General features: G+C 59.9%; 103 protein-coding genes and 1 pseudogene (2 of these 104 running past the window's edge). 62 read left to right on the top strand and 42 right to left on the bottom strand.

What is annotated here, in order from left to right:
- The 8 genes from AC193Q_RS19895 to aspA all read right to left on the bottom strand — a co-directional run.
- Positions 1–2,790, bottom strand: the 5' portion of a protein-coding gene (locus AC193Q_RS19895; protein ID WP_483878719.1) for a hypothetical protein. 1,725 nt of this gene lie to the left of the window's left edge; the window shows 2,790 of its 4,515 coding nt (coding positions 1–2,790); the start codon lies at positions 2,788–2,790; the stop codon falls past the left edge of the window.
- A 26-nt stretch (positions 2,791–2,816) separates the two neighbouring features.
- Positions 2,817–7,388 (bottom strand): hypothetical protein, encoded by a 4,572-nt coding sequence (locus AC193Q_RS19890; RefSeq protein WP_483878718.1) that lies wholly within the window; start codon positions 7,386–7,388, stop codon positions 2,817–2,819.
- Between the two features lie 152 nt (positions 7,389–7,540).
- A complete protein-coding gene (locus tag AC193Q_RS19885) occupies positions 7,541–8,641 on the bottom strand; it encodes a polyamine ABC transporter substrate-binding protein (RefSeq protein ID WP_047297323.1) in 1,101 nt (366 codons plus the stop codon).
- Positions 8,638–9,663 (bottom strand): histone deacetylase family protein, encoded by a 1,026-nt coding sequence (locus tag AC193Q_RS19880; RefSeq protein WP_315438263.1) that lies wholly within the window; start codon positions 9,661–9,663, stop codon positions 8,638–8,640. The genes AC193Q_RS19885 and AC193Q_RS19880 overlap by 4 nt, the downstream gene beginning before the upstream one ends.
- Before the next feature lie 210 nt (positions 9,664–9,873).
- A complete protein-coding gene (locus AC193Q_RS19875; protein ID WP_047297321.1) occupies positions 9,874–10,866 on the bottom strand; it encodes an AraC family transcriptional regulator in 993 nt (330 codons plus the stop codon).
- 202 nt (positions 10,867–11,068) lie between these two features.
- Complete coding sequence (locus AC193Q_RS19870; RefSeq protein WP_483878717.1) at positions 11,069–12,073, bottom strand: asparaginase; 1,005 nt, start codon at positions 12,071–12,073, stop codon at positions 11,069–11,071.
- Between the two features lie 172 nt (positions 12,074–12,245).
- Positions 12,246–13,691, bottom strand: coding sequence for an alanine/glycine:cation symporter family protein (locus tag AC193Q_RS19865; RefSeq protein ID WP_483878716.1), 1,446 nt, complete (start codon positions 13,689–13,691; stop codon positions 12,246–12,248).
- 486 nt (positions 13,692–14,177) lie between these two features.
- The gene (gene aspA, locus AC193Q_RS19860) at positions 14,178–15,602 is read right to left on the bottom strand and encodes an aspartate ammonia-lyase (protein WP_041474969.1); all 1,425 of its coding nucleotides are present in this window, start codon (positions 15,600–15,602) and stop codon (positions 14,178–14,180) included.
- A 180-nt stretch (positions 15,603–15,782) separates the two neighbouring features.
- Between aspA and AC193Q_RS19855 the strand changes: the two genes are divergently transcribed.
- The 5 genes from AC193Q_RS19855 (at position 15,783) to AC193Q_RS19835 (ending at position 19,607) form a co-directional block, all read left to right on the top strand.
- Positions 15,783–16,691, top strand: a complete 909-nt coding sequence (locus AC193Q_RS19855) for a LysR substrate-binding domain-containing protein (protein ID WP_041071648.1) — start codon at positions 15,783–15,785, stop codon at positions 16,689–16,691.
- A 331-nt stretch (positions 16,692–17,022) separates the two neighbouring features.
- Positions 17,023–17,514 (top strand): 5-(carboxyamino)imidazole ribonucleotide mutase, encoded by a 492-nt coding sequence (gene purE, locus AC193Q_RS19850; protein ID WP_003229641.1) that lies wholly within the window; start codon positions 17,023–17,025, stop codon positions 17,512–17,514.
- 10 nt (positions 17,515–17,524) lie between these two features.
- The gene (locus AC193Q_RS19845; protein ID WP_047297318.1) at positions 17,525–18,607 is read left to right on the top strand and encodes a 5-(carboxyamino)imidazole ribonucleotide synthase; all 1,083 of its coding nucleotides are present in this window, start codon (positions 17,525–17,527) and stop codon (positions 18,605–18,607) included.
- 117 nt (positions 18,608–18,724) lie between these two features.
- Positions 18,725–18,970 (top strand): GlsB/YeaQ/YmgE family stress response membrane protein, encoded by a 246-nt coding sequence (locus AC193Q_RS19840; protein ID WP_003229635.1) that lies wholly within the window; start codon positions 18,725–18,727, stop codon positions 18,968–18,970.
- Between the two features lie 100 nt (positions 18,971–19,070).
- On the top strand, positions 19,071–19,607 hold the full coding sequence (locus tag AC193Q_RS19835) for a DUF3299 domain-containing protein (RefSeq protein WP_007962278.1): 537 nt from the start codon (positions 19,071–19,073) through the stop codon (positions 19,605–19,607).
- 83 nt (positions 19,608–19,690) lie between these two features.
- Here AC193Q_RS19835 and AC193Q_RS19830 read toward each other — a convergent pair whose 3' ends face one another.
- Together AC193Q_RS19830 and AC193Q_RS19825 are read right to left on the bottom strand one after the other, a co-directional pair.
- Positions 19,691–20,590: a D-hexose-6-phosphate mutarotase gene (locus AC193Q_RS19830; protein WP_121182782.1), complete on the bottom strand. Its 900-nt coding sequence runs from the start codon at positions 20,588–20,590 to the stop codon at positions 19,691–19,693.
- A gap of 58 nt (positions 20,591–20,648) precedes the next feature.
- Entirely contained in the window at positions 20,649–21,053 is a 405-nt protein-coding gene (locus AC193Q_RS19825) for an acyl-CoA thioesterase (RefSeq protein WP_003229628.1), read from the bottom strand.
- A gap of 377 nt (positions 21,054–21,430) precedes the next feature.
- On the opposite strand from AC193Q_RS19825, the gene AC193Q_RS19820 reads away from it, so the two are divergent.
- The gene (locus tag AC193Q_RS19820; RefSeq protein WP_095667989.1) at positions 21,431–22,729 is read left to right on the top strand and encodes an MFS transporter; all 1,299 of its coding nucleotides are present in this window, start codon (positions 21,431–21,433) and stop codon (positions 22,727–22,729) included.
- Positions 22,730–22,746: 17 nt separating this feature from the next.
- On the opposite strand, the gene AC193Q_RS19815 is transcribed toward AC193Q_RS19820, so the two are convergent.
- Both AC193Q_RS19815 and AC193Q_RS19810 read right to left on the bottom strand, forming a co-directional pair.
- The gene (locus tag AC193Q_RS19815) at positions 22,747–23,238 is read right to left on the bottom strand and encodes a PIN domain-containing protein (protein WP_121182780.1); all 492 of its coding nucleotides are present in this window, start codon (positions 23,236–23,238) and stop codon (positions 22,747–22,749) included.
- Positions 23,235–24,293, bottom strand: a complete 1,059-nt coding sequence (locus tag AC193Q_RS19810; RefSeq protein ID WP_095667991.1) for a helix-turn-helix domain-containing protein — start codon at positions 24,291–24,293, stop codon at positions 23,235–23,237. The genes AC193Q_RS19815 and AC193Q_RS19810 overlap by 4 nt, the downstream gene beginning before the upstream one ends.
- 187 nt (positions 24,294–24,480) lie before the next feature.
- On the opposite strand from AC193Q_RS19810, the gene AC193Q_RS19805 reads away from it, so the two are divergent.
- From AC193Q_RS19805 to AC193Q_RS19775, 7 genes are all read left to right on the top strand, one after another.
- Positions 24,481–25,482 carry a phosphate ABC transporter substrate-binding protein PstS gene (locus tag AC193Q_RS19805; RefSeq protein WP_034152107.1) on the top strand — a complete coding sequence of 334 codons (1,002 nt, stop codon included), beginning with the start codon at positions 24,481–24,483 and terminating at the stop codon, positions 25,480–25,482.
- A gap of 454 nt (positions 25,483–25,936) precedes the next feature.
- Complete coding sequence (locus AC193Q_RS19800) at positions 25,937–27,970, top strand: ABC transporter permease subunit (RefSeq protein ID WP_183082867.1); 2,034 nt, start codon at positions 25,937–25,939, stop codon at positions 27,968–27,970.
- Between the two features lie 15 nt (positions 27,971–27,985).
- Entirely contained in the window at positions 27,986–29,656 is a 1,671-nt protein-coding gene (gene pstA, locus AC193Q_RS19795; RefSeq protein WP_041071636.1) for a phosphate ABC transporter permease PstA, read from the top strand.
- A 184-nt stretch (positions 29,657–29,840) separates the two neighbouring features.
- On the top strand, positions 29,841–30,674 hold the full coding sequence (gene pstB / locus AC193Q_RS19790) for a phosphate ABC transporter ATP-binding protein PstB (protein WP_007962289.1): 834 nt from the start codon (positions 29,841–29,843) through the stop codon (positions 30,672–30,674).
- A gap of 72 nt (positions 30,675–30,746) precedes the next feature.
- On the top strand, positions 30,747–31,508 hold the full coding sequence (gene phoU, locus AC193Q_RS19785; protein WP_007962290.1) for a phosphate signaling complex protein PhoU: 762 nt from the start codon (positions 30,747–30,749) through the stop codon (positions 31,506–31,508).
- A gap of 178 nt (positions 31,509–31,686) precedes the next feature.
- Positions 31,687–32,628: a response regulator gene (locus AC193Q_RS19780; RefSeq protein WP_121182776.1), complete on the top strand. Its 942-nt coding sequence runs from the start codon at positions 31,687–31,689 to the stop codon at positions 32,626–32,628.
- A gap of 186 nt (positions 32,629–32,814) precedes the next feature.
- On the top strand, positions 32,815–33,711 hold the full coding sequence (locus AC193Q_RS19775; protein WP_041071631.1) for a peptidoglycan DD-metalloendopeptidase family protein: 897 nt from the start codon (positions 32,815–32,817) through the stop codon (positions 33,709–33,711).
- Positions 33,712–33,897: 186 nt separating this feature from the next.
- Here the strand turns inward: AC193Q_RS19775 and AC193Q_RS19770 are convergent, their stop codons facing one another.
- The 3 genes from AC193Q_RS19770 to phoB all read right to left on the bottom strand — a co-directional run bounded on the left by AC193Q_RS19770 (position 33,898) and on the right by phoB (position 37,412).
- Positions 33,898–35,238: a hemolysin family protein gene (locus AC193Q_RS19770; protein WP_007962298.1), complete on the bottom strand. Its 1,341-nt coding sequence runs from the start codon at positions 35,236–35,238 to the stop codon at positions 33,898–33,900.
- 123 nt (positions 35,239–35,361) lie between these two features.
- The gene (phoR, locus tag AC193Q_RS19765; protein ID WP_217436730.1) at positions 35,362–36,648 is read right to left on the bottom strand and encodes a phosphate regulon sensor histidine kinase PhoR; all 1,287 of its coding nucleotides are present in this window, start codon (positions 36,646–36,648) and stop codon (positions 35,362–35,364) included.
- A 74-nt stretch (positions 36,649–36,722) separates the two neighbouring features.
- The gene (gene phoB / locus AC193Q_RS19760) at positions 36,723–37,412 is read right to left on the bottom strand and encodes a phosphate regulon transcriptional regulator PhoB (RefSeq protein ID WP_003229608.1); all 690 of its coding nucleotides are present in this window, start codon (positions 37,410–37,412) and stop codon (positions 36,723–36,725) included.
- Positions 37,413–37,563: 151 nt separating this feature from the next.
- On the opposite strand from phoB, the gene AC193Q_RS19755 reads away from it, so the two are divergent.
- Complete coding sequence (locus AC193Q_RS19755) at positions 37,564–37,941, top strand: COG4315 family predicted lipoprotein (protein ID WP_041071626.1); 378 nt, start codon at positions 37,564–37,566, stop codon at positions 37,939–37,941.
- A 61-nt stretch (positions 37,942–38,002) separates the two neighbouring features.
- On the opposite strand, the gene ubiA is transcribed toward AC193Q_RS19755, so the two are convergent.
- On the bottom strand, positions 38,003–38,893 hold the full coding sequence (ubiA, locus tag AC193Q_RS19750) for a 4-hydroxybenzoate octaprenyltransferase (protein WP_047297312.1): 891 nt from the start codon (positions 38,891–38,893) through the stop codon (positions 38,003–38,005).
- Positions 38,893–39,453 carry a chorismate--pyruvate lyase family protein gene (locus AC193Q_RS19745; protein WP_095667994.1) on the bottom strand — a complete coding sequence of 187 codons (561 nt, stop codon included), beginning with the start codon at positions 39,451–39,453 and terminating at the stop codon, positions 38,893–38,895. Before AC193Q_RS19745 ends, ubiA begins: the two co-directional genes overlap by 1 nt.
- 201 nt (positions 39,454–39,654) lie before the next feature.
- Here AC193Q_RS19745 and AC193Q_RS19740 point away from each other — a divergent pair, with 201 nt between their 5' ends.
- The 3 genes from AC193Q_RS19740 (at position 39,655) to AC193Q_RS19730 (ending at position 41,457) form a co-directional block, all read left to right on the top strand.
- The gene (locus AC193Q_RS19740; RefSeq protein ID WP_007920267.1) at positions 39,655–39,822 is read left to right on the top strand and encodes a rubredoxin; all 168 of its coding nucleotides are present in this window, start codon (positions 39,655–39,657) and stop codon (positions 39,820–39,822) included.
- 20 nt (positions 39,823–39,842) lie between these two features.
- The gene (locus AC193Q_RS19735; protein ID WP_121182774.1) at positions 39,843–40,991 is read left to right on the top strand and encodes an FAD-dependent oxidoreductase; all 1,149 of its coding nucleotides are present in this window, start codon (positions 39,843–39,845) and stop codon (positions 40,989–40,991) included.
- Positions 40,992–41,181: 190 nt separating this feature from the next.
- Complete coding sequence (locus AC193Q_RS19730; protein ID WP_003213368.1) at positions 41,182–41,457, top strand: HU family DNA-binding protein; 276 nt, start codon at positions 41,182–41,184, stop codon at positions 41,455–41,457.
- A gap of 95 nt (positions 41,458–41,552) precedes the next feature.
- Here the strand turns inward: AC193Q_RS19730 and AC193Q_RS19725 are convergent, their stop codons facing one another.
- The gene (locus tag AC193Q_RS19725) at positions 41,553–41,909 is read right to left on the bottom strand and encodes a hypothetical protein (protein ID WP_047297309.1); all 357 of its coding nucleotides are present in this window, start codon (positions 41,907–41,909) and stop codon (positions 41,553–41,555) included.
- Positions 41,910–42,662: 753 nt separating this feature from the next.
- Here AC193Q_RS19725 and tssA point away from each other — a divergent pair.
- The 32 genes from tssA to AC193Q_RS19565 all read left to right on the top strand — a co-directional run bounded on the left by tssA (position 42,663) and on the right by AC193Q_RS19565 (position 78,203).
- Positions 42,663–44,225, top strand: a complete 1,563-nt coding sequence (tssA, locus tag AC193Q_RS19720; RefSeq protein WP_121182772.1) for a type VI secretion system protein TssA — start codon at positions 42,663–42,665, stop codon at positions 44,223–44,225.
- 32 nt (positions 44,226–44,257) lie between these two features.
- Complete coding sequence (tssB, locus tag AC193Q_RS19715) at positions 44,258–44,761, top strand: type VI secretion system contractile sheath small subunit (RefSeq protein ID WP_003229587.1); 504 nt, start codon at positions 44,258–44,260, stop codon at positions 44,759–44,761.
- 25 nt (positions 44,762–44,786) lie between these two features.
- Positions 44,787–46,262 carry a type VI secretion system contractile sheath large subunit gene (tssC, locus tag AC193Q_RS19710; RefSeq protein WP_003229584.1) on the top strand — a complete coding sequence of 492 codons (1,476 nt, stop codon included), beginning with the start codon at positions 44,787–44,789 and terminating at the stop codon, positions 46,260–46,262.
- Positions 46,263–46,271: 9 nt separating this feature from the next.
- Positions 46,272–46,679: a type VI secretion system baseplate subunit TssE gene (tssE, locus tag AC193Q_RS19705; RefSeq protein ID WP_041071603.1), complete on the top strand. Its 408-nt coding sequence runs from the start codon at positions 46,272–46,274 to the stop codon at positions 46,677–46,679.
- Positions 46,680–46,690: 11 nt separating this feature from the next.
- On the top strand, positions 46,691–47,215 hold the full coding sequence (locus AC193Q_RS19700) for a PAAR domain-containing protein (protein ID WP_223007035.1): 525 nt from the start codon (positions 46,691–46,693) through the stop codon (positions 47,213–47,215).
- A 12-nt stretch (positions 47,216–47,227) separates the two neighbouring features.
- A complete protein-coding gene (locus tag AC193Q_RS19695) occupies positions 47,228–48,157 on the top strand; it encodes a DUF6402 family protein (protein WP_182404625.1) in 930 nt (309 codons plus the stop codon).
- Positions 48,158–48,209: 52 nt separating this feature from the next.
- Complete coding sequence (locus AC193Q_RS19690) at positions 48,210–48,623, top strand: hypothetical protein (protein WP_182403050.1); 414 nt, start codon at positions 48,210–48,212, stop codon at positions 48,621–48,623.
- 7 nt (positions 48,624–48,630) lie between these two features.
- Positions 48,631–49,053, top strand: coding sequence for a hypothetical protein (locus tag AC193Q_RS19685; RefSeq protein WP_239778418.1), 423 nt, complete (start codon positions 48,631–48,633; stop codon positions 49,051–49,053).
- A gap of 69 nt (positions 49,054–49,122) precedes the next feature.
- Positions 49,123–50,910 carry a type VI secretion system baseplate subunit TssF gene (gene tssF, locus AC193Q_RS19680; RefSeq protein ID WP_007962320.1) on the top strand — a complete coding sequence of 596 codons (1,788 nt, stop codon included), beginning with the start codon at positions 49,123–49,125 and terminating at the stop codon, positions 50,908–50,910.
- Positions 50,874–51,881 carry a type VI secretion system baseplate subunit TssG gene (gene tssG / locus AC193Q_RS19675; RefSeq protein ID WP_041071592.1) on the top strand — a complete coding sequence of 336 codons (1,008 nt, stop codon included), beginning with the start codon at positions 50,874–50,876 and terminating at the stop codon, positions 51,879–51,881. The genes tssF and tssG overlap by 37 nt, the downstream gene beginning before the upstream one ends.
- An 11-nt stretch (positions 51,882–51,892) precedes the next feature.
- The gene (gene tssH / locus AC193Q_RS19670; RefSeq protein ID WP_483878715.1) at positions 51,893–54,550 is read left to right on the top strand and encodes a type VI secretion system ATPase TssH; all 2,658 of its coding nucleotides are present in this window, start codon (positions 51,893–51,895) and stop codon (positions 54,548–54,550) included.
- Between the two features lie 10 nt (positions 54,551–54,560).
- A complete protein-coding gene (locus AC193Q_RS19665; protein WP_131670751.1) occupies positions 54,561–56,081 on the top strand; it encodes a sigma-54 interaction domain-containing protein in 1,521 nt (506 codons plus the stop codon).
- 333 nt (positions 56,082–56,414) lie between these two features.
- Positions 56,415–56,555 (top strand): hypothetical protein, encoded by a 141-nt coding sequence (locus AC193Q_RS19660; RefSeq protein ID WP_003229566.1) that lies wholly within the window; start codon positions 56,415–56,417, stop codon positions 56,553–56,555.
- Positions 56,556–56,573: 18 nt separating this feature from the next.
- Positions 56,574–57,767: a type VI secretion system-associated FHA domain protein TagH gene (tagH, locus tag AC193Q_RS19655; protein ID WP_247267171.1), complete on the top strand. Its 1,194-nt coding sequence runs from the start codon at positions 56,574–56,576 to the stop codon at positions 57,765–57,767.
- A 5-nt stretch (positions 57,768–57,772) separates the two neighbouring features.
- Positions 57,773–58,273 carry a type VI secretion system lipoprotein TssJ gene (tssJ, locus tag AC193Q_RS19650; protein ID WP_007962325.1) on the top strand — a complete coding sequence of 167 codons (501 nt, stop codon included), beginning with the start codon at positions 57,773–57,775 and terminating at the stop codon, positions 58,271–58,273.
- Between the two features lie 2 nt (positions 58,274–58,275).
- On the top strand, positions 58,276–59,607 hold the full coding sequence (gene tssK, locus AC193Q_RS19645; protein ID WP_007962327.1) for a type VI secretion system baseplate subunit TssK: 1,332 nt from the start codon (positions 58,276–58,278) through the stop codon (positions 59,605–59,607).
- A 5-nt stretch (positions 59,608–59,612) separates the two neighbouring features.
- Positions 59,613–60,488 (top strand): type IVB secretion system protein IcmH/DotU, encoded by an 876-nt coding sequence (gene icmH / locus AC193Q_RS19640; RefSeq protein WP_003229559.1) that lies wholly within the window; start codon positions 59,613–59,615, stop codon positions 60,486–60,488.
- Positions 60,489–60,501: 13 nt separating this feature from the next.
- A complete protein-coding gene (gene tssM / locus AC193Q_RS19635) occupies positions 60,502–64,041 on the top strand; it encodes a type VI secretion system membrane subunit TssM (RefSeq protein WP_131670750.1) in 3,540 nt (1,179 codons plus the stop codon).
- A complete protein-coding gene (locus AC193Q_RS19630; protein ID WP_047297296.1) occupies positions 64,041–64,769 on the top strand; it encodes a PP2C family protein-serine/threonine phosphatase in 729 nt (242 codons plus the stop codon). Before tssM ends, AC193Q_RS19630 begins: the two co-directional genes overlap by 1 nt.
- Complete coding sequence (locus tag AC193Q_RS19625) at positions 64,766–65,767, top strand: serine/threonine-protein kinase (RefSeq protein ID WP_483878714.1); 1,002 nt, start codon at positions 64,766–64,768, stop codon at positions 65,765–65,767. The genes AC193Q_RS19630 and AC193Q_RS19625 overlap by 4 nt, the downstream gene beginning before the upstream one ends.
- 28 nt (positions 65,768–65,795) lie before the next feature.
- Positions 65,796–67,838: a type VI secretion system Vgr family protein gene (locus AC193Q_RS19620; protein ID WP_483878713.1), complete on the top strand. Its 2,043-nt coding sequence runs from the start codon at positions 65,796–65,798 to the stop codon at positions 67,836–67,838.
- Positions 67,839–67,875: 37 nt separating this feature from the next.
- On the top strand, positions 67,876–70,746 hold the full coding sequence (locus tag AC193Q_RS19615; RefSeq protein WP_483878712.1) for an SH3 domain-containing protein: 2,871 nt from the start codon (positions 67,876–67,878) through the stop codon (positions 70,744–70,746).
- On the top strand, positions 70,739–71,596 hold the full coding sequence (locus AC193Q_RS19610; protein WP_121182758.1) for a tetratricopeptide repeat protein: 858 nt from the start codon (positions 70,739–70,741) through the stop codon (positions 71,594–71,596). Before AC193Q_RS19615 ends, AC193Q_RS19610 begins: the two co-directional genes overlap by 8 nt.
- 202 nt (positions 71,597–71,798) lie before the next feature.
- On the top strand, positions 71,799–72,224 hold the full coding sequence (locus AC193Q_RS19605; protein ID WP_121182756.1) for a hypothetical protein: 426 nt from the start codon (positions 71,799–71,801) through the stop codon (positions 72,222–72,224).
- 9 nt (positions 72,225–72,233) lie between these two features.
- On the top strand, positions 72,234–72,695 hold the full coding sequence (locus AC193Q_RS19600; protein ID WP_121182754.1) for an XAC2610-related protein: 462 nt from the start codon (positions 72,234–72,236) through the stop codon (positions 72,693–72,695).
- Between the two features lie 20 nt (positions 72,696–72,715).
- Positions 72,716–74,080, top strand: coding sequence for a lysozyme inhibitor LprI family protein (locus AC193Q_RS19595; protein ID WP_121182752.1), 1,365 nt, complete (start codon positions 72,716–72,718; stop codon positions 74,078–74,080).
- A gap of 16 nt (positions 74,081–74,096) precedes the next feature.
- Positions 74,097–74,891, top strand: a complete 795-nt coding sequence (locus AC193Q_RS19590) for a hypothetical protein (RefSeq protein ID WP_483878711.1) — start codon at positions 74,097–74,099, stop codon at positions 74,889–74,891.
- A gap of 282 nt (positions 74,892–75,173) precedes the next feature.
- Entirely contained in the window at positions 75,174–75,425 is a 252-nt protein-coding gene (locus tag AC193Q_RS19585) for a hypothetical protein (protein ID WP_483878710.1), read from the top strand.
- Positions 75,426–75,541: 116 nt separating this feature from the next.
- Entirely contained in the window at positions 75,542–76,051 is a 510-nt protein-coding gene (locus AC193Q_RS19580; RefSeq protein WP_374011171.1) for a hypothetical protein, read from the top strand.
- 22 nt (positions 76,052–76,073) lie between these two features.
- On the top strand, positions 76,074–77,165 hold the full coding sequence (locus AC193Q_RS19575; protein ID WP_121182748.1) for a hypothetical protein: 1,092 nt from the start codon (positions 76,074–76,076) through the stop codon (positions 77,163–77,165).
- Positions 77,162–77,761 (top strand): lysozyme inhibitor LprI family protein, encoded by a 600-nt coding sequence (locus AC193Q_RS19570; protein WP_121182746.1) that lies wholly within the window; start codon positions 77,162–77,164, stop codon positions 77,759–77,761. The genes AC193Q_RS19575 and AC193Q_RS19570 overlap by 4 nt, the downstream gene beginning before the upstream one ends.
- Before the next feature lie 13 nt (positions 77,762–77,774).
- Positions 77,775–78,203 (top strand): hypothetical protein, encoded by a 429-nt coding sequence (locus AC193Q_RS19565; protein WP_483878709.1) that lies wholly within the window; start codon positions 77,775–77,777, stop codon positions 78,201–78,203.
- A 57-nt stretch (positions 78,204–78,260) separates the two neighbouring features.
- On the opposite strand, the gene AC193Q_RS19560 is transcribed toward AC193Q_RS19565, so the two are convergent.
- Positions 78,261–78,632 carry a DUF6124 family protein gene (locus AC193Q_RS19560; RefSeq protein ID WP_095668011.1) on the bottom strand — a complete coding sequence of 124 codons (372 nt, stop codon included), beginning with the start codon at positions 78,630–78,632 and terminating at the stop codon, positions 78,261–78,263.
- Between the two features lie 522 nt (positions 78,633–79,154).
- On the opposite strand from AC193Q_RS19560, the gene AC193Q_RS19555 reads away from it, so the two are divergent.
- Entirely contained in the window at positions 79,155–79,538 is a 384-nt protein-coding gene (locus tag AC193Q_RS19555) for a helicase (protein ID WP_003229522.1), read from the top strand.
- A gap of 272 nt (positions 79,539–79,810) precedes the next feature.
- Here the strand turns inward: AC193Q_RS19555 and AC193Q_RS19550 are convergent, their stop codons facing one another.
- The 6 genes from AC193Q_RS19550 to exbB all read right to left on the bottom strand — a co-directional run bounded on the left by AC193Q_RS19550 (position 79,811) and on the right by exbB (position 86,651).
- Entirely contained in the window at positions 79,811–81,211 is a 1,401-nt protein-coding gene (locus AC193Q_RS19550) for an aminoacyl-tRNA deacylase and HDOD domain-containing protein (protein WP_007962347.1), read from the bottom strand.
- Between the two features lie 79 nt (positions 81,212–81,290).
- Entirely contained in the window at positions 81,291–83,366 is a 2,076-nt protein-coding gene (gene recG, locus AC193Q_RS19545) for an ATP-dependent DNA helicase RecG (protein ID WP_483878708.1), read from the bottom strand.
- A 9-nt stretch (positions 83,367–83,375) separates the two neighbouring features.
- Positions 83,376–84,305 carry a hydrogen peroxide-inducible genes activator gene (locus AC193Q_RS19540; protein WP_007962352.1) on the bottom strand — a complete coding sequence of 310 codons (930 nt, stop codon included), beginning with the start codon at positions 84,303–84,305 and terminating at the stop codon, positions 83,376–83,378.
- Between the two features lie 208 nt (positions 84,306–84,513).
- Complete coding sequence (locus tag AC193Q_RS19535) at positions 84,514–85,263, bottom strand: energy transducer TonB family protein (RefSeq protein ID WP_047297281.1); 750 nt, start codon at positions 85,261–85,263, stop codon at positions 84,514–84,516.
- Positions 85,260–85,688, bottom strand: a complete 429-nt coding sequence (gene exbD / locus AC193Q_RS19530; RefSeq protein WP_047297280.1) for a TonB system transport protein ExbD — start codon at positions 85,686–85,688, stop codon at positions 85,260–85,262. The genes AC193Q_RS19535 and exbD overlap by 4 nt, the downstream gene beginning before the upstream one ends.
- Before the next feature lie 6 nt (positions 85,689–85,694).
- Complete coding sequence (gene exbB / locus AC193Q_RS19525; RefSeq protein ID WP_047297279.1) at positions 85,695–86,651, bottom strand: tonB-system energizer ExbB; 957 nt, start codon at positions 86,649–86,651, stop codon at positions 85,695–85,697.
- 188 nt (positions 86,652–86,839) lie between these two features.
- Here exbB and AC193Q_RS19520 point away from each other — a divergent pair, with 188 nt between their 5' ends.
- Entirely contained in the window at positions 86,840–87,697 is an 858-nt protein-coding gene (locus AC193Q_RS19520; protein ID WP_483878707.1) for an SDR family oxidoreductase, read from the top strand.
- Positions 87,698–87,834: 137 nt separating this feature from the next.
- On the opposite strand, the gene AC193Q_RS19515 is transcribed toward AC193Q_RS19520, so the two are convergent.
- The 6 genes from AC193Q_RS19515 to AC193Q_RS19490 all read right to left on the bottom strand — a co-directional run bounded on the left by AC193Q_RS19515 (position 87,835) and on the right by AC193Q_RS19490 (position 93,142).
- Positions 87,835–88,575, bottom strand: a complete 741-nt coding sequence (locus AC193Q_RS19515) for a putative periplasmic lipoprotein (protein ID WP_027610405.1) — start codon at positions 88,573–88,575, stop codon at positions 87,835–87,837.
- A 73-nt stretch (positions 88,576–88,648) separates the two neighbouring features.
- Positions 88,649–89,029, bottom strand: a complete 381-nt coding sequence (locus AC193Q_RS19510; protein ID WP_003229509.1) for a RidA family protein — start codon at positions 89,027–89,029, stop codon at positions 88,649–88,651.
- A 24-nt stretch (positions 89,030–89,053) separates the two neighbouring features.
- On the bottom strand, positions 89,054–91,159 hold the full coding sequence (spoT, locus tag AC193Q_RS19505; RefSeq protein WP_483878706.1) for a bifunctional GTP diphosphokinase/guanosine-3',5'-bis pyrophosphate 3'-pyrophosphohydrolase: 2,106 nt from the start codon (positions 91,157–91,159) through the stop codon (positions 89,054–89,056).
- Positions 91,160–91,216: 57 nt separating this feature from the next.
- A complete protein-coding gene (gene rpoZ, locus AC193Q_RS19500; RefSeq protein WP_008030604.1) occupies positions 91,217–91,480 on the bottom strand; it encodes a DNA-directed RNA polymerase subunit omega in 264 nt (87 codons plus the stop codon).
- 167 nt (positions 91,481–91,647) lie between these two features.
- Complete coding sequence (gmk, locus tag AC193Q_RS19495; protein WP_041071927.1) at positions 91,648–92,268, bottom strand: guanylate kinase; 621 nt, start codon at positions 92,266–92,268, stop codon at positions 91,648–91,650.
- 10 nt (positions 92,269–92,278) lie between these two features.
- A complete protein-coding gene (locus AC193Q_RS19490; protein ID WP_182403028.1) occupies positions 92,279–93,142 on the bottom strand; it encodes a YicC/YloC family endoribonuclease in 864 nt (287 codons plus the stop codon).
- Between the two features lie 270 nt (positions 93,143–93,412).
- Here AC193Q_RS19490 and rph point away from each other — a divergent pair, with 270 nt between their 5' ends.
- Together rph and AC193Q_RS19480 are read left to right on the top strand one after the other, a co-directional pair.
- A complete protein-coding gene (gene rph / locus AC193Q_RS19485; protein ID WP_027610407.1) occupies positions 93,413–94,135 on the top strand; it encodes a ribonuclease PH in 723 nt (240 codons plus the stop codon).
- Positions 94,136–94,164: 29 nt separating this feature from the next.
- A complete protein-coding gene (locus AC193Q_RS19480; protein WP_003229492.1) occupies positions 94,165–94,533 on the top strand; it encodes a DUF4870 domain-containing protein in 369 nt (122 codons plus the stop codon).
- Between the two features lie 82 nt (positions 94,534–94,615).
- On the opposite strand, the gene AC193Q_RS19475 is transcribed toward AC193Q_RS19480, so the two are convergent.
- Entirely contained in the window at positions 94,616–95,395 is a 780-nt protein-coding gene (locus AC193Q_RS19475; RefSeq protein ID WP_003229491.1) for an exodeoxyribonuclease III, read from the bottom strand.
- An 82-nt stretch (positions 95,396–95,477) separates the two neighbouring features.
- On the opposite strand from AC193Q_RS19475, the gene pyrE reads away from it, so the two are divergent.
- Positions 95,478–96,122 carry an orotate phosphoribosyltransferase gene (gene pyrE / locus AC193Q_RS19470; RefSeq protein ID WP_041071932.1) on the top strand — a complete coding sequence of 215 codons (645 nt, stop codon included), beginning with the start codon at positions 95,478–95,480 and terminating at the stop codon, positions 96,120–96,122.
- 186 nt (positions 96,123–96,308) lie between these two features.
- Here pyrE and argB read toward each other — a convergent pair whose 3' ends face one another.
- From argB to coaBC, 4 genes and pseudogenes are all read right to left on the bottom strand, one after another.
- On the bottom strand, positions 96,309–97,214 hold the full coding sequence (gene argB / locus AC193Q_RS19465) for an acetylglutamate kinase (protein WP_003229488.1): 906 nt from the start codon (positions 97,212–97,214) through the stop codon (positions 96,309–96,311).
- A 17-nt stretch (positions 97,215–97,231) separates the two neighbouring features.
- A pseudogene (locus AC193Q_RS19460) lies at positions 97,232–98,608 on the bottom strand (phosphomannomutase/phosphoglucomutase); the annotation flags it as partial.
- A 328-nt stretch (positions 98,609–98,936) separates the two neighbouring features.
- Positions 98,937–99,392: a dUTP diphosphatase gene (dut, locus tag AC193Q_RS19455; protein WP_003229483.1), complete on the bottom strand. Its 456-nt coding sequence runs from the start codon at positions 99,390–99,392 to the stop codon at positions 98,937–98,939.
- Between the two features lie 5 nt (positions 99,393–99,397).
- Positions 99,398–100,606, bottom strand: coding sequence for a bifunctional phosphopantothenoylcysteine decarboxylase/phosphopantothenate--cysteine ligase CoaBC (coaBC, locus tag AC193Q_RS19450; RefSeq protein ID WP_121182734.1), 1,209 nt, complete (start codon positions 100,604–100,606; stop codon positions 99,398–99,400).
- A 133-nt stretch (positions 100,607–100,739) separates the two neighbouring features.
- Here coaBC and radC point away from each other — a divergent pair, with 133 nt between their 5' ends.
- Positions 100,740–101,414: a RadC family protein gene (gene radC / locus AC193Q_RS19445; protein ID WP_047297276.1), complete on the top strand. Its 675-nt coding sequence runs from the start codon at positions 100,740–100,742 to the stop codon at positions 101,412–101,414.
- Between the two features lie 132 nt (positions 101,415–101,546).
- Here radC and AC193Q_RS19440 read toward each other — a convergent pair whose 3' ends face one another.
- A complete protein-coding gene (locus AC193Q_RS19440; protein WP_086792427.1) occupies positions 101,547–103,133 on the bottom strand; it encodes an ABC transporter substrate-binding protein in 1,587 nt (528 codons plus the stop codon).
- A 447-nt stretch (positions 103,134–103,580) separates the two neighbouring features.
- Between AC193Q_RS19440 and rpmB the strand changes: the two genes are divergently transcribed.
- The gene (gene rpmB, locus AC193Q_RS19435; protein WP_003229474.1) at positions 103,581–103,814 is read left to right on the top strand and encodes a 50S ribosomal protein L28; all 234 of its coding nucleotides are present in this window, start codon (positions 103,581–103,583) and stop codon (positions 103,812–103,814) included.
- Between the two features lie 11 nt (positions 103,815–103,825).
- Positions 103,826–103,981, top strand: coding sequence for a 50S ribosomal protein L33 (gene rpmG / locus AC193Q_RS19430; RefSeq protein WP_003177274.1), 156 nt, complete (start codon positions 103,826–103,828; stop codon positions 103,979–103,981).
- A gap of 207 nt (positions 103,982–104,188) precedes the next feature.
- Here rpmG and AC193Q_RS19425 read toward each other — a convergent pair whose 3' ends face one another.
- Positions 104,189–104,551: a cupin domain-containing protein gene (locus AC193Q_RS19425; RefSeq protein WP_041071946.1), complete on the bottom strand. Its 363-nt coding sequence runs from the start codon at positions 104,549–104,551 to the stop codon at positions 104,189–104,191.
- Positions 104,552–104,785: 234 nt separating this feature from the next.
- Between AC193Q_RS19425 and AC193Q_RS19420 the strand changes: the two genes are divergently transcribed.
- Positions 104,786–106,279, top strand: coding sequence for an aldehyde dehydrogenase (locus AC193Q_RS19420; RefSeq protein WP_041071948.1), 1,494 nt, complete (start codon positions 104,786–104,788; stop codon positions 106,277–106,279).
- 245 nt (positions 106,280–106,524) lie between these two features.
- Positions 106,525–107,670 carry an MFS transporter gene (locus AC193Q_RS19415; protein WP_483878705.1) on the top strand — a complete coding sequence of 382 codons (1,146 nt, stop codon included), beginning with the start codon at positions 106,525–106,527 and terminating at the stop codon, positions 107,668–107,670.
- Between the two features lie 139 nt (positions 107,671–107,809).
- Here the strand turns inward: AC193Q_RS19415 and AC193Q_RS19410 are convergent, their stop codons facing one another.
- Positions 107,810–109,378 carry a phospholipase D family protein gene (locus tag AC193Q_RS19410; RefSeq protein ID WP_095668020.1) on the bottom strand — a complete coding sequence of 523 codons (1,569 nt, stop codon included), beginning with the start codon at positions 109,376–109,378 and terminating at the stop codon, positions 107,810–107,812.
- Between the two features lie 60 nt (positions 109,379–109,438).
- Complete coding sequence (locus AC193Q_RS19405) at positions 109,439–110,860, bottom strand: aminotransferase-like domain-containing protein (RefSeq protein ID WP_483878704.1); 1,422 nt, start codon at positions 110,858–110,860, stop codon at positions 109,439–109,441.
- 179 nt (positions 110,861–111,039) lie between these two features.
- Between AC193Q_RS19405 and AC193Q_RS19400 the strand changes: the two genes are divergently transcribed.
- On the top strand, positions 111,040–111,285 hold the full coding sequence (locus AC193Q_RS19400) for a DUF1127 domain-containing protein (RefSeq protein ID WP_095668022.1): 246 nt from the start codon (positions 111,040–111,042) through the stop codon (positions 111,283–111,285).
- 141 nt (positions 111,286–111,426) lie between these two features.
- Here the strand turns inward: AC193Q_RS19400 and AC193Q_RS19395 are convergent, their stop codons facing one another.
- Positions 111,427–112,737 carry an NAD(P)/FAD-dependent oxidoreductase gene (locus tag AC193Q_RS19395; protein WP_483878703.1) on the bottom strand — a complete coding sequence of 437 codons (1,311 nt, stop codon included), beginning with the start codon at positions 112,735–112,737 and terminating at the stop codon, positions 111,427–111,429.
- Between the two features lie 147 nt (positions 112,738–112,884).
- On the opposite strand from AC193Q_RS19395, the gene AC193Q_RS19390 reads away from it, so the two are divergent.
- Positions 112,885–113,238 (top strand): YkgJ family cysteine cluster protein, encoded by a 354-nt coding sequence (locus tag AC193Q_RS19390; protein ID WP_041072178.1) that lies wholly within the window; start codon positions 112,885–112,887, stop codon positions 113,236–113,238.
- A 142-nt stretch (positions 113,239–113,380) separates the two neighbouring features.
- On the opposite strand, the gene AC193Q_RS19385 is transcribed toward AC193Q_RS19390, so the two are convergent.
- Positions 113,381–113,869, bottom strand: coding sequence for an Lrp/AsnC ligand binding domain-containing protein (locus AC193Q_RS19385; protein ID WP_003177284.1), 489 nt, complete (start codon positions 113,867–113,869; stop codon positions 113,381–113,383).
- A 156-nt stretch (positions 113,870–114,025) separates the two neighbouring features.
- On the opposite strand from AC193Q_RS19385, the gene dadA reads away from it, so the two are divergent.
- On the top strand, positions 114,026–114,847 hold the 5' portion of the coding sequence (gene dadA / locus AC193Q_RS19380) for a D-amino acid dehydrogenase (RefSeq protein WP_025112723.1). Its footprint extends 483 nt past the window's final position; the window shows 822 of its 1,305 coding nt (coding positions 1–822); it begins with the start codon at positions 114,026–114,028; its stop codon lies off the right edge, out of view.

The following is a 114,847-nucleotide window of genomic DNA, read 5'->3' as shown; positions in this document are numbered from 1 at the left end:
CTGAGCCTTGAGCCGGCTCTTGAGGCTTGTGCCTCCGGCGCCGCCGCGCAAGCGCAGTCGTGTGTCCACGAACCATTGACCCCGCTGGTTATGGATCAACAGAGGCCCGGTGTTTGAAGGCGTCTTCGGATAGACGATCAGCACCTGCTCGTCATCGTTTTCCATGACCTCAAACCAGCGCTCACCGACCTGGGCAAAGGTCTTTGAATTGAGGCGATACATGGGCGCCTTGCCGCGCAGCAAGGTTTCCAGATTGGCCGCGGTCAAGTCAGGAGGCGAGACTGCCAGACCGTTCAAAAACGTTGCCAACGCCGATGTCGAACGACGAGGTACCGAGCCGCTGGCTGCAAGCGAAGAGCAGTGGCTGTCAGGCAGCTCGCCAGTCATGACGGTATTGATGTGCGTAACCGTGGGCAGCGCAGGCCTCGTCGGGCGGATGATTTCGACTCTGGGCATTGTTGCGGTGCGGGTGCCGGTCTTGCGTCGAGCGGCGGCGTGATGGGCCAGAATCATCCCCATGTTCAGCAGCATGTCGGCAATGGCGCTCCACTGGGCACGCTGATCGCCGCGATTGTATGCGTCAACGACTTGATCAGTTTCACTGATGCTTTGCCAGACCCAAATAGCGGCTCCGGCCGGGCCGCAGAGAAAGTTTGCGGCCACGTTGAGCAGCGCCCAGCCGCTGTCGCGCAGCAGGTTCCAGCGTCGTTGCGCATTAGACAGTGATTGACGGTCCGCGAGCTCGGCCATCGCCAGTGCATGGGTCTTGAACAGGACCGTAAACACGTCCCCGGTCAGCTCTTGTGTGGACAACTCGACAGGCCCGGTCCAGTTCGCGGAGGTCCATGGCTCGGCCAGCATTTGTGCCCCCAGCCATGGACTCGGCAGGCCGACAGGGAACGTGTATTGCTCATATTTGAAGCTGGTTTGCGAATCCGCCAGCCAGGCGAGTACCGAATCTCTCAAGGCGCCTGATTGATGCAAGGCGTACAACAGGTTTTGTGTCGAAGGGAACTGCAGCAGTGGCTGATCCATCAAGGGGCGATACAGCAGACAAGGCCCGGTCTCGTTATTGCGTTCAGCGATGATGAACATATTGGTGACGGTGTCACCGTTGTCCTGCCCGGCCTGCACGAACTTCAGGGGACGGATGCCTACGGTACGCGGCCGGCCGGGCGTCGGTTTGAGCCACTCACGCACAAAGCGATAACCCTGCTCATCGATACCGCCAAGGCCACGCAGTTTGCACTCCAGCGCAATCAAGGGAAGCAGCGCTTGCAGTTGGCTGATGTAAAAAGCCTGCTGCAACGGTGCTTGCACCGGATCGTCAATCAATCTGTTTCTGATCAGTTCAGGGTAGGCCTGGCCAATATCAACCTTGGCCGCCATGTTCGTCAGGTAGGCGACCGTCAGCCAGGACGGCACCGGGTATGCCGGGCTGAACGCAATGGAGGCCAGATACGGCGCACTGTTTTGCAGTGCGTACTCAGCCAGGGTTTCGGTGTGAGTGTCGTGCGGATTGGGCAGCGTCACGCCGCCCGATTCGAAACTATGGGTGACATGGATGCGCAAGTTCTCCAGCGGCAGCCCGACAGCAGTTTTCTGCTCGGCAAGAATCGCCTCACGCATACGGTTCTGTGCATAGGTGTCGATAGCTGGAATCGGTTGCAAAGCGTTGTCTGCCTGGCGATAAAGCTGGCCCAGGGCATTGATCGATTGACTGTACTGATCAAGGTCGGCGGCCGATGCGCCAAACAGCCAGTCGGGTATTGCCTCGTTCAGACCGATGAGTGCGTTTGCTGGCGGCTCGCTGTAGTCCAGCACAGAGGGAAGAGTGCCGCTCGGCGATTGTGCTGCGGTGACGAGGCTTTGTCGGGTCAATGCCTTAATGGCATCCAGCTGGCTGGAGACCAGCGCCCAGGCCATGTGATCAAAGAAATTGCCTTCGGGTTCGAATAATTGCCACTGCAGGTTCTGACCGCTCGGCAATGCGATGCGCGAAGGCAATGTGTCACCCAGTTGCTCAAGAGAGTCGTACGTTTCATAACCGTTTTCCACGGTGTACATCATGACCAGATCGCGTTGCTCGTAACGTCCGGTCACCACGGCAGCGCCCCCCAGAAGAAAGTGATGTGCGATGCCTTGAGCATCGACGCCATCCATATCCAGCAGGCATACCCGAATGGCCGCCAGTGTTTTGTCCTGGATCAGACGTTTCTGTTTATCGGGTTGCTGAGAGATGGCCCGCGCGACCCGGCACTGAATCTCATCCCAACCGTCAGCGCTGCTCACGTCCAGCGCTTTGCGCAATGCTTCGGACAGGGCCTGCCATCGCGGCACCTGGTGTTGAGTGCTGTTCCAATATTCCAGCTGGTGTTCGGCAAAAGCCACGAACAGCAAGGGCGAGCAGTCATTGAGTACAACGGCAATGGCCTCGATATCGACGTCCAGATGCACCACGGGCGTGGCCTGGGGATTCAGGGTCAGATAGTGTTCGCCCTCCAGATAATTGGCACTGGAACCGCTCAGACAGTGGCGGATCAGGGTCTGAGTCAGCGATTCGTATCGGGTCGGCAAGGCCATCAGATTACCGTCGAGCCACTGCCATTGCGGTGTTGCGATCTTGGTCACATCGGGATCGATATCTCGTTGCGGATAGCGCGCTTTCAGTGCCTGGCGGAGCATGGTGGCGGCGACCTCATCGATTGTCGGGCCGCGACTGGTCTGGTGGATGATCAGGCTTTTTTGTAGCAGTGTCCGGGTTTCGCCGTTCTCTGAATCGTTGCTCATTGTCACTTCCTTTTGACGTGGCGGGTTCATTTGAAAAACAGTGCGCGTGCCTGCTGCGGGCTGATCGCGCTGCGATAGATGGCAATGATTTGCGGGTTGCTGCTGGCGGAGCTCAAATCGATGGCGCCGGCCAGGCGCCGCTGTTCCTGAAGTTTCAGGTGGGCCGCCGTGAAGGCATCGACAGGCGCGTCGAGGCTGTCGTAATGGAAGTGGGCGTACCATAACGGCCTGCCGGTGCCTTGCTCGCGAATCTCATACTCCTGCAAGTAATCCTTGCGCGGCCCTTTCAAGCGGCGTCGGGCTCCGCCCGAGACAATGACGACTTCCTCCTTGCTTAATAACCATTGGATCCGGGCAGCCGTGGGCGGTTGTTGTTTGATCATTTGCACCCGCACCCGGTAACCCTCGGCGTACAGGCGCCCACAGGCTGCATGCAGCTGCGCGATCAGCGCGGGTGGTTCCTCGGTGCTGTTGGCCCGCAGGCGCGCCTGCTCCAGGTTTTTTGCCTGCTCATCAAGCTGTTCGGCCTTGTGCTGAAACAATTCTTCGATTTCTATCGGGATGCGCCCGGGCTTTTTCGCGTGCGCCTCGGTCTGCCGGATGAATCCTTCCACGCCCTCCAGCAGCGTCTGGCCTTGAGTCAGTTGCGTGGCGAGATCCGTGGCGGAGGCCGTGGGGTGACGACGACCGGGCTGTGCGCGCTCGACCCAGACTCCCGGGGTTTTTTCATGAAAGGTGGCAATCACGTTGCCGGTCACGGGCGCTTTTACATCGAGCAGGATCGGTTGTCCTGGCGCCGAAGGACGCAGTTCCCCAACGACCGTGCCTTTGAAACGGGTTTTGATGACTCGTTTGCGTGAAGCCGGCGCGGGCCTTGAAGGGCCGGGAAGAGGTTTGACAGGCGCGTGATCCAGCAGCAGTTGCGCCAGGTGTTTCTCGGTTTGCTGCTGGAATTCGCCGATCCGGGTGCGTAGATGTTCGAACGGCAGATCAAGGATCTCGTCCTTGTGGTTGATCTGAAAATCTTCGAGCGACTGAGCGATGTCGGCAAACTGTTCCAGCAGGTCGTTGAGGCCTTCGATCCGTTCGCTGGTCCCGAGGCTGGGGTGTTCGGTCATCAGTTCCTGAGAGGTCTGGATGACCAGATTGCTGCTGTCGATCAAGCGTACGAGATCGGCTTGCGCCTGCCTCGGGCCTGCCGGCGCCTGTTCTTTCAGACAGAGATCGCGCGCCAGCGAAACCTGCAGCGCTTTGAGATCGTTGACACTGTAAGCAGGAAGCTTGGTGCGATAGGTATTGGCGATTTGTGCGGCGCTCTTGCCCAACCGGCTCAGTTCCTGGAAGCGCGAGTGGGCGAATTCGATCCTGTTGATCATGCCTTCGCTTAAGTCTGACATCTTGCGATAGGTCGCGACGTCACCGGCACCCTGGGCCGCCTCTTGTGCTTCAAGCAGTACCAGGGTTTCCCTGAGCGCTTGAGCGAATGTCGGGTTGCGCTGGTCGAGCCAGGTCTGGTTGAAGAACAACTGCGTACCGAGCATCTCGGTCATGGCGCTACGGAAGTTGGGCACCGTCTCCAGCAGATTCAACGCTTTCAACTGCTCGATCGGGGCCGCGTACTCTCCGGTCCGGCGCTCCAGCAGTTCGAGGAAGCGAGTCTGCTCGGTCAGTAATGTCTGGTCGCTGGCCGCCTTCATGGCGTTATAAGCGGCTGTCAGTTCCTGACGTGCCTGTTCGCGCTGGGCATCGAACTCCGTGAGTTGTTTCTTGAGCGCCGCGATGCGTTCGCGGTTTTCCTGGCGTTTAGCCAGGCGGCGTCTGGACAGGCCTCCTCCGCGCAAACGCAGGCGGGTGTCGACGAACCATTCGCCCCGTCGATTACGTATCAACGCAGGCCCATGTTGCCCAGGCTGCTGTTCGCTATTGATGATCGATACGTCACCCGTGGCCGCAACCGTTACCTCGAACCAGCGTTCACCCACTGGCGCGTAGTAGCGGGTGGCGTGACGGTAAAGATAGGCATGCAGGCCGGTTTCGCTGGCCGGTGGCACCAGTGAGACCGGACGAGTGACGGCGAAACGATCAAGGGTTTTGGCCAGGTTCAATGCGGTATCGGTGTGCAATGAACTTCGGTGCTGAACCGGATGCTCGCCCAGCACATCGGCCTGCTGAACAATCGTCACAGGTGTGTGTGTCGAAGGCCTGCTGACGGTGTCGGCAAGGGGCGCTGGCGCTCTTTCGGTTCTGTCATGTGCCCAGTTGCGCGTGCTGGCGTGATGGGCGAGCACCATGGCCAGGGTCAACAGCAGATCGGTCATTGCGCCTTTCTGCTGCTCGGTGTCACCGGTGACGCCGGCATCGAGGGTTTGCTGCAAGTCGTCCAGAATTTGCCAGATCCAGGCGGCGGTGCCTGCCGTGCGCCCGAAAAACGGCAGCGCGGCGTTGAAAATCAGCCAACCCGCTCGCTTGAAACTTTCCCAGCGATTTTCGCTGTTAGAGATCGATTGTCGATCAGCCAGCTCGATCATGGCGCCGACATTGGCCTTGAAGACAGACGCCAGGTAATCGGTGTTGAGAACCCGTGTTCCCAGCGTCAGGGTTCCGCTCATTTGCAGCGACGTCAGTGGGTCGGCGAGCAGTTGCGAGAGCGACCATACCGTCGGTCGGTCGTCGCTGAACACATAGTTGGCGTAATTGGCACGGACATTACCTGGCAGCCAGGCGAGGACTGATTGACGCAGTGTCGGCGAATGTTTGATCGCGTAAAGCAGGTTGGCCGGCGAGGGGTACTGGCTCAGGCAATGATCAAGCAAAGGCCGGTACAGCAGGCATGGGCCCTTGTCCATCTGCCGGGGACCGATGACGTACATGTTGGCGACTTCGTCCGTGGATTGGCCCGGGCGCCACGCCGGATTGAGGGCCAGCGGGCGAATGACGATCTCTTGACCGTCAACCCGGCGATTGGCATCGACTATCTGCACGACAGCGGCGATATAGCGATACCCCGTCTCATCGATGCCGGCCTGTGCGCGAATTTTCTGTTGCAAAGCGAGCAGCGGCAGTTCAACGCGCAAGCGGCTGGTGAACAGGTTCTGCCGGCGCAGGCTTTCCAGCGAATCATCACGCAGTTTGCTTTTGATCAGGGCGGGATAGGTCCGGCCAATGTCGACCGTGGTGATCAGCGCTTCCAGATAGCTTGCCGTCATCCACGCCGGCACCGGGCTGCCGCTGAGACTGCACACGGTTTTGTTGCCCGTTGGCAGGCTGATGAGGTTTTGTAGCGCCAGGTCGCCCAGGCTGAAGGTACTGCGCTCGGATTCAAGCGGCGGCGCGAACGCGCCCCACACCACCACACTCTCCACCACGACCCGGATGTCGGCCAGATTCAGTTCCGCCGCATCGGGATGGTCCTTGAGCATCGCCTCGCGCAGTTGCTTCAGTGCGAACTCCTGAATCGGCGGGATACCGTCATCGAACGACTGGCCGCTGTTCTGGATCTGCACCTGCGCCAATTCCATCAAGTGGCGGCTGTAAGCGGTCAGATCGGTAGACGATGCCTTGGCCATCCATTCGGGCAGCGCTTGTTGTAGCTGCTTGAAACGAGAGGGCGATTGGCTGTCTGTCGGATTGAGTCCGTGAGTGGTGCGGTTGATAGGCGGGGCCAGACTGATTGAGTCGGTTTGTGTGGCGAGCGCAGTGATGGCATCGGCCTGGAGGGCGATCAGGTTGCACGCCAAGTGGTCGAAGTAATCGCCCTCAGGTTCGATCAATCGCCATTGCAAGGTGCCTGACGGGCTGCCTTCGATCTGCGTGTGCAGTGACGCGCCCAATGCCTGCAACGAGTCGAAGGCCTGAAAGCCTTGAGTGATGGTGTGCGTGAGAATCAGCGTACGTTTGCCGAGCGTGCCGATCAGGACCGCCATATCGAGCACGTTGAGGTGCCTGGAAACGCCGTTGTCGTCGGTATCCAGGTCGATCAGGCAGGCGCGTGAGAGAAAGTGGTCATGAACATGGCGCGTAGTTTTTTGCGGATAGTCGAAAAGACCGCGAGCCATGGCGCGCTGGTCGTCGTCCCACGCTGGATGGGACTGCACGTTCCACAGCTCGCGCAGGGATCTGGCGAGCTCCTTCCAGCGAGGCATCGACGCGCGGGTCAACTGATTCCAGTATTCGACCTGTTGTTCGGCAAACGCAACGAACAGCAACGGTGCCAGTTCATTCAGCAGTCTGGCGATGGCTTCGATGTCGACGGGCAGTTGCACTGGGGTCGGTGCCAGAGGTTGCAGCGTCAGGTAGTGCTCGCCGTCCAGCCAGGTCACCGATGTGGCGCCAACGCCGAGACGCACGAGGATGTCAGTCAGGGATTCGTAATACCACGGTCCGGGGACGACCTGCTGATCCTGAACGGTCCAGCCTGGTGTCACGACCATGGCCAGTCGAGGATCGATTCGTAGTGTCGGGTACAGACTGTTGAGCGAAGGTTGCAGGGCGTTGGTCGCCACCTCTCTGATAGACGGCCCGGTGACCAGTTGCGTGAGAAGGGCATCCCGGTCGGTAGACAGCGCAGGGGTGGAAGAGGGGCTCGGTGTTTCGGTCATGGTCACATCCTTTGTGCAGGGCGGCAGGCACAGCGCGGGTGCGGTGGGCGATCCGTTGCAAGGTAGTGACAGGTGAAGTATTCGAGGTGGTAGATAGATATTGCAGGCAAAAAAAGACCTGCGCGTGCGCAGGTCTGGGTCATGCGAAGCGATCAGGTGCCGGATTTGATCTTGGTCCAGGCCCGTGTGCGCGCCCGTTCGGCATCACGCGGCAGCGGTTGCAGGGTGTAAAGCGTGCCCATCGCCGCATCGGTCGGGTACAGGTTGGGGTTGTTGCGGATCGCCGGGTCGACCAGTTGGGTGGCGTCCTTGTTCGGGTTCGGATACCCGACGAAGTCGCTGACCGGCGCGATCACCGCCGGTTGCAGCAGGTAGTTGATGAAGGTGTAGGCGTCTTGCGGATTCTTCGCGCCCTTGGGAATGGCGAGCATGTCGAACCAGATCGGTGCGCCTTCCTTGGGCAGGCGCATGTCGACCACGACACCGTTCTTCGCCTCTTTGGCGCGGTTGGCCGCTTGCGAGAAGCTGCCGGAATAACCCACCGCGACGCAGATGTCACCGTTGGCAATATCAGCCATGTATTTGGAGGAGTGGAAGTAAGTGACGTACGGGCGGATCTTCATCAGCAACGCCTCGGCCTTGGCATAGTCCGCCGGCTTCTTGCTGTTGGGGTCCAGGCCCAGGTGTTGCAGGGCCAGCGGCAGGATCTCCGACGGCGAGTCGAGCAGGGCGACGCCGCACTGCTTGAGCTTGCTGATGTTCTCTTCCTTGAAAATCAGGTCCCAGCTGTCCACCGGCGCGTTGTCACCCAGTGCGGCCTTGACCTTGGCCGGGTTGAAACCGATCAGGATGGTGCCGTACATGTATGGCACGGCGAACTGGTTGCCCGGGTCGTTGGCCTCGATCAGCTTCATCAGTTTCGGATCGAGGTGATTCCAGTTCGGCAGTTTGCTGCGGTCCAGCGGCTGGAACACCCCGGCCTCGATCTGCTTGGCGAGGAACACATTGGACGGCACCACCACGTCATAGCCGGAGTTGCCGGTCAGCAGCTTGGCTTCCAGCGCTTCGTTGGTGTCGAAGATGTCGTAGACCAGTCTGGTCTGGCTGTTCTGCGCCTTGAAGTCTTCCAGCGCCTTGGGCGTGATGTAGTCGAACCAGTTGTAGACGCGCAAGGTGCGTTCTTCGGCGTGGGCGCCGAAGCTGAGCAGCGCCGCGCACAGGGCTGGCGCCATGCAGTGCTTGAGTCGGTTCATTGTTCGAACCCTTCCAGCACGTTCACCGCGTTGATGCCGATTTCTTCGACGGCGTAGCCACCTTCCATCACGAACAGGGTCGGTTTGCCGAGGGCGGCGATGCGCTTGCCCATTGCCAGGTAATCCGGGCTGTCGAGCTTGAACTGCGAGATCGGGTCGTCCTTGAACGTGTCGACGCCCAGCGACACGACAATGATGTCGGCGCCATAGCTGTCGATCTCGTTACAGGCCTGCTCCAGTGCCGCGCTCCACACCTCCCAGCCAGATCCGGCCGGCAGCGGATAGTTGAAGTTGAAGCCTTCGCCGGCGCCTTCGCCGCGTTCATCCTCGTAGCCGAGGAAGAACGGAAACTCGGCTTCCGGGTGGCCGTGGATCGAGGTGAACAGCACGTCGCTGCGCTCGTAGAAAATCGACTGGGTGCCGTTGCCGTGGTGATAGTCGACGTCGAGGATTGCGACTTTCTTGTGGCCGGCATCAAGGAATGCCTGAGCAGCGATAGCGGCGTTGTTGAGGTAGCAATAACCGCCCATCAAGTCGCTGGCGGCGTGGTGTCCCGGTGGTCGGCACAGGGCGAAGGCGCTGCGGGCGCCGCGCTGGATTTCGGCCTGGGCAGTGAGGGCGACTTGCGCTGCGCTATACGCTGCTTGCCAGGTGCCGGCGGTGATCGGCGCGCCGCCGTCGAAGCTGTAATAGCCGAGCTGGCCGTGCAGGCTGGTCGGTTTGATCTGGCGCAGCGTGCGCGCCGGCCAAGTGTACGGCAGCAGGTCGCCGTCGGTGTTGAATTCGGTCCAGCGTTCCCAGGCGCCTTTGAAGAAGTCGAGGTAGTCGCGGCTGTGGATGCGCGCGATCGGTTCGAGACCGAAATCCTTTGGCGCTTCCACCGAACCGAGGTTCTGGTGCTTGACCCGTTGCAGCACATGGTCGGCACGCGATGGCATCTCGAAGCACGGCTTGAGCTGGCCGTCGATGAGCTCGCAGCGGCCGTGGTGCAGGTGGTGATCGTCCGAGTAGATGGTCAGCATTTGTTGTTCTCCGCAGGGGCTGATTCGGTTGCCCCCAGTGTTGCGGCGCGCGGCGCAACGGAGAACGGCAGGAAAGGCCAAAAGGGGATCGATATGGCCAAAAAAACTGACCGCAATTCGCCCCTTTCCAGCAGATCAAAAGATCGCAGCCTTCGGCAGCTGCTACACAGATCGGCGTAGGAGCTGCCGAAGGCTGCGATCTTTTGATCTTCAGGGTCTGAACTGGCTCGGCGCCACGCCGCTCCAGCGCACGAACGCATGGCGGAAACTCGCGGTTTCGCTGAAGCCCAGGGTCTCGGCGATGCGGTAGATCGGCAACTGATCCTCGCAAAGCATCTGCTTGGCACGCTCGAAACGCAGTTCGTCGAGCAGCTCCTGATAACTGCTGCCCATGTCCTTGAGGTGGCGGCGCAAGGTGCGCGGCGAGCATTTCATCTGCTGGGCCAGCCCCTCGAGGCCCGGTGCTGCATTGAGCTGGGCACTGAGCAGCTGGCGAATCCGCCCCAGCCACGCCTGCCGTCCGGTGAATTCGATGTTCTGTTTGCGGCAGCGGTCGGCCATGGCCTGATGCGTGATGCTGTCGGCCAGTGGCAACGGTTGATCGAGCCAGCGCCGGTCGAAGGCGAAGGCGTTGTCCTTGGCGGCGAAGTGCAGCGGGCTGGCGAAGTGCTCGGCATAACTGTCGCGATAATCCGGCGCAGCATGTTCAAAACGCGTCGCCAGCAATGGCAGCGGATGCCCGAGCAGGTCGTCGCAGATGACCTTCAGCGACACCAGGCAGAATTCCGCGTTGAACACCGCCATCTCCGGGCTCTCGCGGTAATCGGCAGCGACGAACCAGACGCGCTCGCCATCGTCTTCCAGGCTCAGTTCGAAAAGTGTTCCCAACAGCGCCGGATAGCGAATCGCCAGGCGCAAAGCGTCACCGAAGGTGGCACAGGTCAGCAGCGCGTAACCGAGGATGCCGTAGCAGGAAACGTGCATCCGCCGGCCCAGTTCCAGGCCAATGTCGTGCTTGAGCGCGACCGCGTTGGCGCACACCTGCATTTCCTGATTGGTGGTGATGCGCGTGTCGGCGCGGTTCAGATCCGCCGCACTGATGCCGCTGCCGGCCAATAGCGCCTCGCTCGACAGGCCTTCATCTTTGAAGGTGTTGAGGATAAGAGAGACGGCGTTGAGGGTGGTGAGGTGGGAGTGCAGCATGTGATCTTCCAGCCTGGGGATGCTGGAAACGGCAGCAAGTTATATGCCGCACACAGATCAAACGGTGTGAGGGCTGTTGTGGCGAGGGCGCTTGCTCCCGCTGGGGCGCGTAGCGGCCCAAAAACACTGCGACTGCTGCGCAGTCGAGCGGGAGCAAGCGCCCTCGCCACAGGGGATCACTCCTGCAAGGGTTCGGGTGGAGTCAGATCAGCTCGCCACACAGGTCGAGTTCGATCAGCCGGCGCACTTCGGTCGATTCCAGACCTGCACCCAACAACGCCTGCAACTTGCCGAACGCCGCCTCGCGGGTCATGCCGCCGCCGGATAACACGCCAACGCCGCGCAAACGACTGCCGGCTTCATACACATCCAGCTCGACCCCGCCTTCATGGCACTGCGTGACCGCGACCACCACCACGCCGTTATCCCGCGCGCGGCCAAGGCTGGCGAGGAACTCGGGATTGTCGCTCGGCCCGGTGCCGCTGCCGTAGCACTCCAGCACCAGACCCTGGATACCGCCGTCGAGCAACCCGTCGACAATCCCGGCGCTGATGCCGGGGAACAGTGGCAGCACAGCGACATTCGCCAGTTGTTTTGGCTGGTCGTAGTGCAGCGCTGCCGGAATCGACGTGGCTTTCATGCCGCCGCCCTGACGCGTCAGGCGCTTGAACGGATGACGGCCGAAGCTGCGCACTTTCGCGCAACGGGTCGGATCCAGCAGTTCGCCATGGAAGTACAGATGCACGCCCGGCGCCAGGCCTTGGCCGAGGGCGACCAATGCGCCGCTGAGGTTTTCCCAGGCGTCGCTGTCGGTGACACCGGCCGGCAGCATCGAGCCGGTGAAGCACACGCGGGCATGCAGGCCCAGCAACTGAAAGCTCATGGCGGCAGCGCTGTAGGCCAGGGTGTCGGTGCCATGCAGGATCAGCACGCTGTCGCAGCCTTGCACGTCCACCGCATCGACCACCGCTTCGCGCAGTTGCTGCCAGTAGGCCGGGGTCATGTTGGCGCTGTCGATCAGTGGCGACATTTCCCGGAAGCGCCACTGCGGCACCACCAACTCGGGCTGGCTGTGCAGGTAATCGCGCATGCGGGTTTCGAAACCGGACGCCGGGGCCAGGCCGTTGGCGCTGGCCTGCATGCCAATGGTGCCACCGGTGTAGAGCACCATGACGTGTTGGGCGGCGGGATAAGTCGACGAATTCATGGGGATTCTCCGAAAGGATGAGGTCCTTGTGGGAGCGAGCCTGCTCGCGATGGCGGTTGATCATTCAGCATTGATGTTGGCTGAAAGACAGCTATCGCGAGCAGGCTCGCTCCTGCAGGTTATTGCATCACAATAACTGACGGGCGCAGGGGATGCGCCCGTCATTCACCTGTCAGCGTTGCGCTGCAGGGACGCCTTGCGGCTCGGCTGCGGTCTTGCCGACGGCTGGCGCCTCGGTCGGCCAGGCCTTCAGGTCCAGATCCAGGTCGGTAAATTTGCTGGCATCGAACACCGGCTGCTTGATGCCGGCGCGGCGCTGCTCGTCGTAGTCGCGCATCACGCGCATGCCGACCTTGAACAGCATGGCCAGGGCTACCAGGTTGACGAAGGCCAGGCAGGTCATGGTGATGTCGGCGAAGGCGAACACGGTCGAGAGGTCTTGCATCGAACCCCATACCACCAGCGCCAGGACCAGGCCGCGGAATACCATCAGCACGGCGCGGTTGCGGCTGAGGAACTGCAGGCTGTTTTCGCCCAGATAGTAGTTGTAGAGGATGCAGGTGAAGACGAACAGCGACAGCGCAACGCTGACGAAGATGCGGCCCCAGTCACCGACTACCGCGGCCAGCGAGTTCTGGGTCAGGACGATGCCGTCACCTTCGAAGCCCGGGGTGTAGAAGCCCGACAACAGGATCAGCAGCGCGGTGCAGGTGCAGATCACGAAGGTGTCGAGGAACACGCTGAAGGCCTGAACCACGCCCTGAGCGCCCGGGTGTTTCACCGAGGCCACGGCGGCGACGTTCGGTGCACTGCCCAGGCCCGCTTCGTTGGCGAACACGCCACGCTTCACGCCCATGACGATGGCGCTGCCGAGCAGGCCACCGAAGGCCGGGTCGAGACCGAAGGCGCTCTTGAAGATGGTTTCCAGCATGGCTGGCACGTGTTCGATCTGGGTGCCGATCACGTACAGGGTCACGCCGATATAGGCCAGGGTCTTGACCGGTACCAGCAGATCGGACACCGCAGCGATGCGCTTGATGCCGCCGATGAAGGTGATGGCCAGCAGCACCGCCAGCACGATCCCGGTGTGGCGTGGGTCGAAGGCAAAGGCGTTTTGCAGCGAGTGGGTCACGGTGTAGGACTGCAGGCCGATGAAGGCGAAGCCGTAGGTGACCAGCAGCAGGATCGAGAACACCACCGCCATGCCTTTGAGTTTCAGGCCGTGCTGGATGTAGTAGGCCGGGCCGCCACGGTACAGGCCGTCACCGTCGGCGCGCTTGTAGACCTGCGCCAGGGTGCATTCGAAGAAGCTGCTGGACATGCCGACCAGTGCGGTCACCCACATCCAGAACACCGCACCCGGACCACCGAGGGTCACGGCGATGCCGACACCGGCGATGTTGCCTGCACCGACGCGGCCGGCAAGGCTGAGCATCAGGGCCTGGAACGAGCTGAGTTGCCCGCCGCTGCTTTTCAGGCTGTCGCGGAACACCGCGAACATGTGGAAGAAGTGGCGCAATTGAACGAAACGCGAGCGAATCGTGAAGTAGCTACCGAGCCCGACAATGAGCACGATCAGTACTTTCCCTGAGAGGAAGTCGTTGATGACTTCGAGCATGGATTTTTCCTCGCTGTTTTTTGTGTAAGCAAATGCTGGATGTTCAGAAACATCGCGTTACACCGGTTTGCGCGCGGCACGACAGGTGAGGCGAAGATTTCGTCCCGGATCCATTTCGCGGGTTTGTTATTAGTTCGGGTTTCGCATGGGTTATGGCCTCGTTACCGACGACCGCTCACGCGAAGAGGGGCGGCACTATACCGATCAGTGCGGCGCCCGTCTGCACGCTCGTGGTGCAAGCGACGAAACGAGAGTTGCTGCAAAATCAAAAGATCGCAGCCTTCGGCAGCTCCTGCAGAGTTACATCCATCATGTAGGAGCTGCCGAAGGCTGCGATCTTGGCGGTATCAAATACGCAAAACATTTAACGTCCTGCCCGCAAAGAAGTTAAAAAAAAGGGCTTGGGGACTGATCCCCAAGCCCTCAAAAGGTGAGAGGTGTCTAGTCCCTCGACCTGGTGAGCGGTGCTACAAATAACGCGTCGGCTCAGGCTTTGAGCGGAACCAGACGCGGGGCAATCATGTTTTCCGGGCGCAGGATGTCGGCGAGCATGGCTTCGTCGAGCAGGCCTTCTTCGCGCACCAGTTCCAGCACGCCACGGCCGCTTTCAAGGGCGATACGGGCGATGCGGGTGGCGTTTTTGTAGCCGATGTACGGGTTCAGCGCGGTGACCAGACCGATCGAGTGCTCGACCAGTTCGCGGCAGCGGGCTTCGTTGGCGGTGATGCCGACGATGCAGTGCTCGCGCAGCATGTCCATGGCGCGTTGCAGCAGGCGGATCGAGTCGAGGATCTTGAACGCGATCAGCGGCTCCATCACGTTCAGCTGCAGTTGGCCGCCTTCGGCTGCCATGGTCAGCGCCAGATCGTTACCGATGACCTGGAAGGCCACCTGGTTAACGGCTTCCGGAATCACCGGGTTGACCTTGCCAGGCATGATCGAGCTGCCTGGCTGACGCGCTGGCAGGTTGATCTCGTTGATGCCGGTGCGTGGGCCGCTGGATAGCAGGCGCAGGTCGTTGCAGATCTTCGACAGCTTGACCGCGGTGCGCTTGAGCATGCCGGAGAACAGCACGAAGGCGCCCATGTCGGAGGTGGCTTCGATCAGGTCGGCAGCGGGCACCAGCGGCTGACCGCTGATCAGCGCCAGACGCTGAACGGCCAGCGCTTGATAGCGCGGGTCGGCGTTGATGCCGGTGCCGATCGCGGTGCCGCCCAGGTTCACTTCCGTCAGCAGTTCCGGGGCCAGCGTCTTCAGACGGGCCAGGTCTTCGCCCATGGTGGTGGCGAACGCACGGAACTCTTGACCCAGGGTCATCGGCACGGCGTCTTGCAGCTGGGTACGACCCATCTTCAGGACGTGGTTGAATTCTTCACCCTTAGCGGCGAAGGCCTGAATCAGGCTGTCGAGGCTGGCCAGCAGCGAATCGTGACCCAGCAGCAGACCCAGGCGAATGGCGGTCGGGTAGGCGTCGTTGGTCGACTGCGCCATGTTGACGTCGTCGTTCGGGTGCAGGTACTGGTACTCGCCTTTCTGGTGACCCATTGCTTCGAGCGCAATGTTGGCGATCACTTCGTTGGCGTTCATGTTGGTGGACGTACCGGCGCCACCTTGAATCATGTCGACCACGAACTCTTCGTGGAAATCACCGCGGATCAATCGGGCACAGGCTTCGCTGATGGCAGCGTGCTTGGCTTCGCTCAGATGACCCAACTCACGGTTGGCGTCAGCGGCGGCCTGTTTGACCATCGCCAGACCCACAACCAGTTTCGGGTAATGCGAAATCGGAACGCCGGAGAGACGGAAGTTGTTCACCGCTCGCAGGGTCTGGATGCCGTAATACGCTTGAGCCGGTACTTCGAGGGCGCCAAGCAGGTCGTTTTCTGTGCGGAAAGATGCAGCGGAGGACATGATAGAAATCATCTCGATATGGACCCGGTCTATGCCGGAACGCTGCGAATGCTAGGCTTACGGGATTTTTTGGGCCAATGCTGTTAAACACTGGCCTATGCACATTCGGCATAATGCCCGTGTGACGCCGCCTGCGCGGCAGACGTGTGACCTGTTTTGGTGCGTTCCCGGGAGGGCGTGATGAATCTGGAAAGCAAATGGCTCGAGGACTTCAGTGCCCTGGCCGCCACCCGCAGCTTCTCGCAGGCGGCCGAACGGCGCTTCGTGACCCAGCCGGCGTTCAGTCGGCGGATCCGCAGCCTCGAAGCGGCGCTGGGCCTGACGCTGGTCAACCGCTCGCGCACGCCGATCGAACTGACGGCGGCCGGGCAACTGTTTCTGGTGACCGCGCGCACCGTGGTCGAACAGCTCGGCGAAGTGCTGCGCCACCTGCATCACCTGGAAGGCGGGCAGGGCGAAGTGATGCAAGTCGCCGCCGCGCACTCGCTGGCGCTGGGATTCTTCCCGCGCTGGATCGCGCAACTGCGCAATGAAGGGCTGAACATTGCCACACGGCTGGTCGCGACCAACGTCGGCGACGCGGTGCACGCGCTGCGCGAAGGCGGCTGCGACCTGATGCTGGCGTTCTACGACCCGGACGCAGCGATGCAGATGGATCCGGAAATCTTTCCGTCGTTGCACCTGGGCCAGACCGAGATGCTCCCGGTGTGTGCGGCGGATGCCGAGGGCAAGCCGCTGTTCGATCTGGAAGGTGACGTCAGCGTACCGTTGCTGGCGTACAGCGCCGGGGCGTTTCTCGGGCGCTCGGTAAATGGTCTTTTGCGTCAGCGTCAGCTGCGCTTTACCACCATCTATGAGACCGCCATGGCCGACAGCCTGAAAAGCATGGCCCTGGAAGGCCTCGGCATCGCCTGGGTACCGCAACTGAGCGTGCGCGCCGAGCTGGCCCGCGGCGAACTGGTGGTCTGCGGCGGCCCGCAATGGCATGTACCGCTGGAAATTCGCCTGTACCGCTGCGCACTGGTGCGCAAGGCCAACGTACGGTTGCTCTGGCGCAAACTTGAGGGCGGCGCTGCACAGGCTTCCTGAGCCCACCCAACAACCCTGTGGGAGCTGGCTTGCCAGCGATAGCGGTGGGTCAATCACCGCCTGTGGTTACTGATCTGACGCCATCGCTGGCAAGCCAGCTCCCACAGGTATCGTGGGATGCTGGAGCGCTGACCTTCAAGTCAATAAAACCGGGCCTTTCGCTGATTTGACAGATGGTCGTTTCGGGGGCTGTTTATTGGCATCTTTGCGGTATACTGCGCGGCCTTCGGCCGGTACGTCCGGCCATTTTTCGTACAATCAAGCCACGCAATCCTGCGTGGCTTGTTGTTTTTGACGCGCCTGCGGGCGCCCAGAGAGAAGAGGCGCGACGATGAGTGCACTGGTTGGCGTGATCATGGGCTCCAAGTCCGATTGGTCCACCCTTAGCCACACCGCCGATATGCTGGAAAAGCTCGGCATCCCGTACGAGGTCAAGGTGGTTTCCGCCCACCGCACCCCGGATCTGCTGTTCCAGTACGCCGAAGAGGCTGAGGGCCGTGGCATCGAGGTGATCATCGCCGGTGCCGGTGGCGCAGCCCACCTGCCAGGCATGTGTGCGGCCAAGACCCACCTGCCGGTACTGGGCGTTCCGGTGCAGTCGTCGATGCTCTCGGGTGTCGATTCGCTGCTGTCCATCGTGCAGATGCCAGCGGGCATTCCGGTCGCCACCCTGGCCATCGGCAAAGCGGGCGCGATCAACGCGGCCCTGCTCTCGGCGAGCATCCTCGGCGCCAAGCATCCACAGTTCCACGCGGTACTGAAAACCTTCCGTGCCGAGCAGACAGACAGCGTCCTGGACAATCCAGACCCACGTATTGCCTGAGGTTGTTGAGATGAAGATCGGTGTAATCGGTGGCGGCCAGTTGGGCCGCATGTTGGCGCTGGCGGGCACTCCGCTGGGCATGAACTTCGCTTTCCTCGACCCCGCGCCGGACGCTTGTGCCGCCGCGCTGGGCGAACACCTGCGGGCCGATTACGGCGATCAGGATCACCTGCGCCAACTGGCTGACGAAGTCGACCTGGTGACCTTCGAGTTCGAAAGCGTCCCGGCGGAAACCGTGGCGTTTCTCTCGCAATTCGTTCCGGTCTACCCAAGCGCCGAAGCCCTGCGCATCGCGCGTGACCGCTGGTTCGAAAAGAGCATGTTCAAGGACCTGGGGATTCCGACCCCGGCCTTCGCCGACATTCAATCGCAAGCCGACCTGGACGCCGCCGTGGCTTCGATCGGTCTGCCGGCCGTGCTGAAAACCCGCACCCTGGGTTACGACGGCAAGGGTCAGAAAGTCTTGCGCAAGCCAGAAGACGTGGTGGGTACGTTCGCCGAACTGGGCAGCGTGGCCTGCCTGCTGGAAGGCTTCGTGCCGTTCACCGGCGAAGTCTCGCTGATCGCCGTGCGTGCCCGTGATGGCGAAACCCGCTTCTACCCGCTGGTGCACAACACCCACGACAGCGGCATCCTCAAGCTGTCGGTGGCGAGCACCGATCACCCGCTACAGGCGTTGGCCGAAGACTACTCCAGCCGTGTGCTCAAGCAGCTGGATTACGTCGGCGTGATGGCGTTCGAGTTCTTTGAAGTCGACGGTGGCCTCAAGGCCAACGAGATCGCCCCGCGTGTGCACAACTCCGGGCACTGGACCACCGAAGGCGCCGAGTGCAGCCAGTTTGAAAACCACCTGCGTGCCGTGGCCGGTCTGCCGCTGGGTTCGACCGCCAAGGTCGGCGAGAGCGCGATGCTCAACTTCATCGGTGTGGTTCCTCCGGTCGAGAAGGTCATCGCTATCGAAGATTGCCATCTGCACCACTATGGCAAAGCCTTCAAGGCCGGGCGCAAGGTTGGTCACGCCAACCTGCGCTGCGCCGACATGGCCACGCTGCAGGCGCAGATCGTCAAGGTCGAAGCGCTGATCGCCGAGTAACGACAGTTTCATCTGGCAGCGGCGGAACCATTCAGGGCTCGCCGTTCTCTCATGGCAGGATGCCAAAGTCTGACTAGGCTTTGGCATATCTACTATTGAGTGTCAGAGGGAAATGCCATGGGAATTATCGGAACCATCTTTATCGGCTTGATCGTCGGCCTGCTGGCACGCTTCCTCAAACCGGGCGATGACAGCATGGGCTGGATCATGACCATCCTGCTCGGTATCGGCGGTTCGCTGGCGGCCACTTACGGCGGCCAGGCCCTGGGTATCTATCAGGCAGGTCAAGGCGCAGGCTTCATCGGTGCGCTGGTCGGCGCGATCGTGCTGCTGGTGATCTACGGCCTGATCAAAAAGAACTGATCCAAGCGACCAAGTCCTCTCTGCCAACGCGGCAGGGAGGGCTAGAATGCTCGGCGATTCGACGTCCTTCCTTATCCGAGCATCTTTACCGAGCACCTCCATGCGCCGTCTTTTGTTGACTCTCCTTTTGCTGGGCAGCGGTCTGGCCCACGCCGGCGAACTGCCGGAAACCGACTGGCTGGAACTGATGCCCAAGTCGGACCAGAAAGCCCTCGAGGCCATGCCCGAAATCGACCACAACTCCCCGGAAGCCACCGGCACCTTCACCGAGAAGGGCGGCATGAAGCAGGCCAAGGGTTTGCCGGCGGTGATGTATTCGACCAAGACCGTGGCGTCGATGAACGACAAGCACATCCGCATCGGTGGCTACCCGGTGCCGCTGGAGTCCGATGCCAAGGGGCGCAGCACGCTGTTCTTCCTCGTGCCATACCCGGGCGCGTGCATCCACGTACCGCCACCGCCGCCGAATCAACTGGTGCTGGTGCGTTATCCCAAGGGCTTGAAGCTGGATGACATCTACACGCCGCTGTGGGTGACCGGCACGCTGAAGATCGAGAAGGTCAGCAATGACCTGGCCGACGCGGCGTATGCGCTGGATGCGGACAAGGTGCGGGTGGTGCAGGAGTCTGATCTCTAAAGCAAAAGATCGCAGCCTTCGGCAGCTTCTACATTGGAATGCGTTTCCCTGTAGGAGCTGCCGAAGGCTGCGATCTTTTGATCTTAAAGCGGTTTACTACCGACGCTGACACCCATCGTATGGCTCGCACCCGACGCCAGATTCACCACATCATTCATTACATTTGCCGTCTCGATGCACAGCATGCGCTGCCAGCCGTCGTTGTCCATGTCGGCCAACGCTGCCGCACGGTCTATCCACGGGTTCCAGATCACCGCGGTGCGTGAGCCAGTGGCGGTCAGCACGATGCGTCGTTCCCAGGTCGGGTCGACGATGCTCAACTGCGGCGGGGCGTCGAGGTAGATGCGGTCGGTTTCGCCAGCGAAATGCAGGTCACCTTGCTGGCTGTGGGTTTTCCACTCATCCAGCGTCTCGATGTAATCCAGACCGTCCACACCGTCGACGTGCGCGTTGCGCACATCGCTGACTGCGAAATAAGTGTGCAGCGCCTGGCTGATGCTGACGGCTTCGGCACCTCGGTTGTGGCTGGTCAGGCTGATGTGCAACTGATCATTCAGATGCAGGGTCAGGGTCAGATCGACCTGATGCGGCCAGCCCGGCAGGCCACCTTCGGGGTAGGCCAGCTTGAATTCGACCTTGACGCCGTCAACTTCTGATTCGATGCCGCTCAGCTCCCAATCCATCGCTCGCACCAGACCGTGTGCGGGTGCCGGTTGCTCACCGGTGTACATGGCCTGCACGCTCTGCGGGTTGCGTTCGAACTTGCCGAACCATGGCCAGCATACCGGCACACCGGCGCGGATGCTCTTGCCGGTCTTGAACACAGCCTTGTCATTGAGCCAGATGATCGGCGGCTGGCCGTCGATCTGATAACTGAGGATGTGCGCGCCTTGCTGGGCCACCAGCACTTCGGCCTGACCGTGGCGGATGCGCCAGCAGTTCAGTTCATCCAGTTTCACGGCTTCAACGTTGGGCGTGTTCATGGGACAGCTCTCGATCAGACACTTGGGACGACTATCGACCGCAAAACCGCGGCGAGGTTTAACGTGCGCGCGGTGGCACCGAGCGGGTGCGACCGCTGCCGTCGATGGCGACGAAGACGAACACCGCCTCGGTCACTTTACGCCACTCGCTGGACAGCGGATCGTCACTCCACACTTCGACCATCATCTGGATCGAGCTACGGCCGATTTCCAGGGTCTGGGTATAAAAGGACAATTGCGCGCCGACCGCGACCGGCACCAGAAAGGCCATGCGGTCGATGGCCACGGTTGCCACACGGCCACCGGCAACGCGGCTGGCCATCGCGGTCCCCGCGAGGTCCATCTGCGCCACCAGCCAGCCGCCGAAAATATCGCCAAAGCCGTTGGTTTCGCGCGGGAGTGCGGTGATTTGCAAGGCCAGGTCGCCTTGCGGGATCGGATCTTCTTGTTCGAGCTCTATCATGCCGGGGGTGCCTCTGACCCGTGACTCTTCGTTGGTAGTGCTGGTGGTAGCCGTCTTAAGGAAAAACGATTCAGCACCGAACATACTGCGTTCGTCACGTTTTCCATAGGCGCCTAAAGGGGAAACTCTGCGAAACCGGCTGATCCCGTTCAAAAACCGGGCCAACGACGTTTTCGCACAGCAACCCCCTACAAACCGGAGCAAGGTTGCGAGTATATCGGTCGGTAGACTCCGCGACGACCATCGGGTTCTGATTTTGACCGGCAAATACGCGCCTCTATGTGCTTTTTCGAACAATTTGCTATGGTGCCGAACCTGCCCAAGCCACAGCCAGCGTTGTTGTGGCGGTAGATCCGCCTATAAGAGAAGCCCTTGCCATGACCACAGCGCCTTCGAGCCTCGCGCAGCCCGAGCAACCTGCACGCCCCCTGACCCGCAATGATTACAAGACTCTGTCGCTATCGGCCCTGGGCGGTGCGCTGGAGTTTTACGATTTCATCATCTTCGTGTTCTTCGCCACCGTGGTCGGCAAGCTGTTCTTCCCGGCCGACATGCCCGAGTGGCTGCGCCTGATGCAGACCTTCGGCATTTTCGCCGCCGGTTACCTCGCGCGGCCGCTGGGCGGCATCGTCATGGCGCACTTCGGCGACCTGTTGGGGCGCAAGAAAATGTTTACCCTGAGCATTTTCATGATGGCCGTGCCGACCCTGATCATGGGCCTGCTGCCAACCTACGCACAGATCGGCCTGTGGGCGCCGATTCTGTTGCTGCTGATGCGAGTGATCCAGGGCGCAGCGATTGGCGGTGAGGTGCCGGGGGCGTGGGTCTTCGTTTCCGAACACGTACCGCAAAAGCACATCGGCTACGCCTGCGGCACTCTGACCAGCGGCCTGACTGCCGGCATTTTGCTCGGCTCGCTGGTCGCCACGGCAATCAACAGCATCTACACGCCAGTGGAGGTGTCCGACTACGCCTGGCGGATCCCATTCCTGCTCGGCGGCGTCTTCGGCCTGTTCTCGGTGTACCTGCGCCGCTGGCTGCACGAAACTCCGGTGTTCGCCGAGCTGCAACTGCGCAAGGCGCTGGCCGAGGAAGTGCCGTTGCGTGCGGTGCTGCGTGACCATCGTGGGGCGATTGCGATCTCGATGCTGCTGACCTGGCTGCTGTCGGCCGGGATCGTCGTGGTGATTCTGATGACCCCGACCGTGCTGCAGACGGTCTATCACTTCTCGCCAACGGTGGCGCTGCAATCGAACAGCCTGGCGATCGTGTTCCTCAGCGTCGGCTGCATCATCTCCGGTGCCATGGCCGACCGTTTCGGCGCCGGCCGGGTGTTTGTCTTCGGTAGCCTGGGCCTGCTGATCAGCTCCTGGACTTTCTATCACAGCCTCGCCGATCACCCGAACTGGCTGTTCCCGCTGTATGCGCTGACCGGTCTGCTGGTCGGCACCATCGGCGCGGTGCCTTATGTGATGGTGAAAGCGTTCCCGCCGGTGGTGCGCTTCAGCGGGCTGTCGTTCTCGTACAACGTGGCGTATGCGATCTTCGGTGGCCTGACGCCGATGGTGGTCAGCCTGTTGCTTAAAGAGAGTGCGATGGGCCCGGCCTACTATGTGGCGGTGCTGTGCACGATGGGGATTCTGGTGGGGGCGTGGCTCTGGAAGAAGGGGCGCTGATCCAAAGATTCAGCTATTTAGGGCTCTCGCCAGCGTGAGAGCCTTGTTTCACACTCGCTAGCCGGGAGTCGAGCTCCATGCTCAAGCATGTGGGCCAAGGCTTCTGCTGCATGCAGTCTTTCGATGACGTGATGTTCAACCATCAAATCCAGTAACCAAAGAGCTCCGTGTACTTGGAGTCCGCCTCGCTGTGCCTGGCGCCTCAGCTTGCCATCTCCGGTGAGTAAAGGGCGACGTGTTTGCTGTGCCAGCAGGTAACAAGACACATCGGCCAGCGAACTGTTGTTGTGTTCGATTCGTAAACCATATAACCGCATGACACTGGCGTCATCGAGTGATTCGACTATCAGACCTTGATCAAGCAATTCGTCATGTGGGAAGTCTTCAAGTTCATGCATTACGAAGTCAGTACAACACAATGTGAAAGGCAATCTAAACATCTGCTCCAGTAATCCGGCATTTCTGAAATCGATCCAGATATTCGTATCACTGATGTAGATAAGGCTCATGCACTCTCCAATGAGCCCAGGAAACTTGGGTCCAGGGCTTTTACTGGCTTGCGCAAGAGTTCGGCAGCCCGGGATTTGGTAATCAGCCCTTCTGCCAGTGCCCAAAATGCTAACGACTCAAACCTTTGCGGCGGTTTGCACGGCATCGGCTCAGGTTCCGACTTTCGCCAGCCTTTGGCACTGAATTGAATAGTGAGGGATTTATAACCACCTTCGCTGAGTAGCTTCAGATCCTTCAGTCGTCTCAGGGCGGCATGCATCGATATTCCGTATTGCCGCTTGGCAATCAGTAGTTCTTGTGGATAAACCCTGGTGCGAGGATGGTTGCCGAAATCGCCAGTAACGCTTTTGGCTGGATACAGAAACGCCCCTGCGAAACGATGGCAGCAATTTTCTTTATCCTTTTCAGACATCTCCTCTGGCAATGCCATCACCCAATGACCGAGCTCATGGGCGGCAGTAAACCTGATTCGTTCGCCTGGGCGATCAGCATTCAACGCAATTAGGACATGCTTCCCGTCGCCAGTTGTAGCACAGGCACCATCGAAATCGTCTGGGCCATTGAGCATTGCAATCTTGATGCTGTGCTCTTCCAGCTGTTCGGTGAGGTTGGCAATGGGGTCAGTGCCAATTCCCCAGAATTGGCGAAGCTCCTCAGCCGCTAGCTCGGCTTCATCAATAGAGGAGACTGCAATCATTTGTGCGGGAGTGACAGGGGTGTTGATGTCTGCGGGATCGAAACATTCCTCTAGGGCGATGTATCGCTCGAGGTGCTCTCGAATTTTTTCTTCTACTTGGGCCTGGCGATACTTGGGCATCTTGGCCAGCTTACGAAATTCCAGAGGTGCCAAAGGTATCGCTTCTGAGCGGAAAAAGTACTCAGGATTGACCTGCAGTGCTTTAGCTAGTTGCAGCAGGCGAGTGGAGTTCGGGGTGCTCAACCCCTTCTCATATTTGCTCAAAGCTTGTTTGGTTATGTCGCCGAGCTGGATGGCCAGAGCATCAAGGGTTAGCCCTCGTTGCAGGCGTGCGCGACGAATTCGGTCGTTTATCATGGTGCCCTCTTGTGGTTGACAAGACTATCTTTTGGTATTGATTTGTCAACCTTGGAAGAGTTTCATTTTTTTGTGCCGCGCCCATGCTGGCCTTTCATCCAATTGTCATATTTCAGCCATAGAGTGTTCACACGGCCTGCTGATACTTGGCCCCGACTTAACACACCCTATCTGCTAGGAGTAAGGCATGAAACTGAAGCGTTTGATGGCGGCAATGACTTTTGTCGCTGCTGGCGTTGCGACTGCCAACGCGTTCGCCGCTGTTGACCCTGCTATCCCGAGCTACACCAAGACCACTGGTGTGTCGGGCAACCTGTCCAGCGTCGGTTCCGATACCCTGGCCAACCTCATGACCCTGTGGGCTGAGAACTACAAGAAAGAATATCCGAACGTAAACATCCAGATTCAGGCTGCTGGCTCCGCCACCGCGCCACCTGCGCTGACCGAAGGCACCTCCAACCTGGGCCCGATGAGCCGCAAGATGAAGGACACCGAACTGGCGGCCTTCGAACAGAAATACGGCTACAAGCCAACCGCTATTCCGGTGGCCGTGGACGCCCTGGCGGTGTTCGTGCACAAGGACAACCCGATCCAGCACCTGACCATGGAGCAGGTTGACGCGATCTTCTCGTCCACCCGTCTGTGCGGCGCCAAAGCCGACGTGAAAACCTGGGGCGACCTGGGCGTGACCGGCGACCTGGCCAACAAGCCAGTGCAACTGTTCGGTCGTAACTCGGTATCCGGCACCTACGGTTACTTCAAGGAAGAAGCCCTGTGCAAAGGCGACTACAAGCCTAACGTCAACGAACAACCAGGTTCGGCGTCGGTTGTGCAGTCGATCAGCTCCTCGCTGAACGGCATCGGCTACTCGGGCATCGGCTACAAGACTGCCAGCGTGAAGACTGTTGCTCTGTCGAAGAAAGGCAGCACTGACTTCATCGAGGACACCGAAGAAAACGCCCTGAACGGCAAGTACCCACTGTCGCGCTTCCTCTACGTTTACGTGAACAAGGCCCCGAACAAGCCTCTGGCCCCGCTGGAAGCCGAGTTCGTGAAACTGGTTCTGTCCAAACAGGGCCAGGAAGTGGTGGTGAAAGACGGCTACATCCCACTGCCAGCCAAGGTTGCTGCAAAAGCACTGGCTGACCTGGGTCTGCAGGAAGGCGGCGCTGAAGTCGCAAAAAAGTAACAAACTGAGTCAGGGGTAAACCCCGCCTGACTCATGTGGGAGCGAGCCTGCTCGCGAAGCGGCCTTCAGAACCGGCACTTTCGCGAGCAAGTTCGCCCCACACTCCCCGAATTCTTTTATCCACTGCCAGTGCCCTGCTGGCGGCGGATTTGCTGCGTCACTGCATTGTCATCTTTCTGTCATACAGGATCGCTAGGGTGTGCGCATGAATGATCTGGCCAATTCCAAAATGACTACGAACCCTCCCAAGCGCATTGACTTCAATACGCCTGAGTTGCAACGCAAGCGCCGCATTCGCGCGCTCAAGGATCGCTTCACCCGCTGGTACGTCCTCGTTGGCGGGCTGGCGGTGCTGGCAGCCATCACCCTGATCTTCTTCTTCCTCGCCTACGTCGTTGCCCCGTTGTTCCAGGGTGCCAGCCTGACCGCGAAAGATGCCATTACCCCGGCCTGGATGCAGGACGCCGGCACGCCGCTGATGATTTCGCTCGAAGAGCAGAATCAGGTGGCGATGCGCGTTTCCGACAAGGGCCAGGCGCTGTTCTTCGACATCGACAGTGGCGCTGAATTGAAGCGCGTCGATCTGCCGGTTCCTGCCGGCGCGACCGTCACTTCCATTGGCGAAGATCAGCCAGGTCATCCGCTGGTAGCGGTGGGCCTGTCCAACGGTCAGGCGCTGGTGTTCCGTCACACCTATAAAGTCAGCTACCCCGATGGCAAGAAAACCATCACACCGGCCATCGAATACCCGTACGGCGAGGCGCCGATCGCTGTGAACGAGAGCGGCGGGGCGCTGGAACATGTGAGCCTCAATGCGACCGATTCGACGCTGATGCTGGTCGGTTCGACCGGTGCGCAACTCAATGTGCTGGCGCTGACCAGCGAAGAAAACATGATGACCGGCGAAGTCACCAACGAGCAGAAACGTATCGATCTGCCGCAGATGACCGAACCGGTGAAAAACATCTTCGTCGACCCGCGCCAGCAATGGCTGTACGTGGTCAACGGACGCGCCCAGGCCGACGTGTTCAGCCTGCGCGACAAGAGCCTCAACGGTCGCTACAAACTGCTGGAAAACGCCGACGCCGAAGTCACCGCGAGCACGCAACTGGTGGGCGGCATCTCGCTGATCATCGGTGACTCCAAGGGTGGCCTGGCCCAGTGGTTCATGGCCCGAGACACCGATGGCGAACTGCGCCTGAAGCAGATCCGTACTTTCCAGATGGGCACCACGCCGATCGTCGAAATCACCGCCGAAGAGCGTCGCAAGGGCTTCGTGGCCCTCGATGCCAGCGGCAAACTCGGTGTGTTCCACAGCACCGCGCACCGCACGTTGCTGGTCGAGCCGGTGGCCGAAGGTCAGGGCCTGTTCGGCCTGTCGCCGCGCGCCAACCGGGTGATCGTTGAGGCGGGCGGCAAGCTGCAACCGCTGCTGCTGGACAACCCGCACCCGGAAGTGTCGTGGAGCGCGTTGTGGAGCAAGGTCTGGTACGAGAACTACGACGAGCCTAAATACGTCTGGCAATCGACCGCCGCCAACACCGATTTCGAACCGAAACTGAGCCTCTCGCCACTGACCTTCGGCACCCTGAAAGCGGCGTTCTACGCGATGCTGCTGGCGGCGCCGCTGGCGGTTGCCGCTGCGATCTACACCGCGTACTTCATGGCCCCGGGCATGCGCCGCAAGGTCAAACCGGTGATCGAGTTGATGGAAGCGATGCCGACGGTGATCCTCGGGTTCTTCGCCGGTCTGTTCCTCGCCCCGTATGTGGAAGGGCATCTGCCGGGCATCTTCAGCCTGCTGATGCTGTTGCCGATCGGCATTCTGGTGGCCGGTTTCACTTTCAGTCGCCTGCCTGAATCGATCCGCCTGAAAGTCCCGGATGGCTGGGAAAGTGCGCTGCTGATTCCGGTGATTCTGTTTGTCGGTTGGCTGTCGCTGTACATGAGCCCGTACATGGAGAACTGGTTCTTCGGCGGTGACATGCGCATGTGGATCTCCCACGACCTGGGCATCACCTACGACCAGCGCAACGCTCTGGTGGTCGGTCTGGCGATGGGTTTTGCGGTGATCCCGAACATCTACTCGATTGCCGAAGACGCCGTGTTCAGCGTGCCGCGTGGCCTGACCCTCGGTTCCCTGGCGCTCGGTGCCACGCCGTGGCAGACCATGACCCGCGTGGTGATCCTCACCGCCAGCCCGGGCATTTTCTCGGCGCTGATGATCGGCATGGGCCGTGCGGTCGGCGAAACCATGATCGTGCTGATGGCCACGGGTAACACCCCGGTCATGGAAATGAACCTGTTCGAAGGCCTGCGCACCCTGGCCGCCAACGTCGCGGTGGAAATGCCTGAGTCGGAAGTCGGCGGCAGCCACTACCGCGTGCTGTTCCTCTCGGCGCTGGTGCTGCTGTTGTTCACCTTCGTCATGAACACCCTGGCAGAACTGATTCGTCAGCGTCTGCGCAAGAAATACTCGTCGCTTTAAGAAAGGTAGAAGTCTGTGAAACAGAACTCCCTGAATGGATGGTTCAAGAGCGGCGCCCCGGGCGTCTGGATCAGCGGTGGCGCGGTGTCCATCGCGGTCATCATGACCATTGGCCTGCTGGCGGTGATTGCCGTGCGCGGTCTGGGTCACTTCTGGCCGGCGGACCTGATCCACGCCAGCTACGACGTACCGGGCCAGGCCAATCACCTGGTCATCGGCGAAGTGGTACAGAAAGAAGAAGTACCGCGCGCACGCCTGAAAAGCGCCGGCCTGCCGGTGCCTGATCAGGGCCCGGAATTCATGACCCGCGAGCTGATCAAGGTCGGCAACCGTGACCTCAACGGCAACGACTTCACCTGGGTGGTCGGCGAGTGGTTGACCAAGCAGACCACGCCGCCGGAACTGATGGCGATCGAGCGTCGCGAGTGGGGCAACTTCTACGGCTACCTGGTCAACGTCAAACAGGACGGCAAGGTCATCGCCGAAGGTGAAGCGGCGTGGCCTGAGCTGCAAGCGCGGATCAACCGGGTGAACGGCCTGGCGGCCCAACTCAAATCGCTGGAAAAGACTGACATCGGTGCGATCAACGCAGGGCTGGAACGCATCCGTCTGCACGGGCGCAAACTGGAACTGGACGGCAAGCTCGACGCCACCGCGCAAGCGGACATGGACGCCGAGCGTGCCGAGCTGAACGCGCGTTATCAGGATGTCGAAGCACGCCTGAGCGATCTGCATGCGCAGTTCAACCGCGACGCGTTGACCGCCCGCGATGCCAACGGCAAAGAGATCGAAATCAGCCTGGGCAAAGTGGTTCACGCTTACCAGCCGAACGCCATGGGCACGATGACCAAGATCGGTTTCTACTTCGGCAAGGTCTGGGAGTTCCTCTCGGATGACCCGCGTGAAGCGAACACTGAAGGCGGGATCTTCCCGGCGATTTTCGGCACCGTGATGATGACTCTGATCATGGCAATGATCGTCACCCCGTTCGGCGTGCTGGCGGCGGTGTACCTGCGTGAATACGCCAAGCAGAACACCCTGACCCGAGTGATCCGCATCGCGGTGAACAACCTCGCCGGTGTGCCGGCGATCGTCTACGGCGTGTTCGGTCTGGGCTTCTTCGTCTACGTGCTGGGTGGATCGGTCGACCGTCTGTTCTTCCCTGAAGCGCTGCCGGCGCCGACGTTCGGCACACCGGGTCTGCTCTGGGCTTCGTTGACCCTGGCGCTGCTGGCGGTGCCGGTGGTGATCGTGGCGACCGAGGAAGGTCTGGCGCGTATCCCGCGCACCGTCCGTGAAGGCTCGCTGGCACTGGGCGCGACCAAGGCCGAGACGCTGTGGAAGATCGTCCTGCCAATGGCCAGCCCGGCCATGATGACCGGCATGATCCTCGCCGTGGCTCGCGCCGCCGGTGAAGTGGCGCCATTGATGCTGGTGGGTGTAGTGAAACTGGCACCGTCGCTGCCGGTGGACGGCAATTACCCGTACCTGCACCTGGACCAGAAGATCATGCACCTGGGCTTCCACATCTATGACGTCGGCTTCCAGAGCCCGAACGTCGAAGCGGCACGGCCGCTGGTGTACGCCACGGCGTTGCTGCTGGTGCTGGTGATCGCCACGTTGAACCTGTCGGCGGTGTGGATTCGTAACCACCTGCGCGAAAAATACAAAGCACTGGATAGTTGACACAAACCCTGTGGGAGCTGGCTTGCCAGCGATGCAGACGACGCGGTCTGCCAGTAACACCGCGGTGATGCCATCGCTGGCAAGCCAGCTCCCACAGGAATCGCGACAGACACAGAATTTGAGTAACCCGCTGGCGTTGTCCGGCGGTACAACCAACCGAATTTGTTAGCACAGGGAGCCTCCCATGCAGCACGAAACACATACCCACGGCATCAACATGTCGGCCCTGGGTCGCGACAAGCAGAGCCTGAGCCTCGAGCAGGAAACGGTGGCCATCGAGGTCCCGGGCCTGAGCCTGTTCTACGGTGAGAAGCAGGCGCTGTTCGACGTCAGCATGAACATCCCGAAACAGCGCGTGACCGCGTTCATCGGCCCGTCCGGCTGCGGCAAGTCCACGCTGCTGCGCACCTTCAACCGCATGAACGACCTGGTTGACGGTTGCCGTGTCGAAGGTGCGATCAACCTGTACGGCAACAATATCTACCGCAAGGGTGAAGACGTCGCCGAATTGCGTCGCCGCGTGGGCATGGTGTTCCAGAAGCCCAACCCGTTCCCCAAGACCATCTACGAAAACGTGGTCTACGGTTTGCGCATTCAAGGCATCAACAAGAAGCGCATCCTCGACGAAGCCGTCGAGTGGGCGCTGAAAGGCGCGGCGCTGTGGGATGAGGTCAAAGACCGTCTGCATGACTCGGCACTCGGCCTGTCCGGTGGTCAGCAGCAGCGTCTGGTGATTGCCCGCACCATCGCGGTTGAGCCGGAAGTGTTGCTGCTCGACGAGCCGTGCTCGGCCCTCGACCCGATCTCGACCCTGAAAGTCGAAGAGCTGATCTACGAGCTGAAGTCCAAGTTCACCATCGTCATCGTGACCCACAACATGCAGCAGGCCGCGCGGGTTTCCGACTACACGGCGTTCATGTACATGGGCAAACTGGTGGAATTCGGCGACACCGACACCCTGTTCACCAATCCGGCGAAGAAGCAGACCGAAGACTACATCACCGGTCGTTACGGCTAGCAGATGGCGGTTGCTCAAAGAAATTGACGCTGCGGCCCGCCGCACCTTACCGGACGCTCCAAGGACGCCACCATGATTAGTAAAGAAGGCCTTACCCACCACATCTCCGCGCAGTTCAACGCTGAACTGGAAGAAGTGCGCAGCCACCTGCTGGCCATGGGCGGGCTGGTCGAGAAGCAGGTCAACGACGCGGTCACCGCACTGATCGAGGCCGATTCCGGCCTGGCTCAGCAGGTGCGCGAGATCGACGACCAGATCAATCAGATGGAACGCAACATCGATGAAGAATGCCTGCGCATTCTCGCCCGTCGGCAGCCGGCGGCGTCCGACCTGCGTCTGATCATCAGCATCTCCAAGTCGGTGATCGATCTGGAGCGCATCGGCGACGAAGCGACCAAGATTGCCCGCCGTGCCATTCAGCTGTGCGAAGAAGGCGAAGCGCCGCGCGGTTACGTCGAAGTGCGCCACATCGGCGACCAGGTACGCAACATGGTGCGCGATGCGCTGGACGCGTTTGCCCGCTTCGACGCCGATCTGGCCCTGTCGGTGGCGCAATACGACAAGGTCATCGACCGCGAATACAAGACCGCGCTGCGTGAGCTGGCCACCTACATGATGGAAGACCCGCGCTCTATTTCGCGGGTTTTGAGCATCATCTGGGTGCTGCGTTCGCTGGAGCGTATCGGCGACCACGCGCGCAATATCTCGGAGTTGGTGATCTACCTGGTACGCGGCACCGATGTGCGGCACCTGGGCCTCAAACGCATGAAAGAAGAAGTTCAAGGCACAAGCGGCGAAACCGCTAATGTTCCGGGCGATGCTGACGATAAGTAAGATTGCCTGAGAAAAGCGCCCGGCCCTTTGGCCGGGCGTTTTTGTTTATGGCGCTTGAGTAGAGAATCGAATTAAAAAGCAGCACCCGCGAACGAAAAGTCCCGGCGTGACTGAAGATTGTTGGCAATGTGCCATCAGCAAAGCGGTATGCTTGCCGGGATTTTTATAGGGGTGTTGGATGAGCAAGATCAGTGTGTTGGTCGTGGACGACGCTTCGTTCATTCGCGACCTGGTGAAAAAGTGCCTGCGTAATTACTTCCCGGGGATCCGCACCGAGGATGCCATCAACGGCAAAAAGGCTCAGGCCATGTTGGCCAAGGAAGCATTCGACCTGGTGCTGTGCGACTGGGAAATGCCGGAAATGTCCGGTCTTGAACTGCTGACCTGGTGCCGCGAGCAGGACAATCTCAAAACCATGCCATTCATCATGGTCACCAGCCGTGGTGATAAAGAGAACGTGGTGCAGGCGATTCAGGCCGGCGTTTCCGGCTATGTCAGCAAGCCGTTCACCAACGAGCAACTGCTGACCAAGGTCAAGCAGGCGCTGAACAAGGTCGGCAAGCTCGACACTCTGATGAACAGCGCGCCGACCAAGATGAATTCGGCATTCGGCAACGATTCCCTGAGCGCGTTGACCGGTGGCAAGCCTGCGGTGGTCGGTGCTGCGCCGGCCGCTGCGGCGGCCAAGCCTGCCGCTGCGGCGGCACCTGCTGCGGCGCCGTCCCGCGGCTTGCTCAACAGCCCGCCAGTCCAGGCTCCGGCCGCCTCCAAAGCCCCGGCCGGAGGTCGTGGCCAGGGCCAGTTGCGCCTGCCAGGCGGCACCCAGCAATGCGTGATCAAGGCCCTGAGCATCAAGGAAGCGCTGTTGGTGGTGAAACGCACCGAGGCCCTGCCGCAGATTCTCGACAGCGCCGTCCTCGATCTGGAGCAGGGCGACAACGCCGAAATCGCCCGCCTCAACGGCTACCTGCACGCCATCGTTGCCCACGAACAGAAAGCCGACAGCGACTGGCTGCAACTGACATTCCGTTTCGTCGACCAGGATGCGCAGAAGCTCGACTACATCTCGCGCCTGATCGCCCGCGGTACGGCGCAGAAGCACTTCGTTCCGGGCGCGTAAGCGGCGTCTGTGAAAAGATCGCAGCCTGCGGCAGCTCCTACATTGGAATGCATTTCCCTGTAGGAGCTGCCGCAGGCTGCGATCTTTTGCTTTGTGCGCTGGGCAATTTGAAACATCTGTCGACTAGCCTGGTCTGTCTCAGCTGCTAGGCTCTTTTCCAGGCCTTCCTTCGACAGATTTCTGCCCATGCTCGCGCGCCTGTTGTTTCTCTGTGGTCTTTTCCTGGCCTCCACCTCGACTGTGGCCATGACCATCTACAAATCCACCGATGCCAACGGTGTCGTCTCGTACAGCGACCGGCCGAGCAAAGGCTCGCAGGTGTTCGTGTTTCAGGACCGCATGGTCGAACATCTGGAGCGCCAGGTGTACCTCGACATCAAGAAGCAGAAGGGCGCCGACGTGGTGTTCGTGCGCAACGATCTGTATGCACCGGTCGAGATTGCGCTGGCGTTTACCGGGATGAGCAACGTGCGTGGCGTGCCGGCCCAGACCATCCGCCGAGTGCTGCCTGCGCGCAGTAATACCCGGTTGGCACTGCTCACAGCGATTACCCAGGGTCAGCCGCTGGTGTATTCACCGCAATTTCAGTATTCCCTGGGTGACCCTGCAGGCGCTGCGCAGAGCTATCGCTATCCGTTGCCGTGGCGGGGCGGGCCGTTCCGTCTGAGTCAGGGCGCCAATGGCCAGTACAGCCATTACGGGCCGAAGAACCGGTATGCGATGGACATCGCCATGCCGGTCGGCACGCCGATCATCGCCGCACGGGCCGGGGTGGTGGTGAAAACCGAAAATTCGCAGAGCGGGCGCGGCAATGATGCGTCCGGCAATTTCGTCCGGGTGCTGCATGACGACGGCACGATGGGCGTGTACCTGCACCTCAAGCAAGGTTCGGTGAGCGTGCGCGAGGGGCAGCGGGTGACGGTCGGCAGCCCGCTGGCACTGTCGGGCAATACCGGCAACAGCAGCGGCCCGCACCTGCACTTTGTGGTGCAGCGCAATACCGGGCAGGGGCTGGTGTCGATTCCGTATCAGTTCAACCAGCCGCTGGGGGCGTTGCCCAACTTTGCGTTGGGCAAACAGTAAAACCGTTAGGGGGCCGCTGTGGAGGGGCTTTTGTGGTGAGGGGATTTATCCCCGATGGACGGCGCAGCCGTCCCAAAATCATTGAAGGCATTGAGTCAGGAGTTGAGCGATTGCAGATTACAGGGACGCTCCGCGACCCATCGGGGATAAATCCCCTCACCACAGAAGCGTCCCCCAAAACACCCATCAATCCAGCATCAACACCTTGGCCAGCACAATCTTCGGCCCTTTCATCTTCTTGATGATGATCCGCAGGCCTTCGACTTCCAGCACTTCTTCCTCTTCCGGGACGCGCTTGAGGGTTTCATAGACCAGCCCGGCGAGGGTTTCCGCTTCGATGTGATCCAGGTCGATACCTAGCAGGCGTTCAACTTTGAACAGCGGCGTGTCGCCGCGTACTAGCAGCTTGCCCGGCTGATACGCGAGGATCCCGCGCTCGGCTTTGCGGTGTTCGTCCTGGATGTCGCCGACCAGCACTTCCAGCACGTCTTCCATGGTCAGGTAGCCGATGATGTTGCCGTCGGCCTCTTCCACCACGGCGAAGTGCGAGCCGCCCTTGCGGAACTGCTCCAGCAGCTGCGACAGCGGCATGTGCCGCGACACGCGCTCCAGCGGGCGGGTCAGCTCGGCCAGGTTGAACGACTCCGGAATGTGGTCCAGCGCCGCCAGCTCCAGCAGCAGGTCCTTGATGTGCAGCAGGCCGACGAACTCCTGGCGTTCGCTGTCGTACACCGGATACCGGCTGAACTTGTGGCGACGGAACATCGCGAGGATTTCTTTCAGCGGCGCGTTGAATTCGAGGGTGATCAGGTCTTCGCGGGAGTTGGCCCAGTCGACCACCTCCAGTTCGCCCATCTCCACTGCCGAGGCCAGCACGCGCATGCCCTGGTCGCTCGGGTCCTGACCACGGCTGGAGTGCAGGATCAGTTTCAGTTCTTCGCGGCTGTAATGATGTTCGTGGTGCGGGCCGGGTTCGCCCTGGCCGGCGATGCGCAGAATCGCGTTGGCGCTGGCGTTGAGCAGGTAGATCGCCGGGTACATCGCCCAGTAGAACAGGTACAGCGGCACTGCCGTCCACAGCGACAGCAGCTCGGGTTTGCGGATCGCCCATGACTTGGGCGCCAGCTCACCGACCACGATGTGCAGGTAGGAAATAATGAAGAACGCGGTAAAGAACGAAATGCCTTTGACCACTTCCGGCGACTGCACGCCGACCGCGCTCAGCAGCGGCTCGAGCAGGTGCGCGAACGCCGGTTCACCGACCCAGCCCAGACCGAGGGAGGCGAGGGTGATACCGAGCTGACAGGCCGAGAGGTACGCATCCAGTTGACTGTGAACGGTGCGCAGGATGTGCCCGCGCCAGCCGTTCTTGTCGGCGATGGCCTCGACCCGGGTCGAGCGCAGTTTGACCATGGCAAATTCCGCCGCAACGAAGAAGCCGTTGAGCAACACCAGGATCAGAGCGAAAAGAATCATGCCGAAATCGGCGAAAATCGTAGCGAGGGACAAGCCAGGGGAAGGGTCCATGATGGAGTTTTGCAGGTTCCGTGTGATTCGTAAGAGAGAAAAAATCGCGCCTGAAAGGCAGACGCAAGTCAGCCAATGTAGCGGCTGACTTGGCGATTGCCTAGTGGCGCGTGCTGGCCGGTATCACTCGGCGGCGCTGATGGCCCGTGCCTGGGCCACCTGGGCCGGGGCGAAGTGGCAGGTGAACGTGCTGCCATGACCAGGCACGCTGCTGATCTCCATCCGTGCGCGGTGGCGCAGCAACACATGTTTGACGATTGCCAGGCCCAGCCCGGTGCCGCCGGTGTTGGAGTTGCGACTGGAGTCGACACGGTAGAAGCGTTCGGTCAGGCGCGGCAGGTGCTTGCTGTCGATGCCGATCCCGGAGTCCTGCACGCTCAGGTGCGCGCCTTGCTCGTCGCCCCACCAGCGAATGCGGATGTTGCCCTCGGCCGGGGTGTACTTCACGGCGTTGAACACCAGGTTGGAGAAGGCGCTGCGCAGTTCCGCCTCGCTGCCCTTGAGCAGGATCTTGCCATCGGCTTCGAGGGTGATTTTCTGGTTTTTCTGCCCGGACAACTGCTGCGCATCGCTTTTGATCGACTGCAGCAGGGTGTCGATCTGCACCGGCTGATTGTCCGACGGGTAATCGGTGGCTTCCAGTTTCGCCAGCAACAGCAGGTCGTTGAGCAGGGTCTGCATGCGCCCGCCCTGTTGCTGCATCTGCTGCAGGGCGCGACTCCAGCGCGGATTCACTTCCTCGACATTATCGAGCAGGGTTTCCAGGTAGCCGCAGATCACCGTCAGCGGCGTGCGCAGTTCGTGGGAGACGTTGGCGATGAAGTCTTTGCGCATCTGTTCCAGCTGATGGATGCGCGTGACGTCGCGCACCAGCATCAAATGTTCATTGTTGCCGTAGCGCGTCAGGTACAGCTGAATGCGCACCCGATCATTGGTCGGCGAAGGGATTTCCAGCGGTTCGGCGTAGCTGTCCTGCTCGAAGTATTCCTTGAAGCGCGGATGGCGCACCAGGTTGGTCACCGGTTGGCCACTGTCCTGCGGGGTCTTGAGGCCGAGCAGGGTTTCGGCAGCGCGGTTCCACCATTCCAGATTGCCGTCGCTGTCGAGCATGATCACCGCATCTTTGAGCGCGGCGGTGGACTCCTGTACCCGGTCGATCACCGCTTGCAGGCGTCCGCGTACCCTTTGGTCGCGGCGTTGCAGGTGGTAGATGCTGTCGAACACCTCGCCCCACAGGCCATAGCCATCGGGCGGTGCTTCATCGGGTTGGTGCAGACGCAGCCATTCGTGCAGGCGCAGCAGTTGCTTGAGCGTCCAGGCCAGATACAGGCCCAGGCCGGCAGCGAGGCTCCAGCCGTAATAGCCGCTGATCAAACCGATCACCAGGCAGGCGGTGACCAGCAACAGCATGTGGCGAATCAGGGTGCCATGCCAGTTTTGATTCACGGAAAATACGGTCCTTGTCAGCGAGTCTGGCGGTCGGATCAGGCCTTGGTGGAAAACCGGTAGCCGGTGCCGCGCACGGTTTGTACCAGATTTTCGTAGGCATCGCCGAGGGCCTTGCGCAGGCGCCGGATGTGCACGTCGACGGTGCGCTCTTCAACATAGACGTTGCCGCCCCAGACCTGATCCAGCAACTGCCCGCGCGTGTAGGCGCGTTCCTGGTGGGTCATGAAGAATTGCAGCAGACGGTATTCGGTCGGGCCCATCTCGGCCGGACGGCCGTCGATGGTCACGCGGTGGCTGATCGGGTCGAGCAGCAGGCCGCCGACTTCGATTGGCGCTTCGCCATCGGTCGGGCCGGCGCGGCGCAGCACAGCCTTGAGGCGGGCGACCAGTTCGCGTGGGGAAAACGGCTTGGTGATGTAGTCGTCGGCGCCGACTTCAAGACCCTGAATCTTGTTGTCCTCTTCGCCCTTGGCGGTGAGCATGATGATCGGGATGTCCCCGGTCAGTTCGTCACGCTTGAGGCGGCGGGCCAGTTCAATGCCAGAGGTGCCGGGCAGCATCCAGTCGAGCAGGATCAGGTCCGGTTTGCGGTCAACGATGATGGCGTGTGCCTGCTGCGAGTTCTCCGCCTCGAGGCAGTCATAGCCGGCCATTTCCAACGCAACGGCGATCATTTCGCGAATGGGCGCTTCGTCGTCGACGATCAGAATGCTCCTGCCAACCATGCCTTAATCCTCTTGTCATTTAACTGTCTTGCGCCGCATTAGATAACGGAATTATTGCAGTCGTGTGACAGTATTTTAGTCGCCCGGCGGTTGGCGTGATCCTGGACTAAGCTCTAAGTCCGAATCCTGACAACCACAAAAGAAGGTTTCCATGACTCAAATGACTGCTTCTTTCAAAGCCCTGCTGATGGCTGCTGCCGTTGCATTACCGTCGATGGCGTTCGCCGCCGACCCGGTCATGATGAAAGACGGCATGATGACCGATCACAAAGGCATGACCGTGTACACCTTCGACAAGGACACGGGCGGTAAATCGATGTGCAACGGCGATTGCGCGAAGAACTGGCCGCCGATGATGGCGCCGGCGGGTGCCAAGGCTGAAGGCAAATTCACCCCCATCAAGCGTGATGACGGCACCATGCAGTGGGCATATGACGGCAAGCCGCTTTACACCTTCAAAATGGATGAAAAACCCGGCGACATGAAGGGGGAAGGGTTCAAGGACATGTGGCACATGCCAAAACACTGATTCCTGCAGTAACTACGTCCCTGTGGGAGCGAGCAGGCTCGCTCCCACAGGTTTTTGTGGATCAGCGCAACGCGTAATCCAGCACGATCCCGACAAAAATCGCCAATCCGGCCCAATGGTTGTGCAAGAACGCCTTGAAGCAACGCATGCGGTCGCGATCGCGGGTGTACCAGAACTCCCACGCATAACAGCCAGCGGCCACCAGCAGGCCGAGATGGAACCACGTCCCCAGCTCGAACTTCGACCCGGCCAGCAACAGGCAGCCGAGCGACAGCGCCTGCAACGTCAGGATGATCACCCGGTCCGCATCGCCGAACAGAATTGCCGTGGATTTCACGCCGATCTTCAGGTCATCGTCACGATCGGTCATCGCGTAATAGGTGTCGTAACCCACTGTCCACAACAGATTGGCGATCCACAGCAGCCACGCGGCGGCAGGCAGTTCGCCGGTTTCGGCGGTGAACGCCATCGGCATGCCCCACGAGAACGCCGCGCCGAGCACCACTTGCGGGTAATAGGTGTAGCGCTTCATGAACGGATAGGTGAACGCCAGCGCCAGGCCGCCCAGCGACAGCCAGATGGTCGGTGCATTGGTGCACAGCACCAGCAGGAAACTCACGCCCATCAGCAGCGCGAAGAACACCAGCGCCTCTTTCGAACTGACCTTGCCGCTGGCCAGCGGTCGTTGCGCGGTGCGTTTGACGTGGCCATCAACCTTGCGGTCGGCCCAGTCGTTGATCACGCAACCCCCGGCGCGGGTCAGTACCACGCCAAGGACGAAAATCACGATATTGGCCAGCGAAGGCGCGCCCTTACCGGCAATCCATAGCGCCCATAGCGTCGGCCACAGCAGCAGGTAAATGCCGATCGGCTTGTCCATGCGCGTCAACTGAATGAAATCCCAGGCGCGTGGATTCAAGCGGTTCAGGGACTTGAGCAGGCTCTGGTACATCAGCAGTTCTCCGGATGGGCGCGGGCGGCGTTCCACAGCGTCGGCAGGAAAATCTCCGCCACCAGCACGCTCAAGGCGCCACGGTCGAAGCGCGAACGGCGGCCCCACAGTTCGGGCGCCTGGCAGGCTGACGGCAACCAGTCCTGCGGGTAGTGGCAGACCTCGATGGCGCGGCGCTGGAAGGCGTGGTCGCAAAACAGCAGTTCGCCCAGCGAGCGGCTGCCCAGTTCGTCCATGTGCAAGCCGTCGCCTTGCAGGGCGGCGCGTGACGCCACGCTGCGGGCGAACACCCAGGCTTCGCCGTGACCGCGCAGATACACCTCGCGCACCCAGCCTTCGCTGCCTTCTGCCAGATCCAGCGCCGCGCATTCGTCGCTGCGCAAAGTGTCCCAGCCTTCGAACAGCGGCGTGACACTGAAGCCGTCATTCGACAGCCGCGTCAGGCGGCGGGTCAGCGAGCCTTCGTCGAACAACCAGTTCAGGGTCAACGAATCGGGAAGGGGCGTCAGTCGGCTTTGAGTCAGCCAGAGCGGGGCCGGGCAGGCATTTGAATGGTGCACAATGAGTCATTATTGGCCGCAAATGAGGCGGCGAGCTTAACATGGCGTGCTGCGAATTTGATGGATCCGGGTCGCCGTTGCGCCGAACAGGCTTGCATCTGCCCGGCACCCTCAGTACAAAACGCCCTGAGCCGGACGGCAGCACAACCACCATCGACCGTCCGCGCCGACCAAAGCCTGAAACCCTGAGGAAGTACCTGAATGAAAAAGTGGCAATGTGTGGTCTGCGGCCTGATCTACAACGAAGCCGAGGGCTGGCCGGATGACGGCATTGCGCCGGGCACGCTGTGGCAGGACGTGCCGGAAGACTGGCTGTGCCCGGACTGTGGCGTCGGCAAACTCGACTTCGAAATGATCGAAATCAACTAAGCACCAACAAGGAGTAAGGCATGAGCGCACCTGTCGTCATCATCGGCACCGGCCTGGCGGGCTACAACCTGGCCCGGGAGTTTCGCAAGCTCGACAGCGAAACCCCGCTGCTGCTGATTACTGCAGATGATGGCCGCTCATACTCCAAACCGATGCTCTCCACCGGTTTCGGCAAGAACAAGGACGCCGATGGCCTGAGCATGGCCGAACCCGGCGCGATGGCCGAGCAATTGAAGGCCGAAGTGCGCACCCACACGCGCATCAGCGGCATCGACGCCGGCCACAAGCGCCTGTGGATCGGCGAAGAAGCGGTGTACTACCGCGACCTGATCCTCGCCTGGGGCGCGGAAACCGTGCGGGTGCCGATCGAAGGCGATGGCGCCGAACTGGTATTCCCGATCAACGATCTCGAAGACTACGCACGCTTTCGTGCCGCCGCTGCTGGCAAGCGCCGCGTGTTGCTGCTGGGAGCGGGCCTGATCGGCTGCGAATTCGCAAACGACCTGATCCTCGGCGGCTACGAGGTGCAACTGGTGGCGCCGTGCGAGCAAGTGATGCCGATGCTGCTGCACCCGGCCGCTGCGGCCGCCGTGCAGGCCGGGCTGGAAAGCCTGGGCGCGCGTTTTCACCTTGGCCCGGTGCTGACCCGCCTGCAAAAAGTCGCGGACGGGCTCGAAGCGCATCTGTCCGACGGTCAGGTGATTGCCTGCGATGTGGTGGTGTCGGCCATCGGCCTGCGTCCGCGCATTGATCTGGCCGCGGCGGCCGGGGTGCAGGTCAACCGCGGCGTTGTTGTCGACCGGTATCTGAAAACGTCCCACCCCAATATCTACGCCCTGGGCGACTGCGCCGAGGTCGATGGGCTGAATCTGTTGTACGTGATGCCCCTCATGAGCTGTGCGCGTGCGCTGGCACAAACCCTGGCGGGTAATACGACGGCGGTGAGCTACGGCGCGATGCCGATCACGGTGAAAACCCCGGTGTGCCCGTTGGTCGTTTCGCCACCGCCAAGGGGCAGCGAAGGCGTCTGGACCGTCGAAGGGCAGGGCGCCGACATCAAGGCCCTGTGCCACAGCGCCGAGGGTCAGTTGCTCGGTTACGCGCTGACCGGCGCGGCAGTGATGGAAAAACTCGCCCTGAACAAACAGCTTCCGCCCCTGCTGGCGTAAATACCGGTCGTTCTGTCGGAATCACCCCGCTTTTGCCCCTACAAAGGTCGCGGGGAGACTGGCGCCGCCGGTATCCGCGTGCCATTCTCACTCCCGTCTGCCGCAGAGTAGAGCCTGCGGCGCCTTGGGCGCTGTTCCAACGAGAACAGCACGGACATAACAACAAAAAACCGTCAAAGGGGCTTCACTAATGCGTAAACCAGAACTCGCCGCTGCAATCGCTGAAAAAGCGGATCTGACCAAAGAACAGGCCAACCGCGTTCTCAACGCCGTCCTCGAAGAAATCACCGGCGCTCTGCACCGCAAGGACAGCGTCACGCTGGTGGGCTTCGGCACCTTCCTGCAACGCCACCGCGGCGCCCGCACCGGCAAGAACCCGCAAACCGGTGAGCCGGTGAAGATCAAAGCCAGCAACACCGTGGCATTCAAGCCAGGCAAGTCGCTTAAAGACAGCGTCAATCCTTAAATTGCGGCGAACTCCCTGACGAGCAGGGAGAACTGCAATAAAAATGGGCACACCGATTGCGGTCGGGTGCCCATTTTTTGTGGCTGCCCATCGGCTTACTGACGTCGGAAACAGGCCTTGCCGTTGCCGAAATCCACGGCCAGACAGTTCGGTTCGATGGCCAGTTGCAGATCCTGAAACAGGCCAGACAAATCGCTGTTCGACGCCGCTTTGGTCTCGCTCTTCAGCGTCACGGTGTTGTTCTCCACCCGCCAGGTGCCCTTGGCAAAGCCGTCTGCGCTGCCATACGCCACGCCGGCGTCAAACGTGCCGTCCTTGCGCAACAGCAATTCAGCGCCCATTTCCATTGCGCCGGTCAGATAGTAATGACCATCCAGTGGCGGTGTCTCTGCGGAGGCTTGAGTGACGGGTAGCGACATCAGTGCTGCGAACAACAGGGGTTTCAATTCCATGAGGTAAAGCTCCTTGGCGGCTCCGGGCTCGGGAGCCGAATGAGATGCAGGCTTCGGACCGTGGCTCAACAGTCAGCCGGTCTGGTTGACATTGCCGGTCGAAAAGAATTTACCAAGGCAAGCTGGCAACGTGGGAAATAAAACGATGTAAGAATTATCCCTGACATTTATCAGAGTATTTTCGGCGTGGAAGTGTTGCTTAAGGGGTGGAAATGACTGTTGGATCGCACTTCGATAATTATTGAGTTGGCACTGAAGTGCAGCATTCACGAGATGAATAAAGTTTCAGAAAAATGAATTGCCATCAATTTGATGGCACTTTTGTTGTTGCGCGTTGTCGCCAGTGAATTGTTTGTAAAATCCGGCGGGTTTTCGGAAGAATCCTACTTCTATTTTTTTCGAGAGTTGTCATGCTGGCCGCCGTGTAATGGGCCGGATGTTCGATGCGATTTGTGCAAGCTGGATCGGGCCGCTCTGGATCAAGGGTTTTGAGGGCACAGGGCGAATGTTCACAATATAATTCGCCATCAGGGATTCCCCTGCCATATATAGGGTGATCTCTTACACAGCCCAATGAACACTTCGTCTTGTTGTTTAATCAGATGCTTGCTAGTGGCCATCATAGTGATTACGATGCGCCCACTTGAAAGAGCACATCTCAATTGGATGAGTCGCTTCACCGCTCTTCGATACTGTCCCGCGCCGCGGTAACTCCAACAGGCGCCTGACTGTAATCCTGAATAAAGGCCATGGATGTCCTACTCAAGCAAACTTTCCGCCCATTACCTCGAACTCGCAAAAGTCTCTGTTTCCAAAGAGAATTTCGCGGGCGAAGACGTTCGTTTTTCGAGCGAATTCGAGGCGCTGGAAAGCGAGCTGGCCAAAGCCTCGTCGATGCACGAAAGCGGGCAGATCGACTGGCTGAAAATCCGTGAAAACAGTGAAAACCTGCTGCGTACCCAATCCAAGGATTTGCGTGTCGGCGCCTGGCTGACCTGGTCGCTGTACCAGCGCGAATCCTTCCCCGGGCTGCTGGCCGGCCTCGGTCTGCTGCACCATCTGTCGCAAAACCACTGGGCCGACGTTCATCCGCTCAAACCGCGCACCCGTGCCGCCGCCATCGGCTGGCTGGTGCCGCGCCTGGAGCAGGTGCTCACCGAAAACATCGCGATCAAGGAGCAACTGCCGATGTTCCGGCAGTTGTCCGAGCATCTGGCCGGTCTCGATGCCGCGTGCACCGAACATTTGGGCGACGATGCGCCGCTGCTGTTGCCGCTCTCGCGTCGCCTGAAAACCATGATCCAGCGTGCCGCCGACAATCAGCCGGCCCCTGGTGTGGTGGGTGCGGCGGTGGCGCAGGTCAAGCAGGCCGCGAGCCAGCTGCTGACCCCCGGCGCACCGATCGACAACGAAAAAGACGCTTACAAGGCACTGCGCGCCCAGCAGGAAAGCGCGCGTCCGTTGTGTGCCTGGTGGCTCAAGCAGAAGGCCACCGACCTGCGCGCCCTGCGTCTGAACCGTACCTTGCTGTGGCTGCCGATCGACGCGGTGCCCGAGCGCAACGCCGAGCAGATCACCGTGTTGCGCGGTCTGCCGGTGGACAAGCTCAAGCAGTACCAGGATCGCTTCGATCAAGGCAAATACGCCGACCTGCTGGTGGAACTGGAGGCGAGCCTGGCGAAGGCGCCGTTCTGGTTCGACGGCCAGAGGATGGTCTGGGAGTGTCTCCAGAACCTCAACGCCGAAATGGCAATGCGCGAAGTGGAAATCCACTTCGCGCTTTTGGTTCAGCGCCTGCCCGGCATTATCGAATGTCGCTTCCATGACGGTGCGCCGTTTGCCGATCCGTCCACCCGGGCGTGGATCGCCGGCAATGTCATGCCGCACCTGCAAAGCGCCAGCGCGCCGCGCAAGGTCGAAACCGACGACGTCGAAACCCAGCCCGCCTGGGAAAAAGCCCTGCAGGACGTGCTGCCGCTGCTGCGCAAGGAAGGCCTCAAGCCTGCCGTGCAGATTCTCAAGCAAGGCCTGCAAACGGCCCACGGCGGACGCGAGCGGTTCTTCTGGCAGTTCGCCCTCGCGCGGCTGTGCTTCATGGCCAAGAAATACGAACTGGCCAAGAACCAGCTCGAAACCCTCGATCAGACATTACAGGACTCAGGCCTGCACGCCTGGGAGCCCGATCTTGCATTGGAAGTGCTGCACCTGCTGCACAGTTGCTGCGAGCTGTTGCCGCAGAACCATGCAGTGCGTGAACGCAAGGAAGAGATTTATCGCAGGCTGTGCCACCTCGATCTCGAAGTGGTACTCGAATAGGCCCCAGGGCCACAACCGCAAGGAGAAAAGCCATGGCCAAAGAAGGCTCGGTAGCCCCCAAGGAACGCATCAACGTCACCTTCAAACCCGCCACCGGCGGTGCTCAGGAAGAGATTGAACTGCCGCTGAAGCTGCTGGCAATCGGTGACTACACCCACCGCAAGGACGATCGCAAAATCGAAGATCGCAAGCCGATCAGCATCGACAAGATGACCTTCGACGAAGTGTTGGCCAAGCAAGAACTGGGTCTGACGCTGAGCGTGCCGAACCGTCTGCAGGAAGATGGCGAGGCCGACGAGCTGGCTGTGCAATTGCGCGTCAATTCGATGAAGGACTTCAACCCGGCCAGCCTGGTCGAGCAAGTGCCTGAGCTGAAAAAACTGATGGAACTGCGCGATGCGCTGGTGGCCCTCAAAGGCCCGCTGGGTAACGCACCTGCGTTCCGTAAAGCGATCGAAGGCGTGCTCGCCGACGACGAATCCCGCGGTCGCGTACTCGGTGAGCTGGGCCTGAACGCCGCAGCCCCGGACGCCTGAGACTCCAGCCAAGGAAGCCAACACAATGAGCACTAGCGCAGCACAAGAGAAGAGCGCCGAAAGCGGCGAGTACAGCATTCTCGACAGCATCATCGCCGAAACCCGTCTGACCCCGGACGACGAAGCCTACGACATCGCCAAGCGTGGCGTGTCGGCGTTCATCGAAGAACTGCTCAAGCCGCAGAACAACGGTGAGCCGGTCAAGAAAGCCATGGTTGACCGCATGATCGCCGAGATCGATGCCAAGCTCAGCCGTCAGATGGACGAAATCCTGCACCACCCGGATTTCCAGGCGCTGGAATCGTCGTGGCGTGGCCTGCAGTTGCTGGTCGACCGCACCAACTTCCGCGAAAACATCAAGATCGAAATCCTCAACGTCTCCAAAGAAGACCTGCTGGACGATTTCGAAGATTCGCCGGAAGTCATGCAGTCGGGCCTGTACAAGCACATCTACACCGCTGAATACGGCCAGTTCGGTGGTCAGCCGGTGGGCGCGATCATCGCCAACTACTTCATGTCCCCAAGCTCGCCGGACGTGAAACTGATGCAGTACGTGGCCAGCGTTTCCTGCATGTCCCACGCGCCGTTCATCGCTGCGGCCGGCCCGAAATTCTTCGGTCTGGAAAGCTTCACCGGCCTTCCGGATCTGAAAGATCTGAAAGACCACTTCGAAGGCCCGCAATTCGCCAAATGGCAGAGCTTCCGTACTTCCGAAGACTCCCGTTACGTCGGCCTGACCGTGCCGCGTTTCCTGCTGCGTAACCCGTACGATCCGGAAGAAAACCCGGTGAAATCGTTCGTGTACAAGGAAACCGTTGCCAACAGCCACGAGCACTACCTGTGGGGCAACACCGCGTTCGCGTTCGGCACCAAGCTGACCGACAGCTTCGCCAAGTTCCGCTGGTGCCCGAACATCATCGGCCCACAGAGCGGTGGCGCGGTTGAAGACCTGCCGCTGCACCATTTCGAAAGCATGGGCGAAATCGAAACCAAGATCCCGACCGAGGTTCTGGTCTCCGACCGTCGTGAATACGAACTGGCCGAGGAAGGCTTTATCTCCCTGACCATGCGCAAAGGTTCCGACAACGCGGCGTTCTTCTCCGCCAGCTCGGTGCAGAAGCCGAAGTTCTTCGGCATCAGCGCAGAAGGCAAGGCGGCAGAGCTGAACTACAAGCTCGGCACCCAACTGCCGTACATGATGATCGTCAACCGCCTGGCTCACTACTTGAAAGTGCTGCAGCGCGAGCAACTCGGTTCGTGGAAAGAGCGTACCGACCTCGAGCTGGAACTGAACAAGTGGATCCGCCAGTACGTGGCCGACCAGGAAAACCCGAGCGCCGAAGTGCGTGGCCGTCGTCCGCTGCGCGCTGCGCAAGTGATCGTCAGCGACGTTGAAGGCGAGCCGGGCTGGTACCGCGTCAGCTTGAACGTGCGTCCGCACTTCAAGTACATGGGTGCCGATTTCACCCTGTCGCTGGTTGGCAAGCTGGACAAAGAGTAAGAGCGACTCATGGACGGATACGGCAGCCTCTTCGAACGCCTCAACGGCGACGCGGAACTACGCAAGGGCAACAGCCTTGAGGCTTGTGCCATGGCGTCAGTGGCTGCCCATCTGGCCAAAATGCTCAGCACCCGGGCCGGCAGCGTGCAAACGCTGGCCGACTACGGGTTGCCCGATCTCAATGACATGCGTCTGAGCCTGCACGACTCCCTGAGTCAGGCCCGTCTGGCCATCGAAAACTTCATCGAAGCCTACGAGCCGCGCCTGAGCAACGTGCGTGTCATTTCCCTGCCGCGTGACCACGACCAGCTACGGCTGGCCTTCAGCATCGAAGGCCTGCTGGAAGTCGAGGGTTTCAAGCGTCAGGTCAGTTTTTCCGCGCGCCTGGATGGCAGCGGTCAAGTGAAGGTCACCTAAGGAGATTCCCGATGTCTGGCAAACCCGCAGCACGCGTATCCGACCCCACCGCTTGCCCACTTCCTGGCCACGGTACCAACCCGATCGCCGCCGGTTCCGGCGACGTGTTCTTCGACGGCCTCGCGGCCGCCCGCCAAGGCGATGCCTCGGCGTGTGGTGGTGCGTTGGTCGGCGATCTGGCGACCACGGTTTTGATCAATGGCAAACCGGCGGCCACGGTAGGTTCGGTTGGTTCTCATGGCAACAAGGTCACGGCAGGTTCCGGGACGGTGATTATCGGTAATTCGCACTCGCCGGCGCCGTTTGTGCCGCCTTTGCCGGTGGAGATCAAGTGGCCGTTTAACGAGCACTACGTCATCAATTGTCAGGACTCCGGGAAGCCATTGGCGGGAGTGGCATACAGTTTCAAAACAGCCTCGGGGAAAGTTATCAGTGGCGTCACGGGAGCCGACGGGAAGACGCAAAAAATCTCGTCCTCTGTAGCGGAGTCCTATGAGTTGATTATTGAACAGCAATCTGAAGTCGTAATTGGATAAAAGGATTTTGTTATGGCGGATACGAAAATAGCATCAAGTCTGACGCCGGCCAGTAACCAAACTGGTAAGTCTGCAGCTGTCCGTCAATTCAAAATCACAGATATACCTGATGCAATGGATAAGATGAAGTGGCCAGTTGCTGCGAAGCTGATGCGCCATTGGTTTGATGGCAAACCATGGCCAACTGCCGATGGTGCCATGAGTAAAGAGGTTAAAGACCATATTGCTCTTGCTGACATCGCCTACGTAAATGACACCATCGTAAAAATGGCTTGGTTGGAAAAATTTGAGCCTGCGAAAACTGTCATTGAAAAGCTTAAATCTGCTTGGGATAATCCTGCAGGCCGCAATAATATAAGCAAGAAAATTAAAGATAAGTATCTTGGCTCGGCGCCGGGTGTCTATCCTTTTAATTTTGCTAGCGCCAGGAAGGTTGAAGAGTTTGGATACAGTAATAATCGAGCAGTTAAATTCGGTTTAATAGAGAAGACTGATGAATTGCGAGCTGCGCTGGCAAACTTTAACGTCCGCGTATTTCCAGAGGGAAAGTTGGTTGTTTCCGTAGACAGCATTCAACTGTTTGTGGAGCGAATCGGTTTTTACGCTGAGGACGCCTATGACTTCAATGACGCACCGGATGACAATTTCAGTCAGCCATTGGGGTTCTGGAACTTCGATGGTATAGCCAACCCGGCTTATGCGGCCACTGCAAATGCCGGTGCGGCGCAGATGAAGTCAGACATCGCTTCAAACCCCTATATCAGTGCAGAAGACTCTCAGGCGATGTTTCGGGAAATAGAAAGCTCGCGTTATTTCTATATTACGAATTCTCATTTTGTAAAATATCGAACGGAATTTAAAAAAGGCGGTGATTTCCAGGTTTTGTCTGATATCAAATATCAGAATGTTCCCGTGACAGTTATTAATGTTTGGAATAAATGATGCGCATTTTTTGCTCATGTACAATCGCTGTCGAAGTGGGTGTGGCGAAAAAATGACTACGCTTAAAAAGAAATGGCTAGTGCCTGTCAGTTTGCTCTTGGTGTTGATTGCATTGCTCGTTTATTGCGTAAATTCAATGCTAGGGTATCCCGCAAGTACAACTACAGCTAGCCCCTCGGGCCGCTACACAATTGAGAATGTGCGTGTCGGCAGGATCTTTATGCTTGGCGGTATGGCGTATCTAAGAGTTATCGACTCGAAAGAGCCAGGGAAGGTATATCGAACCCCGTTGTATGATACGCAGTCGTTGGATATGCGCACATTCGAAGATGATGCTGAGGTTGGAATTACTTGGATCACCTTCGAAAAGAAAGATAAGGCTTTTATAATTTCCATGCCGCAATGGGAAGAAAACTGGCTGAATATTTTCATCAGTAATACACCCTACGAGATTCTGGAAAATTGATAGCAGTATGAACAGCTACGTTCGTCTCGCCCTATGCCTGTTAATCCACGCTCTCGGATGCGTGGCGTATGCATTTTTGAATGACGCGGTTGTGCATGCTTACAGGCTTTTTAACGGCGGGTTTACCTCCCATGGTGTCGCCATCGGCATTGCGACTTACGCACTGTTTTACATTTTTCTGGGCGTCAACCTGATCGTTGCGCTGATTCCAGGTCTGGTCGCCAAGCTGGCCATCCTTTTTCTGATGGTGGGCTTCATCCTGCTCTGGATGCTACCCGACAACCCGTTAAGAGCGCTGTTTTACGGCGTAGCTCAAGGCTGCGTCACGTTGCTGGCGATCCTCACCACTCAAGTCATCGAGTTGCGTTGGACTTTGCGAAACATCGCAGGTCGCATTCAGCCAAGTCAGCCTGCAGGTGTAATCCAATGACCAGGTCGGACATCGAGCGTAATCCGCAGGACAGTTATTCCATGAGTTCCACTACCAGGCAGGTAACCCGTGTCCTTTAACCACTACTACCAAAGCGAACTCACCGCACTGCGCCAACTCGGTCGCCGTTTCGCCGAGCGTAGTCCGGCGTTGGCGCCGTTCCTGGGCCAGGCCGGGCGGGATCCGGATGTGGAGCGGTTGCTGGAAGGTTTTGCGTTCTTAACCGGGCGTCTGCGGCAGAAGCTCGATGACGAGCTGCCGGAGCTCAGCCATTCGCTGATGCAACTGCTGTGGCCGAACTACATGCGCCCGCTGCCGGCGTTCAGCATTTTGCAGTTCGATCCGCTCAAGCGTTCTGGCCCGGCGCTGGTGGTCGAGCGCGATACGCCGATCGAAAGCAAACCGATCGAAGACGTGCGTTGCCGCTTCCGCACCTGCTACCCGACCGAGGTGCTGCCGCTGGATCTGGCAGCGCTGAACTATTCGGTAAAGGGCGACGGTTCGCTGCTCAGCCTGCGTCTGGAAATGAGCGCCGACGGTCACCTCGGTGAGCTGGAACTGAGCAAACTGCGCCTGCACTTTGCTGGCGAACGCTACATCAGCCAGATGCTGTACCTGAGTCTGCTGCGCAACCTGGAAGGCATCGAACTGATCCCGCTCGACGGTGCGGGCAAGCCCATCGACGGTGTGGCCGGCAAGCCGATGGCGTTCAAGATTCCCGGTGACCGGGTCAAGCCAGTGGGCTTTGCCGAAGAAGAGGCGTTGATCCCGTATCCGCTGAACACCTTCCGTGGCTATCGCTACCTGCAGGAATACTTCGCCTTCCAGGACAAGTTCCTGTTCGTCGACGTCAACGGTCTGGACATCCTCAAGGCGCTGCCGGAAGACACGCTCAAGCAGATGCGCGGCCTGGAATTGCGTTTCGATATCCGCAAGAGCGGGATCATGCGCATGCGGCCGACCCTGGACAACGTGAAGCTGTTCTGCACGCCGATTGCCAACCTGTTCGCGCACGATGCGCTGCCGATCCGCCTCGATGGCAAACAGGATGAATACCTGCTGCTGCCGGCGGAATACGATCTGGAAAACTGCGGCGTGTTCTCGGTGGAAACCGTGACCGGCTGGAAGCCCGGCGGCCTCGGTTATCAGGAGTACGTGCCGTTCGAGTCGTTCGAGCACGACCCGAGTTTCGACGTGCCCAACAGCCGTCCGCATTACAGCATCCGCCAGCGTTCATCCTTGCTGCATGACGGCCTCGACACCTACCTGAGCTTCGGCATCCGCCACACCGAAGCCCACGAAACCCTGTCGATCGAGCTGATCTGCACCAACCAGAACCTGCCGCGCAAGCTCAAGCTTGGCGACATCTGCATGGCCTGCGAAGAGACCCCGGAGTTCCTCAGTTTCCGCAACATCACCCCGGCCACGTCGAGCTTTGCGCCGCCGCTGAACCGTGACTTCCTGTGGAAGCTGATCAGCAACATGTCGCTCAACTATCTGTCGCTGGCCGACGTCAACGCGTTGAAGGTGATTCTCGAAACCTACGACCTGCCGCGCTACTACGACCAGCACGCGGAGAAGGTCAGCAAACGCCTGCTCGGCGGCCTCAAGCACATCAAGCACCACCACGTCGACCGGCTGCACCGTGGCTTGCCGGTGCGCGGTCTGCGCACCGAACTGACCATCGACCCGGAAGGGTATATCGGCGAAGGCGACCTGTTCGTTTTCGCCTCGGTTCTTAACGAGTTTTTCGCGCTTTACGCCAGTCTCAATTCGTACCACGAGCTGCGGGTAAAAAGCACACAGGGAGAGGTGTACCAATGGACACCACGTATGGGCCTGCAGCCCCTGCTTTAAGCGGGCTGACCAAGGTAATACGCGAGTACTCGCTGTTTCAGGCCGTGCTGCTGGTGATCGACCGGCTGCGCGAAGCACACCCGTACCTGAGCGAAGACGATCTGTACGACCAGGTGGAGTTTCAGGCCAACCCGAGCCTGGGCTTTCCGCGCAGCGACGTCGATCGCGTGGAGTTTTTCGAAGAGCACGGGCAGATGCGCGCACGCATGCGTTTCAACCTGATCGGGCTGGTCGGCTCGGGTTCGCCGCTGCCGGCGTTCTACGGCGAGCAAGCGCTGGGCGACAGCGAGGACGGCAACCCGACGCGCAATTTCCTCGACCTGTTCCACCATCGCCTGCAACGGCTGATGCTGCCGATCTGGCGCAAGTACCGCTATCGCGCCAGCTTCCAGAGCGGTGCGATCGACCCGTTCTCGTCGCAGCTGTTTGCGCTGATCGGTCTGGGTGGCGACGAGATCCGCAAGGCCAAGGAACTGAACTGGAAGCGCCTGTTGCCGTACCTCGGCTTGCTCAGCTTGCGCGCGCACTCCGCGGCGCTGATCGAAGCGGTGTTGCGTTACTACTTCAAGCACGAAGACCTGGTCATCGAGCAGTGCATCGAGCGCCGCGTGGAAATTCTCGACGAGCAGCGCAACCGCCTCGGCCGCGCCAACAGCCTGCTCGGTGAAGACCTGGTGCTGGGCGAGCGGGTGCGCGACCGCAGCGGCAAATTCCGCATTCACATCACCGAACTCGACTGGGAGCGATTCCACGAATTCCTGCCGATCGGTTTCGGTTACCAGCCGCTGTGCGCGCTGGTGCGGTTCACCTTGCGTGACCCGCTCGATTACGACATTCGCCTGGTGCTGCGCCCGGAAGAAATCCGCGAACTGCGCATTGGTGAGAAGAACGACTGTCGCCTGGGATGGACCAGTTGGCTGGGCTGCGAAAAAGCAGACGGCGTGGTCACCCTGGGCAGCAAAATTCATTAAGGACGTGAGCCATGATCAACGTAGACCTGCAACAACTCATCCAGGCGCTGGACGCCGAAACCCGTCGTGATCTGGAGCGTTCGGCCGAACGTTGCGTGGCCCGTGGCGGCAGCAAGATCCTCGTCGAAGACCTGCTGCTGGGTTTGCTGGAACGTCCGAACGGCTTGCTGTCGCGCGCCTTGCAGGATGCCGATGTCGATGCCGGTGAACTGAGCGCTGCGCTGCAATCTCGCGTTGAACACAGCGCCTCGCGCAACCCGGTGTTCGCCCCGGAACTGGTGCAGTGGCTGCAAGACGCGCTGCTGGTGGCCAACCTCGAACTGGGCCAGACCTCGGTGGAAGACGCCGCGCTGATCCTCGCGCTGCTGCGCAACCCGATGCGCTACGCCGGCAGCCGTTACCAGCCGTTGCTCGCCAAACTGAACATCGATCGCCTGAAGGAATTTGCCCTGTCGCAACAGGAGCAACCGGCCGCCAGCGGCAAGCCGGCGGCGCAGGGCGAATCGCTGCTGCAGCGCTTCACCCACAACCTGACCCAACAGGCCCGCGACGGCAAACTCGACCCGGTGCTGTGCCGCGATGGCGCGATCCGCCAGATGGTCGACATCCTCGCGCGTCGCCGCAAGAACAACCCGATCGTGGTCGGTGAGGCCGGGGTCGGTAAAACCGCCATCGTCGAAGGCCTGGCCTCGCGCATCGCGGCCGGTGAAGTGCCGCAGGTGCTCAAGGGCGTCGAGCTGCTGTCGCTGGACATGGGCTTGCTGCAGGCCGGCGCCAGCGTCAAAGGTGAATTCGAGCGGCGTCTCAAAGGCGTGATCGACGAAGTCAAAGCCTCGCCAAAACCGATCATCCTGTTCATCGACGAAGCCCACACCCTGATCGGCGCGGGCGGTAATGCCGGCGGATCCGACGCGGCCAACCTGCTGAAACCGGCGCTGGCCCGTGGTGAACTGCGCACCATCGCCGCCACCACCTGGGCCGAGTACAAGAAATACTTCGAGAAGGACCCGGCACTTGCCCGGCGTTTCCAGCCGGTGCAGTTGCACGAGCCGACCGTCAGCGAAGCGGTGACCATCCTCCGTGGTCTGGCGCAGGTCTACGAGAAGAGCCACGGCATCTACCTGCGCGATGACGCGGTGGTCTCGGCGGCGGAATTGTCGGCGCGTTATCTGGCCGGTCGGCAGTTGCCGGACAAAGCGGTCGACGTCCTCGACACCGCCTGCGCTCGCGTGCGCATCAGCCTTGCCGCTGCCCCGGAAAGCCTCGAGCGCCTGCGTGGCGAACTGGCCGAAGGTGGTCGTCAGCGTCAGGCCCTGCGTCGCGATGCCGAGGCCGGTCTGCTGATCGACCACGAAGCGCTGGATGCACTGGAAGCGCGACTGGACGAAGCCGAAAACGAAAGGGTCGCGCTGGAAACGCTGTGGATTGAACAGAAACAACTGGCCGAGCGCCTGCTGGAACTGCGTCAGCAACTGGCCAAGGCCCGCGAAGCTGCCGCCGTCGAGCCGACTGTCAGCGTTGAAGAAGACGCCGAAGGCACGGTGATCGAAAGCATCGCCGCCGAGGTCGAGGAAGGCCAGAGCGTTGAAGCGCTGGAAGCAGAACTGCACCAGACCCACAGCGCCCTGACCGCGGCTCAAGTCAAAGAGCGTCTGGTCAGCTTCGAAGTCTGCCCGCGTCTGGTAGCCGAAGTGATCAGTGCCTGGACCGGCGTGCCGCTGGCGCAACTGGCCCGCGAACACAACGCCAAGGTCGCCAGCTTCGCTACCGATCTGCGCACGCGCATCCGGGGTCAGGAACAAGCCGTGCACGCGCTGGATCGCTCGATGCGCGCCACTGCCGCCGGTCTGAACAAACCGGATGCGCCGGTCGGCGTGTTCCTGCTGGTCGGCCCGAGCGGCGTCGGCAAGACCGAAACCGCGCTAGCCCTGGCTGACCTGCTGTACGGCGGCGACCGTTTCATCACCACCATCAACATGTCCGAATTTCAGGAGAAGCACACCGTCTCGCGTCTGATCGGTGCGCCACCGGGCTACGTCGGTTACGGCGAGGGCGGCATGCTCACCGAAGCGGTGCGCCAGAAGCCGTACTCGGTGGTGCTGCTCGATGAAGTCGAAAAGGCCGATCCTGACGTGCTCAACCTGTTCTACCAAATCTTCGACAAGGGCGTGGCCAATGACGGCGAAGGTCGCGAGATCGACTTCCGCAACACCCTGATTCTGATGACCTCGAACCTTGGTAGCGACAAGATCAGCGACCTCTGCGAAGACGGCGCCCGCCCGACCGCCGAGCTGCTGGAAGAAACCATTCGTCCGGTGCTGAGCAAACACTTCAAACCGGCGCTGCTGGCGCGAATGAAAGTGGTGCCGTACTACCCGGTGGGCGGCCCGGTGCTGCGCGAGCTGATCGAGATCAAACTCGGTCGTCTGGGCGAGCGCCTGAACCGTCGTCAGCTGGATTTCAGTTGGTGCCAGAACCTCGTCGATCACCTGTCCGAGCGTTGCACGCAAAGCGAAAGCGGTGCGCGTCTGATCGACCATCTGCTCGATCAGCACGTGCTGCCGTTGGTGGCCGACCGCTTGCTCGATGCGATGGCCACCGGTGAAAGCCTCAAGCGTGTGCATGCCACGCTCGATGGCAACGCCAGCGTGACGTGCGAGTTCGCCTGAGGTGGGTGTGATGTTCACTCAAGTGCCGCAACCACTGGTCTACGCCGAAGCGTTGCTGGCGCAGTTCGCCAGCCTGTCGCGCGCGGCGGACGGTGCTGCGCTGCTGGGTGACTTCGTGCGTGGCCTGGCCGAACTGAGCGGTTGCGAATTGACCCAGCTGTACCTGCTCGACGCCACCCACACCTGCCTGGGGATGAACGCCGAGTGCCTCGACGGCGCGCTGCAACCGCGCGCCGCCACCAGCCTGCCGGCGGACTACAACGGTGAGCAGCTGCTGCAGTTTGCCCTGTGTCAGAACCGCGTGGTCTGCCTCGACGACCTGAGCGGCAGCCTGCACGAGACCAGTTTTCTGCCGGCTGCGGCGACACCGTGGCAATCGCTGCTGTGCGTGCCGCTGGTCAATCAGCACAAAGCGGTCGAAGGCTTGCTGCTGTGCGCCAGCCGTCGCCGTGTGGACCTGCAAGGCTTTGCCGATTCGCTCGGTCAGCTCGGCTCGTTCGTGCTCGGACAATTGCACTTGCTGCAGCGTCTGCGCCAGCCGCTGGCCGAGTCGGCCACGGTGGCGCGCAGTGTGCCGAGCATCAGTGGTTACGGCTTGATCGGCAAAAGCGCCGCCATGCGCCAGACCCATTCGCTGATCAGCAAAGTCCTGCACAGCCCGTACACGGTGCTGTTGCGCGGCGAAACCGGGACCGGCAAGGAAGTCGTGGCCCGGGCGATTCACGATTGCGGCCCGCGTCGCTCTCAGGCGTTCATCGTGCAGAACTGCGCGGCCGTCCCGGAAAACCTGCTGGAAAGCGAGCTGTTCGGCTATCGCAAAGGCGCCTTCACCGGCGCTGATCGTGACCGCGCGGGGCTGTTCGATGCAGCCAACGGCGGCACGCTGTTGCTCGATGAGATCGGCGACATGCCGCTGTCGCTGCAAGCGAAGATATTGCGCGTGTTGCAGGAAGGCGAGATCCGCCCGTTGGGTTCCAACGACACGCACAAGATCGACGTGCGCATCATCGCCGCGACGCACCGCGATCTGTCGACACTGGTCAGCGAAGGCAAATTCCGCGAGGACTTGTATTACCGTCTCGCGCAGTTCCCGATCGAGCTGCCGGCCTTGCGTCAGCGCGAAGGCGACATCCTCGAACTGGCTCAGCATTTCGCCGAGAAGACCTGCGCGTATTTGCAGCGCGACCCGGTGCGCTGGTCGAGCGCGGCGCTGGAACACCTGTCCGGTTACACCTTCCCCGGCAACGTGCGCGAACTCAAGGCACTGGTCGAACGCGCGGTGCTGTTGTGCGAGGGCGGCGAGTTGCTGGCCGAGCATTTTTCCCTGCGCATGGAGCCGATGCCCGAAGACCACAGCGGCCTGAACCTGCGCGAACGCCTGGAAAAAGTCGAACGCACGTTGTTGCTCGACTGCCTGCGCAAAAACGACGGCAACCAGACCCTCGCCGCCCGCGAACTGGGCTTGCCGCGCCGCACCCTGCTGTACCGCCTCGGGCGGTTGAATATCAACCTGGGTGACTTCGATGGCTGACCTGAACCTGTCTCTTGCAGTGTGCACAACTCCTGTCTTGAACGGCTTCTCTGTGGCGAGGGGATTCATCCCCGATCGGCTGCGCAGCAGTCGTAATCGAGCAAGCGCGGTTCTCCTGCAAGAACTGGTGATCAGGTCTTGGGGCTGCTTCGCAGCCCATCGGGGACAAGTCCCCTCGCCACAGGTTGCTCATTTGCCACAGAAGGTGCGTGCATCTCGGTGGTCTGGCTCAAGGCCCCGATGCAGAGCCTTCGAGACCACCCAAAGAATTAATTTCAGCGCCGCCCGCAAGGGTCGGCGCTTTGTGCTTTGTCTACCCCTGGAGACCCTCTGATGTCTGTTCGTCACTGGCACGCTGTCCTGCTGACCCTCGTCGTTCTATGCGGCCTTGGCGGCTGCAGCGGCAATTACAAATTCAACGACAACGACTATCGCCCGTTGGGTGATCCGCAAGCGGTCAATCGCGGCAAGTGACCGCAAGGAGCATCAAACATGGAATTGGTTTTCGAAATGCTGAACACCAAGCAGTTCGTGCCCACCGAGTTGTGCCAGAAGACCTTCAAACAGGCCGGCGGCGTGATCGGGCGGGGCGAGGACTGCGACTGGATCATTCCTGACCGCAAGCGTCATCTGTCCAATCACCACGCGATTGTCAGCTACCGCGAAGGCACGTTTTTCCTCACCGACACCAGCAGCAACGGGGTTCAGGACGGCGGCAGCGGCGCTCGCCTGCACAAGGGCGAACCGGTGCGCATCGAGCACGGCAGCACCTACGTGCTCGGCGACTTCGAGATTCGTGCACGGCTGGTGCGTGACCCGGCGACCTTCGACGGTGAAGTCGGCCGTCCGCGTGCCGCCGGCAGCATCATTCCGGACGACGCCTTCCTCGACCTTGATCCGCTGAACGCGATCGAACAGCAAGAGCGCGTCTATTCGGAAATCGACGAACTGTTGGCGCCGACCGCCAAGCCCGAGGACTCCCGTCAGCGTGCCGACTATGCACGCATCGACATGGAAAGCCTGATGGTGCCCGAGCTGGTCGCCCCGGTTGAACCCGAGCCTGCTCCGGCCCCGAAGGTTGTCGAGCGTCAGAGCGAGGGTTTCTGGGAGCATTTCGGCGCGGCGCTGGGCGTGGATCTCAAAGGCCTCGATCACGACGCCCGCGAGGCCCTGGCGTTGAACGCCGCGCGGCTGCTGCGCCAGAGCATCGGCGGACTGCAGCAGAGCCTGCGCACCCGTTCGGAGCTGAAAAACGAACTGCGTCTGGCCCAGACCACCGTGCAAGGCACCAACAAGAACCCGCTGAAGTTCGCCGTCGATCCGAGCGAAGCGCTGGAGATTCTGTTGCAGCCGCACAAGCCCGGGCACCTGCCGGCCGAGCAGGCGATTTCCCGCGCGTTCCGCGATCTGCAGGCGCATCAGGTGGCCTTGCTCACCGCCAGCCGCGCCGCCGTACGCGGCACCCTCGAGCACTTCTCGCCAGAACAACTGACCCTGCGTTTCGAACGCGACAACAAGCCGTTGATCGCCACCTCCGGCGGACGCTGGAGAGCGTTCGGCCGTTACCACCAGGCCCTGCGTCAGGACGATGACTGGAGCGAGCGTCTGCTGGCCCGCGATTTCGCCCAGGCCTACGAAGAACAGATCCGCCTGATTTCTACCCTACACACCGACCACCAAGGATGATGCGCATGTCTCGCCGCTCGACCGCTTTTTTCAAGACGCTGACTGCGCTCACCGTGCTGGTGCTGCTCGCCGGTTGCTCGTCGCTGTCGCCGTACTCGAAAGTGACCAAGATCAACCTGAAACTGACCGGCAGCGATCAGCTCAACCCGGACCTCAATGGCCGTCCTTCGCCGATCGTTGTGCGCCTGTTCGAACTCAAGCACCCGGTGACCTTCGAGAACGCTGATTTCTTCAGCCTCTACGAGCGCGCCAAGGAATCCCTCAACCCGGATCTGGTGGCCAGCGAAGAACTCGAACTGCGCCCGGGTGAAACCGTGGAAATGAAGCTCAGCGTGGAGGAGGGCAGCCGCTACGTCGGCGTTCTCGCTGCGTACCGCGATCTGCCGGAAACCAAGTGGCGCTACACCGTGCAGGTCACCCCGCTGGAATTGACCGAGGCCGATCTGACCCTCGATCAGGCCGGGATCCGCAATACCCATGAAGCGCTCGCCAAGGCGGATGACTGAAGATGAATACCCATAAAGTCATTTGGCAGGAAGGCATGCTGCTGCGGCCGCAGCACTTCCAGCACAACGATCGCTATTACGATCACCAGATGAAAACCCGCACCCAGTTGCTGGGTGGCTACACCTGGGGTTTCCTCAATCTGGAGATCGACCTGCAGTTCCTCAACATGGGCAAACTGGTGATCAGTGCCGCCTCGGGGATTCTGCCGGACGGTAGCCTGTTCGAACTCGGCGGCAACACTGAGCCGCTGGCACTGGACGTGCCGCCGAACACCGGCAACACGCCGATCTATCTGGCGCTGCCATTGGTCACCGGCAACCACATCGAGGCGCGCCGCCCGGAGCAGTCCGACGTGCTCGCACGTTACACCGCGTACGACGCCGAAGTGGCCGACTCCAACGCCGGCGACGATTCCGCCAGCCAGGTCAGCTGTGGCCGTCCCGACTTCAAACTGTTGCTCGGCGAGCAGCAGAGCGATCAGGCCTACGTGAAGCTGAAGATCTGCGACGTGCTCGACACCACGCCCGACGGCGTGATCAGCCTCGACCCGGATTTCGTGCCGACCTACATTCAGGCTCACGCGTCCAGCTATCTGCTGTCGTGCCTCAAAGAAGTCATCAGCATGCTTAACCACCGGGGCGACACGATTGCCGAGCGGATCCGTTCCAACGGCAAGGTCGGTGGCGCGGAAGTCGGCGACTTCATGATGCTGCAACTGATCAACCGCACCGAGCTGCTGCTGCGCCATTACCTCGGTCTGGAGCAGGTGCATCCGGAAGAGTTGTATCGCACGCTGCTGACCATGCTCGGCGATCTGGCGACCTTCTCCAGCGACAGCAAACGCCCGCGACTGGACAGCCGCTATTCCCACGCCGATCAGGGCGCGAGCTTCCGCAAACTGATGGAAGCGATTCGTCAGGTGCTGTCGATGGTGCTCGAACAGCACGCTATCGAACTGATCCTGCAGGCGCGTCAGTACGGGATCATCGTGTCGCCGTTGCACGACCACAAACTGCTCGGCTCGGCGTCGTTCGTGCTGGCGGCGAGTGCCAACTGCGACTCCGAAGAACTGCGCCATCGCTTGCCGGCGCACCTCAAGGTCGGCCCGGTGGAGCGTATCCGCCAACTGGTCAACCTGCACCTGCCGGGGATCAAGGTCAAACCGTTGCCGGTGGCCCCGCGGCAGATCGCGTTCCACTCGAACAAAACCTACTTCATCCTCGAACTCAGTTCCGAAGACCTGGCGCAACTCGAGCGCTCCGGCGGCTTCGCGTTCCACGTGTCCGGCGAATTCGCCGAGCTTGAACTGAAATTCTGGGCCATCAGGAACTGACCGACATGATCAAGGAAACGGATTACAACCAGGACGACAAAACCGTCCTGCTCGATCGTCAGGGCCACGGACCGGCAGCCAGTCCGCTGACCGACTTCGCCGCGCCGCCGCGCTTCGAGCAACTGGAAGAACGGATGATCTACGCCGCGCGCCTGCGCCCGGCGGAAGCGTTCAACATCAGCCTCAATTCGCTGGTGGCGGCGTCGTCCGAACTGCTCTCGGAAGTGGTGCGCCTCAAGCACAGCGAAACCCGCGAAGACCTCTACGCGCTCAACGAGCGCCTGACCGCCGGGCTCAAGCTGTTTGAAGTGCGCGCGTTGCATAACGGCGCCGAAAGCAGCCAGGTGATGGCCGCGCGTTACGTGCTCTGCACGGTGGTCGACGAAGCTGTGGTGACCACGCCGTGGGGCAACGAAAGCGAGTGGTCGCAGATGAGTCTGCTCAGCAGCTTCCACAACGAGACCTTCGGTGGCGAGAAGTTCTTCCAGCTGCTCGACCGGCTGTCGAAGAACCCGGTCAAGCACCTGCCGATGCTTGAGCTGATGTACCTGTGCCTGTCCCTCGGTTTCGAGGGCAAGTACCGCGTACAAGCACGCGGCATGCTCGAACTCGAAGGCATCCGCGACGCCCTGTACCGGCAGATCCGTCAGTTGCGTGGCGACGTGCCGCGCGAGTTGTCGCCGCACTGGGAAGGCCTCAACGACCAGCGCCGCAACCTGGTGCGCATCGTGCCGGCGTGGATGGTGGTGCTGTTCACATTGGTCTGCCTGGTGGTGATGTATTCGGGCTTTGCCTGGGTCCTGGGCGAGCAGCGCGACACCGTTCTGCAACCTTATCAGCCGCTTGATCCGGCCGCGGTGCAACCGCAGTCGCAGCCGTAAACAGGGACGTGTGATGAAAAAGTTTTTCAAGAAAGTCGGCGCCTTCCTGCGCCAGACCTGGGTCTGGACTCTGCTGCTGGTGCTGTTCGTGGCGCTGCTGGTGTGGTTCGTCGGCCCGTTGTTGGCGGTGGATGACTACAAGTTCTGGGAGAGCTCGACCTCTCGCTTGCTGACCATCGCCGTGCTGTTCCTGATCTGGGGCCTGACCATGGTCTTCGTCAGCTGGCGCGCGGGCATCCGCAAGAAAGCCATCGAAGAAACCGAAGACGGCCAGGATCGCATCCGTCGTGACGAGCTGATCGAAGAAGAACAGAAAGAGTTGAAGGCGCGCTTCAAGGACGCGCTGAAAACCCTGAAGACTTCGAGCCTGTATCGCGGCCGCAGCGAGCGCTGGCGCAACGATTTGCCGTGGTACCTGCTGATTGGTCCGCAGGCCTCCGGCAAGACCAGCCTGCTGGACTTCTCCGGGCTGGAATTCCCGATCAACAAGATTGACCGCAAGCTGACCCGTGACACCCTCGGCACCCGTCATTGCGACTGGTACTTCGCCGACCACGGCGTGCTGATCGACACCGCCGGACGTTACACCACCCAGCCGGACGCGGAAGTCGACGGCAGTGCCTGGACCACCTTGCTCGAGTTGCTGCGCAAGCGTCGTCGCGGGCGTCCGTTGAACGGTGTGCTGGTGACCATTCCGGTGGAATCCCTGATCGGTGGCAGCGAGCAGGACATCGACACCCTGGCGCGCCAGGTGCGCGGTCGTCTGCAAGACGTCTATCAGAAACTGCACGTCGATGTGCCGGTGTATCTGGTGCTGAGCAAGGCCGACAAGCTGCTCGGCTTCGACGAGTTCTTCGATCAACTGACCCGCGAAGAAAGCGATCAGGTGCTGGGCACCAGTTTCCGCAAGGATCAGGTCGGCACCGACGTCGCGGTCCTGCGCGGCGAGTTCGAAGAGCTGCTGCGGCGTCTGAACAATCAGGTGATCATGCGCATGCACTCGGAACGCGATACCCAGCGCCGTGGCCGCATCCTCGACTTCCCGCATCAACTGGGGCAGATCGGCGAGCGCCTGTGCCTGTTCGTCGACATGGCGTTCACTGGCAACCGCTACCAGCGCGCGTCGCTGCTGCGCGGTTTCTACCTGACCAGTGCTCCGCACCTGACCCAGGAAATGGACGCGACCACCGCCGGCATCGGTGCCAGCCTCGGCATGAGTGCCGGCGTGCTGCCGACCCTGCGCAGTGGCCGTTCGCGCTTCATCCATCATCTGTTCAGCCGGGTGATTTTCCCGGAGTCGGATCTGGCCGGCCTCGACAAGCGCGAGCGCAGCCGCATCCATTGGGGGCAGCGTGCGTTGTACGTTGGCGCACTGGCGGCACTGGCGCTGTTCGGCATGCTCTGGGCCGGTGGTTTCTCGGCCAACTACGAGCGTCTGGAAAACCTGCGCACGCTGGCGCAGAACTGGACTCAGCAGCGTTCGGCGCTGAGCCCGCGTGATGATGCGATGGGCGTGCTGAAAACCCTCGACACCAGCTACGCCGCGACTCAGGTGTTCCCGAAGAAGGGCGACGTCTCGTACCACGAGCGTGGCGGTCTGTATCAAGGCGAAGACGTCAATCCGGTGGTCAAGCAAGCCTACGAGCATGAGCTCGAAGCGCAATTGCTGCCACGGGTCGCGACGATGCTCGAAGGGCAGATTCGCGCCAACATGAAGGACCGCGACAAGCTGCTCAACAGCCTGCGTGCGTACCTGATGCTGAACATGAAAGACCGTCGTGACGCCGTGTGGCTCAAGGACTGGGTCGCCACTGACTGGTCGCAGCGCTACACCGGCAACACCGCGGTGCAGAATGGTCTGAACACTCACCTTGAGCGCCTGCTGAAGCAGCCGTTCATCTACCCGCTGAACGATCAACTGGTCACTCAGGCACGTCAGGTGCTGCGCGCCGAATCGCTGGCCACCGTGGTCTACCGCATGCTCCGCGAGCAGGCGCGCAACCTGCCGGAATACCGTTTCAGCCAACATCTCGGCCCGCAGGGCTCGCTGTTCATCGGCACCGAATACGTGATCCCGGGGTTCTACACCCAACAGGGTTATCAGCAGTATTTCTCGGTGCAGGGTTCGGCGCTGGTCACCGACATCCTGCGTGACAACTGGGTGTTGGGTGAAGGTGCGGGCATCAGCGACATGGACTTGCGTCGCCTGATGGTCGAGCTGGAGCAGCTGTATTTCCGCGACTACGCCAACTACTGGAGCGAAGCCGTTGGCCAGGTGGCCTTGCCGCCGATCAGCGACGCCGGTGAAGGCGCCGAGCAACTGGCGGGCCTGACCTCGGCCAACTCGCCGGTGCTGGCATTGCTCACTGAAGTACGTGAAAACACGCGCTTCCCGGCCGCTGCCGATCCGGTGGACGAAGCCGGTGATGCCGCCGATGCACTGGCAGGGCAGAAGGGCAAACTGGGCAAGGTCGGCAAACTGGCGTCTGCCGTGGCGGACAAGGCGTCGGCGATGGCCGTGGCGAAAAGCCTGCCGGACACCGCGAAGAAGTCGCTGCAACGCCGCTTCGAGCCGCTGCATCGTTTGCTCGATGACAACAACGGCCCGGCCGCTGACCTGACCCCGGCCATCAGCGCGCTCAACGACCTGCAACTGCAACTGTCCGGTCTGGCCCGTTCCAGCACACCGGAACAAGCCGCGTTCGAAATGGCGAAAACCCGCATGAGCGGCCAGCGTGATGCGCTGACCAACCTGCGTGCGGCCTCGGGTCGCCTGCCGCGTCCGCTGAGCGTGTGGTTCAACGTGCTGGCCGAAGACTCGTGGCGCCTGGTGCTCAACGATGCCTACCAATACCTGAACGGCCGTTATCAGAACGAGCTGTACAGCGTGTATGGCAAAACCATCAGCAAGCGTTATCCGTTCAGCGCCAGCAGCACCAGCGACGTGGCGATCAGCGACTTCCGCGAGTTCTTCCGCGCTCAAGGTACGGTCGACCGCTTCTTCGACAGCTACATGCGTCCGTTCGTCAGCGGTGATCCGGGCAACTACCGGATGCGCAGCGTCGACGGTCACAGCCTGCCGGTATCGAAGATGTACCTCGACCAGATGGCAGCAGCCCTGACCATTCGTCAGAGCTTCTTCTCGATCAACCCGGCCGAGCCGACCGTGCAGTTCAAACTGGAGCCGTACACCCTCGATCCGGCCGTCAGCCGTTCCGAGTTCAAGTTCGGCGACAAGACCATGGAGTACCGCCACGGTCCGATCCTGCCGATGACGTTCAAGTGGCCGACCGACGCTGAAGACGGTCGCACCAGCCTGGTGATGGACAAGATGGCGGGGCGTCCGATCGGCATCGAGAAGAACTCCGGCCCATGGTCGCTGTTCCGTCTGTTCGATCTGATGCAGACCGAGTACCTGACCGGTCGCGACGTGCTGGTGCTGAAAGCCGACGTGGGTGGCCTGCGCGCCAACTACCTGCTGACCAGCCAGCGCACGCCGAACCCGTTCGACATGGGCGTGCTGCGCACCTTCCGTATGCCGGTGCAGCTCTGATGCTGGTGGCCAGTCCCTGGCGCAGCGCGGCGCGTACCGACCCGGGCAAGGTGCGGGCGCGCAACGAAGATGCCTTCCTCGATTCGCCACAGCAGGGGCTGTGGGTGGTCGCGGACGGCATGGGCGGTCATCAGGGTGGCGACATCGCCAGCCAGTTGATTGTCGCCAGCCTGGCTGAACTGCCGCAACACGAGGACTTCGACGAACGCCTCAAAGCCATCCGCCAGTGCCTGCACTGGCTGAACCGGCGTTTGGGGCAGGAGTTGACGGTCACCGCCGGGCGCCACGACAGCATCATGGGCAGCACCGTTGTGGCGCTGCTGGTGGAAGGCAACCGCGCGGCCTGCATCTGGGCCGGCGACAGCCGTTGTTACCTGTGGCGTGGGCAGCGGCTGTATCAGCTGTCTAAAGACCATTCGCTGCAACAGCAACTGATCGACGAGCAACAGATGAGCGTCGAACAGGCCGCAGCGCACCCGGCGGCTCAGGCCTTGACCCGAGCCGTCGGTGCGGCCGAACAGCTGACCCTGGACGTCCTCGAACTCGAGGTCTATCCGGGCGATGCTTTTTTGCTGTGCAGCGATGGCTTGTACCAAGGACTGAGCAGCGATGCCCTCGGCAACGCCCTCAGCCTCAGCGCGCCGCATGTGGCGCTGGAACGTCTGTTCGACGGCGCCCTGCGTGGCGCCGCCCGGGACAACCTGACTGCCGTGGTGATCCGCCAATGACTGAAATCGAATCCTCAGTCGATGACTTGCTGATGAGCGAAGAGCAGGCCAGCAACCTGACCTACTTCGCCTTCGCCAAGGCAAACAACCCCGAGCCGTTGCTGGCGCCGACCAAGGCCAGCATCGGTGCATTGCCGGACGTACTCGCCGGCCGCTACCACCTCGAGCGTCTGCTCGGGGCGGGCGGCATGGGCGCTGTTTACCGGGCGCGGGATCTGCTGCACGAGCAGTTCGGCGATCCCGACCCTTACATTGCGCTGAAAATCCTCAGCGAAGAATTTGCCGAATCGCCGGACGCCAGTGCCTTGCTCTACAGCGAGTTCGCCCTGACCCGACGCCTGCGCCACGACAACGTCGTGCGTGCACACACGTTTGAAGTCGACACTGACTGCCAGCGGGCCTTCATCACCATGGAATACATGCGTGGCCTGACCCTGGACAAACTGCTCTGCGAGCGGCCCCTCGGCTTGCCGTGGAAAGAAACGCGCGACATCGCGCTGCCGCTGCTCGATACGCTGGCTTATGCCCACCGTCGCGGCGTGCTGCACGGTGACATGAAGCCGAGCAACGTCATGCTCAGCGAAGACGGCCTGCGCCTGTTCGACTTCGGTCTCGGCCAGGCAGACGAGGGCGTACTGCCCGGCCTGCCGCACCTGAGCCGCGAGCGTTTCAACGCCTGGACCCCGGGCTACGCCGCCCCCGAACTGCTTGAGGGCCAACCGTTGTCGGCCAGCGCGGACGTGTACGGCGTGGCCTGCGTGATCTATGAACTGGCGAGCGGCAAACACCCGTTCCGCCGTTTGCCCTCGACCCAGGCCCGCGACGAGCACCTGGAGCGCGAGCTGCAAGCCCCGGCGAACTTACCGAAAGACGGCTGGCCAGCGCTGCGAACCGCGCTGAGCTTCAATGCGGCAGAACGCACCATCACTGCCGATCAATTGCGTGACGCCTTGGGCGCCACTTCGTCCTGGCTGCAACGGTTGCGACTTCGGGCGTAACGGACGACATTCGAACAGGGAGCGCTTTATGTTCAACCCAGCTAACGAAACCCACTTCAGCCTCAAGGTCGAAGACTACGTGGGCGACCTGCAAGTGCTGTCGTTCACCGGCACCGAAGGCATCAGCCAACCGTTTCGTTTCGACCTCGAACTGGTCAGCGAAAACCCCGATCTGGACCTGGAAAAGCTCCTGCACAAGCAGGCGTTCCTCGCATTCGATCCACAGGGCTCGGGCATTCACGGCCAGATCTACCGCGTCGCCCAGGGCGATGCCGGCAAGCGCCTGACCCGCTACAAGGTCTCGCTGGTGCCGCAACTGCAATACCTGCATCACCGCACCAACCAGCGTATCTACCAGCAGATGTCGGCGCCGAAAATCATCGCGCTGATCCTCGATGAACACGGGATCAAGGGCAACGCCTACAGCTTCCAGCTGAGCCAGCCGTGCCCGGATCGCGACTACTGCGTGCAGTACGACGAAACCGATCTGCACTTCGTCCAGCGTCTGTGCGAGGAGGAAGGTATTCACTACCACTTCCAGCACAGCGAAAAAGCCCACCTGCTGGTGTTCGGCGACGACCAGACAGTGTTCCCCGACCTCGGCCAGCCGACTGCTTACATACAGGGCAGCGGCATGGTCGCTGAAGAACCGGTGATCAAAGGCTTCAAACTGCGCCTGGAAACCCGCACCAGCCGCACCACACGCCGCGATTACGACTTTGAAAAACCGCGCCTGCAAATGGAAGCCGCGTACAAACCGGATGGTGAGAGCACTGAACCGGATCTTGAAGACTACGACTACCCAGGCCGCTTCATTGATCGCGCACGCGGCAAGTTCCTCAGCCAGCGTGCCCTCGAACGCCACCGCGCCGACTACCGCCAGGCCGAAGGTCGCGGCGACCAGACCAAACTGGTCAGCGGCCACTTCATGGCCATGTCCGACCACCCGCGCAGCGAGTGGAACGACCTGTGGCTGCTCACCGAAATCTTCCACGAAGGCAAACAGCCGCAAGTCCTCGAAGAAGGCGTGACCAGCGACACCACCGACAACAAGGACGACTTCCACCAAGGCTACCGCAACACCTTCCTCGCCACCCCGTGGGACGTGTTCTACCGCCCGGCCCTCGAACACCCGAAACCCCGCGTGCTCGGCAGCCAGACCGCCATGGTCACCGGCCCCAAAGGCGAAGAAATCCACTGCGACCAATACGGCCGCATCAAAGTGCAATTCCACTGGGACCGCGAAGGCCTCGCCGACGACAAAACCAGCTGCTGGCTGCGCGTCTCCAGCTCCTGGGCCGGCGACCGCTACGGCGCCATCAGCATCCCGCGCATCGGCATGGAAGTCCTCGTCACCTTCCTCGAAGGCGACCCCGACCAACCCCTCGTCACCGGCTGCCTGTACCACAAGGAAAACCCGGTGCCCTACGCCCTGCCGGCGAACAAAACCCGCAGCGTCTTCAAAACCCTCAGCTCCCCGGGCGGCGGTGGCTACAACGAACTGCGCATCGAAGACAAAAAGGGCGCCGAACAAATCTTCATCCACGCGCAGCGGGATTGGGACGAAAACATCGAGCACGACCAGAAAATCCGCGTCGGCAATGAACGCCACGACACTGTGGTGAAGAACACCTACACCGAGCTCAAGGCCGAAGAACACCGCACCACCATCAGCGATCGCAAGATTGAAGCGAAGCTGGATGATCACCTGACGGTTGGGCAGAACCAGCATGTGAAGCTGGGGACTGCGCAGCTCACCAGCGTGGGCAAAGAGATTCACCTTAAGGCTGGGGACAAGATTGTTATCGAGGCGGGTACGGAGCTGACCATCCTCGGGGGCGGGAGCTTTATCAAGCTTGATGGCGGTGGTGTGACGGTGGTTGGGCCGGTGGTGAAGATTAATGCCGGTGGCTCGCCGGGGAGTGGGACTGGCATCGGGATTAAGCCGCCAGTACTGCCGGGGGCGGCGGATAAGGATAAGGCGGGGAGTTTGATGGATCAGGCGTTGGGGAATGCGGTGCCTCAGAAAGCTGACCCTCGACCAATGCGAATGATCAGGTTCTCTGGTTGACCGCCAACGGATCAAAAAGGATAAGGTAAAAGTACAAATGACAGAGCCAGTGAAAGTTAAAAAGTGGTCTTACCCGCTAAAGATAGATGGTGCGGGTGGCACAGATCCACAGCAGTATTACGCTGCCTTGGCGAAGGCGCAGGATGGTTATTACCCACTTGGCAGCAATGGCTTGTGGCATGGCGGCGTGCATTTTGATGAGGCTTCCGGGTTAGTCTCTGCACAGAGCGAGGTACGCTGTATCGCTGATGGGCAAGTAGTTGCCTATCGTATCGATGACACCTATCCGGCCACGGTATATACGGATCGCACCGCTTTTGCTTCGACAGGCTTCGTGCTGGTAAAGCATCACTTGGAGGTGCCCGCTCCCCCTACACCTTCAGCCGACTCGGGTGCCGCTCAGGCTGCGGGCCCGATATTGACGTTTTATAGTCTCTATATGCATCTGTTGGACATGGAAGGCTACAGAACGAAAACACCCATGTTGGAACGGCCTTCGTACTGGGTTAATGGTGGCTATCAGGTAAAAGCGAGTGTGAGTGATCCCGTCGAGGGCTTGAACGTACGTGCCGATCTCCCAGGGACAGCGGGCTACACCAATATTCTGACTACATTGCCCCGTGGCACCACGGTTACAACGGGAGTCGCGAGTACAGATGGAAAATGGCTAAAAGTTGTCAGTGTGGCGCCAGAGGCTGACCAATCCGCAGCTATAGGCGGGTGGGTATTCAAAGCCCAAATGAACAGTAAAGGCGTAAATGAGTACCTGATTGGCGAGCTAGCGAAAAATATTCCTGCTAATCAAGCCAAGGGTTTGAGAGTGCGTAGGACCGGTTCGACTACCGGTGAGGTTATGTCGATACTGCCCGCTGGCACTCAAATTGAGATTAGCCAAGAGGGAGCAGTTGGAAACTATCGGAAACTCGTAAAGGTCGTGGGTGGAGCACCGATCCCCGCACTCGCCGCTGATGAGAACGGAAATGTTGGCGGTTATGTTTGGTTTCCTTCACTTGAGACCAAGACCGAACCCAAAGATCTGGGAAAGGTTGTTCTGCTCGATAATCCAGTAGCTATTAAGGCTGGAGCGTTGGTGGGTTTTGCCGGCCATTATCAGGAACACGATGAGGGAGCGGCTCGTAACTTGGTCCATGTAGAGGTTTTTACATGCGAAGATATTGAGAACTTTGTTTCTCTTAGTCGAGATAAATCCGCTGCCTTGCCTGCGGATCAAAAAAGCCTTTTAAAAATTTATAAAGGTACGAAGTTAATTACCCATCGCCCAGATATCAACGCGACTAACCCACCACAAGTGAGCGATGCCGGTGTAGTAATTGGATATGATTTTATTATTCCACTTGGCGTGCTAGAGGCGTTGCCGACTACAAAAAAAATCAAGCAGTCGGTAACAACTCCTGGGGCGGGTTCAAGTCCTGCTCCGTCAAACACTACTCGTTGGTGGCATCTTGAGGGGGTTCTGGGCGACACGCATGGGAATCCAATTAATGGATGGCTCGGCGAGAAAGATCTGATTACCACCCGCCACAATCCATGGGACTGGGAGGGATTCCAATTCATCGAAGAAAATGGTAGTAACGCTGAACATCTATCCTCATTTCTACATGACCGTGATCTTCTTACAGAAGAAGAGAAGGCTGCTTTTGTCCCGATGGCCAGTAAGTCGGCTAAAGGGCCGGTAAAGGAAGGTTTGTACGACATTATTGATACAGACAAGAATGATAAGCTGACAACTACGGAAATACAGGTGGCACTTGCAAAACCTTGGTTTGCGCAATCCATATCGCAGCTTGTTACTAAGTATGAAAGTGAGTGGTTCTATGATGCGGCCAAATGGGATGCATTGGATGGATTAATGGGGCATTCAGAAGATGTACCTAATTTAAATTGGGTCGCGCAAAAGAAACGAATCAAGGAGATGTCGTGGTGGGAAGAAGTTGCTACGAAGGAGGCATTGAGCCCAGACGGTAAAGTTTGGCATATGCATCCCGTTGGGGTGGTAGGAAACTTTAACAACAAAAAACAGTGTAACTGTAACGTTGTTGTCAAGGTTACCCGCTGGGGCTCTCATTACGGACCTGTAGTGTGGGGAGAGGTAAAACTAGGGGATGTACCTCAGTGGGCTGATTTTGAAGCAGCTGGTAAAGTGACGGCTTTTGAAAAGAAAGTTATTGCCGTTATGTGTGAAAATGAGGGGAAGATCAATACAGTTCAGTCTTATGATAGTGAACTAATTTCTGCAGGTGCGATGCAGAAAACTGTGAACCCTCAGGGTGCAGGTGAATTTCCAATTCAAGTGAAATCCTTTAAAGAACAGTATCCTGATGAATTTGCTGAGCTTTTTGAGAATCAAGGATGGTATCTGGATTTGAGCTCTGATAAACCGAAGATGTATTACAAGGATCCTGAATTCGCCAATGGCGAAAAGCTTGAGCGTGCTGAATTAAAAAGCAAATTGAGAGTCGGATGCGGAGAGTCAACATTTGGAAATGTTATTCAATGTAAGCCCGTCTCTGCATTGGCTTGTGCAGTGGGGTCTCCTTCCTTTGTGGAACTTCAGATTTCAGATTTTATAAAGCGTTTGAAAGAGCTGCAGTCAAAAAAACCAAACTCTTACGACTTTACAGTTGGCCAATTGTTTTTATCGACTCTCGGACAGGCTACGGTTCTGGATGAACACGTTAACCGCCCTGGTAACGTAGCGGAGAATCTTAAGAACGCTTTAGATAGATTTTTCTTAGAAAACCCCACTGTCAGTAAGAATGTAAGTACATGGGGGAGTAGTCACGCTAATTATGAGCGGAAAATCACTGATATTTACGGCCCGGGTCGTACCGGGATGACAACTCCTAATGTTAGATATACGAAGCTAAAGGCGGCGGTAAATGTTTAATAGATATTATCTCTTGATTTTATTTTCGGCTTTGCTTGCTGGGGTAAGCTATGCTGATGCTCAGCCGTTAAAAATTATCGGCTATAACGAAAGTTCTTTAATTTTTGATAAGTATAATGAGAATTATGGAGGGTGGGGTGATGTTCAATATCGAAGCGAGAAATATAGATTTAGTTTGTATTCGTTACCGAAAAAATTAGAAGGTTTCGAGGAGGGGGTTGTAGCAAGTTCAGATATAAACCGTTTGTCAGCTGATAAGAAGTATGTGGTAGTTCAGCGAACTAATGCAGCGGAAATGGTTGATGGGGACGGAAATGAAATTGTTTCTTCGCAGGCATATTGCGATATGGTTTCGCTGGAAACTGGGTGTGTAGAAAATATTGGCGCGGTACAACAGTGCGATGGTCAGTGGGTAGGTAATAAATGGAAGAGTTCTCAGGGAGAGTTTTTTGAGTTTTCAAAAGGGGGTGTTCCTCCGAGAAAGCTAATTTCTGAAACGATTGGCTTGACTGAAAAAGACTCGCGGGCGAATATGCTTAAGGACTCTTTTTTTATGGGGGCTCCCTCTTATTTTGCGTGCTATCCTCCTGAAAAAAACATATCTGAGTATAATGATATTGCATTCTATCTTGCTCAAGGTGGTGAGCATCTTTTAGCGATACAGATTTATAATTATTTGTTACCGATTGCTGAAGATAGGATTCCATTGAAGTTGAACGCTGCCGACTCCCTTTGGGCTCTAGGTAGGCATGAAGATGCTAGGAGTTATTATGTCAAGTATCGTGACGCAATGATAAAAAAAGGTTTGGTAAATAAGATTCCTGAGAGAGTTTTTGGGCGTTTGAATTAGTTGTTGTGCCATTATTTGTTTGGAGATTTTAGGGGTGATGTGATTGGTCTGCGTTTTAGTGGTGCGAAAGGAGGCGGATTGAATTGGTTTGCTCTATGTTAGTAAGTGTGGCAGGGTCTTAAATAAAATCTGCCAACTTTTTTATAGCAATACTACATCGGCTGCTTGAGAAATAGTACGTGGTTAACGAGTTCCAATAAATATGAAAAACTCATATTTTTGTTTTTTGGCGTTATTTCCTTTTGCCGCCCACAGCGCAGTCACCAGCGAATCACTCTGCTTCGAACTATCCGAAACGAGTCCGGAGAAGTTCGAATTCCGTACCTTTTACGACGCCTCCAGCAAATGGTCAGGCGGCTTCGTAAAGTACGCCAAGTCCAGCGAGCCAATTTCCATTGTGTTGACGGATACCCAGAACGAAATGCTCGGCGCCGATGCCCCTTGGCTGAGCACCAGAAGCTGGTCTGAAGTCATCAGCGGCAAGGTCTCAGGGACCTACGAACTCGTGACTCAAGGAACGCAGATCGTCTCGATGACGTACACGAAGAAGTCCAACGGCAAGGTTTACTACTTTGGAAATAACACCAGCGTCGATTCCTCTTTGGAGTCCGGATGCAAGTGGGGGTAGGGCGAGTACATGAGATCAAAAACTCTAGCAGCATCACTGCTCGGCCTGCTGTGGACGATGCCGGTGTTAGCCGAAACCACTACGTTCAGCCCAAACAAAGGCGTCGAAGCAACACTGGTTCTCGAAGGCTCCACGCTGAACGTCGCGGTTAAAGGCGCATTGCATAACGAGTCGCGAACTATCGATTTTGAAGCCGTAAACGAACTCCATGTGCAGATCGATGATTACAATTTCGACGGTGCCAAGGATTTCGCGGTATGGCAGCTTGATGAAGGCATGGGCACTTACGACTACTACCGGGTGTTCATCTACCAAGCCAGAACCGGCACCTTCGAAGAATTGCGGCCGGACTGCGGCGATGGCTTCGTTAATTTGCGCGTCGACAAAAAGCGTAAAGCGTTGCTCAGCACCTACTGGGAAATGAACATACCCAAGCAATGCGTCACCCGATTCACCAAACGCAAAGCCTGAATGACTCAAGGAAGAACACAGTGAAACGTTTTGTTTTTACCCTGATGGCCGTGCTGCTGCCACTCTCAGCGGTGTACGCGCAGGATGACTGCAGCCATGTCAGCTCAAGCCTGGAAATGGTGCCCTGCTCGGAGGCGGCGAAGAAGGCTGCCGATACGCAGTTGAACCTCAGCTACAAGCAATTGATGGCGCGGCTTGAGTCTGATTATCGAGAGGATCCGGCATTGGGAGCGGAGTACGCAGCGAAGGTTAAAGAATCGCAACGTGCATGGCTGAAGTTGCGCGATGCGAACTGCCCTTTGGAGGCATTCGAGATCGAGACGGGGGTGCCGGCGCATGTGTTCGCGGTCAACTCGTGCATCGCCAGAATGAGTCGCGAGCGCTCGGCGTATCTGGACAAGATTGTCCCTGCACTTGCACCCGACAAGAGCACTTCGACAGCGCCGGCCAACGGCGCTTGTCCTTCGGAGGAATTCCCTGCTTTCCTGACAGCGTTTTCCGCCAGCGGTGAATCACAGCGCCGTCTCACTGCGATGACAGTCAAATCGCTTGTGTTGAAGCCGGTTGCAGGCAAGGACCGTAGTACCTTTGAGCCTTCGACCTCGGGCGTCAGCGGAGCTTCCTTCACCTATCCGCTGATGGCCGCCATCACACCCGGCAAGACACCGGGAGTCGAGATTGAAGAGGTCGATGACAGTCACGTCAACGTGGTCGATAAGCGGGCGGGCAACAGCAATGTAAAAATCTTCAACTTCTCACGTCAGGCATGTTGGGTACTTGAGGGCGTCGAAGACTGGTCGATCAGCGAGAATGATCTTGTCGCAACACGTAAACCCGGAATGAGCCGCGCCGAGAACTTCTGCGAACAACGTGCCGAGGCTTTAGGAGGGCTAGGGTTTCTTGAGCAGTACCGTCTAACTGTGGAGTTGATTGAAGCGTCTCTGGAAAATTATGTCTGCGCAGCAGAGTCGGGTGATCCAGAGGCGAGCGAGTCAGCGGCAAGACTAAGCCTTTCGCAGATGGCGTCCCAGCTGGAAACCAGCAAGGTTGAGGCGTTGTTCAAAGCCGCGTCAAAGACGCCGAGTGGTGCATTGGGTTATGCCTCGTTTTTTTGTATGGGGAACTCCACCGATTACGACGGTCCTTGCCTCCACCCCAAGCAGGCAGAAGAGCAGGTCCTTCGAGCAATCAACATGGGCTCCATAGAGGCGATGAGTTATCTGGCTTCTACTTTTGAGGGTGGCGAGTTGGGAACAAAGGACATGTCCCGAGCGTTAGCCTGTTATCAAATGGCGGCTGATAAAGGTCACCGGTTGAGCATCGACAACGTGGCGCGATTGAAGTCGCAAGGTCCAGAGCCGATCAAGGCGAGCCACTGCATTTGAAATTCGGAGCGCGGATGTGTCGCGATTCTTTGCCGTTAAATTCCAAGTGAGTGGAACTGTGCCTGACTTGTCGATTCCGGGCTTCGTGAGACGTCGATATCTGCGGGTATTGCTGATCGGCATTGCAGCTTTCGCGCAGGCTAGTCATGCCGCCGCAGGTGTTGTCTCGGTGGGCAATGCGTCGGGTCAGTCGCAGATCGCGCAAGGCCCAACCGAAGCTGCGGTCGACATGACACCTTGTCGGTTCTCAATGACGCTCTCGAAAGATCAATGGTTGCAGTTCAATACGCCTGATCTGGTATTCATTGCGGCCAAACAACTGCCTGAAACCACTAACGCCCCGCGTTTATCGCAGGCTCAGACCTCGACGGGTTATGAGTGGAATTTCGAAAAGCCCACAAACCTGAGCCAACCCTGGTTCGGTGTCATGTGTGAAAGCGCCAACAACTTTTCCGCGCTCACCACTCAGAAGCCGCCGCTTGATGACACGATTGAGTTGCAACTCGTGCGAGAGAGCAACGACCGTAAATGCCCGGCGACCCTGACCGATCATGGTTGGGAGCCGACGTCGCTGGCGGGGCCAAAAAACGGATACACCTTTGAGGCATTAGGTGGGGAGAGGTCCTCGGGGTTCATCTTCGGTTTCCATGACAAGTCACGACGTCACATCACCCGCGTCGCTTTCTGCCTGCTGCGCGGCGAAAGCGTGTTGATAGGATCGGCGGAATCAGGCTCGGTCACTTCGTTGGCTATCAGCGCCGAAGGATTTGAAGAAATCAAAACAGCAGTGCGCAGCATGGCTTTTGAGTAAGCCTGCGATGACCAAAAGGAGTTACAGCGTGAAAGGATGTTCAGTTCTACTTGGTGGCTTCCTGGCCATTGTCACGTCCGTGGCTTTCGCAGCTGACCCGGACTTCAAGGATTACACCTTCACCCCAGTGTTCACTGGTATCAATCACGAACCGGTGCCGCAAGAACACAGCAACTCGATGATGGATAAGGCACGCGAGCAGGCGCTGAAAGGCAAGTCAATTTCGTCGGTCATTACATCCTCTACATGTTCGCTTGTGGCGGCAGTTCTATTTGCGGCCACGTGCTGGATGCTCGCACGGGGGAGGTTGTCGGCGGGTTGCCGAACGCATACGAAGGCAACACGTTCGATACGTCCTTCGTGCCTGACAGCCGATTGATCATCATTTCCGGCGTCACGGCCAATGGCGAAAAGGACGAGCGAGGCAATCGGTTGAGAAACCGTTACCGGGATCGTTACTACGAGTTTGTGAACAACGAGCTTCGGTTGGTGAAGAGGGTGGACGCAGAGCCACCGACACTTGATGAAGAGTGATGGGATGAACCAGTTGATCGCGGGCATTCAGATCCGCGCTACGGCGAGTGCGCCCTTTGCTGCGAATGGAAAAACACTCCCGCTGAATTGAGGCGGGTTAGTTCAAAGGAAATGAAGTGAAAAGACTGCTGTTGTTATGTATGAGCTGGTTGCCGATGGCAGCGATGGCGTCGGATATCTGCAACGAGAAAAGCGATACCAAGACTTTTCTTACGCAATGGAAAGACAGCGGAGAAAGTGTCGAAGACATACATTCTGGCTTCTACGATGGTGAATTTTCTCTAGAGCGTGGCAAGGTGGTGTACCAAGGTGATCTCAATGGCGATGGCCGAGACGATTTCATCTTCCTCTCCTATTCAAGTCACGGTTCGGCCGGCGACATGACGTACGCCTTCCTGATCCAGTGCCGTGGTTATTTGAAGCATACCGGCGGTGATTACTTTGCCGGGATCAAAGTACTGGACGGTCCGCCCAAGAATGGCGGAGACGTCAAAGACATCGAGATCTATTCCTACATCAGGGATAAACGCGGGCAGATTCGCTACAAAAACAACGTAGCCATGACCCGACCACATCTGTGGCAATTCAACCCGCAGACACAGCGTTATGAAGGTCAGCCCGAATAGATTTCAGTTACGGAGTTAAAGCGTGAAAGGATGTTCAATTCTACTCGGTGGACTCCTGGCCATTGCCGTGTCCGTGGCTTTCGCACCACACGCACTCGCTGCACCCCAAGTCCTCAAGGAAATCCCGGCAAGCTTGTTGGGGGATGAATCACGGCAAAACGTGTTCGTTCTGGCGGGAGACGCGGACGAGGCATCCAATCGGTTGTTGATCGCGCCGGTTCAAGGGCGCAATGAGGACATATTGCTCGATACGTCCAAGGCTTTGCCTCTTACGAAGAGTCAGTACTCGTCTGATCTTCTGGATAGTTTTAGCGTTCGGGTTTTCAACGGCCGGCCTGGAGCCATGACGGTTGTGGATCCACAAGAGGAAGAGGTCCTGGTCAAACAGCGGTTCGTTGAGGCGGGGGACTACATTGCGCTGGTGACCAACGAAGAAGACAACGCTGTTTTTAACTTCAATCTTTTGTTCACCTTCAATAATGGCTCAAAGCAGTTTGAGCTGATGAAAGTGCTGCAAGTGGTCAATAACCACTACTGCGATCGCTCGCTTGTGAGCGTAGCGGAGCTGCCGATTGAGACGTTGGGCTCAACCACTCTGGCTTCATTCAACGGCCTCGAAGCGCTTAAAAAGTTGCGGGCTGCAAACGTTGGCAGCCCTCAGGGCGGTTATAAAAAACTGATGACAGTCGGTTCAGCTGACCTGCTGGATAAAGCGCTGGCAGCCTATCGAAAGGGCGACAGCAGCTCGTTCAAGGAAGTGATGAGTAATATGTTGTTGGGAAATGACTCGCATGGCGCGTGCTCTCCGGAAAGTTATATCGTCGGAAAGTACTACTTCTCGCAGCACCCTGGTTGGTCCAACGATGTCGGTTTTCTGCTGGGCGAGGCGGGTTACTACACGGAGTCTATCCAGTTACTGAATGCGGTGATTGCCCACAATCCGGAACGGACGGTGGCTTACCTGAATCTCGCAGATAGCTATTGGGCCATGAACGATAAAGAGCGAGCAGTGCCGGCGTACAAGCAATATGCATCGCGCATGGCGGAAGCAGGAAAGGCTTCGAAGATTCCTGCTCGGGTAGCTGAGCGCAGTGGCGGAGTATCCGGGCCATGATCAAACTCAAGGCGTTCTTTGGGCGGGTTGCGGGTGTTTCTTTGGCTGCTTTGCTGGTTCCTGCACATGCCCAAGAAACCTGCAATCCCGACAGCTTTTCCAATCCCGATATGATCATTTGCGGTCAACAGACTTTTGAAAAAGTCGATGCAATGCTGAATGAGCAATACAAGAAAGCGCTGGTCGGTTTGGCGCCGGCCGACAAGAAGCAACTGATTGATGTGCAAAAGAAGTGGGTGCGCTTTAAAGAGGCATATTGCGAGGATATCTATCAGTCGGTTTTGCCCGGTGCAGAGGCGCCCATCGAAAGGCTTGGGTGCCTGGTGCAAACAACCAATGCCCGGTTGGGGGAATTGGTTGCTCTGCAGACGGGTTTACCGTTGGATGGTTTTTACAAGGCGGCATCTGCGATTGCAGGGAAGGATCGTGACAGAGACTTAGCGGCCTCCATTGAGCGGCTGGGAGGGGATGAGTTCGATAATCCGCTTTGGAAGAAGTACGCAGACGGGCATTGTGAGATGGCTGGCCGTCTGTTGCGTGAAGACGTCGCCTACTGCGCGGTGAGGATGCGCTTTCAATTACCCATGAACCGCTAAAGGAATGGTTGGTTTGAAATCTTCGTCTGCGTTTATTTCTGCGCTTCTCCTGATACCGCTGACTGCCCACGGTGAGGTTACTACCGAGGTTTCTTGCTTCCGTTCGTTGGGAGGCAAGAACATCAATTTCGAGTTTCGATCCTATTACGACACGGTCTCCCGCTGGAGTGGAGCAGGGGTTAGATACACAAAGTCCCCAAAGGCGATTCCCCTTGTCTACCGGGGTGTCGAAGAGGAAGTCATGGAGGAAGGGCGCCCCTCTCAGTTCACGACAATCTGGGTGGAGGTTTCCGAAGGATCGCTGACAGGCGAATACGAAATGGTCAGCCAAGGTGCCCGAATCTACGGGATGACCTACACGAATTACAAATCCGGTAAGAAGTACTCATTCGATCAAGACATCACCATGGACGCTTCGTCAGAAACAGGCTGTCAGTGGTGAGGCAGGGAATATTCAGAAAGGGGACTTAACGTCCCCTTTTTTCATCCGCAAATCCCGCTACGGCTTGGCTGCCAGGTTCCGCACTTCAATATGATCGAGCGTCCCTTCCACCATCAATCGCACCCCATCCGCCATTCTGCTCAGGGCCAGTGCAACCGAGCGGCGGGAGCCGTGGAGGTCGTCGGCGAGGTCGCAGGCGATGGCGCTGATGGACAGGAGGTCTTCGGAGGCGTTGGCCATCAGGGCTTCGGCATCGGTGCCGGGGGTGAGGCTGAAGAGGCCGGTTTCGCGTTTGGGTTGGGATTCGGTGCGCGGTTTGAAGTGGTGGTCGAGGGCGCGTTCGGCGGCTTCGTGGAATTTCTTGGATTCCAGTGATTCGTAGGGCGATATGTCTGGGGTTTCGGGGGGATTGGGTGTTGGTTTGATCATGGTGCAGCTTCCTGGAGTTGTGAGGCCGACACCTATTCGCTTTGCACTTCGAAAGAGGTGGCAGCTGTGCGTTGGTGTGCAAGACCGGTCCAGGTGGCCGGCAGACCCGAAGGTCTCCGACGCACAGCCGCCATAACGATCCGCGAGCATAGGAAAACGCTCGGCGAAATGCCATCAACGAATGTGCACCTGAACCGGACTTGCACGTCCGAGTCACCGATTTGGCGGCGACACACAGAGGCTATCGACGAACCGCCAACCTGCCTAGTTCATAGGTATCGCGGCACTTTGCAGGAAATTTCCCATAGGTTTGCAGGCTGGAAGATCAAAAGATCGCAGCCTTCGGCAGCTCCTACAGGGATGTGTTTCAACAGGTGTAGGACGGTGGGTGCAGAAGTGTGACTTGGCGGTCATCGTGCGGGAAATGGGCTGCATCATCTTCCATTAGAGGCAGATAGTGGCGTTATCGTCTGAATCCCTTACACTGCCCCGGCCGTTCATTTTCCTTTTGAGGCTGTGCGCATGAAATTTCGTTTTCTTCTGTGGATGATGGGTTTGTTGATGGGTAAGGCCAGCCGGACAAATCCTGCGTTCCAGCAGCAGTTGGGTGACAAGGATCTGGTGTTTCAGCTGCAGACGCTGGACGGGAAAGTGGCGCGGCATTTCGTGGTGAAGAATCAGCGCGTTACCAGCAAGTCTGGTGTGGTGGCGGAGCCGGCGTTTGCGATTGCGTTCAAGGATGCGGGTTATGCCTTTGCCACGATGCAGGCGAAGAACAAGCAGCTGGCGTTCATGCAGGGGATTCAGGACAAGTCGATCCAGCTGAAGGGGAATCCGGCGCTGGTGATGTGGTTTCAGGGGTTGATGAAGTATTTGAAGCCGAGGAAAGCCAAGCCTAAGGCTTGAGTAGATGTGCTTGAGTAGAAGGGCTTGAGTGGAGGGGCTGTTGTGGTGAGGGGATTTATCCCCGATGGGCTGCGCAGCGGCCCCAAAACCCGAGACCTCGATATAACTGACGCACCCTGTTGGCTGGGTTTGCGACTGCTGCGCAGTCGGTCGGGGACAAATCCCCTCACCACAGGGTTTCGCTGAGTCAGTTGGGTTGAGGTGGATTCTTCGCGAGCAGGCTCGCTCCCACAGGGGTTGTGTAAACCTTGGGGGAGCGGGCCTGTTTTGGTTCAGGCCTGGCTGAACTGCGAGGCCAGTTCGCGCAGCAGGACTTCGGCTTCGAGGACTTTGCTGACCACGTCGTTGGCTTTGTCGCGGGTCAGGCCGACGCGTTCGAGCAGGGCGTCGGGGATGTCTTCGTCGGGGCCGGAGCCGATGCCGCGGCTGCGCAGCAGGCGCACGGCCAGGCAGACGAGGTTCGGGTATTCGGCGTAGGCGCCGTCGTAGCTTGGGTCGTGCTGGAAGCGCAGGGCGGTGGCCAGTTCGTCGGGCATGTCCCAATAGCGCATCAGCCACGAGCCGATCTGTTCGCGGCTGATGCCCAGCAGGTGCTGCTCGATGTAGCTGTGGCACAGGTGCGGGTTGACCTCCAGGTGGCGGCAGATCAGCGAGAAGTGCGGCGGGAACACGTGGGCCAGCAGCAGGTAGCCGAAGTTGTGCAGCAGACCGGCCAGATAGGTCAGGCCGGCTTCCGGGCGCTGGGCGCGCGGCATGGCGCGGGTCAGGCCTTCGATGACGGCGGCGGTGTAGATCGATTGCTGCCAGTACGGCGTGGTGTGTTGCGGATGGTCTTTCGGCAGGCTCAGGGTCTTGCCGAGGGCCAAGCCCAGCGCGAGGTTGATCACCAGATCGAAGCCGAGCACGCGAACGATCGCGTCTTCCACCGAGCGGATCTTGCCCGGCGAGGCGTAGTACGGCGACGCCGCCCAGCTCACCACTTGTGCAGCCAGCGCCGGGTCGGTTTCGACCACGCCGGTGATGTCATCGATGGTGGCGTTGGGGTCGACGCGCAGTTTGATGATTTTTTGCGCGGTTTCGGCCAGCGGTGGAATCTCGATGGTCGCTTCCAGACGCTGCTGGATCCGGCGTGCAGTGAACGCCTGCACGGCCTGGGTAATTTCCTCGCGGTCATCGTCGGGGCGATCGAGGTTCGGGCGGATGCTGCTCAGGGCTTCGCCGAAGTTGGCGGCGCTGGCCTTGGTCAGCATGGTCTTGAAGGCTTCGCTGGTGATTTCCAGCAGCACGCCCGGCTCGCCAGAGTTGATCAGCAGCTTCGGCTCGCGCAGCAGGCTTTCTTCGTAGAGGCACGGCGAACTGGTGAGTGCCGGCAGGCCCGGCAGCAGGCTCAGGCTGTGTTTGCCGAGCATCTTTTCCAGGCGCTCGGTCGAGACGGCGGTCAGGCGTCGGCCCGTCAGCTCGGCGAGGCGGTTGAGGTCGAGCAACTGGCTCTGCGGAAACAGCACCATCAGCGCGCCTACGGCGTCGTCCAGCAACACGGCTTGTACCTTGCGCGAGGCATTGAGGCCGTGGTGGTCGAGCACTTCTTCGTAGGCGATACCCAGCTTGCCGAGCAGCAGCCGAATTACAGACGGCGCGTGCGGGAGTTCGGGGGCGAGAGCTGCGTCAGTCATGGTCTGTATCCGTTTTTGAAACAATGGCAGGAGTATAACCAGCTCTGTCGGAACGATCCTTCACAAACTGCGACGGTGCTCACACTTGGCCGTATTGCTGCCCATGGCGCAGCCAGCGGTCGAGCAACGGGCTGACGTGAGTCGGCCAGCGCTCCAGCAGCGCCTGCGCGGCATCGCGTACCGCGGGCAGCAGGTCGGCGTCGCGCATCAGGTCGGCGACCTTGAATTGCAGCAGGCCGGTCTGACGGGTGCCGAGCATTTCGCCGGGGCCGCGCAGTTCGAGGTCTTTTTCGGCGATGACGAAACCGTCGTTGGTCTCGCGCATGATGCCCAGGCGCTGACGGCCGATCTGCGACAGCGGCGGATGGTAGAGCAGCACGCAATGGCTGACCGCGCTGCCTCGACCCACCCGGCCGCGCAACTGGTGCAGCTGCGCGAGACCGAGGCGCTCGGGGTTTTCGATGATCATCAGGCTGGCATTGGGCACGTCGACGCCGACTTCGATCACGGTGGTGGCAACCAGCAGTTGCAGGTTGCCGGCCTTGAATTCGGCCATGACCGCCGCTTTTTCCGCAGGCTGCATGCGCCCGTGGATCAGCCCGACTTTCAGCTCGCCGAGGGCGGCGGTGAGGTCTTCGAACGTGGTTTCGGCGGCCTGACAGGTCAGCTCTTCCGATTCTTCGATCAGCGTGCACACCCAATAGGCCTGACGCCCTTCGGCGCAGGCGCTGCGCACCCGTTCGATAACTTCGACGCGACGGGTGTCGGTGACCAGCACGGTGTTGACCGGGGTGCGACCGGGCGGCAGTTCGTCGAGGATCGAGGTGTCGAGGTCGGCGTAGGCGCTCATCGCCAGCGTGCGCGGGATCGGCGTGGCGGTCATGATCAGTTGGTGCGGGCACATGCGCCCGCCGACGCCTTTCTGCCGCAGCGCCAAGCGTTGCTGGACGCCGAAGCGGTGTTGTTCGTCGATGATCACCAACGCCAGATTCTTGAATTGCACTTCGTCCTGGAACAGCGCGTGAGTGCCAACCACCATCGGCGTGCCGCTGGCGATTTGCTCCAGTGCGGCGACGCGATTCTTGCCCTTGAGCTTGCCGGCCAGCCACGCGACGTCGATGCCCAGCGGTTCGAGCCAGCGCTTGAAGGTGATGAAGTGCTGTTCGGCGAGGATCTCGGTCGGCGCCATCAGTGCGACCTGATAACCGGCCTCCAGCGCTTGCAGCGCCGCGAGGGCGGCGACCACGGTTTTGCCCGCACCGACATCGCCCTGAATCAGGCGCAGCATCGGTTCGTGCTGGCTGAGGTCGTAGGCGATTTCGTTGCCCACACGTTGCTGGGCACCCGTCGGGTTGAAGCCGAGGTTGGCCAGGTATTTTGCCGGCAGTTTCGTCGCTTTCGGCATCGCCGGTGCGCGCAGGGAGCGCATGCTTTCGCGTAGGCGCTGCTGCGATAGCTGGTGAGTCAGCAGTTCTTCGAACGCCAGGCGATGCTGCGCCCAGTGATGACCGAGGGCGAGTTCGTCGACGTCGGCATCGGCGGGCGGGTTGTGCAGGTAGCGGATCGCATCGGCCAGCGGCGCCAGTTGGTAGTCGCGAGCCAGTTCGGTCGGCAGCCAGTCGGGCAGGGTGTTCGGCTTGAGCAGGGTGAGGGTTTGCATGCACAGCTGGCGCAGGCGCTGTTGGGTCAGGCCCTCGGTGAGTGGGTAGACCGGGGTCAGGGTTTCGTCCACCGGCGGCGGTTCGTCACCGGTGATGGCGCGGTATTCCGGGTGGTAGATTTCCAGCCCCGAGGCGCCGGGCCGCACCTCGCCGTAGCAGCGAATCCGCGTGCCGCGCTTGAGGCCTTCTTTCTGCGCATTGCTGAAATGGTAGAAGCGCAGGCTCAGCCCGCCAGTGCCGTCCTGCATGCGCACGACGAGGCTGCGCCGCCGGCCCATGACCACGTCGGCACCGCTGACGGTGCCTTCGACCACCGCATCCTGGCCCGGGCGCAAGTGGCCGATCGGCACCACGCGGGTGCGATCCTGATAACGCAGCGGCAGGTGAAACAGCACGTCCTGAAGGTTTTCCAGGCCGACCTTGGCCAGTTTCTCGGCCATGGCTTCGCCGACACCCTTGAGTGCCGTCACCGACACTTGCGACAGCTCAGTCATGACCCTGGCTTAACCGGCCGTAACCGGCGCGGCGGGCTTGGCCACCGAGCACAGGCGAACGGAGTCGGCGAGGATCTCGATGGCTTTCGGCCGCGGGAAGCTGGCGCGCCAGGCAATGGCGACGGTGCGGAATGGCACCGGCGCCGACAGCGGCCGCACTTCGATCACGCCGGGGGCGTAGTGATGGCTGTCCACCGCCGACAGCGGCAGGATCGAGATACCCAGACCGGAGGCGACCATGTGGCGGATGGTCTCCAGCGAGCTGGATTCCACCGTGGTGTGTTTGGCGCCGTCGTTGCCCTTGGTCAGGGTCGGGCAGGCTTCGAGCACCTGATCGCGGAAGCAGTGGCCTTCGCCGAGCAGGAGCAGGCTCTTGTCGTTGAGCAGGCCCGGGTCGATGGATTCTTTTTGCGTCCACGGGTGCTGGGCTGGCATCAAGACGTAAAACGGCTCGTCGTACAGCGGCAGGGTCAGCACGTCGGCTTCGTTGAACGGCAGGGCGATGATGATCGCGTCGAGCTCGCCGTTGCGCAGTTTGTCGCGCAGCACGTGGGTGAAGTTTTCTTCGATGTACAACGGCATCTGCGGGGCGACCCGGTGCAGTTGCGGAATCAGGTGCGGGAACAGGTACGGCCCGACGGTGTAGATCGCACCGACTTTCAGCGGGGCGGTCAGCTGGTTCTTGCCGGCCTGGGCCAGTTCACGGATGCCTTGCGCCTGCTCCAGGACTTTCTGCGCCTGGGCGACGATGCCTTCGCCGACCGGGGTCAGGCGTACGGCGCTTTTGCTGCGCTCGAAAATCAGCACACCGAGTTCGTCTTCAAGTTTTTTCACGCCCACCGAGAGAGTCGGCTGGCTGACGTGGCAACGCTCGGCGGCGTGGCCGAAGTGCTGCTCTTGGGCGAGGGTAACGATGTAGCGTAATTCTGTGAGGGTCATAGCGAGCGTCCATGAAGTTGCGGGCCAAGCATAACGGCTGCAATCGATAGACGCACGTTATCAGACTGAGTGAGGAATGCGACACCGGGCAATGTGAGTTTGCCGTATGGATGAGCTGAAAAACAAAAGATCGCAGCCTTCGGCAGCTCCTACAGGGGGCGAATACCTGTAGGAGCTGCCGAAGGCTGCGATCTTTTGATCTTGCTACTTAACGACGACGGTCCAGCGAGTACACAAACGGCGCCACAATTTCGATCGAGCCGTTGTTCAGCATATCGGCCGGCGGCTTGGGCAGCGGTTGTGCGCGACGGATCATTTCCAGGGTGGCCCGATCCAGGTCGGCGTTGCCCGAGCGGCCCACCAGTTCGAACGACAACACATTGCCTTCAGCGTCGACGACGAAACGCAAACGGTTCACGCCTTCCTTGCCGCGAGCCTGCGCACTGGCCGGATACTTCTTGTACTTGCCCAAGTGCGCGAGCAGGGTGTTTTGCCAGCTGGCCTTGGCGGCCATTTGTGCGGGCGACGGTCCAGGTGCCGGCTGGGCGGATTTCTCCGTCGGTGCCTGGGTCGGCTGCGTCTCCGCCGGTTTTTCCTCGGAAGGTTTTTCCTTCACCGGCTCCGGTTTTTTCTCCACCGGTTTGGGCGGCTGCGGTTTCGGCTTTGGCTTGGGTTTGGGCTTTGGTACGGCAATCTCGGCCTTGGGTGCTTCAGCCAGTTTCGGAATCGGCAATTCTTCGACCGGAGCCGGTGGCTGCGGCGGTGTGACGACTTTCGGCGGAGCAGGCGGTGGCGGGGTCGGAACCGGTGCCAGCTCGACCATCATTGCCTGCGGCGGCAGTTCGATGGGCGGGCGGGCGGTCCAGTTCAGCGCCAGCGCGATGGCCAGCGCGTGAACGCCCAGCACCACGGCCAGGCTACCGCTGTAACGCGTCAGCTTATGGCGCGTCGTGATCATTTCTTGGCTGCGCTCTCAAGGCCCACCAGACCGACCTTCAGGTAACCGGCCGAGCGCAGTTTATCCATCACGCTCATCAGGTCGCCGTAGTCCACACCCTTGTCGGCCTGGAAGAAGATGGTGGTGTCTTTCTTGCCCTGGGTCTTGGCATCGAGCACGGCGCCAAGGGTTTCGGCTTTCACTTCATCGTCGCCGATGTACAGGCGCTGATCAGCCTTGACGCTGAGGAACACCGGTTTCTCCGGGCGCGGCGCCGGTTTGGCGGTCGAGGCCGGCAGGTCGACCTTGATGTCCACGGTGGCCAGTGGCGCGGCCACCATGAAGATGATCAACAGCACCAGCATTACGTCGATGAACGGCGTGACGTTGATTTCGTGGTTCTCGGCCAGATCGTCGTCTGCGCCTTCTTTCAAATGCAGGCCCATGGCCGATTACCCCACTTTCACCATGTGTGGTTGCGAGCTGCTGCGCTCAGGCTGGTGATCGAGGTCACGGCTGACCAGCAACAGGACCTGCGCCGAAGCGTCGGACACCTGCGCCTTGTAGCCGGCGATGGAGCGGGCGAACACGTTGTAGATCACCACCGCAGGAATCGCAGCAACCAGACCCAGCGCGGTGGCCAGCAGCGCTTCGGCGATACCCGGCGCCACAACGGCGAGGTTGGTGGTCTGGGTCTTGGCGATGCCGATGAAGCTGTTCATGATGCCCCACACGGTGCCGAACAGGCCGACGAACGGCGCGGTGGAACCGATGGTGGCGAGGACGCCGGTGCCGCTGCTCATGTTGCGGCCACAGGCGGCGACCAGACGCTCAAGGCGGAAGCTGACGCGCTCCTTGATGCCTTCCTTCTCGCGGCTGTTGACCGACAGGCGCATCTCTTCGAGGGCGTCGTGCACCAGCAGGTTGGCGAGGGTGCCTTCCTTTGCTGCAGTGGCGCTGGCTTCCTTGAGGGTGGCAGCTTTTTTCAGGGCAGCGATTTCACCACGCAGACGCCGCTTGGCGCCCATCAGCTCGAAGCCTTTGGCGATCCAGATGGTCCAGGTGATGATGGAAGCGATGGCCAGACCGATCATTACGATTTTCACAATGATGTCGGCGTTCTGGTACATGCCCCATGGCGACAGGTCGTGGGCCATGCCCAAGGTGTTGTCGGGTTCGAGCACTTCAGGGGCATCTGCCGGGGCGGCGTCTAATGCCTGCACCGGGTCGGTGGTGGCTGGCGCGGCTGCAGTTGGTGCGTGCTGTTCGGTGGCAGCCGGAGCGGTTGGCGCTTGTGCGTCGGCGAAAGCGGCGGTCGGTGCCAGCATCAGGCTGAGCAGCAGGGCCGCCACTGCGCTGAAGGCGCGAGGTCGTTTGGTTGGCGAAGCGGGGTTTTGATTACGTGTCATGCTGGCCGGACCTGAGGTAGAAAAACGGTAATGCTCTTCCAGGCCTCGTAAGGCCGAGAACAAAAGAGGGGTGCATTATTGCAAGTAATTCTTGTTAACAAAAGTAATAGAGTTTCTTTTTTTCCTTCATTGCTAGCCGTTCGTCCTGTACGAGGGCTAGTCTGTTCCTTTCTTTTGGGAGTTTTTTGATGTCCGCGCCTTCTGTTTTGATTGCCGGTTGTGGTGATGTCGGCAGTCGTCTGGCTACGCAATTGTTGGCCGCCGGCTGGGAGGTGCAGGGTCTGCGCCGTGATGTGTCGCGTTTGCCGGACGGCGTCATCGGCGTCGCTGGTGATTTGTTCAAGGAAGATTGCCCGGAAAACTGGCCATTCGGGGCGGTGGACTATCTGGTGTATTGCGCGGCGGCGACCGATCACGATGAAGCCGGTTATCGCGCTGCCTACGTACAGGGTTTGCAGAATGTGCTGAGCTGGCTGAATGACTTTGGCCAGGTGCCTGAGCGACTGCTGTTCGTGTCCAGCAGCAGTGTGTACGGCCAGCAGGAAGGGGAGTGGGTCGACGAAAATTCAGAGACTGTCGCCAGCGGATACTCCGGGCGACTGATGCTCGAAGCTGAGCAAGTGGCGCTGAACAGCGGTATCCCTGCGAGCATCGTGCGCCTGACCGGTATTTACGGCCCGGGTCGTGAGTGGCTGCTGACCCAGGTGCGTCGCGGTTATCGGGTGGCGGTCGAGCCGCCGCTGTACGGTAATCGCATCCATGCTGATGACGCGGCGGGGCTGATGGCGTTTCTGCTACAGGCGGCTGATCGGGGCGAGACGTTGCAGGATGTTTATATCGGTGTGGACGATGCACCGGCACCTCTTGCCGAAGTGGTCGCCTGGCTGCGGGAGTATCTGGGGGTTACCGAATGGGCTGACGACGCCAGCGTACGCCGCACTGGCAGTAAACGCTGCAGCAATGCTCGCGCGAAGGCGCTGGGCTGGACGCCGAAATATCCGAGTTACCGCGAAGGTTATGCGGCGATTCTTGAAGGCAAGTGCTGACTTTCTGACGCCACAAACCACTGTGGGGGCGGGCTTGCCCGCGATGGCGGCTTGGCAGTCAACTAAAGTGTTGAGTCTGATGGCCTCATCGCGGGCAAGCTTGCTCCCACAGGGTTATGTATTGTTCTCAGGCGCGGTTACTGTTTCTCAAGCAACCACTTGCGCTCACCCGGGGTGAACTGCGGCATTTCATCCGCCAGCGCGGTATTCACTGCCTGGAAAATTTCCAGTGCCTTGCCTTTGCGGGCAAAGATCCAGTTGTTGCCCTGGCCGTTGAGCTGCAGCCACATGCTGTCGTGGTCGCTGTTCATCGAAGCGCAGTCGCCTGCCAGGCACAGCGCATAGCGATCGGCGCCGGGCAGGCCGGACACCTGGCCGTCGGCCTGGAATTGCACGGTGTTGCCTTCGCCGTCGCCGCTGGCAATCTTCCAGCTGCCGCCCAGATAGGCTGAATACAGTGCGCGTTCGAAGCTGGCGCCGATTGGTGCGCCTTCCGGCACGGGGATTTGCGCGCGATCGAACAACTGATCCGGCTCGTTCTCGGTGGCGGCTTGTTTCATCCGGCCGCCGTCGCGTTTCAGCTCGCTGCCGGAGCTGCCATAGAAGTCGACTTTCCAGGCGCCGGACTGTTCGCCCTGCAGCCGTCCTTCGACGTTCTCGAAACCGTTGGTGTAGCGGGCCTGACCGGCCTTGGTATTGACGTCCCACTCCAGGTTCGGGCCATAGGCCTGAAGCGCTTCGCGCAGGGGACCGCCCTTGGCAGCGGCATCGATCGCCACCTGGTTGATCCAGGTGCCGCTGATGTCACGGTCGGCGGGGTCGCTGGCACAGCCGCCGAGGAAAATGGCGAGCAGCGAGAGAGCAAGCGCTTTGCGCATGGTGGAATCCTTTCAAAACCTTTTCTTTACCGCAGAGCAGTCGGCGCAGCGGATGAAGGCTGCGCCGTGTGCATTACTCGATGACCAGGATGGCATCCATTTCGACTTGCGAACCCTTCGGCAGGGCTGCAACGCCGATGGCGGCGCGGGCCGGATAAGGCTGGTCGAAGTATTTGCCCATGATTTCGTTGACCTTGGCAAAGTGGCTCAGGTCGGTGAGGAAGATGTTCAGCTTGACGATGTCCTTGAACGAACCACCGGCAGCTTCAGCCACGGCTTTGAGGTTCTCGAACACCTGGACGGTCTGGGCTTCGAAGCCTTCAACCAGCTCCATGGTCTTTGGGTCCAGAGGAATCTGGCCCGACATGTAGACAGTATTGCCGGCCTTGATCGCCTGGGAGTAAGTACCGATGGCGGCTGGGGCCTTGTCGCTGGTGATAACAGTCTTGGTCATGTATGACTCCTTGTTAGGTGTGAATTAGGCACGCATGCGGGTGATGCGGATGACCCCGGTCAGGGCGCGCAGTTTCTTGATCACGCGGGCCAGGTGCACACGGTCGTGGACGCTGACCACCAACTGGACGACGCTGATGCGGCCATCGCGCTCGTCCATGCTGATTTTCTCGATATTGCCGTCGGCCGCGTTGACGCTGCTGGCCAGCAGCGCGATCAGGCCGCGCTGGTGCTCCAGCTCGACGCGCAGCTCGACGTTGAATTCGCCGGTGACATCCTTGGCCCACGAGAGCTGGATGCATTTTTCCGGGTTGTGCCTGATTTCGCTAATGTTGCGGCAGTTGTCCAGGTGCACGACCATGCCTTTGCCCGCCGACAGGTGGCCGACAATCGGGTCGCCCGGGATCGGTGTGCAGCACTTGGCGTAGCTCAGCACCAGGCCTTCTGTACCGCGAATCGCCAGCGGCCCTTCCGGACTCGGCAGCTGCTCGCCTTCGCCGAGCAGACGGCGCGCCACGACATAGGCCATGCGGTTGCCCAGGCCGATGTCTTCGAGCAAATCTTCGATCAGCTCCAGGCGATATTCGGCGAGCATTGCCTTGACGCGCTCGGCCGGGATCTTCTCCAGCGCGCTGTCGAAACCGTTGAGTACCTTGTTCAGCAGGCGTTCACCGAGGCTGATCGACTCGGAGCGGCGCTGCAGTTTCAGCGCGTGGCGGATGTGCGTGCGCGCCTTGCCGGTGACCACGAAGTTGAGCCACGCCGGGTTCGGCCGTGCGCCGGGCGCGCTGACGATCTCGACCGTGGAGCCGCTTTGCAGCGGTTCGGACAGCGGTGCGAGGCGGCGGTTGATCCGGCAGGCGATGCAGCTGTTGCCGACGTCGGTGTGTACCGCGTAGGCAAAATCGACCGCCGTGGAGCCTTTGGGCAGCTCCATGATCCGGCCTTTGGGCGTGAACACATAGACCTCGTCCGGGAACAGGTCGATCTTCACGCTCTCGATGAATTCCAGCGAGTTGCCGGCACGTTGCTGCATTTCCAGCACGCCTTTGACCCACTGGCGGGCGCGGGCGTGAGTACTTTTCGGCTGCTCGTCACCGCTGGACTTGTACAGCCAATGGGCGGCAATGCCGTTGTTGGCCATCTCTTCCATTTCGCGGGTGCGGATCTGGATCTCGATCGGCACGCCGTGCATGCCGAACAGCGTGGTGTGTAACGATTGATAGCCGTTGGCCTTGGGGATCGCGATGTAATCCTTGAAGCGCCCCGGCAACGGTTTGTACAAATTATGCACAGCACCCAGCACGCGGTAGCAGGTATCGACCTTGTCGACGATGATCCGGAACGCGTAGACGTCCATGATCTCGTTGAAGGCTCGACGCTTGCCGCGCATTTTCTTGTAGATGCCGTAAAGATGTTTCTGACGACCGCTGACTTCGCCCTGGATGCCGTCGATGGCGAGGCAATGGCCAAGGGATTCTTCGATCTTGTTGACGATTTCCTTGCGGTTGCCCCGGGCGCGCTTGACTGCCTGGTAAATCCGCGCGGAACGCATCGGGTGCATCGCCTTGAAGCCGAGGTCTTCAAATTCGATACGAATCGCGTGCATGCCCAGCCGGTTGGCGATGGGCGCGTAGATTTCGAGGGTTTCCTTGGCGATGCGCCGGCGTTTTTCCCCGGACAGCACCTCCAGCGTGCGCATGTTGTGCAGGCGGTCGGCGAGTTTGACCAGGATCACGCGAATGTCGCGGGCCATGGCCATGGCCATCTTCTGGAAGTTTTCGGCCTGGGCTTCGGCCTTGGTCTCGAAGTTCATCTGGGTCAGTTTGCTGACCCCGTCGACCAGTTCGGCCACGGTTTCACCGAACTGCGCTTGCAACGCTTCCTTGGCGATACCGGTGTCTTCGATCACGTCATGCAGCATCGCCGCCATCAGGCTCTGATGGTCCATGTGCATGTCGGCAAGAATATTCGCCACCGCAAGCGGATGCGTGACGTACGCCTCGCCGCTGCGACGGCGCTGACCGTCATGGGCTTGTTCGGCGTAGAAATACGCTCGGCGGACCAGGTTGACCTGGTCGTTACCGAGGTAGGTCGATAAGCGATCGGCGAGGGCGTCTATGCTCGGCATGATGACTCCTGCCGAAGGCTGTGTTCCCGCGCCGTGCTACGTCGACCAGGCATAGGCTTAGACGGCCTCGTTGGACTCGTCCTCGAAAGCAGCGAAGAGCGGTTCATCCTGGACGATTTCCTGCTCGGCGATGAACTCGTAGCTCATCAGGCCTTCAGCGATTTCACGCAGGGCGACAACGGTCGGCTTGTCGTTTTCCCACTGGACCAGGGGCTCTTTGCCGCCGGTGGCCAGTTGACGGGCACGCTTGGTAGAGAGCATGACCAGCTCAAAGCGGTTTTCCACGTGTTCTAGGCAGTCTTCAACGGTTACGCGGGCCATGGTATTCCTCGGAGCGAATGCAATATGCGCGCTGCCCGGTTGGGCGAGCGGACTCAACAGTTTAAAAAATCACCAGCGATTAGGGAAGCGCTGATTTTTTGACCAGACCCTTCAACGCGCTGCAGGCACCAATGTAAAGCGCTTGCAGCGGTTTTGGGAAGTGCTGATTAACCCAGCAATTCAGCCAGCAATCTGCCGAAACGCACTTGCTGGCGCTTCTGCTGCAGCTGATTGGCGCGGAAAATCGCTTTCAGATCGTCCAGCGCGTGGGCGAAATCATCGTTGATGATCAGGTAATCGTATTCGACGTAGTGGCTCATCTCGCTGACTGCTTCGCGCATCCGGCCGTCGATGATCTCGTCGCTGTCCTGGCCACGGTTGGTCAGGCGCTGGTGCAGGGCTTGCAGCGACGGCGGCAGGATGAAGATCGAGCGGGCTTGCGGCATCAACTTGCGGACCTGCTCGGCGCCTTGCCAGTCGATCTCCAGAATCAGATCGTGGCCTTCATCCAGCGTCTGCTGCAGGCGGCTTTGCGAGGTGCCGTAGAAGTTGCCGAAAACTTCGGCGCGTTCGAGGAAGTCGCCGTGTTCGCCCATCTTCACGAACTCTTCGCGGGTCACGAAGTGATAGTTCACGCCATCCACTTCGCCCGGGCGCATGGCGCGGGTGGTGTGGGAAATCGAGACGCGGATTTCCGGGTTGGTGTCGGTCAACGCCTTGACCAGGCTGCTCTTGCCCGCACCCGAAGGGGCGGAAATGATGTACAGGGTGCCGGTGTGGTGGGTCATGTCTGTTGCCTTACTCAATATTCTGCACTTGTTCGCGCATCTGCTCGATCAACACCTTGAGGTTGACGGCGGCCTGGGTGCTGCGCGGGTCGAAGGCCTTGGAGCCCAGTGTGTTGGCTTCGCGGTTGAGTTCCTGCATCAGGAAGTCGAGGCGCCGACCAGCAGCACCGCCGGACTTGAGCACCCGGCGGACTTCAATGATGTGGGTGCTCAGGCGATCCAGTTCTTCGGCCACATCGCTCTTTTGCGCGAGCATGACCATTTCCTGTTCCAGACGCTGCGGATCCAGTTCGGCCTTCATGTCGGCGAAGCGGTCGAGCACTTTCTGGCGCTGGGTCGCGAGCATCTGCGGCACCAGTTCACGCAAGGTCACGACGTCTTCTTCTATGGAGGTCAGGCGCTCGTTGATCAGGCGTGCCAGCTCCGCGCCTTCGCGCTCGCGGCCGGCCTTGAGTTCCTTGAGACCTTGATTGAACAGGGCCAGCGCATCGGTATTCAGCGCCTGTGGATCAGTCGCGTCGGCCACCAGCACGCCGGGCCAGGCCAGTACTTCCAGCGGGTTCAGTGCCGCCGGGTTGTTGATCAGCCCGGCAACGGTCTCGGCGGCGGCGACCAATTGCGCGGCGCGCTCGCGGTCGACCTGCAACGGCTTGCCGGTGCTTTCTTCGGTGAAGCGCAGGGTGCATTCCAGTTTGCCCCGCGACAGGCCCTGACGCAGGGCTTCACGCACGGCGCCTTCGAGGTCGCGGAACGACTCCGGCAGGCGCAGGTGCGGTTCCAGATAGCGACTGTTGACCGAGCGCAGTTCCCAGCTCAGGGTGCCCTGGGCGCCGGCTTTCTCAACGCGGGCGAAGGCGGTCATGCTGTGCACCATGGCGGTGACCTCGCAATGCAGATCGGCGCAGAAGGGATGTTCCGCAGGCTCGATATCAATGAATTTAAGCCGACTGGCAGCAAAGGCGCAGGATTGTAGCGCAGTGCGGCGGATGCGCCCAAACACACGGTGTGACAAAGGGCTGCAGGCCGTCGGTTATGAGTGTTTCAGGGCCGTGGGTCGACGGCCGGAATTTTTAACCCGTGCCCAGGCGCGGTGCAGCGCTCTATAATGCTCGGCAGTTTTCCGTCCCCAGTACAGGTATTCCCTATGAAACGTCCAAGTGGTCGCGCTGCCGATCAGCTCCGCTCGATCCGCATTACCCGCAACTACACCAAACACGCCGAGGGATCCGTACTGGTCGAATTCGGTGATACCAAAGTCATCTGCACCGTCAGCGTCGAAAACGGCGTGCCGCGTTTCCTCAAGGGTCAGGGCCAGGGCTGGTTGACCGCCGAGTACGGCATGCTGCCGCGTGCCACTGGCGAGCGTAACCAGCGTGAAGCGAGCCGTGGCAAGCAGGGCGGTCGCACCCTGGAAATCCAGCGCCTGATCGGCCGTTCGCTGCGCGCTGCGCTGGACATGTCCAAGCTGGGCGACGTGACCCTGTACGTCGACTGCGACGTGATCCAGGCTGACGGCGGCACCCGCACCGCCTCCATCACTGGCGCCATGGTGGCCCTGGTTGATGCACTGAAAGTGATCAAGAAGCGTGGCGGCCTGAAAGGCGGCGACCCGCTCAAGCAAATGATCGGCGCGGTGTCGGTCGGCATGTATCAGGGCGAGCCGGTGCTGGATCTGGACTATCTTGAAGATTCCGCCGCCGAGACTGACCTCAACGTGGTGATGACCAGCACCGGTGGCTTCATCGAGGTCCAGGGCACTGCCGAAGGCGCGCCGTTCCAGCCTGAGGATCTGAACGCCATGCTGGAACTGGCGAAGAAAGGCATGAACGAAATCTTCGAACTGCAAAAGGCCGCACTGGCCGACTGAGCAGGTTCGTAACCCGCAAGGAGGATGCGATGAGTGATGAGCAAGAGTTGCTGCCCAAACCGAGCCAGGAGGTTCGCCAATGGGCGATGTTTTGTCACTTGTCCGCCTTGCTGGGGATCTGGATTCCGTTCGGCAACCTGATCGGGCCGCTGATTCTGTGGCAGATGAAGCGCGAAACTGATCCGTTCATCGACGCTCAGGGCAAAGAGGCACTGAATTTCCAGATCACCGTGGCGATTGCTGCCGCGATCTGTCTGCTGCTGATGGTGTTGATCATCGGCTTCTTCTTGCTGGGCCTGCTGGCCATCGGGGCGCTGGTGTTGACGATCATTGCCGGGGTGAAGGCGAACGAAGGGTTCCCCTACCGTTATCCGTTTACCTGGCGGTTGATCAAATAACGATCAGCACAAATGACCTGTAATCAGCGCGCACAAAAAAGCCGACAGCGATGTCGGCTTTTTTGCATCCACGAATCGACGCTTAAATGGTCAGCGTCCAGTCGTAGTCGACGATCAACGGTGCGTGCTGCGAGAACCGCGGCTGACGCGGCAGGCGTGCACTGCGCACGAAGCGCCGCAGGCCCGGGGTCAGCAACTGGTAATCGAAGCGCCAGCCCAGATTGAGCATCTCGGCCTGTTCGTTGTCCGGCCACCAGCTGTACTGATCGCCTTCGCGGCTGACTTCGCGCAGGGCATCGACGTAGCCCATGTTGCCGACAATCTCGTCCATCCAGGCGCGTTCTGGCGCCAGGAAGCCCGGGGATTGCTGACTGTCGCGCCAGTTCTTGATGTCGAGCTTCTGCTGCGCCACGTACAGCGAGCCACAATAAATGTACTCGCGACGTTTACGCCGCTGCTTGTCCAGGTACTTGCCGAAATCGTCCATGAGCTTGAACTTCTGGTTCAAGTCCTCATCGCCGTTCATTCCCGAAGGAAGCAGCAAGGTAGCAATACTGACTTTGTCGAAATCTGCTTGCAGGTAGCGCCCGTAGCGGTCGGCCGTCTCGAAACCGAGACCGCTGATGACAGCCTTCGGTTGCAACCGCGAATACAAAGCCACGCCACCTTGGGCAGGGACTTCAGCATCGCAGGCATAAAGGAAGTAGCCATCCAGTTGGAAGGCTGGGTCATCCAGTTCAAAGGCGGAGGCACGGGTGTCCTGCAGGCAGATGACGTCGGCATTCTGAGCTTGCAGCCAACTGAGCAAACCACGCTCGACTGCCGCCTGAATACCATTGACGTTCACACTGATGATCCGCATAAATGGCCCCAAAAATCGCGTGCGTGTATGATACACGGCGTCAAGCTAATTAGCTAAATCCGTGGTATTTGGGGTTTTTTTCATGCAAGCGTATCAGCGCGATTTCATTCGTTTTGCCATCGATCGCGGCGTTTTGCGCTTCGGTGAGTTCACCCTGAAGTCCGGGCGCACCAGTCCTTACTTCTTCAACGCCGGCCTGTTCAACACGGGCTCGGCCCTGGCGCAGCTGGGGCGTTTTTACGCGGCAGCCATCGCCGAAAGCGGCATTTCTTTCGACGTCCTGTTTGGCCCGGCCTACAAAGGCATCCCGCTGGCGGCAACCACTGCCGTCGCGCTGGCCGAGCATCACGACCGCGACCTGCCGTGGTGCTTCAACCGCAAGGAAGCCAAGGCCCACGGCGAAGGCGGCAGTCTGGTCGGCGCACCGCTGACCGGCGACGTGCTGATCATCGACGACGTGATCACCGCCGGCACCGCGATCCGTGAAGTGATGCAAATCATCGCGTCCCAAGACGGCGCCAAGGCTGCCGGTGTGTTGATCGCCCTGAATCGTCAGGAGCGTGGCAACGGCGAGTTGTCGGCAATCCAGGAAGTCGAGCGTGATTTCGGTATTCCGGTGATCAGCATCGTTTCGCTGAACCAGGTGCTGGAATTCCTCGCTGACGATCCGCAGCTCAAGCAGCATCTGCCAGCTGTGGAAGCGTACCGCGCGCAGTTTGGCGTCTGATGTCGTAGGTGCTTTGGTGGCGAGGGAGCTTGCTCCCGCTTGAGTGCGCAGCGCTCACACTATTTTGGGGCCGCTTCGCAACCCAGCGGGAACAAGCTCCCTCGCCACAAAAGAGATGGAATGCCGCAGGCAAAAAAAGACCCCGCTCAGTCAGGCTGAGCGGGGTCTTTTGGTTTCCGCGACGGCTTACGGACGCTTGCGATTGCTGATCAGCGTACCCACACCGGTATCGGTGAAGATTTCCAGCAGGATCGCGTTCGGCACACGACCGTCGATGATCAGCGAGCTGCCGACGCCGCCCTGAACCGCTTCCAGCGCACAGCGGATCTTTGGCAGCATGCCGCCGTAGATGGTGCCGTCGGCGATCAGGTCGTCGACCTGCTGGGTGCTCAGGCCGGTCAACACAGTGCCCGACTTGTCCATCAGGCCGGCGATGTTGGTCAGCAGCATCAGCTTCTCGGCTTTCAGCGCCTCGGCGACTTTTCCGGCCACCAGGTCAGCGTTGATGTTGTACGACTCGCCGTTTTCACCGACGCCGATGGGCGCGATCACCGGGATGAAGTTGCCTTTGACCAGCAGATTCAACAGTTCAGTGTTGATCCCGACCACTTCACCGACCTGACCGATGTCGATGATTTCCGGCTGGGTCATCTCCGGGGTCTGGCGGGTAACGGTCAGTTTCTTCGCACGTATCAGTCCGGCGTCTTTACCGGTCAGGCCGATGGCGCTGCCACCGTGGCGGTTGATCAGGTTGACGATGCTTTTATTGACCTGGCCGCCGAGGACCATTTCCACCACGTCCATGGTCGCCGCGTCAGTGACGCGCATGCCATCAACAAAGTGGCTTTCGATCGACAGACGCTTGAGCAGATCACCGATCTGCGGGCCGCCGCCGTGAACCACCACCGGGTTGATGCCCACGGCTTTCATCAAGACGATGTCGCGGGCGAAGCCGGTTTTCAGCTCCTCGCTTTCCATCGCGTTGCCGCCGTATTTGATCACCAGAGTCTTGCCGACATAACGTCGGATGTAAGGCAACGCTTCGGACAGGACCTGGGCGGTGTGGGCGGCGGCTTCGCGTTCGAGGGTCATTCAGGGCTCCGGGTGAATCAGAACGGTAGTTGGAGATCAGGTGCAACGCGTTTCAGTTGGGTGTGGAACACCGCCTTGATACGCGCAAGTTCTGCCTCGTCATCGGCCTCGAAACGCAGCACCAGCACCGGTGTGGTGTTGGAGGCGCGCACCAGGCCCCAGCCTTTGGCGTAATCGACTCGCACGCCGTCGATGGTGGTCAGGTCAGCGCCTGGACCCCACTGTGCGTCGTGCAGTGCATCAATGATGCTGAATTTGCTCTCTTCGGTCACATGGATATTGATTTCCGGCGTAGAAATATCGTTCGGGAAGGTCGCAAACAGCTCTTCGGCGGTGGATTTTTCCTTGCTGAGGATCTCCAGCAGCCGTGCGGCGCTGTAAATACCGTCGTCGAAACCGAACCAGCGCTCCTTGAAGAAGATGTGCCCGCTCATCTCGCCGGCCAATAGAGCGCCGGATTGTTTCATTTTCTTTTTGATCAACGAATGACCGGTCTTCCACATTAGCGGGCGACCGCCGTACTCCTTGATCAGCGGCACCAGACGGCGGGTGCATTTGACGTCGAAGATGATTTCCGCATCGGGATTGCGCGCCACCACGTCGCGGGCAAACAGCATCAGCAGGCGATCCGGGTAGACGATGCTGCCGGTGTTGGTCACCACGCCGACACGGTCGCCGTCGCCGTCGAAGGCCAGGCCGAGATCGGCGTTGGTTTCCTTGACCTTGGCGATCAGGTCGACGAGGTTCTCGGGTTTGCCCGGGTCCGGGTGGTGGTTGGGGAAGTTGCCGTCGACTTCGCAGAACAGCGGGATGACTTCGCAGTTCAGCGCTTCGATCAGTTGCGGAGCGATCACGCCGGCCGCGCCGTTGCCGCAGTCGACCACGACTTTCAGGCGGCGGGCCAGTTTGACGTCCTGGACGATTTCGGTGGTGTAGCGGTCAAGGATTTCAACCTGAGTGACGCTGCCCTGACCGCTGGTCAGGTCATTGGTCTTGATGCGCTCGTGCAGCACCTGGATCTGCTCGTTGGCGAGGGTGTCGCCGGCGATCACGATCTTGAAGCCGTTGTAGTTCGACGGGTTGTGGCTACCGGTGAGCATTACGCCAGACTTGCCGGCCAGCACGTTGGCCGCGTAGTACAGCGCCGGGGTCGGAACCAGGCCGACGTCGCTGACATGGCAGCCGCTCTCGGCGATGCCGCGGATCAGTTCGGCAACCAGCTCCGGGCCGGACAGGCGACCGTCACGACCGACCGACACGTTCGGTTCGCCCTGGGCCAGGCTCTGCGAGCCGATGGCGCGGCCGATCCAATAAGCGGTTTCAGTATTGAGGAATTCCGGCACGGTGCCGCGAATGTCGTAGGCGCGGAAGATGCTGTCGGGAAGCTTCGGGGCGATCTTGGCTGGGGTGCTCATCTGCACAAATGCTCCATCTCGAAAAGGGCGGGACAGACCGACGATTCACTCGACGGCAGGCTCAAACTGAAGGGTATGACGGCGTTTTCCACAGAGAGTTCGTGGTGTGAAAGGGCCATGACGCCTCGGCTGGCGTGGCTTTCGGCCGGCAAAACCTTGATTTTCGGTGTTAAAACCTGCTGTCGAAAATGCACAAATTTGTGGTGAGGGGATTTATCCCCGATGGCTGCGCAACAGATCCAAAAGTCTTGGGGCCGCTTCGCAGCCCATCGGGGATAAATCCCCTCGCCACAATAATGTTTCAGGGTTATTTAGTGCCGGTATGACCGAAGCCGCCCGCGCCGCGCTCGGTTTCGACGAACTCTTCCACCATTTCGAAGTGCGCCTGTACTACCGGCACCAGCACCAGTTGCGCCAGGCGCTCGCCGACGGTCATGGTGAAGTCGCTCTGGCCACGGTTCCAGCAGGACACCATCAGCGGGCCCTGGTAGTCCGAGTCGATCAGGCCGACGAGGTTGCCCAGCACGATGCCGTGCTTGTGGCCCATCCCCGAGCGCGGCAGGATCAGCGCGGCGAGGTTCGGGTCGCCGATGTAGACCGACAGACCGGTAGGGATCAGCACGGTTTCACCCGGCTTGATCACGATGTCCTGCTCCAGCATGGCGCGCAGGTCGAGGCCGGCGGAGCCCGGGGTGGCGTATTGCGGCAGCGGGAATTCGGTACCGATGCGGGGGTCGAGGATCTTGGCTTGCAAAGCGTGCATGTAAATTAAACCTGGTTCAGACGTTCGGCGATAAAAGTGACCAGTTGGCGAGCGATCTTGCCCTTGCTGGTCTGGGCGAAAACGGTGGCGTGAAGCTCACGGTCGATCACGCTGCAGGCGTTTTCTTCGCTGTTGAACCCGATGCTCGGATTGGCCACGTCGTTGGCGACGATCAAATCGAGATTCTTGTCTTTCAGCTTGCGTGCAGCGTAGTCGAGCAGGTGTTCGGTCTCGGCGGCGAAGCCGACACTGAACGGACGGTCGGAACGGGTCGCGATGGTGGCCAGGATGTCCGGGTTACGCACCATTTGCAGGACGAAACCGTCGCCACTTGTAGGGTCTTTCTTGAGTTTTTGCGGGGCAACGACTTCCGGACGGTAGTCCGCTACCGCAGCCGAGGCGATAAACACGTCACACGGGATGGCGGATTCGCAGGCCGCGAGCATGTCCCGCGCACTGACCACGTCGATGCGCGTGACGCGATCCGGCGTTGGCAGGTGTACCGGGCCGCTGATCAGCGTGACGCGGGCGCCGGCTTCCACCGCGGCTTCGGCGAGGGCAAAGCCCATTTTCCCGGAGCTGTGGTTGGTGATGTAGCGCACCGGGTCGATGTTTTCCTGGGTCGGGCCGGCGGTGATCACTACGTGCTTGCCGGTCAGTGCCTGACGCTGGAAGCAGTCCGCCGCACACTGCGCCAGATCGGTGGCTTCCATCATCCGGCCCATGCCGACGTCGCCGCAGGCCTGGCTGCCGGAGGCTGGGCCGAAGGTCTTCAGGCCACGGCTTTCAAGGAGTTGCAGGTTGGCCTGGGTCGCCGGATCGCGCCACATGGCCTGGTTCATTGCCGGCGCGACCGCCACTACGGCGTCGGTAGCAAGAACCAGCGTGGTCAGCAAATCGTTGGCGATGCCCTGGGCCAGACGGGCGATCAGGTCGGCGGTGGCCGGGGCGATCAATACCAGATCGGCCCACTTGGCCAGCTCGATGTGGCCCATCGCCGCTTCGGCGGCCGGGTCGAGCAAGTCGAGGTGAACCGGGTGCCCGGACAGCGCTTGCATGGTCAGCGGGGTAATGAACTCGGCGCCGCCATGGGTCATGACCACGCGCACTTCGGCGCCCTGGTCGATCAGGCGACGAACCAGATCGGCGCTCTTGTAGGCCGCAATGCCGCCGCCGACGCCCAGAACGATGCGTTTCCGATACAGCCGCTGCATAGGTCTGCCTTTCATTTCGTGGTTGATACGTGGCGAAACCCCCTCCCCAGGGTGAATTCGCCCGCAAAAAAGATGGGCTACGATATCACAGCGACCGCTACGGAACAGCGGCGCCCACAGACAAGGAACGTGTATGAGCATTCGCGATTGGCCGGCGGCGGAGCGGCCGCGAGAAAGGTTGTTGGAACAGGGCCCTGCGAGCCTTTCAGACGCCGAGTTACTGGCGATTTTTTTGCGTACGGGAGTCGCCGGAAAAAGCGCAGTGGACCTGGCGCGACACTTGTTGAATCAGTTCGGCAGCCTGCGTTTGTTGCTTGAGGCCGATCAGGAAGCATTCAGCAAACAGTTGGGGCTGGGGCCCGCAAAGTTTGCGCAGTTGCAGGCTGCCCAAGAAATGAACCGCCGGTATCTGGCCGAGCGCTCACGTAGAGAGCCGGCACTGGAGAATCCACAGGCTGTTCGGGATTACCTCAAATCCATGCTGCGCCATGAGCCCCACGAGGTGTTTGGCTGCCTGTTTCTTGATTCCAAGCATCAAGTGCTGACGTTCGAGGCGCTATTTCGCGGCTCGATCGACAATACCAGCGTGCATCCCCGGGAAGTGGTGAAGCGCTCATTGGCCAACAACGCGGCGGCGGTGATTCTCTGCCACAACCATCCATCGGGGAACAGCGATCCGAGCCAGGCGGATCGGCAACTGACCAAGCGTTTGCAGAAGGCTCTGGATCTGATTGACGTTCGGGTGCTTGACCACTTTATCGTCGGCGATGGCGAACCGCTGTCGATGGCGGAGTGTGGCTGGATGTAGATCCGGTGGGAGAATGCAAAACCCTGTGGGAGCTGGCTTGCCAGCGATGGCGGCGGCACATTCAGCACAATGCTGTCTGTCAGTCCACTATCGCTGGCAAGCCAGCTCCCACAGGTTTTGTGTTGTGGTGGGTTATTTCAGGTTGACCTTGGAGTAGTCCTGCCGCCCAAACGGGCTGACGGAGTAACCCTGAACGTCTTTACGCGTCAGCGCATAGGCGGTCGGGTGGGCCAGTGGCAACCACAGCGCCTGCTGCTGAATCTGCGCCTGCGCCTGCTCGTAGAGTTTGGTGCGCACGCCCTGTTCGCTGGTGGTCTTGCCGGCGCTGATCAGCTTGTCCAGGTCGGCATTGCAGTAGCGGGCGAAGTTGGTGCCGGACTTGACCGCTGCGCAGGAAAACTGCGGCGTGAGGAAGTTGTCCGGGTCGCCGTTGTCGCCAGCCCAGCCCATGAACAGCAGATCATGCTCGCCCGCCTTGGCACGGCGAATCAGTTCGCCCCACTCGATCACGCGGATTTCCGCCTGAATGCCGATTTCTGCCAGGTCCGATTGCAGCAACTGCGCGCCCAGACTCGGGTTCGGGTTGAGCAAGCTGCCGGACGGACGCGTCCAGATGGTGGTCTGGAAACCGTCCTTGAGTCCGGCCTTGGCCAGCAGCGCCTTGGCTTTGGCCACGTCGTGCGGATAGCCTGGCAGGTTCTTCGCGTAGCTCCAGGTGTTCGGCGGGTAAGGGCCGTTGGCGGGTTCGGCAGTGTCTTCGAACACGGCTTTGACGTAGTTGGCTTTGTCGAAGGCGAGGTTGATCGCCTGGCGCACTTCCGGTTTGTCGAGCGGTGGATGCTGGCTGTTGATGCCGACGAAAGCGGTCATGAACGCGTCAGTCTTTTCCACTTTCAGCGTTGGTTCTTCCTGTGCGGCCTTCACGTCCAGCGGTTTTGGCGACAGAGCGATCTGGCACTCGTTGCGCCGCAGTTTTTGCAGGCGCACGTTGGCGTCCGGGGTGATGGCGAAGATCAGCGGATCGACCGCAGGCTTGCCGCCAAAATAGTCCGGGTTGGCCTTGTAGCGCACCGAGGCGTCTTTCTGGAAGCGCGTGAACACGAACGGACCGGTGCCGATCGGTTGGCTGTTGAGCTTGTCCGTGGCGTCGGCCTTGAGCAGCTTGTCCGCATATTCGGCGGAATAGATGGAGGCGAAGCCCATGCTCAGCGTCGCGAGAAACGTCGAATCCGGGTGGTCGAGGGTAAAGCGCACGGTCAGCGGGTCGAGTGCGTCGATCTTCTTGATCAGCGTCGGCAACTGCATGGACTGGGCGTGCGGGAAGCCGCTTTGCGCCACTTTGTGCCATGGGTTGGCCGGGTCGAGCATGCGGTCGAAGCTGAACTTGACGTCTTCGGCGCTCAGGGTGCGGGTCGGCTTGAAATAGTCAGTGCTGTGAAACTTCACCTGCGGGTGCAACTTGAACACGTAACTCAGGCCATCGGGACTGACTTCCCAGCTGTCGGCCAGGCTTGGCACGACTTTGCCGCTGGCGGTGTCGAAGTCCACCAGGCGGTTCATCAGTACGTCGGCCGAGGCATTGGTGGTGGTCAGCGAGTTGTATTGCACCACGTCGAACCCTTCAGGGCTGGCCTCGGTGCACACGCTCAGGGCGGCAGCCTGGGCCAGGGGGCTCAGCAGAAGCGGGGCAAGCAACAGGGGTAGGGCAGCGAGGCGCATGGTCGGCTTCCTTTACAGATCGAAGGCCCATCTGCAGGTGCAGTCTGGAAAAGGGTTACCCTAGAGGGCTGGATTGCAAATGACTATCCCCTTTTTGCATTTTTCGGGCCGGGACAGTGGTGTTTTTCAGACCACGGTGCACGAGGAAAAGTCGGGAACCTCTTTTAGAGCGGTTTTCTGCGACGAGTGGTCAAAGCGCGCCTCAGCCTTTATCCAAAGCGTCCGCAGCCGGAAAATGCGCGTTTTTACCGGTCGATTGCACATCCATTGTTGTTGCACCCCGGTCTTTCTGGTATAAAGCAGCGCTCTTTTCTAGGGGCCCGGTTCCTTCACTGTAGGTGTAGCCGGTAAGACCTCTAAAGAAACGCGGCGCCTGGCGCCAAATGACTGAGAGATTAAGCGGCCAACCCATGCCGGGTTGGGCATGTGGTTTTAGAGGGCTGAGGCATGTCGAGAGTATGTCAAGTTACCGGTAAGGGTCCGGTAACCGGGAATAACATTTCCCACGCAAACAACAAAACCCGTCGTCGTTTCCTGCCGAACCTGCAGCATCACCGCTTCTGGGTTGAAGAAGAGAAACGTTTCGTACGCCTGCGCGTTTCCGCCAAAGGCATGCGTATCATCGACAAGCGTGGCATCAGCGTTGTGCTGGCCGAGCTGCGTCGCGACGGCAAGATTTAAGGGAGCTAATCATGCGTGAATTGATTCGTTTGATTTCGAGCGCCGGTACTGGTCACTTCTACACTACCGACAAGAACAAGCGTACTACCCCGGACAAAATCGAGATCAAGAAATATGATCCGGTTGTTCGCAAGCACGTGATCTACAAGGAAGGCAAAATCAAGTAATTGATTTTTCCCGACTTACGAAAAAGGCCCGTATCGTGAGATGCGGGCCTTTTTTGTTGCCTCGAATTTCTGCGGTGTCAGGCCGGGCCTCATCGCTGGCAAGCCAGCTCCCACAGTGATTACCGGTGTTCACAATATTGGTGTTAACCACAAAACCTGTGGGAGCTGGCTTGCCAGCGATAGGGCCGGAGCAGTCAGCGAAAGTCCTCAAGCCTTCTGTTCAAAGATCACATAGACCTTGCGGCAAGCCTCCAGCACTTCCCAGGTGCCACGGAAGCCCGCTGGAATCACAAAGCGGTCACCCACGCGCAAGGTCTTGGCATTGCCATCGCTGTCACGCAGCACCGAAACTCCCTGCAGGATTTCGCAATATTCGTGCTCGGTGTAGTTCACCGTCCATTGGCCAACCGCGCCTTCCCACACGCCGACACCCATTTGCCCGCAAGGGCTGTCGTACTGGTTGAACACCGCTTGCTCGGGATCGCCCTTGAGCACTTTGGCCGGATCCGGGCGATAGCGTTCGGCTGCGCTGGTGGTCAGGCTGATGTCGACGACGTTCTGGATGTTCATTGTTGTTTTCTCCCGTGATGACGGCGCGGTGGCTTGAAAGGGCCAAAGTCTATGTTTATTAAAATGAACACCGCAAGGTCGTATGGCGCGCTTATGTCAAATATATTGAAACAAACCCGGCCGCTGGTTTAGGGTGGCGGGTGCCTTGGGCCGAAAAGCAGGCTGGCCGGGCAGCATTCCTGAAGACGACCGCGAAGAACGCGGCGCTCTATTCAACAAGAGGAGGACACTCGAATGACCACCCTGACTCGTGCCGATTGGGAACAACGCGCCCGCGACCTGAAGATCGAAGGCCGCGCCTACCTCAACGGTGAATACACCGACGCCGTTTCTGGCGAGACTTTCGAGTGCATCAGCCCGGTCGATGGCCGTCTGCTGGGCAAGATCGCCAGCTGTGACGCCGCCGACGCTCAGCGCGCTGTGGAAAACGCTCGCGCCACCTTCAATTCCGGCGTCTGGTCGCGCCTGGCACCGACCAAACGCAAAGCCACCATGATTCGTTTCGCCGGCCTGCTCAAGCAGCACGCCGAAGAACTGGCGCTGCTCGAAACCCTCGACATGGGCAAGCCGATCAGCGATTCGCTGTACATCGACGTGCCCGGCGCGGCGCAGGCCCTGAGCTGGAGCGGCGAGGCGATCGACAAGATCTACGACGAAGTCGCCGCCACTCCGCACGATCAACTGGGTCTGGTGACTCGCGAGCCGGTCGGCGTGGTCGGCGCCATCGTGCCGTGGAACTTCCCGCTGATGATGGCCTGCTGGAAACTCGGCCCGGCGTTGTCTACCGGTAACTCGGTGATCCTCAAGCCGTCTGAAAAATCCCCGCTGACTGCCATTCGCATCGCTGCGCTGGCGGTTGAGGCCGGCATTCCGAAAGGCGTGCTCAACGTGCTGCCGGGCTACGGCCACACCGTTGGCAAGGCGCTGGCATTGCACAACGATGTCGACACGCTGGTGTTTACCGGTTCGACCAAAATCGCCAAGCAGTTGATGATCTACTCCGGCGAATCGAACATGAAGCGCGTATGGCTGGAAGCCGGCGGCAAGAGCCCGAACATCGTCTTCGCCGATGCGCCGGACCTGCAAGCCGCTGCCGAATCCGCCGCCAGTGCCATTGCCTTCAACCAGGGCGAGGTCTGCACCGCCGGTTCGCGTCTGCTGGTCGAGCGTTCGATCAAGGACAAATTCCTGCCGATGGTGATCGAGGCGCTGAAAACCTGGAAGCCGGGCAACCCGCTGGATCCGGCGACCAACGTTGGTGCGCTGGTCGATACCCAGCAGATGAACACCGTGCTGTCGTACATCGAATCCGGTCACAGCGACGGCGCCAAACTGGTCGCTGGCGGCAAGCGCATCCTCCAGGAAACCGGTGGCACCTACGTCGAGCCGACGATTTTCGACGGCGTGAGCAACGCAATGAAGATCGCTCAGGAAGAGATCTTCGGCCCGGTGCTGTCGGTCATCGCTTTCGACACCGCCGAAGAGGCGATCCAGATCGCCAACGATACGCCGTATGGCCTGGCCGCAGCAGTCTGGACCCAGGACATCTCCAAAGCGCACCTGACCGCCAAAGCGCTGCGCGCCGGTAGCGTTTGGGTCAACCAGTATGACGGCGGCGATATGACCGCACCGTTCGGCGGCTTCAAGCAGTCAGGCAACGGTCGTGACAAGTCGTTGCATGCATTCGACAAGTACACCGAGCTGAAGGCGACGTGGATCAAGCTGTAAATCGTTGATGGGAGCCTGAGTGAATCAGGCTCCCGAATCGAACAGAGATCCCTGTGGGAGCAAGTCTCTGTGGTGAGGGGATTTATCCCCGATCGGCTGCGAAGCAGTCGCAAAACCAGTGCATTTGATGGTGCAGGTTTTGAGGTCGCTGCGCGACCTGTCGGGGATGAATCCCCTCACCACAGGGTTTGCTCCCACATTTGGTTTTGTGGTGTACATAAAAATAATCCACAGGAGCGTGGACCATGCGTTGGGCGACGTATTTCGCCGTGTTGGCGTCTGTCTTGAGTGTCGGTCTGGCCCTGGGGGTCAGCATGCCGCTGGTGTCGTTGCGTCTGGAGGGTTGGGGCTATGGCTCTTTCGCCATCGGTGTGATGGCGGCGATGCCGGCGATTGGCGTATTGCTGGGCGCGAAGATTTCCAGTCATCTGGCGGCGCGTTTCGGCACAGCCAACCTGATGCGCCTGTGCCTGTGGGCCGGCGCGTTGTCGATCGGCTTGCTGGCGCTGCTGCCGAGTTATCCGGTCTGGCTGGTATTACGCCTGATGATCGGGGTGATCCTGACCATCGTGTTCATCCTTGGCGAAAGCTGGATCAACCAACTGGTCGTCGAACACTGGCGCGGGCGGCTGGTCGCGCTGTATGGCAGCAGTTATGCATTGAGCCAACTGTCTGGTCCATTGCTTCTGGGGGCGCTGGGTACTGAACATGATTATGGATTCTGGGTCGGCGTCGGGCTGCTGACGGTTTCACCTTTTCTGTTGATGGGTCGCAGCGGGGCACCGAGCAGTGAAGCCAGCAGTGTGACCTTCGGCGATCTCTGGGGATTTGCCCGCGAGTTGCCGGCGATTGCCTGGGCGGTGTCGTTGTTCGCCGCGTTCGAGGCGATGATCCTCACGCTGCTGCCGGTGTATTGCCTGCAGCAGGGCTTCACTGCCGAGATTGCGTTGGCGATGGTCAGCACCGTGGTGGTTGGCGACGCGCTGTTGCAACTGCCGATTGGCGCGTTGGCAGACTACCTGTCGCGGCGCACGTTGTTTACCGGATGCGCGGTGATCCTGATGCTGTCGAGCCTGGCGATTCCGCTGTTGATCGACACGCTGCTGATCTGGCCGTTGTGGGTATTGTTCGGGGCCAGCGCCGGTGGCTTGTTCACCCTGTCATTGATCCTGATCGGCGAGCGTTATCGCGACGATGCGCTGGTGCGAGCCAATGCGCACATTGCGCAGCTGTGGGGTGTGGGCTGTCTGATCGGGCCTTTGCTCGCGGGGGCGGGCAGCCAGTGGATCAGCGGGCATGCGTTGCCATTGTTGATGGCGGTCGGGGCGTTCGGGTTGGTGATTCTGCTGATGCGCCAAGGTGCATTCGGCACAGTGGCCGAGCCTGCTTAAGTCAGCTCTTAAAGCGAAAGAATTCTTGTGGTGAGGGAGCTTGCTCCCGCTGGGCTGCGCAGCGGCCCCAAAGACTTCGTGAGCGCTGCGCACTCAGGCGGGAGCAAGCTCCCTCGCCACAAATGAGTTTTCAATTCGACTACAGCATGCGTTCCAGGCCCACCGTGGTGCTGAACCACGCATTGAAGCGCCGCCACCAGCTCCCGGGTTCCTGGGTCAGCGTGTGCATCTGACCGTTGTCCTCGGTCACCCAGACAATCTTGCCATCCTGCAATTTCGCCTGATAACTCAGGGCTGGCGCCATGCCTTGCAGCGCCAGTTCGCGCACGTGTCCGGCCAGCTCCGGGCTGTCCACCAGCACCCCGACTTCGGTGTTCCACAACACTGAGCGCGGATCGAAGTTGAACGAGCCGATGAACGCTTTCTGTCGATCGAAAATCATCGCCTTGCTGTGCAGGCTGGAATCCGAACCACGGAACGACTTGCTGTAAAACAAATGCGGCCCGCTGCCATAGTTATCCCCAGGCTGACGGCGCAGCTCATACAGTTTCACACCGTGTTCCAGCAACGCCTTGCGATACGGCGCATAACCTCCGTGCACCGCCGGCACATCGGTGGCTTGCAGCGAATTGGTCAGCAGGCTCACCGAGACCCCGGCGTCGGCGCGTCCGGTCAGGTACACCAGCCCCGGCTGGCCGGGCACGAAGTACGCCGAAATCATGATCAACTCTTTGCTGACGCCGCGCAGTTCCGGCGCCAGTTGCGTGGTCAGCAGCAGTTGCGGATCCGGCTCGTCCTTGGCCAGCACCTTGCTTGGCGCGTCCCACAGTGCCTGGTTCCAGGCCCAGATCAGTTCCTTGCGCCAGATATCCATGCGCGGCGCGGTCTTGAACGTCATCAACTGTTGATACAGCGCGTGGTTCTGTTTGCGGGTTTCATCCAGCGATTCTTCCAGGCGCGTGCGGGTGTTTTGCAGGTCTTTGATGCTCGGTTTGCTGGAGAGGAATTCGTCGATCGGCTTGCTCAGCGCACTGTTCCAGTACTGGTCGAAACTGTGCCCGAGCTGTTCAGCCACCGGGCCCACGCTGAGCATGTCGATGTCGGTGAAATTCAGGTTCGGCTCGGCATCGAAGTACTCGTCGCCCAGATTGCGCCCGCCGACGATGGCCACGCTGTTGTCCGCCAGAAACAGTTTGTTGTGCATGCGCCGGTGTTGCAGCGACAGGTTGAACAGGCGTCCGGCTGCGCGGGTCACGCCGGTGCTGCGACCCAGGTGCAGCGGGTTGAACAGGCGAATCTGGATTTGTGGGTGCGCCGCCAGCGTGGCGATGATCGTGTCCAGACCGTCGCTGGTGGTGTCATCGAGCAGGATGCGTACGCGCACGCCGCGGTCGGCAGCCTTGAGCAGTTCTTCCACCAGCATCCGCGTGCTGACACCGTCGTGAACGATGTAGTACTGCAAGTCGAGGCTGGTTTGCGCATTGCGGATCAGCTCGGCGCGCGCGGTGAACGCTTCAGTGCTGTTGGACAGCAAGCGGAAGCCGGAACGGCCCTGATAGGGCGCGGCCTGGGCCTGGATCGAGCGGCCGAAGCTGGACTTCGACGCAGGCAAGGCCTGGCTCGGCTCACGGGGTACATCAAGGCTGGCGCAGCCGCTCAGGAGCGAGGCGAACATCAGCAAAGCGAGTAGGGGCTGTCTGAAGCTCACGTAGGAACGTTCCGGTCGGCTGCAAAGGTCGGCATATGGACGCTGATCACTCGAAAAAGGTCAGTCGGCTTCGGCCAGTAGTTTGATCGCCGCTGCGCCGACCTTGCGCACCGCTTCTTCGATCTGCGGTGTCGGTTTGGCAGCGTAGTTCATTCGCAGGCAATTGCGGTACTTGCCCGAGGCGGAAAAGATGCTGCCCACGGCGATCTGTACGCCTTGGTCATGCAACGCACGATTGAGTTTCAGCGTATCGAAACCCTCCGGCAATTCGACCCAGAGCATGAAGCTGCCCTGTGGACGGCTGGCGCGGGTGCCGGTCGGAAAATAGCGAGTGACCCAGTCGATCATGATGTCGCGATTACGCTGGTATTGCGTGCGCATCCGCCGCAAATGCGGTTCGAAGTGCCCGGACTTGAGAAATTCTGCGATGGCAATCTGCGGCTGCGGCGCGGTGGAACCGGTGCTGATGTATTTCATGTGCAGCACCCGTTCCAGATACCGTCCCGGCGCGACCCAACCGATGCGCAGCCCCGGCGCCAGAGTCTTGGAAAACGAACTGCACAGCAGCACGCGACCATCCTCGTCGAAGGATTTGATCGTGCGCGGTCGCGGGTAGGTGTAAGCCAGTTCGCCATACACGTCGTCCTCGATGATCGCCACGTCGAAACGCTGCGCCAGCGTCAACAACGCGCGTTTGCGCGACTCCGGCATGATGTAGCCCAGCGGGTTGTTGCAGTTGGGGGTGATCTGGATGACCTTGATCGGCCACTGCTCCAGCGCCAGTTCCAGCGCTTCGAGGCTGATGCCGGTCAGTGGATCGGTGGGGATTTCCAGGGCTTTCATGCCCAGCCCTTTGAGGGTCTGCATGGCGCCGTGGAAGCTCGGCGAATCCACCGCGACGATATCGCCCGGCTCGCAGATCGCGTGGATGCTGGTGGACAGCGCTTCGTGGCAACCGGTGGTGATCACCAGATCGCTGGCGCTCAACTGGCAGCCGGAATCGAGCATCAGTCGGGCGATCTGTTCGCGCAGTTCGAGGGTGCCGTGGATGTTGTCGTAATACAGCCCGGGCATGTCCTGCCGGCGGCTGATCCGCGCCAGCCCGCGCAGCAGTGGTTTCAGGGTGGGCGTGGTCACGTCGGGCATGCCGCGACCCAGTTGCACCACGTCCTTGCGCGGTACCGCGCGAATCAGCTCCAGCACTTGATCCCACTGCGAAATCTCCACCGGCCGCTGCGCCGGACGGCCGACGGCAGGCAGCTCCGGCAGCTCGCGACCGACCGGCACAAAGTAGCCTGACTTGGGTTTCGGCGTTGCCAGGCCGCTGTCTTCAAGCATGCGATAGGCCTGCTGCACGGTGCTCAGGCTGACCCCGTGTTCTACGCTCAGGGCGCGCACCGAAGGCAGGCGATCACCGGGACGGTAGAAGCCTTGTTCGATGCGGGTGCCGAGCAGCTCGGCGAGGTTCACATACAGGGTCATGGCACTGCCTCGATGCAGGTGATTCGTTAAACCAGTACAGATGCAGCAAAAATCGGTAATTCAGTCTCAGGAATGGCAAATCTGTATGGAGTTAATACAGATGTGTTGAATCTGTAATGCTTTTGCCGACCCGCGCATCATGGAATCTCTGGCTACCCAAGTAAACAGGAGCGACAAAAATGAACGGCTTGAGCGATGTGCGGCTGACGTTACACAGTCAGGAACTGGCGGCAGGGCAGGAGGACAGCGCTTGGAATAGCGTCATGCGCAACGCGCCCTCCGGCCTGAGTCGCTGGGGCCTGTTCTGGCATCGTCTGCACACGCGCAAGGCGCTTTTGAACCTGACGCCGGAGCAGCTCAAAGATATTGGGCTGACCCGGGAGCAGGCGCAGGAGGAGGGGTTGAAGCCGTTCTGGCGGATCTGAAACCTGTATTTTTCTGGCGGGCCTCATCGCTGGCAAGCCAGCTCCCACAGTAATTTGGTGTTCACAATATTTGTATTCGCCGCAAAAACCTGTGGGAGCTGGCTTGCCAGCGATGGCGGCTTCAAGGACGCAGCAAAAACATCAGACCAACTCTTTGAGCCGATGCCACAACATCCCCAACGCCAGCAACGGCGAGCGCAAATGCTTGCCGCCGGGGAAGGTGATGTGCGGCACCTTGGCAAACAGATCAAAGCCACCGCTGTGCTGCCCGCTGATCGCCTCGGCGAGCAGCTTGCCCGCCAGGTGCGTGGCATTCACTCCGTGCCCGGAGTAGGCCTGGGCGTAATACACGTTCGGCTGGTCTTTGAGTCGGCCAATCTGCGGCAGCCGGTTGGCACCGATGCCGATCATCCCGCCCCATTGATAGTCGATCTTCACGCCTGCCAGTTGTGGAAACACTTCGAGCATCTTCGGTTGCATGTAGGCGCCGATGTCCTTCGGATCACGCCCGGAATAATGGCAGGCACCGCCGAACAGCAGGCGCCGATCCGCCGAGAGCCGGTAGTAATCCAGCGCCACCCGCTGGTCGCAGACCGCCATGTTTTGCGGCAGCAGGCTGTGCGCCTGGGTTTCGCTCAACGGTTCAGTGGCGATGATGTAGCTGCCGGCCGGGAGCACTTTGCCGCTGAGTTGCGGATTGAGGTCGTTGAGGTAAGCATTGCAGCCCAGCACCAGGGTTTTCGCCCGCACTGAACCTTGAGCGGTGTGGACGCGAACCTCGGTGCCGTAATCGATCCGCGTCACCGCCGATTGCTCGAACAGCTTCACACCCAATTGCTGTGCGGCAGCGGCTTCGCCCAGCGCCAGATTCAGCGGGTGCAAATGCCCGGAACCCATGTCGATCAAGCCACCGACGTAGCGTTTGGAGCCGACCACGGTGTGCATTTCATCCGCTTGCAGCAGACGGGTTTCGTAGTGATAACCGAGGCCACGCAGTTCTTCGGCGTCTTCGGCAAAGCCTTCGAGATCGGCCGGTTTGTTGGCGAGGTCGCAATAGCCCCAGGTCAGATCGCACGGGATCTGAAAGCGCTCGACGCGCTGGCGGACGATTTCAACTGCTTCCAGGCCCATCAGTTTCATCTGGCGTACACCGTCAGCGCCGATGACGTTGCTGAACTGATCGAGACCGTGGCCGACCCCGCGAATCAACTGTCCGCCGTTGCGGCCACTGGCGCCCCAGCCGATCCGGTGCGCTTCCAGCAACACCACGCTGAGGCCGCGTTCGGCCAGCTCCAGCGCGGTGTTCAGCCCGGAGAAGCCGCCGCCGACCACGCACACGTCCGCCGTCAGCTCGCCTTGCAGCGCCGGATGGTCAGGCTGCGGCAGGCTGCTGGCGGCGTAGTAAGAGGCAACGTGGGGTTGGCTCGCGAAGGTTCGGGCGCGGGCATTCATGGGCATCATCCAACGGCTGAGTGTCGAGAAAATTTGACGGAGCATAAGCCGCACGCCCGAGCACGGGCAACACTGGTCGGCCGTTGCTGTCTGGATCACGGCTTTTGCGGCACAATTGCCGCCTATTTCATGTGGGTTACCGTTTCGATGAGTTGCAATCGCCAGACCCTTCGCGACCTGCGTCAGCAGATCCCCACGTTCGACTGCGTGCCGGGCTGTCACGATTGCTGCGGGCCGGTGACGACCTCGCCGGAAGAAATGTCGCGACTGCCGCGCAAGACACGCGCCGAACAGGATGCGGCGATGGAAGAGCTGAACTGTGTGCACCTGGGGCCCAATGGTTGCACGGTGTATGGCGAGCGGCCGTTGATTTGTCGCTTGTTCGGTACCACCAAAACCCTGCCGTGCCCGAACGGGCGGGGGCCGGTGGAGCTGATTCATCCACGGGTGGAAAAGCAGATCTTCGAGTACATGGCTTCGAACCGGCAGGTGCTGGTTTAGCGCAATTGCTGGAACTGAGTCGACCCAATCGCTGGCAAGCCAGCTCCCACAGTGATCGTTGTCGTTCGCAGAATATCTGTTGACCACTGAACCTGTGGGAGCTGGCTTGCCAGCGATGGGGCCGGATCAGGCAGCACAAATCTCAGTCCGGAATCGGCAGGCTCAGGCTCTCCTTCACCTCTTCCATCACGATATAGCTTTTGGACTCACGCACATGCGGCAGCTTCAACAGAATGTCGCCCAACAGCTTGCGGTACGAAGCCATCTCGGAAATCCGCGCCTTCACCAGATAGTCGAAATCCCCTGACACCAGATGGCATTCCAGCACGTGCGGCAGTTTCAGCACCGCGCGGCGGAACTCCTCGAACGTGTCGCCGGATTTGTAGTCGAGGCTGATCTCGACGAACACCAGCAGGCTACCTTTCAAGTGCTGCGGATTCAGGCGGGCGTTGTAGCCCATGATGATTCCCTCACGCTCCAGCCGTCGCACCCGCTCAGTGCACGGCGTGGTGGACAAACCGACCTTCTCCCCGAGTTCGGTAAACGATATGCGCCCGTCTGCCTGCAGGATCCGCAAGATGTTGCGGTCGATCTTGTCCAGCTCACGTTTGGTCTGAGTGTTGGTACGCATAGGGGATGCGCCTCCGTGAAAAGGGTTTTTGCCGAGAATTGTCGCCAAATATAGGCGCTTATATAGTGAAATGCACTGGCCATTCTTTTTTACACTGCGCGCATCATTGCTCTAACAACAGACGTACGCGGCCCTGCCGCGATGAGGGATACAAAAATGCGCGTAATGGTCTTGGGTAGCGGCGTCATCGGTACCGCCAGTGCTTACTATCTGGCCCGTGCCGGGTTTGAAGTGGTGGTGGTCGACCGGCAGCCAGCCGTGGCCATGGAGACCAGTTTCGCCAACGCCGGCCAGGTGTCGCCGGGTTATGCCTCGCCGTGGGCCGCGCCGGGCGTGCCGCTCAAGGCCATCAAATGGCTGCTGCAGCGCCACGCGCCGCTGGCGATCAAGGCCACCGCTGACATTGACCAGTACCTGTGGATGGCGCAGATGCTGCGCAACTGCACTGCCAGCCGTTACGCGGTGAACAAGGAGCGCATGGTGCGTCTGTCCGAGTACAGCCGCGACTGCCTCGACGAACTGCGCGCCGAAACCGGCATCGCCTACGAAGGCCGCAGCCTGGGCACCACGCAACTGTTCCGCACCCAGGCGCAGCTGGATGGCGCCGCCAAAGACATCGCCGTGTTGAAAGAATCCGGCGTGCCGTTTGAAGTCCTTGACCGCGCCGGCATTGCCCGCGTCGAGCCGGCGCTGGCCAATGTCACCGATATCCTCGCCGGCGCTCTGCGTCTGCCGAACGACCAGACCGGCGACTGCCAGATGTTTACCACGCGCCTGGCGGAAATGGCCGTGAAACTCGGTGTGGAATTCCGCTTCGGCCAGGATATCCAGCGCCTCGACTACGCCGGCGACCGCATCAATGGCGTGTGGATCGACGGTAAGCTGGAAACCGCCGACCGCTATGTGCTGGCCCTCGGCAGCTACTCGCCGCAGTTGCTCAAGCCGCTGGGCATCAAGGCCCCGGTGTATCCGCTCAAG

This window comes from Pseudomonas sp. F2 (assembly GCF_057174385.1).
Note: the sequence above shows the minus strand (reverse complement) of the source record. Positions and strands in the feature narration are given on the sequence as shown.

Bases quoted from the DNA above. Each gene is read 5' to 3' on its own strand.
- pyrE (WP_041071932.1), top strand. From the start codon at position 95,478: ATGCAAGCGTATCAGCGCGATTTCATTCGTTTTGCCATCGATCGCGGC.
- gmk (WP_041071927.1), bottom strand. From the start codon at position 92,268: ATGACCCACCACACCGGCACCCTGTACATCATTTCCGCCCCTTCGGGT.
- AC193Q_RS19520 (WP_483878707.1), top strand. From the start codon at position 86,840: ATGTCCGCGCCTTCTGTTTTGATTGCCGGTTGTGGTGATGTCGGCAGT.
- tagH (WP_247267171.1), top strand. From the start codon at position 56,574: ATGGAATTGGTTTTCGAAATGCTGAACACCAAGCAGTTCGTGCCCACC.
- AC193Q_RS19685 (WP_239778418.1), top strand. From the start codon at position 48,631: ATGAACAGCTACGTTCGTCTCGCCCTATGCCTGTTAATCCACGCTCTC.
- tssA (WP_121182772.1), top strand. From the start codon at position 42,663: ATGTCCTACTCAAGCAAACTTTCCGCCCATTACCTCGAACTCGCAAAA.
- argB (WP_003229488.1), bottom strand. From the start codon at position 97,214: ATGACCCTCGAACGCGAAGCCGCCGCCCACACCGCCCAGGTCCTGTCC.
- AC193Q_RS19695 (WP_182404625.1), top strand. From the start codon at position 47,228: ATGGCGGATACGAAAATAGCATCAAGTCTGACGCCGGCCAGTAACCAA.
- AC193Q_RS19475 (WP_003229491.1), bottom strand. From the start codon at position 95,395: ATGCGGATCATCAGTGTGAACGTCAATGGTATTCAGGCGGCAGTCGAG.
- AC193Q_RS19610 (WP_121182758.1), top strand. From the start codon at position 70,739: ATGTTTAATAGATATTATCTCTTGATTTTATTTTCGGCTTTGCTTGCT.
- rpmB (WP_003229474.1), top strand. From the start codon at position 103,581: ATGTCGAGAGTATGTCAAGTTACCGGTAAGGGTCCGGTAACCGGGAAT.
- AC193Q_RS19560 (WP_095668011.1), bottom strand. From the start codon at position 78,632: ATGATCAAACCAACACCCAATCCCCCCGAAACCCCAGACATATCGCCC.
- recG (WP_483878708.1), bottom strand. From the start codon at position 83,366: ATGACTGAGCTGTCGCAAGTGTCGGTGACGGCACTCAAGGGTGTCGGC.
- pstB (WP_007962289.1), top strand. From the start codon at position 29,841: ATGCAGCACGAAACACATACCCACGGCATCAACATGTCGGCCCTGGGT.
- exbB (WP_047297279.1), bottom strand. From the start codon at position 86,651: ATGACACGTAATCAAAACCCCGCTTCGCCAACCAAACGACCTCGCGCC.
- rpmG (WP_003177274.1), top strand. From the start codon at position 103,826: ATGCGTGAATTGATTCGTTTGATTTCGAGCGCCGGTACTGGTCACTTC.
- AC193Q_RS19690 (WP_182403050.1), top strand. From the start codon at position 48,210: ATGACTACGCTTAAAAAGAAATGGCTAGTGCCTGTCAGTTTGCTCTTG.
- AC193Q_RS19630 (WP_047297296.1), top strand. From the start codon at position 64,041: ATGCTGGTGGCCAGTCCCTGGCGCAGCGCGGCGCGTACCGACCCGGGC.
- AC193Q_RS19815 (WP_121182780.1), bottom strand. From the start codon at position 23,238: ATGAGCCTTATCTACATCAGTGATACGAATATCTGGATCGATTTCAGA.
- tssK (WP_007962327.1), top strand. From the start codon at position 58,276: ATGAATACCCATAAAGTCATTTGGCAGGAAGGCATGCTGCTGCGGCCG.
- AC193Q_RS19620 (WP_483878713.1), top strand. From the start codon at position 65,796: ATGTTCAACCCAGCTAACGAAACCCACTTCAGCCTCAAGGTCGAAGAC.
- tssG (WP_041071592.1), top strand. From the start codon at position 50,874: ATGGACACCACGTATGGGCCTGCAGCCCCTGCTTTAAGCGGGCTGACC.
- AC193Q_RS19880 (WP_315438263.1), bottom strand. From the start codon at position 9,663: ATGCTGACCATCTACTCGGACGATCACCACCTGCACCACGGCCGCTGC.
- AC193Q_RS19855 (WP_041071648.1), top strand. From the start codon at position 15,783: ATGAATCTGGAAAGCAAATGGCTCGAGGACTTCAGTGCCCTGGCCGCC.
- icmH (WP_003229559.1), top strand. From the start codon at position 59,613: ATGATCAAGGAAACGGATTACAACCAGGACGACAAAACCGTCCTGCTC.
- AC193Q_RS19625 (WP_483878714.1), top strand. From the start codon at position 64,766: ATGACTGAAATCGAATCCTCAGTCGATGACTTGCTGATGAGCGAAGAG.
- rph (WP_027610407.1), top strand. From the start codon at position 93,413: ATGAAACGTCCAAGTGGTCGCGCTGCCGATCAGCTCCGCTCGATCCGC.
- aspA (WP_041474969.1), bottom strand. From the start codon at position 15,602: ATGTCCTCCGCTGCATCTTTCCGCACAGAAAACGACCTGCTTGGCGCC.
- AC193Q_RS19820 (WP_095667989.1), top strand. From the start codon at position 21,431: ATGACCACAGCGCCTTCGAGCCTCGCGCAGCCCGAGCAACCTGCACGC.
- AC193Q_RS19890 (WP_483878718.1), bottom strand. From the start codon at position 7,388: ATGACCGAAACACCGAGCCCCTCTTCCACCCCTGCGCTGTCTACCGAC.
- AC193Q_RS19490 (WP_182403028.1), bottom strand. From the start codon at position 93,142: ATGGTGCACAGCATGACCGCCTTCGCCCGCGTTGAGAAAGCCGGCGCC.
- tssB (WP_003229587.1), top strand. From the start codon at position 44,258: ATGGCCAAAGAAGGCTCGGTAGCCCCCAAGGAACGCATCAACGTCACC.
- AC193Q_RS19535 (WP_047297281.1), bottom strand. From the start codon at position 85,263: ATGATCACGACGCGCCATAAGCTGACGCGTTACAGCGGTAGCCTGGCC.
- phoR (WP_217436730.1), bottom strand. From the start codon at position 36,648: ATGCTGTTGCTGGTCACCGCCTGCCTGGTGATCGGTTTGATCAGCGGC.
- AC193Q_RS19870 (WP_483878717.1), bottom strand. From the start codon at position 12,073: ATGAATTCGTCGACTTATCCCGCCGCCCAACACGTCATGGTGCTCTAC.
- AC193Q_RS19805 (WP_034152107.1), top strand. From the start codon at position 24,481: ATGAAACTGAAGCGTTTGATGGCGGCAATGACTTTTGTCGCTGCTGGC.
- AC193Q_RS19440 (WP_086792427.1), bottom strand. From the start codon at position 103,133: ATGCGCCTCGCTGCCCTACCCCTGTTGCTTGCCCCGCTTCTGCTGAGC.
- AC193Q_RS19480 (WP_003229492.1), top strand. From the start codon at position 94,165: ATGAGTGATGAGCAAGAGTTGCTGCCCAAACCGAGCCAGGAGGTTCGC.
- AC193Q_RS19605 (WP_121182756.1), top strand. From the start codon at position 71,799: ATGAAAAACTCATATTTTTGTTTTTTGGCGTTATTTCCTTTTGCCGCC.
- phoU (WP_007962290.1), top strand. From the start codon at position 30,747: ATGATTAGTAAAGAAGGCCTTACCCACCACATCTCCGCGCAGTTCAAC.
- AC193Q_RS19810 (WP_095667991.1), bottom strand. From the start codon at position 24,293: ATGATAAACGACCGAATTCGTCGCGCACGCCTGCAACGAGGGCTAACC.
- tssC (WP_003229584.1), top strand. From the start codon at position 44,787: ATGAGCACTAGCGCAGCACAAGAGAAGAGCGCCGAAAGCGGCGAGTAC.
- AC193Q_RS19830 (WP_121182782.1), bottom strand. From the start codon at position 20,590: ATGAACACGCCCAACGTTGAAGCCGTGAAACTGGATGAACTGAACTGC.
- AC193Q_RS19555 (WP_003229522.1), top strand. From the start codon at position 79,155: ATGAAATTTCGTTTTCTTCTGTGGATGATGGGTTTGTTGATGGGTAAG.
- AC193Q_RS19835 (WP_007962278.1), top strand. From the start codon at position 19,071: ATGCGCCGTCTTTTGTTGACTCTCCTTTTGCTGGGCAGCGGTCTGGCC.
- AC193Q_RS19515 (WP_027610405.1), bottom strand. From the start codon at position 88,575: ATGCGCAAAGCGCTTGCTCTCTCGCTGCTCGCCATTTTCCTCGGCGGC.
- coaBC (WP_121182734.1), bottom strand. From the start codon at position 100,606: ATGCAGCGGCTGTATCGGAAACGCATCGTTCTGGGCGTCGGCGGCGGC.
- AC193Q_RS19660 (WP_003229566.1), top strand. From the start codon at position 56,415: ATGTCTGTTCGTCACTGGCACGCTGTCCTGCTGACCCTCGTCGTTCTA.
- AC193Q_RS19825 (WP_003229628.1), bottom strand. From the start codon at position 21,053: ATGATAGAGCTCGAACAAGAAGATCCGATCCCGCAAGGCGACCTGGCC.
- tssH (WP_483878715.1), top strand. From the start codon at position 51,893: ATGATCAACGTAGACCTGCAACAACTCATCCAGGCGCTGGACGCCGAA.
- AC193Q_RS19390 (WP_041072178.1), top strand. From the start codon at position 112,885: ATGAGTTGCAATCGCCAGACCCTTCGCGACCTGCGTCAGCAGATCCCC.
- tssM (WP_131670750.1), top strand. From the start codon at position 60,502: ATGAAAAAGTTTTTCAAGAAAGTCGGCGCCTTCCTGCGCCAGACCTGG.
- AC193Q_RS19730 (WP_003213368.1), top strand. From the start codon at position 41,182: ATGCGTAAACCAGAACTCGCCGCTGCAATCGCTGAAAAAGCGGATCTG.
- tssJ (WP_007962325.1), top strand. From the start codon at position 57,773: ATGTCTCGCCGCTCGACCGCTTTTTTCAAGACGCTGACTGCGCTCACC.
- phoB (WP_003229608.1), bottom strand. From the start codon at position 37,412: ATGGTTGGCAGGAGCATTCTGATCGTCGACGACGAAGCGCCCATTCGC.
- AC193Q_RS19770 (WP_007962298.1), bottom strand. From the start codon at position 35,238: ATGGACCCTTCCCCTGGCTTGTCCCTCGCTACGATTTTCGCCGATTTC.
- ubiA (WP_047297312.1), bottom strand. From the start codon at position 38,893: ATGTACCAGAGCCTGCTCAAGTCCCTGAACCGCTTGAATCCACGCGCC.
- AC193Q_RS19510 (WP_003229509.1), bottom strand. From the start codon at position 89,029: ATGACCAAGACTGTTATCACCAGCGACAAGGCCCCAGCCGCCATCGGT.
- AC193Q_RS19700 (WP_223007035.1), top strand. From the start codon at position 46,691: ATGTCTGGCAAACCCGCAGCACGCGTATCCGACCCCACCGCTTGCCCA.
- AC193Q_RS19420 (WP_041071948.1), top strand. From the start codon at position 104,786: ATGACCACCCTGACTCGTGCCGATTGGGAACAACGCGCCCGCGACCTG.
- AC193Q_RS19665 (WP_131670751.1), top strand. From the start codon at position 54,561: ATGTTCACTCAAGTGCCGCAACCACTGGTCTACGCCGAAGCGTTGCTG.
- AC193Q_RS19780 (WP_121182776.1), top strand. From the start codon at position 31,687: ATGAGCAAGATCAGTGTGTTGGTCGTGGACGACGCTTCGTTCATTCGC.
- AC193Q_RS19405 (WP_483878704.1), bottom strand. From the start codon at position 110,860: ATGACCCTGTATGTGAACCTCGCCGAGCTGCTCGGCACCCGCATCGAA.
- AC193Q_RS19615 (WP_483878712.1), top strand. From the start codon at position 67,876: ATGACAGAGCCAGTGAAAGTTAAAAAGTGGTCTTACCCGCTAAAGATA.
- tssE (WP_041071603.1), top strand. From the start codon at position 46,272: ATGGACGGATACGGCAGCCTCTTCGAACGCCTCAACGGCGACGCGGAA.
- AC193Q_RS19600 (WP_121182754.1), top strand. From the start codon at position 72,234: ATGAGATCAAAAACTCTAGCAGCATCACTGCTCGGCCTGCTGTGGACG.
- AC193Q_RS19385 (WP_003177284.1), bottom strand. From the start codon at position 113,869: ATGCGTACCAACACTCAGACCAAACGTGAGCTGGACAAGATCGACCGC.
- AC193Q_RS19425 (WP_041071946.1), bottom strand. From the start codon at position 104,551: ATGAACATCCAGAACGTCGTCGACATCAGCCTGACCACCAGCGCAGCC.
- AC193Q_RS19845 (WP_047297318.1), top strand. From the start codon at position 17,525: ATGAAGATCGGTGTAATCGGTGGCGGCCAGTTGGGCCGCATGTTGGCG.
- AC193Q_RS19395 (WP_483878703.1), bottom strand. From the start codon at position 112,737: ATGAATGCCCGCGCCCGAACCTTCGCGAGCCAACCCCACGTTGCCTCT.
- AC193Q_RS19550 (WP_007962347.1), bottom strand. From the start codon at position 81,211: ATGACTGACGCAGCTCTCGCCCCCGAACTCCCGCACGCGCCGTCTGTA.
- AC193Q_RS19570 (WP_121182746.1), top strand. From the start codon at position 77,162: ATGATCAAACTCAAGGCGTTCTTTGGGCGGGTTGCGGGTGTTTCTTTG.
- AC193Q_RS19755 (WP_041071626.1), top strand. From the start codon at position 37,564: ATGACTCAAATGACTGCTTCTTTCAAAGCCCTGCTGATGGCTGCTGCC.
- dut (WP_003229483.1), bottom strand. From the start codon at position 99,392: ATGCACGCTTTGCAAGCCAAGATCCTCGACCCCCGCATCGGTACCGAA.
- AC193Q_RS19725 (WP_047297309.1), bottom strand. From the start codon at position 41,909: ATGGAATTGAAACCCCTGTTGTTCGCAGCACTGATGTCGCTACCCGTC.
- rpoZ (WP_008030604.1), bottom strand. From the start codon at position 91,480: ATGGCCCGCGTAACCGTTGAAGACTGCCTAGAACACGTGGAAAACCGC.
- radC (WP_047297276.1), top strand. From the start codon at position 100,740: ATGAGCATTCGCGATTGGCCGGCGGCGGAGCGGCCGCGAGAAAGGTTG.
- AC193Q_RS19740 (WP_007920267.1), top strand. From the start codon at position 39,655: ATGAAAAAGTGGCAATGTGTGGTCTGCGGCCTGATCTACAACGAAGCC.
- AC193Q_RS19885 (WP_047297323.1), bottom strand. From the start codon at position 8,641: ATGAACCGACTCAAGCACTGCATGGCGCCAGCCCTGTGCGCGGCGCTG.
- AC193Q_RS19415 (WP_483878705.1), top strand. From the start codon at position 106,525: ATGCGTTGGGCGACGTATTTCGCCGTGTTGGCGTCTGTCTTGAGTGTC.
- exbD (WP_047297280.1), bottom strand. From the start codon at position 85,688: ATGGGCCTGCATTTGAAAGAAGGCGCAGACGACGATCTGGCCGAGAAC.
- spoT (WP_483878706.1), bottom strand. From the start codon at position 91,159: ATGCCGAGCATAGACGCCCTCGCCGATCGCTTATCGACCTACCTCGGT.
- AC193Q_RS19840 (WP_003229635.1), top strand. From the start codon at position 18,725: ATGGGAATTATCGGAACCATCTTTATCGGCTTGATCGTCGGCCTGCTG.
- AC193Q_RS19800 (WP_183082867.1), top strand. From the start codon at position 25,937: ATGCAGGACGCCGGCACGCCGCTGATGATTTCGCTCGAAGAGCAGAAT.
- AC193Q_RS19875 (WP_047297321.1), bottom strand. From the start codon at position 10,866: ATGCTGCACTCCCACCTCACCACCCTCAACGCCGTCTCTCTTATCCTC.
- purE (WP_003229641.1), top strand. From the start codon at position 17,023: ATGAGTGCACTGGTTGGCGTGATCATGGGCTCCAAGTCCGATTGGTCC.
- AC193Q_RS19540 (WP_007962352.1), bottom strand. From the start codon at position 84,305: ATGACCCTCACAGAATTACGCTACATCGTTACCCTCGCCCAAGAGCAG.
- AC193Q_RS19400 (WP_095668022.1), top strand. From the start codon at position 111,040: ATGAACGGCTTGAGCGATGTGCGGCTGACGTTACACAGTCAGGAACTG.
- AC193Q_RS19735 (WP_121182774.1), top strand. From the start codon at position 39,843: ATGAGCGCACCTGTCGTCATCATCGGCACCGGCCTGGCGGGCTACAAC.
- AC193Q_RS19865 (WP_483878716.1), bottom strand. From the start codon at position 13,691: ATGCTCGAAGTCATCAACGACTTCCTCTCAGGGAAAGTACTGATCGTG.
- AC193Q_RS19775 (WP_041071631.1), top strand. From the start codon at position 32,815: ATGCTCGCGCGCCTGTTGTTTCTCTGTGGTCTTTTCCTGGCCTCCACC.